The sequence below is a fragment of the Alicyclobacillus suci genome, from assembly GCF_017329615.1.
Classification (GTDB): Bacteria; Bacillota; Bacilli; order Alicyclobacillales; family Alicyclobacillaceae; genus Alicyclobacillus; species Alicyclobacillus suci.
Genome location: NZ_JAFMTW010000014.1, coordinates 1 through 93,520, shown reverse-complemented (window position 1 = coordinate 93,520; position 93,520 = coordinate 1). Strand labels below are relative to the sequence as shown.

Annotated in this window: 86 protein-coding genes, 1 pseudogene and 1 other annotated feature; of the genes and pseudogenes, 57 read left to right on the top strand and 30 right to left on the bottom strand. The window is 52.6% G+C overall.

Annotation, left to right across the window (positions count from 1 at the left end; translation table 11 throughout):
- The first annotated feature begins 670 nt into the window (after nucleotides 1–670).
- The 3 genes from J3482_RS09495 to J3482_RS09485 all read left to right on the top strand — a co-directional run bounded on the left by J3482_RS09495 (nucleotide 671) and on the right by J3482_RS09485 (nucleotide 4,047).
- Nucleotides 671–2,293, top strand: coding sequence for a long-chain-fatty-acid--CoA ligase (locus J3482_RS09495; protein ID WP_146822242.1), 1,623 nt, complete (start codon nucleotides 671–673; stop codon nucleotides 2,291–2,293).
- A gap of 43 nt (nucleotides 2,294–2,336) precedes the next feature.
- Nucleotides 2,337–3,116: an enoyl-CoA hydratase gene (locus J3482_RS09490; protein WP_206922318.1), complete on the top strand. Its 780-nt coding sequence runs from the start codon at nucleotides 2,337–2,339 to the stop codon at nucleotides 3,114–3,116.
- Nucleotides 3,117–3,342: 226 nt separating this feature from the next.
- Nucleotides 3,343–4,047 (top strand): GntR family transcriptional regulator, encoded by a 705-nt coding sequence (locus J3482_RS09485; RefSeq protein WP_146822244.1) that lies wholly within the window; start codon nucleotides 3,343–3,345, stop codon nucleotides 4,045–4,047.
- A gap of 152 nt (nucleotides 4,048–4,199) precedes the next feature.
- Here the strand turns inward: J3482_RS09485 and J3482_RS09480 are convergent, their stop codons facing one another.
- The gene (locus J3482_RS09480; protein ID WP_146822245.1) at nucleotides 4,200–6,017 is read right to left on the bottom strand and encodes a M3 family oligoendopeptidase; all 1,818 of its coding nucleotides are present in this window, start codon (nucleotides 6,015–6,017) and stop codon (nucleotides 4,200–4,202) included.
- 145 nt (nucleotides 6,018–6,162) lie between these two features.
- Here J3482_RS09480 and J3482_RS09475 point away from each other — a divergent pair, with 145 nt between their 5' ends.
- From J3482_RS09475 to J3482_RS09455, 5 genes are all read left to right on the top strand, one after another.
- Entirely contained in the window at nucleotides 6,163–6,738 is a 576-nt protein-coding gene (locus J3482_RS09475; protein WP_146822246.1) for a DNA-3-methyladenine glycosylase I, read from the top strand.
- An 87-nt stretch (nucleotides 6,739–6,825) separates the two neighbouring features.
- Nucleotides 6,826–7,146, top strand: coding sequence for a thioredoxin (gene trxA / locus J3482_RS09470; protein WP_021297513.1), 321 nt, complete (start codon nucleotides 6,826–6,828; stop codon nucleotides 7,144–7,146).
- A 207-nt stretch (nucleotides 7,147–7,353) separates the two neighbouring features.
- On the top strand, nucleotides 7,354–7,896 hold the full coding sequence (gene msrA / locus J3482_RS09465; RefSeq protein WP_223204071.1) for a peptide-methionine (S)-S-oxide reductase MsrA: 543 nt from the start codon (nucleotides 7,354–7,356) through the stop codon (nucleotides 7,894–7,896).
- Nucleotides 7,897–7,965: 69 nt separating this feature from the next.
- Complete coding sequence (locus J3482_RS09460) at nucleotides 7,966–8,808, top strand: SDR family oxidoreductase (protein ID WP_146822247.1); 843 nt, start codon at nucleotides 7,966–7,968, stop codon at nucleotides 8,806–8,808.
- 79 nt (nucleotides 8,809–8,887) lie between these two features.
- Nucleotides 8,888–9,111, top strand: a binding site (T-box leader).
- A gap of 68 nt (nucleotides 9,112–9,179) precedes the next feature.
- The gene (locus tag J3482_RS09455) at nucleotides 9,180–9,494 is read left to right on the top strand and encodes a chorismate mutase (RefSeq protein WP_146822248.1); all 315 of its coding nucleotides are present in this window, start codon (nucleotides 9,180–9,182) and stop codon (nucleotides 9,492–9,494) included.
- 49 nt (nucleotides 9,495–9,543) lie between these two features.
- Here the strand turns inward: J3482_RS09455 and J3482_RS09450 are convergent, their stop codons facing one another.
- Entirely contained in the window at nucleotides 9,544–10,728 is a 1,185-nt protein-coding gene (locus J3482_RS09450; protein ID WP_146822249.1) for a solute carrier family 23 protein, read from the bottom strand.
- Nucleotides 10,729–10,973: 245 nt separating this feature from the next.
- Here J3482_RS09450 and J3482_RS09445 point away from each other — a divergent pair, with 245 nt between their 5' ends.
- From J3482_RS09445 to J3482_RS09430, 4 genes are all read left to right on the top strand, one after another.
- Nucleotides 10,974–12,917, top strand: a complete 1,944-nt coding sequence (locus J3482_RS09445) for an ABC-F family ATP-binding cassette domain-containing protein (protein WP_206922317.1) — start codon at nucleotides 10,974–10,976, stop codon at nucleotides 12,915–12,917.
- Between the two features lie 38 nt (nucleotides 12,918–12,955).
- The gene (locus J3482_RS09440) at nucleotides 12,956–14,539 is read left to right on the top strand and encodes an APC family permease (protein ID WP_206922316.1); all 1,584 of its coding nucleotides are present in this window, start codon (nucleotides 12,956–12,958) and stop codon (nucleotides 14,537–14,539) included.
- 332 nt (nucleotides 14,540–14,871) lie between these two features.
- Entirely contained in the window at nucleotides 14,872–16,320 is a 1,449-nt protein-coding gene (gene cshA / locus J3482_RS09435) for a degradosome RNA helicase CshA (RefSeq protein ID WP_146822252.1), read from the top strand.
- A gap of 245 nt (nucleotides 16,321–16,565) precedes the next feature.
- A complete protein-coding gene (locus tag J3482_RS09430) occupies nucleotides 16,566–17,591 on the top strand; it encodes an NADH:flavin oxidoreductase/NADH oxidase (protein ID WP_206922315.1) in 1,026 nt (341 codons plus the stop codon).
- A gap of 133 nt (nucleotides 17,592–17,724) precedes the next feature.
- On the opposite strand, the gene J3482_RS09425 is transcribed toward J3482_RS09430, so the two are convergent.
- The 3 genes from J3482_RS09425 to J3482_RS09415 all read right to left on the bottom strand — a co-directional run bounded on the left by J3482_RS09425 (nucleotide 17,725) and on the right by J3482_RS09415 (nucleotide 19,700).
- Entirely contained in the window at nucleotides 17,725–18,519 is a 795-nt protein-coding gene (locus J3482_RS09425; protein WP_328702679.1) for an ABC transporter ATP-binding protein, read from the bottom strand.
- A gap of 102 nt (nucleotides 18,520–18,621) precedes the next feature.
- A complete protein-coding gene (locus tag J3482_RS09420; protein ID WP_206922313.1) occupies nucleotides 18,622–19,074 on the bottom strand; it encodes a YaiI/YqxD family protein in 453 nt (150 codons plus the stop codon).
- Between the two features lie 92 nt (nucleotides 19,075–19,166).
- The gene (locus tag J3482_RS09415; protein WP_206922312.1) at nucleotides 19,167–19,700 is read right to left on the bottom strand and encodes a YceI family protein; all 534 of its coding nucleotides are present in this window, start codon (nucleotides 19,698–19,700) and stop codon (nucleotides 19,167–19,169) included.
- A 170-nt stretch (nucleotides 19,701–19,870) separates the two neighbouring features.
- Between J3482_RS09415 and J3482_RS09410 the strand changes: the two genes are divergently transcribed.
- Entirely contained in the window at nucleotides 19,871–20,248 is a 378-nt protein-coding gene (locus J3482_RS09410) for a winged helix-turn-helix transcriptional regulator (RefSeq protein WP_438938557.1), read from the top strand.
- A gap of 141 nt (nucleotides 20,249–20,389) precedes the next feature.
- On the opposite strand, the gene J3482_RS09405 is transcribed toward J3482_RS09410, so the two are convergent.
- Entirely contained in the window at nucleotides 20,390–20,788 is a 399-nt protein-coding gene (locus J3482_RS09405; RefSeq protein WP_146822258.1) for a Fur family transcriptional regulator, read from the bottom strand.
- Nucleotides 20,789–20,933: 145 nt separating this feature from the next.
- Between J3482_RS09405 and J3482_RS09400 the strand changes: the two genes are divergently transcribed.
- From J3482_RS09400 to J3482_RS09375, 6 genes are all read left to right on the top strand, one after another.
- On the top strand, nucleotides 20,934–22,385 hold the full coding sequence (locus J3482_RS09400; protein WP_146822259.1) for a catalase: 1,452 nt from the start codon (nucleotides 20,934–20,936) through the stop codon (nucleotides 22,383–22,385).
- A 240-nt stretch (nucleotides 22,386–22,625) separates the two neighbouring features.
- Nucleotides 22,626–23,168 (top strand): hypothetical protein, encoded by a 543-nt coding sequence (locus tag J3482_RS09395; RefSeq protein ID WP_146822260.1) that lies wholly within the window; start codon nucleotides 22,626–22,628, stop codon nucleotides 23,166–23,168.
- A gap of 107 nt (nucleotides 23,169–23,275) precedes the next feature.
- Nucleotides 23,276–24,172, top strand: coding sequence for a sulfotransferase family protein (locus J3482_RS09390; protein ID WP_206922311.1), 897 nt, complete (start codon nucleotides 23,276–23,278; stop codon nucleotides 24,170–24,172).
- A gap of 71 nt (nucleotides 24,173–24,243) precedes the next feature.
- A complete protein-coding gene (gene cysC, locus J3482_RS09385) occupies nucleotides 24,244–24,831 on the top strand; it encodes an adenylyl-sulfate kinase (protein ID WP_146822371.1) in 588 nt (195 codons plus the stop codon).
- An 82-nt stretch (nucleotides 24,832–24,913) separates the two neighbouring features.
- Nucleotides 24,914–26,068, top strand: coding sequence for a sulfate adenylyltransferase (gene sat, locus J3482_RS09380; RefSeq protein ID WP_223204073.1), 1,155 nt, complete (start codon nucleotides 24,914–24,916; stop codon nucleotides 26,066–26,068).
- Nucleotides 26,069–26,195: 127 nt separating this feature from the next.
- A complete protein-coding gene (locus J3482_RS09375) occupies nucleotides 26,196–26,993 on the top strand; it encodes a 3'(2'),5'-bisphosphate nucleotidase CysQ (RefSeq protein WP_146822262.1) in 798 nt (265 codons plus the stop codon).
- Between the two features lie 134 nt (nucleotides 26,994–27,127).
- Here J3482_RS09375 and proC read toward each other — a convergent pair whose 3' ends face one another.
- A complete protein-coding gene (proC, locus tag J3482_RS09370) occupies nucleotides 27,128–27,943 on the bottom strand; it encodes a pyrroline-5-carboxylate reductase (RefSeq protein WP_146822263.1) in 816 nt (271 codons plus the stop codon).
- 102 nt (nucleotides 27,944–28,045) lie between these two features.
- Between proC and J3482_RS09365 the strand changes: the two genes are divergently transcribed.
- From J3482_RS09365 to J3482_RS22120, 4 genes and pseudogenes are all read left to right on the top strand, one after another.
- Complete coding sequence (locus J3482_RS09365; RefSeq protein WP_236018078.1) at nucleotides 28,046–30,268, top strand: Tex family protein; 2,223 nt, start codon at nucleotides 28,046–28,048, stop codon at nucleotides 30,266–30,268.
- Nucleotides 30,269–30,501: 233 nt separating this feature from the next.
- Nucleotides 30,502–30,798, top strand: a complete 297-nt coding sequence (locus J3482_RS09360; RefSeq protein ID WP_146822265.1) for a hypothetical protein — start codon at nucleotides 30,502–30,504, stop codon at nucleotides 30,796–30,798.
- 395 nt (nucleotides 30,799–31,193) lie between these two features.
- Nucleotides 31,194–31,754: pseudogene (locus tag J3482_RS22125) on the top strand (GNAT family N-acetyltransferase); the annotation flags it as partial.
- A 258-nt stretch (nucleotides 31,755–32,012) separates the two neighbouring features.
- Nucleotides 32,013–32,858 (top strand): carbon-nitrogen hydrolase family protein, encoded by an 846-nt coding sequence (locus tag J3482_RS22120; protein ID WP_438938612.1) that lies wholly within the window; start codon nucleotides 32,013–32,015, stop codon nucleotides 32,856–32,858.
- A gap of 88 nt (nucleotides 32,859–32,946) precedes the next feature.
- On the opposite strand, the gene J3482_RS09350 is transcribed toward J3482_RS22120, so the two are convergent.
- From J3482_RS09350 to J3482_RS09340, 3 genes are all read right to left on the bottom strand, one after another.
- Entirely contained in the window at nucleotides 32,947–34,482 is a 1,536-nt protein-coding gene (locus J3482_RS09350; protein ID WP_206922309.1) for an FAD-dependent oxidoreductase, read from the bottom strand.
- A gap of 46 nt (nucleotides 34,483–34,528) precedes the next feature.
- The gene (locus tag J3482_RS09345) at nucleotides 34,529–35,275 is read right to left on the bottom strand and encodes a YqjF family protein (RefSeq protein WP_206922308.1); all 747 of its coding nucleotides are present in this window, start codon (nucleotides 35,273–35,275) and stop codon (nucleotides 34,529–34,531) included.
- A gap of 307 nt (nucleotides 35,276–35,582) precedes the next feature.
- Nucleotides 35,583–35,888 (bottom strand): hypothetical protein, encoded by a 306-nt coding sequence (locus J3482_RS09340; RefSeq protein ID WP_146822269.1) that lies wholly within the window; start codon nucleotides 35,886–35,888, stop codon nucleotides 35,583–35,585.
- A gap of 655 nt (nucleotides 35,889–36,543) precedes the next feature.
- Between J3482_RS09340 and J3482_RS09335 the strand changes: the two genes are divergently transcribed.
- Nucleotides 36,544–37,773: an MFS transporter gene (locus J3482_RS09335; protein ID WP_146822270.1), complete on the top strand. Its 1,230-nt coding sequence runs from the start codon at nucleotides 36,544–36,546 to the stop codon at nucleotides 37,771–37,773.
- Nucleotides 37,774–37,859: 86 nt separating this feature from the next.
- Here J3482_RS09335 and J3482_RS09330 read toward each other — a convergent pair whose 3' ends face one another.
- From J3482_RS09330 to J3482_RS09315, 4 genes are all read right to left on the bottom strand, one after another.
- Nucleotides 37,860–38,996 (bottom strand): zinc-dependent alcohol dehydrogenase, encoded by a 1,137-nt coding sequence (locus tag J3482_RS09330; RefSeq protein WP_146822271.1) that lies wholly within the window; start codon nucleotides 38,994–38,996, stop codon nucleotides 37,860–37,862.
- Between the two features lie 12 nt (nucleotides 38,997–39,008).
- On the bottom strand, nucleotides 39,009–39,398 hold the full coding sequence (locus tag J3482_RS09325; RefSeq protein ID WP_206922307.1) for a spore coat protein: 390 nt from the start codon (nucleotides 39,396–39,398) through the stop codon (nucleotides 39,009–39,011).
- A 3-nt stretch (nucleotides 39,399–39,401) separates the two neighbouring features.
- The gene (locus tag J3482_RS09320) at nucleotides 39,402–39,674 is read right to left on the bottom strand and encodes a hypothetical protein (protein WP_236018077.1); all 273 of its coding nucleotides are present in this window, start codon (nucleotides 39,672–39,674) and stop codon (nucleotides 39,402–39,404) included.
- 72 nt (nucleotides 39,675–39,746) lie between these two features.
- On the bottom strand, nucleotides 39,747–41,096 hold the full coding sequence (locus tag J3482_RS09315; protein WP_146822273.1) for a beta propeller repeat protein: 1,350 nt from the start codon (nucleotides 41,094–41,096) through the stop codon (nucleotides 39,747–39,749).
- 156 nt (nucleotides 41,097–41,252) lie between these two features.
- Here J3482_RS09315 and J3482_RS09310 point away from each other — a divergent pair, with 156 nt between their 5' ends.
- The gene (locus tag J3482_RS09310; RefSeq protein WP_206922306.1) at nucleotides 41,253–41,816 is read left to right on the top strand and encodes a thioredoxin family protein; all 564 of its coding nucleotides are present in this window, start codon (nucleotides 41,253–41,255) and stop codon (nucleotides 41,814–41,816) included.
- On the opposite strand, the gene J3482_RS09305 is transcribed toward J3482_RS09310, so the two are convergent.
- On the bottom strand, nucleotides 41,737–42,897 hold the full coding sequence (locus J3482_RS09305) for an FTR1 family iron permease (protein WP_236018076.1): 1,161 nt from the start codon (nucleotides 42,895–42,897) through the stop codon (nucleotides 41,737–41,739). The genes J3482_RS09310 and J3482_RS09305 overlap by 80 nt on opposite strands.
- A gap of 288 nt (nucleotides 42,898–43,185) precedes the next feature.
- Entirely contained in the window at nucleotides 43,186–44,163 is a 978-nt protein-coding gene (locus J3482_RS09300; protein WP_146822276.1) for an aldo/keto reductase, read from the bottom strand.
- Nucleotides 44,164–44,319: 156 nt separating this feature from the next.
- Between J3482_RS09300 and gluQRS the strand changes: the two genes are divergently transcribed.
- From gluQRS to J3482_RS09280, 4 genes are all read left to right on the top strand, one after another.
- Nucleotides 44,320–45,339 (top strand): tRNA glutamyl-Q(34) synthetase GluQRS, encoded by a 1,020-nt coding sequence (gluQRS, locus tag J3482_RS09295; RefSeq protein WP_206922305.1) that lies wholly within the window; start codon nucleotides 44,320–44,322, stop codon nucleotides 45,337–45,339.
- 4 nt (nucleotides 45,340–45,343) lie between these two features.
- Nucleotides 45,344–46,141 (top strand): HAD family hydrolase, encoded by a 798-nt coding sequence (locus J3482_RS09290; RefSeq protein ID WP_188332179.1) that lies wholly within the window; start codon nucleotides 45,344–45,346, stop codon nucleotides 46,139–46,141.
- A gap of 32 nt (nucleotides 46,142–46,173) precedes the next feature.
- Entirely contained in the window at nucleotides 46,174–47,280 is a 1,107-nt protein-coding gene (locus J3482_RS09285; RefSeq protein WP_206922304.1) for a Gfo/Idh/MocA family protein, read from the top strand.
- A gap of 114 nt (nucleotides 47,281–47,394) precedes the next feature.
- On the top strand, nucleotides 47,395–48,843 hold the full coding sequence (locus J3482_RS09280) for an aldehyde dehydrogenase family protein (RefSeq protein ID WP_146822280.1): 1,449 nt from the start codon (nucleotides 47,395–47,397) through the stop codon (nucleotides 48,841–48,843).
- A gap of 258 nt (nucleotides 48,844–49,101) precedes the next feature.
- Here J3482_RS09280 and trmB read toward each other — a convergent pair whose 3' ends face one another.
- Nucleotides 49,102–49,806, bottom strand: a complete 705-nt coding sequence (gene trmB, locus J3482_RS09275) for a tRNA (guanosine(46)-N7)-methyltransferase TrmB (protein ID WP_146822281.1) — start codon at nucleotides 49,804–49,806, stop codon at nucleotides 49,102–49,104.
- A gap of 103 nt (nucleotides 49,807–49,909) precedes the next feature.
- Between trmB and J3482_RS09270 the strand changes: the two genes are divergently transcribed.
- A complete protein-coding gene (locus J3482_RS09270; RefSeq protein ID WP_146822282.1) occupies nucleotides 49,910–50,470 on the top strand; it encodes a cysteine hydrolase family protein in 561 nt (186 codons plus the stop codon).
- Between the two features lie 68 nt (nucleotides 50,471–50,538).
- Here the strand turns inward: J3482_RS09270 and J3482_RS09265 are convergent, their stop codons facing one another.
- Together J3482_RS09265 and J3482_RS09260 are read right to left on the bottom strand one after the other, a co-directional pair.
- Nucleotides 50,539–51,822: a WD40/YVTN/BNR-like repeat-containing protein gene (locus J3482_RS09265; protein ID WP_146822283.1), complete on the bottom strand. Its 1,284-nt coding sequence runs from the start codon at nucleotides 51,820–51,822 to the stop codon at nucleotides 50,539–50,541.
- A 74-nt stretch (nucleotides 51,823–51,896) separates the two neighbouring features.
- The gene (locus J3482_RS09260) at nucleotides 51,897–52,682 is read right to left on the bottom strand and encodes a CDP-alcohol phosphatidyltransferase family protein (RefSeq protein ID WP_146822284.1); all 786 of its coding nucleotides are present in this window, start codon (nucleotides 52,680–52,682) and stop codon (nucleotides 51,897–51,899) included.
- 223 nt (nucleotides 52,683–52,905) lie between these two features.
- Between J3482_RS09260 and J3482_RS09255 the strand changes: the two genes are divergently transcribed.
- From J3482_RS09255 to J3482_RS09235, 5 genes are all read left to right on the top strand, one after another.
- Nucleotides 52,906–54,531, top strand: coding sequence for a long-chain fatty acid--CoA ligase (locus J3482_RS09255; RefSeq protein WP_146822285.1), 1,626 nt, complete (start codon nucleotides 52,906–52,908; stop codon nucleotides 54,529–54,531).
- A 255-nt stretch (nucleotides 54,532–54,786) separates the two neighbouring features.
- Nucleotides 54,787–55,764: a magnesium transporter CorA family protein gene (locus tag J3482_RS09250; RefSeq protein WP_021297564.1), complete on the top strand. Its 978-nt coding sequence runs from the start codon at nucleotides 54,787–54,789 to the stop codon at nucleotides 55,762–55,764.
- A 73-nt stretch (nucleotides 55,765–55,837) separates the two neighbouring features.
- The gene (locus J3482_RS09245; RefSeq protein WP_146822286.1) at nucleotides 55,838–58,003 is read left to right on the top strand and encodes a HelD family protein; all 2,166 of its coding nucleotides are present in this window, start codon (nucleotides 55,838–55,840) and stop codon (nucleotides 58,001–58,003) included.
- 207 nt (nucleotides 58,004–58,210) lie between these two features.
- On the top strand, nucleotides 58,211–59,833 hold the full coding sequence (locus tag J3482_RS09240; RefSeq protein WP_206922303.1) for a glycoside hydrolase family 2 protein: 1,623 nt from the start codon (nucleotides 58,211–58,213) through the stop codon (nucleotides 59,831–59,833).
- A 98-nt stretch (nucleotides 59,834–59,931) separates the two neighbouring features.
- A complete protein-coding gene (locus J3482_RS09235; protein WP_328702680.1) occupies nucleotides 59,932–61,002 on the top strand; it encodes a LacI family DNA-binding transcriptional regulator in 1,071 nt (356 codons plus the stop codon).
- Here the strand turns inward: J3482_RS09235 and uvsE are convergent.
- The 3 genes from uvsE to J3482_RS09220 form a co-directional block, all read right to left on the bottom strand.
- Entirely contained in the window at nucleotides 60,997–61,965 is a 969-nt protein-coding gene (gene uvsE / locus J3482_RS09230; protein ID WP_206922301.1) for a UV DNA damage repair endonuclease UvsE, read from the bottom strand. The two genes, J3482_RS09235 and uvsE, sit on opposite strands and share 6 nt — an antisense overlap.
- A 69-nt stretch (nucleotides 61,966–62,034) precedes the next feature.
- Nucleotides 62,035–63,432 (bottom strand): MFS transporter, encoded by a 1,398-nt coding sequence (locus tag J3482_RS09225; protein WP_146822290.1) that lies wholly within the window; start codon nucleotides 63,430–63,432, stop codon nucleotides 62,035–62,037.
- Between the two features lie 18 nt (nucleotides 63,433–63,450).
- The gene (locus J3482_RS09220) at nucleotides 63,451–64,659 is read right to left on the bottom strand and encodes an MFS transporter (protein WP_206915519.1); all 1,209 of its coding nucleotides are present in this window, start codon (nucleotides 64,657–64,659) and stop codon (nucleotides 63,451–63,453) included.
- A 191-nt stretch (nucleotides 64,660–64,850) separates the two neighbouring features.
- On the opposite strand from J3482_RS09220, the gene J3482_RS09215 reads away from it, so the two are divergent.
- Complete coding sequence (locus tag J3482_RS09215) at nucleotides 64,851–65,309, top strand: GNAT family N-acetyltransferase (RefSeq protein ID WP_146822292.1); 459 nt, start codon at nucleotides 64,851–64,853, stop codon at nucleotides 65,307–65,309.
- Here J3482_RS09215 and J3482_RS09210 read toward each other — a convergent pair.
- Nucleotides 65,284–65,787, bottom strand: coding sequence for a cupin domain-containing protein (locus J3482_RS09210; protein ID WP_146822293.1), 504 nt, complete (start codon nucleotides 65,785–65,787; stop codon nucleotides 65,284–65,286). The two genes, J3482_RS09215 and J3482_RS09210, sit on opposite strands and share 26 nt — an antisense overlap.
- 197 nt (nucleotides 65,788–65,984) lie before the next feature.
- On the opposite strand from J3482_RS09210, the gene pruA reads away from it, so the two are divergent.
- The 7 genes from pruA (at nucleotide 65,985) to J3482_RS09175 (ending at nucleotide 72,451) form a co-directional block, all read left to right on the top strand.
- Nucleotides 65,985–67,523 carry an L-glutamate gamma-semialdehyde dehydrogenase gene (gene pruA, locus J3482_RS09205; protein WP_146822373.1) on the top strand — a complete coding sequence of 513 codons (1,539 nt, stop codon included), beginning with the start codon at nucleotides 65,985–65,987 and terminating at the stop codon, nucleotides 67,521–67,523.
- Between the two features lie 162 nt (nucleotides 67,524–67,685).
- On the top strand, nucleotides 67,686–68,060 hold the full coding sequence (locus J3482_RS09200) for a YojF family protein (protein WP_021297574.1): 375 nt from the start codon (nucleotides 67,686–67,688) through the stop codon (nucleotides 68,058–68,060).
- A 3-nt stretch (nucleotides 68,061–68,063) separates the two neighbouring features.
- The gene (gene bshB2, locus J3482_RS09195; protein WP_146822294.1) at nucleotides 68,064–68,744 is read left to right on the top strand and encodes a bacillithiol biosynthesis deacetylase BshB2; all 681 of its coding nucleotides are present in this window, start codon (nucleotides 68,064–68,066) and stop codon (nucleotides 68,742–68,744) included.
- Between the two features lie 61 nt (nucleotides 68,745–68,805).
- The gene (locus J3482_RS09190; protein WP_146822374.1) at nucleotides 68,806–69,288 is read left to right on the top strand and encodes a low molecular weight protein-tyrosine-phosphatase; all 483 of its coding nucleotides are present in this window, start codon (nucleotides 68,806–68,808) and stop codon (nucleotides 69,286–69,288) included.
- Between the two features lie 112 nt (nucleotides 69,289–69,400).
- Complete coding sequence (locus J3482_RS09185) at nucleotides 69,401–69,988, top strand: staygreen family protein (protein ID WP_188332181.1); 588 nt, start codon at nucleotides 69,401–69,403, stop codon at nucleotides 69,986–69,988.
- 284 nt (nucleotides 69,989–70,272) lie between these two features.
- The gene (locus tag J3482_RS09180) at nucleotides 70,273–71,352 is read left to right on the top strand and encodes a M24 family metallopeptidase (protein WP_146822296.1); all 1,080 of its coding nucleotides are present in this window, start codon (nucleotides 70,273–70,275) and stop codon (nucleotides 71,350–71,352) included.
- Nucleotides 71,353–71,458: 106 nt separating this feature from the next.
- Nucleotides 71,459–72,451: a rod shape-determining protein gene (locus J3482_RS09175; protein WP_146822297.1), complete on the top strand. Its 993-nt coding sequence runs from the start codon at nucleotides 71,459–71,461 to the stop codon at nucleotides 72,449–72,451.
- 111 nt (nucleotides 72,452–72,562) lie between these two features.
- Here the strand turns inward: J3482_RS09175 and ptsP are convergent, their stop codons facing one another.
- The gene (ptsP, locus tag J3482_RS09170) at nucleotides 72,563–74,161 is read right to left on the bottom strand and encodes a phosphoenolpyruvate--protein phosphotransferase (protein ID WP_188332182.1); all 1,599 of its coding nucleotides are present in this window, start codon (nucleotides 74,159–74,161) and stop codon (nucleotides 72,563–72,565) included.
- Between the two features lie 25 nt (nucleotides 74,162–74,186).
- Nucleotides 74,187–74,627, bottom strand: coding sequence for a PTS sugar transporter subunit IIA (locus J3482_RS09165; RefSeq protein ID WP_146822299.1), 441 nt, complete (start codon nucleotides 74,625–74,627; stop codon nucleotides 74,187–74,189).
- 214 nt (nucleotides 74,628–74,841) lie between these two features.
- Between J3482_RS09165 and J3482_RS09160 the strand changes: the two genes are divergently transcribed.
- From J3482_RS09160 to J3482_RS09140, 5 genes are all read left to right on the top strand, one after another.
- On the top strand, nucleotides 74,842–75,600 hold the full coding sequence (locus J3482_RS09160) for a DeoR/GlpR family DNA-binding transcription regulator (protein ID WP_146822300.1): 759 nt from the start codon (nucleotides 74,842–74,844) through the stop codon (nucleotides 75,598–75,600).
- A 41-nt stretch (nucleotides 75,601–75,641) separates the two neighbouring features.
- Entirely contained in the window at nucleotides 75,642–76,619 is a 978-nt protein-coding gene (pfkB, locus tag J3482_RS09155; RefSeq protein ID WP_206922300.1) for a 1-phosphofructokinase, read from the top strand.
- Nucleotides 76,620–76,622: 3 nt separating this feature from the next.
- Entirely contained in the window at nucleotides 76,623–78,032 is a 1,410-nt protein-coding gene (locus tag J3482_RS09150) for a PTS fructose transporter subunit IIC (protein WP_206915517.1), read from the top strand.
- A 350-nt stretch (nucleotides 78,033–78,382) separates the two neighbouring features.
- Nucleotides 78,383–78,553 carry a hypothetical protein gene (locus J3482_RS09145; RefSeq protein WP_021297585.1) on the top strand — a complete coding sequence of 57 codons (171 nt, stop codon included), beginning with the start codon at nucleotides 78,383–78,385 and terminating at the stop codon, nucleotides 78,551–78,553.
- Between the two features lie 406 nt (nucleotides 78,554–78,959).
- On the top strand, nucleotides 78,960–81,293 hold the full coding sequence (locus tag J3482_RS09140; RefSeq protein WP_206922299.1) for a PAS domain-containing sensor histidine kinase: 2,334 nt from the start codon (nucleotides 78,960–78,962) through the stop codon (nucleotides 81,291–81,293).
- A 14-nt stretch (nucleotides 81,294–81,307) separates the two neighbouring features.
- Here J3482_RS09140 and J3482_RS09135 read toward each other — a convergent pair whose 3' ends face one another.
- Both J3482_RS09135 and J3482_RS09130 read right to left on the bottom strand, forming a co-directional pair.
- Complete coding sequence (locus J3482_RS09135; protein WP_188332183.1) at nucleotides 81,308–81,469, bottom strand: VOC family protein; 162 nt, start codon at nucleotides 81,467–81,469, stop codon at nucleotides 81,308–81,310.
- A gap of 68 nt (nucleotides 81,470–81,537) precedes the next feature.
- A complete protein-coding gene (locus J3482_RS09130) occupies nucleotides 81,538–81,798 on the bottom strand; it encodes a hypothetical protein (RefSeq protein ID WP_223204076.1) in 261 nt (86 codons plus the stop codon).
- Nucleotides 81,799–81,991: 193 nt separating this feature from the next.
- Here J3482_RS09130 and J3482_RS09125 point away from each other — a divergent pair, with 193 nt between their 5' ends.
- The 5 genes from J3482_RS09125 (at nucleotide 81,992) to J3482_RS09105 (ending at nucleotide 87,463) form a co-directional block, all read left to right on the top strand.
- Nucleotides 81,992–82,315 (top strand): thioredoxin family protein, encoded by a 324-nt coding sequence (locus tag J3482_RS09125; protein WP_146822305.1) that lies wholly within the window; start codon nucleotides 81,992–81,994, stop codon nucleotides 82,313–82,315.
- Nucleotides 82,316–82,396: 81 nt separating this feature from the next.
- The gene (locus J3482_RS09120; protein WP_146822306.1) at nucleotides 82,397–84,835 is read left to right on the top strand and encodes a GNAT family N-acetyltransferase; all 2,439 of its coding nucleotides are present in this window, start codon (nucleotides 82,397–82,399) and stop codon (nucleotides 84,833–84,835) included.
- A gap of 58 nt (nucleotides 84,836–84,893) precedes the next feature.
- Nucleotides 84,894–85,856 (top strand): thioredoxin-disulfide reductase, encoded by a 963-nt coding sequence (gene trxB / locus J3482_RS09115; protein ID WP_146822307.1) that lies wholly within the window; start codon nucleotides 84,894–84,896, stop codon nucleotides 85,854–85,856.
- Between the two features lie 203 nt (nucleotides 85,857–86,059).
- Nucleotides 86,060–86,959, top strand: coding sequence for a hypothetical protein (locus J3482_RS09110; RefSeq protein ID WP_146822308.1), 900 nt, complete (start codon nucleotides 86,060–86,062; stop codon nucleotides 86,957–86,959).
- Nucleotides 86,960–87,103: 144 nt separating this feature from the next.
- A complete protein-coding gene (locus tag J3482_RS09105) occupies nucleotides 87,104–87,463 on the top strand; it encodes a DUF423 domain-containing protein (protein ID WP_146822309.1) in 360 nt (119 codons plus the stop codon).
- On the opposite strand, the gene J3482_RS09100 is transcribed toward J3482_RS09105, so the two are convergent.
- Nucleotides 87,365–88,351 carry a DMT family transporter gene (locus J3482_RS09100; protein ID WP_206922298.1) on the bottom strand — a complete coding sequence of 329 codons (987 nt, stop codon included), beginning with the start codon at nucleotides 88,349–88,351 and terminating at the stop codon, nucleotides 87,365–87,367. The genes J3482_RS09105 and J3482_RS09100 overlap by 99 nt on opposite strands.
- A 181-nt stretch (nucleotides 88,352–88,532) precedes the next feature.
- Between J3482_RS09100 and J3482_RS09095 the strand changes: the two genes are divergently transcribed.
- Complete coding sequence (locus tag J3482_RS09095; RefSeq protein WP_206922297.1) at nucleotides 88,533–89,702, top strand: trans-sulfuration enzyme family protein; 1,170 nt, start codon at nucleotides 88,533–88,535, stop codon at nucleotides 89,700–89,702.
- Nucleotides 89,703–89,826: 124 nt separating this feature from the next.
- On the opposite strand, the gene J3482_RS09090 is transcribed toward J3482_RS09095, so the two are convergent.
- Nucleotides 89,827–90,432, bottom strand: a complete 606-nt coding sequence (locus J3482_RS09090) for a Maf family protein (RefSeq protein WP_188332184.1) — start codon at nucleotides 90,430–90,432, stop codon at nucleotides 89,827–89,829.
- Between the two features lie 111 nt (nucleotides 90,433–90,543).
- On the opposite strand from J3482_RS09090, the gene J3482_RS09085 reads away from it, so the two are divergent.
- From J3482_RS09085 to J3482_RS09075, 3 genes are all read left to right on the top strand, one after another.
- On the top strand, nucleotides 90,544–90,735 hold the full coding sequence (locus J3482_RS09085) for a hypothetical protein (RefSeq protein WP_031219022.1): 192 nt from the start codon (nucleotides 90,544–90,546) through the stop codon (nucleotides 90,733–90,735).
- Nucleotides 90,736–90,842: 107 nt separating this feature from the next.
- Nucleotides 90,843–91,991, top strand: a complete 1,149-nt coding sequence (locus tag J3482_RS09080) for an MFS transporter (protein WP_188332185.1) — start codon at nucleotides 90,843–90,845, stop codon at nucleotides 91,989–91,991.
- A gap of 151 nt (nucleotides 91,992–92,142) precedes the next feature.
- Nucleotides 92,143–93,045 (top strand): SGNH/GDSL hydrolase family protein, encoded by a 903-nt coding sequence (locus J3482_RS09075; RefSeq protein ID WP_188332186.1) that lies wholly within the window; start codon nucleotides 92,143–92,145, stop codon nucleotides 93,043–93,045.
- Here J3482_RS09075 and J3482_RS09070 read toward each other — a convergent pair.
- On the bottom strand, nucleotides 93,037–93,520 hold a 484-nt coding region (locus tag J3482_RS09070; RefSeq protein WP_206922296.1), incomplete at its 5' end, for an NAD(P)/FAD-dependent oxidoreductase. The genes J3482_RS09075 and J3482_RS09070 overlap by 9 nt on opposite strands.

The following is a 93,520-nucleotide window of genomic DNA, read 5'->3' as shown; positions in this document are numbered from 1 at the left end:
GTTTGGTCACTTGAAATCTTCTCGAAGGTTGGGGTGAAGTCCTTTTTCATGTCTTCACACCCCTTGTCCTACAAGGCCTTATAAATCTGCAAAACGCTCGTACAATTTATAACCAAGGATGTCTTAATAAGAAATTTGCCTGTCAACTGGTGGCGATAAGACATCTAATCTGCGCTGGGCAGTTTTCAGTGGATAGGACATTTTTGTACCCGAATGTCACCAGAATGATGGAAAATATATAGATAATGTATGTTTTGTTTTCTGTTTCCCGAATTGAAACCGCAACCTGCGTCCCACGGGATATTGCACAGACAGACTCTTGTTAGCAGTCGTGCACCTTCTTCGTCGTCTTTCGGGATACTGGCTGATTCAATGCTTTTTGGGTATTTACGCCCGCGATTTGCCATACAGTTGCAGAGAAGAACACCTGCGGCGCGCGCTTTACCTACTGTCATTTTTCAGAATATAGGTATATAATTCAAAACAGGGATTCAACCGACCATTAGGTAGGGAAGGGTTATGCTGGGCGTAGCGCAGCGTACACCGATTTGCTACAGCACTTTCGGTATTGGGTGTAACCTAGCATGCATATGTCGTTTTGAAAACGCTTCCTCTAAGTTTGATGATGGTGGACACGGCGGTTTTAACTTTAAGAATTGGGGGGATGAAGATGAATCACCCTGCGTGGGAGCACTATCCATCCCAGATCAAGAAGGACATCGAAATTCCTGACTGGTCACTTCCGGAGATGTTGAACGAAACGGTGCATCGATTCGGTGCGCAAGATGCCATCTCGTTCTATGGCGTGAAAACGACCTATCTTCGCTTGCAGCAGGCTGTTGCCGCTTTCGGTTCGAGTTTGCAGCAACGCGGCGTTGTCAAGGGCGACCGAGTGGCCGTGATGTTACCTAATTGCCCACATTATGTCATTGCGTATTATGGGGTACTTGCGGCTGGGGGAATTGTGACGCAAATTAACCCCATGTCGGTGGAACGCGAGATGGAATATCTTCTTCAGGACTCGGGCGCAACCACCATTGTCGTATTGGATGCACTGTATGCGCGTGTCAAATCGATTCAAGGCCGCACGGCTCTCCGGCATGTAATCGTCGTTTCCTTACAAACAGGTAATCAAAATACAGGCGAAACGAATTTTGCCCCAGACCAAACGTTTGAAAAGTTCCTCACAGAAGGCAACGCAAGGTCGTTTACCCCTGTTCAGGTAGACCCCGCAAACGATGTCGCGATTCTGCAATATACGGGTGGCACGACAGGGCTGCCGAAAGGTGCGATGCTCACGCATCGAAATTTGGTCGCGAACGTGGTGCAAAGTGCCGAGTTCTTTAAACAGGATTTGGTACCTGGGAAGGAACGCTGTCTTGCAGTGTTGCCGCTCTTTCATGTGTTCGGCATGACTTCTTGTATGAACTTGGGGCTGTATTTAGGCTCGACGTTGATTATGCTCCCGCGGTTTCACCCCGCAGAAGTTCTGGAGACGATTGAGCGTGAACACGTGACGACATTTCCGGGTGTTCCGACGATGTATATCGCCTTGAATCAACACATCCTGGAAGCAGGTAACAAGGCTACATCGCTGAAAATGTGTAATTGTGGCGGAGCGCCGATGCCTGTGGAATTGTTGCGCCAATTTGAACAGAAGATGGGTGCGCAAATACTGGAAGGTTATGGCTTGTCTGAGACATCGCCCGTCACGCATTGCAACCCTTCCTTTGCTAAGCGAAAACCTGGGAGTATCGGATTGCCTTTCCCATCCACAGAATTCAAAATTGTCGATATTGAGACTGGAACGCGAGAAGTGGCAGTAGGCGAACCTGGAGAAATGATTGTGCGTGGTCCGCAAGTGATGAAGGGGTATTGGAACATGCCCGAGGAAACCACGCGCGCGTTGCGGGACGGATGGTTTTATACGGGGGACATCGCCACGATGGATGAGGACGGGTACGCGTACATCGTCGACAGGAAAAAAGATCTCATCATTGCAAGCGGTTACAATATTTATCCTCGTGAAATTGAGGAAGTGTTGTATGGACATCCGGATGTATTGGAGGCTGTGGTCGTCGGCGTAGCGGACGATTATCGAGGGGAAACGGTTCATGCGTATATCGTGCCAAAGCCGGAAAGCACATTGACCATTGAAGAACTTGCGCAGTATTGCAAGAAGAATTTAGCTGCATATAAGGTCCCAAAACATTTTGAACTGCGTAACGAGTTGCCGAAGAGTGCAGTCGGGAAGATTGTTCGTCGGATGTTGCGTGAGGAAAAACAGGCGTAAGTTGCTGGGGTTGCAGATTTTCAACACGAGAGGAGACAACAGCATGGCAAACGAAGTTCGCTATACGAAAGAAAATGGTGTAGCGGTTGTGGTGATAGACCACCCACCTCTCAATGTGTTGACTCGCGATATTTTTTTGCAGTTAGATGAAACGTTTCAAGTGCTCGACAATGACGATGATGTAGTCGTCGTTATTCTTACGACGGCCGGGAATCGAGCGTTTATCGCGGGCGTCGACGTCAAGGCGTTTCCGCGCCTCATGGAACAGTCGAATTTGCGTGCCGAGGTGATGCAAATTCACCGGGTCATGATGCACATTGAAGATTTTTCGAAGCCTACGATTGTAGTTCTTGATGGAGCGACTTTAGGCGGAGGGCTTGAGTTGGCGTTGGCATTTGACATCCGTATCGCTGAGGAACATGCACAGATAGGACTGCCAGAAGTGAAATTGGGCCTCTTTCCGGGGGGTGGTGGCACGCAGCGACTATCGAGGCTCGTCGGGGAAGCGAAGGCCAAGGAGATGATGTTTACCGGGGAGCCAGTTGCGGCGGCCGTGGCGGAGCGCATCGGCCTCGTCAATCAAGTGGTTGCAACTGGGGCGGGATTGATGGCTGCACGGGAGATGGCGGCGAACATCGCTCGGCATTCGAGACAGTCATTGACCAGAATCAAGCGTGCAGTCGACCAGGGAATGGAGATGCCGCTTGAACGGGCGATTGAGCACGAGGCAGATTTGTTTGTTGAGGTGCTTCATACGGAAGACGTACGGGAAGGGGTCAACGCGTTTCTTCAACATCGAAAACCCGTATTTCAACATCGCTGATGAATTGCAGCTGATCACCTATCGAGAATTTTGTTCTGGAATTCATTGTAAAGAAAGAGCTGATTGGGATAGGTGAATTTGATGTTTTCGCGATTTTGACTTGACCAAAGCATACAAGTATACACTACAATGAATATATAGATTGCCGTCGTGTGCGAATCGCGTGTGGACGCGTGGCACTATCGGTGAACGGCAATTGAGAACACTTTGCGATGGAGGCCTGTGCATGATTGGTAGTTTTAACCTCAATGAGGGAAAGAAAACCTTAGGCGAACAGGCGTATGAATCCATTCGCGAGGATATTTTGACAGTTCGTCTCAAGCCTGGGCAGACCATTTACGAGTCTGACTTTGCGAAGATGTTGAATATGAGCCGAACGCCGATACGCGAGGCCGTTCATACATTGCTGGTCGAAGGGCTGATTGAGGTTCTGCCGCAGCGAGGCATGAAAATTGCCTTGATATCCGACAAAAAGGTTGAAGAGACGCGTTTTGTCCGTGAAAGTTTGGAGATTAGTGCACTGCAGACGGTAATACGCCATTGGGATGCAGAACAGCGCGATTATCAGCTGTTGCGGCGGGAATTGCGCAACAACTTGGATATGCAGTTAAGCGCTGCGGAGCAGAACGACGCTGTCCAATTTTTGCAGGCGGACGAACAATTTCACCGGTTGTTGTTGGCGGCTAGCGGCAATGAGACACTCATTGCGATTGTCTCTCAGATGCGAGGACATTTGAACCGAGTTCGCGTCTTATCCTTACAGGAACTTGCAAACATTCGCTCCCTCATTGCAGAACACGAAGTGTTATTATCCGCGATTGATGCGGGGGACGAAATGAAAGCAACCACCACGCTGCGCAACCATCTTTCCCGTTTGACGGATGATATTCAGGTGGTCAAGAACAAATACCCGTCTTACTTTACAGAATGATGTATATTCCTTTCGTAAACGAGTGATAGGTGGCTTCGGGACATGTGCTCACGCTCAGTCGTGCTCGTCTTACTTTCGCAATCGTCCCGGAGCACCGAGGTCTCCGGGACTTTCGATTGTGTTGGCATGTCGTTTTCGTAGCCCCAATGTTGCTATGAGCGGTATTCTTGCGTTCCCTCGTGTGTACCCTGGTTCGCTAACTCGATAAATTTGCGAGCGTCGGCTGTAGCGATATCGACTGCACTTTGCCAGAAATCAGGGCGCGTGAGATCTACACCGAGATGTTTTTTCGCCAAATCCTCGACTTGCATGGAGCCAGTGTCGCGCAAAAGTTTTACATACTTATCGGCAAATGTTGGACCTTCCTCTTGTGCGCGCGCATAGATACCTGTGCTGAATAGGTAGCCGAACGTGTACGGAAAGTTGTAGAATGGCGTGCCTGTAATGTAGAAGTGGAGTTTTGACGCCCAGAAGTGTGGATGGTAGCTCGCCAAGGCACCGCCAAACGCTTCGGTTTGCGCTTCTTGCATCAAGCGATTCAAATCTTCTGCGTCAAGCAGGCCTCGTTTACGCGCTTCATAAAATCTCGTCTCGAAGAGAAAACGCGCGTGAATGTTCATGAACATGGCGATGCTCCGACCGACTTTATCCTCCAGTAAGGAGAGTTGCTCGGTTGGATTGGTAGCTTCTCTAACAGACGCGTCGGAGACAATCATTTCGGCGAATGTGGATGCCGTTTCGGCGACATTCATTGCGTAATTCGTGAGTAGTTGTGGCATCCCACGCATGACTTGCTGGTGATATGCGTGTCCGAGTTCGTGGGCTAGCGTGGCAACGTTTGACGGCGTGCCGGAGAACGTCACGAAGATGCGCGTCTGGGCACTTACCGGAAAACTCGTGCAGAAACCACCTGGCCGCTTGCCGGGGCGGTCTTCTGCCTCAATCCAGCGCTTTTCAAAACACATGTTGGCGAATTCGGCTAAGTTGGGGCTGAACTTATGAAAATGGTGAACGATGAAGTCGCGGGCCTCTTCGTAGGTGTATAGCTTATGTGTGGTGCCAATGGGCGCTTCTACGTCTGACCAGGTAGGTCGTTCGACGCCGAGCAGTTTCGCTTTGGCTTTGAGAAAGTCTACAAACGGCGCCTTATTGTCGGAAATCACACCCCACATCGCATCCAGTGTCGCGTGTGACATGCGGTTGATATCTAAGGGCTCTTTGAGAACGGAGTTCCATCCGCGTGCCTCGTACAGGTTCAGGCGAAACCCGGCCAGGTGATTGAGAATGCTGGCGAATAGTTCGGATTGTTCCGCAAATGATTCTTCCCATTGTTGGAACAGGCTTTCGCGCAAAGGTCGATTGGCCATTTTTAAACGATTGCTCGCCTGCCCTACTGACAGGAGGTGTGTTTTTTTTCCATCGTGAAACGAAATCTGCATGCGACCGATGATGGTATCGTAGAGGTCGCTCCACGCGGTGTAGCCATCGACGGACAGCGTCGCCGCCAAAGCCTCTTTATCTGCGGGCATCTTGTCGATGGCGCGGCGTTTGCGTTCTCGGATGACGAATGTCAGCGGTTTTACTTGTGGGGATTCTAGTAACTGATTGAATTGTTCGTCCGGTAAGTTTATCAAGCGTGCGTCTAATTGTGTGAGGGTTTGGTTGAATTTTGCACGCAGTTGATTGAGGTGACCACCCAAGCGTTTCGCTGCGGCATCCTTTACATTTTGTGCGTTGAGGCAGGAAACAAACGCTCCAGCCTCGCGGATTTTTGCGGCAATGTCTTGCATCGTCAATATCGCCTGCGCCAGCGCTGATGGATTCTGTCCGGTGGATTTCGACGTCATCGCAGCAAATGACGTGATATCTTCCGCCAGGGCATCAAGGTGTTGCAAAAACGCCGCGGAGGCACTTCCACCTGGGAAAATGCTGTCTAAATCCCAGGTTTGATGTAGATGTGCATCGGTCATGATATCCCCTCCACAGTCATTATAACAACGTTGCAAAAGTGGCGGGCACCGTATCTTGAGGGCGGATTGGACATTATTCTATGCATTTTTGCTGTAGGTCAAATACACTAGAGAGGATGGCATGGGCGTTTGGAGGAAGAGTCTAATGATGCGTTGCGGTTGGGTCAATGATGATCCGCTTTATATTCACTATCACGACGTGGAGTGGGGGGTACCTGTTTACGATGACACCAAGCTCTTTGAATTTTTCGTTCTCGAGGGGGCGCAGGCGGGTCTCAGTTGGTACACGATTCTCAAGAAACGGGAACACTACCGGGTTGCGTTTGATGGGTTTGACGTCCGACGCGTTGCACAGTACGGCGATGATAAAGTTGCGCAATTGCTCTCTGTGGAGTCGGGTATCGTTCGCAATCGGTTGAAAGTGGCATCTGCGATACGGAACGCGAACGCCTTTTTGCGAGTTCAGGAGGAGTTTGGAACGTTTGCCGACTACCTTTGGGGGTTTGTCGATGGCAAGCCGTTAATCAATCACTGGGAGAGCCTAAGCCAGGTGCCAACGCGAACGGATTTATCTGATCAAGTGAGTCGAGATTTAAAGCGGCGGGGATTCAATTTTGTCGGGACGACGATTCTGTACGCTTATTTACAGGCGGTAGGGATTGTCATGGATCATGTGACAACATGTTTTCGCTATCGTGAACTGGGCGGGAAGGCGGATTGAAAAATTACTTTTGTGGTTATACTATAAAAAAGTAACGAAAAGGTGGCACGCGAGTGTGCGTATCATCATTCTGGGAGTGTGGTATTCATGGCGACACAGAAAGTGACAGACGCGGATTTCTCCACGGCAGTTCAGTCTGATAAGCCTGTTTTGGTGGACTTTTGGGCGACCTGGTGCGGTCCGTGCCGGATGATGGCACCTGTGCTTGAAGAAATTGCAGACGACTATAGTGACAAGTTGACGGTTGCAAAACTGGATGTCGACGAAAACCCGACGACCACGCAGCAGTTCGGAATTATGAGTATCCCGACCCTGTTACTATTTAAGAACGGCGAAGTTGTGAAACAGATTGTTGGTTATCGTCCAAAAGCCGAACTGGAAGCCGAATTGGCAGAAGTGCTTGCATAAAGGGTTCTTGTATAGGCGGCTGCATGAAAGCGTCTATGCCACTGTCCGACTGGACAGTGGCTATTTTGCTATACCTTTGCTGTTCCGTAGTTTGCGAACTGGCAGTGGCGGTTTTGCCAAGACATATTGATGGTGTACCATGGATTCATCGATGTATGGATGGGTGATTGAGCATAGATACATCCAGGAGATAGCGAGGGATGAAAGGTGCCAGATACACAAAATCGGAACTACGAGATTGCGACGTTCGCTGGCGGCTGTTTTTGGTGTATGGTGAAACCGTTTGACCAGTGGCCGGGCATTCTCAAAGTGGTTTCTGGATACACAGGTGGAACGACGGAAAACCCGACCTATGAGGAGGTCTGTTCAGAGACGACAGGCCATTATGAAGCGGTGCAGATTATGTTTGACCCTAGTATTATCACGTATGACGAACTGCTTGATATTTATTGGCGGCAAATTGATCCGACAGATCCGGGCGGCCAGTTTTATGACCGCGGGAGTTCGTATCAGACGGCGATTTTCTATCACAACGAGGCTCAGCGCCTCGCGGCAGAGGAATCAAAGCGCAAGTTAGAGGCATCGGGACGTTTTTCAAAACCGATTGTCACGAAAATTTTAGAAGCTAAGCCGTTTTATGTAGCAGAAGATTATCATCAAGACTATTACAAACGCAATGCCTTGCACTATACCCGCTATCGGCAGGCGTCCGGGCGCGACCGATTTATTGAGTATCATTGGGGAGACTGAGGTGTTGCGAGTGGCAGGAGGGAGCGCCCGCCCATAGATTGTAACATCTTGATTTTGAGGTGATGCAGGGTGGGCTTTCCTCCACAAAGGCAATCACAACCGGGTATCGAATCCCTCATGGTTCCCAGGCCGGTGTTCGACAATCCGGATTACAAAGCGGCGGGTAAATTGCGTCATAAAGTCGCCATCATCACAGGCGGGGACAGTGGGATTGGTCGCGCTGTGGCCGTGGCCTTCGCGAAAGAAGGCGCTGATGTGGTGATATCGTACTTGAATGAGCATGAAGATGCGCAAGAGACCAAACGCGTGGTCATGCACTATGGCGCGCGGTGTCTCTTGATTCCGGGCGATCTTGGGAATCCCGCGCACTGTGCAAACATTGTCAAGATGACGTTAACTTGTTTTGGCCGCATAGATGTACTCGTTAACAACGCAGGGGTACAGTTTGTCGCCAATAGCCTCTTGGATATTTCGGATGAGCAATTGGAATATACGTTTCAAACCAATATTTTCTCCCAATTCAAATTGACCAAGGCCGTCTTGCCTCATCTTCGTTCTGGCAGTGCCATCATCAATACTGCGTCCATTACGGCGTATCGAGGCGAGCCTCAACTCATCGATTACTCGTCGACGAAAGGGGCGATTGTGTCGTTTACACGTGCGTTGTCGCGGTCGCTTGCGACGTCGGGCATTCGGGTGAACGCCATCGCGCCGGGACCGATTTGGACGCCGCTCATACCAGCGTCCTTTCCGCCTGAGAAAATTGTGACGTTTGGCGACGATACACCGATGAAACGGGCCGGACAGCCATATGAACTCGCGCCCGCCTATGTGTTTTTGGCGAGCGAGGATTCATCGTATATGACCGGGCAGACTTTGCATATCAATGGGGGGACCATTGTCAACGGCTAGTGCGCCCTTTGATTTGCTAGGTAACCGAGCAGTTGACAGAACTGGAAAGTTTGCATAAGGTATATAAAAATTCAGAATCGTCATTGCTGTGATGGAGAGAGTAGGCTGTGTCCAACCAAACAGAGAGTCGGTGGTGGGTGCGAACCGGCGGACGGGCATAGTTGAAGTTCACTCTGGAGCTGCCGGGTGAAGGTCGAGATGGCTGTGTAGTCCGTGCCGGAGCGCAAGCTTCGTTATCTGAATGAAGATAAAAGGCTTGAAACCTTTTATTAGGGTGGTACCGCGAGAAATCTCGCCCCTATTGGGGCGGGATTTTTTGTCGTTTCGGTACAGGCGTTTGGCACGTAAAACGAAGTTCTGGGGGAATCTGTATGACAGAAAAGTTGTGGAGAGATGGCATCGCAAGGTATCGGACGGAGATAGATGAAATTGACAAGCGGGTCGTGGAGGTGCTCGCTTCGCGGTTTGAAGTGGCGAAGAAAGTTGCTGCGTTAAAGCAGGTGTGGAGGAAGCCGGTGGTGCAGCGGGATCGGGCAGTGCAAGTTGAGCGGTCGTACATCGCGATGGGAGAGCAGTATCAATTGAGCGAACAATTTATGTCTCGCCTGTATCGTCTCATTCATGAGGAGACTTGCCGCATGGAGAGGGAGATGATTCAAGGCGAGTGTGCGGGACAAGAGAATTGAGCGACAAAGGCGCCACGATTTTTTACACCGGAATCGTGGCGTTTGTCACTTAGTTGTGTTCTGTTTGTTTGTTGATGCGCGCGCTCAAGTCGGGGATTAGCCAGTAGATGAGCAGGCCAGCGATGGTGGCGTAGGCGATGCCATTATTGGCGTACCCGACGCCGATGATGAAGATGACCGCAACGATGATCAGATTTTTCATGTTTCCAAGGTTTACTTTTTCCTCAATCATGTGGCGAATGCCCATTGCAGCAATCATGCCGTATAGGAGAATGCCGATGCCTCCCATGACGGCAGTTGGAATGGATTGAATCAGCCCGCCGAATTTACCAAGTAGCCCAAGGATGATGGCGATGATGGCTGCCCCTTGGATGATGCGGCTAGAAAATTGTCGTGTCATGGCCAGCACACCGAGATTCTCTGCGTACGTGGTTTGTGCTGGGCCGCCGAGAAAGGCGGAAACGAAGGTGGCGACGCCATTGCCCAAGAGAATGGAAGAGAAACCAGGGCTTTTGATGACATCCTTTTGAGTGATTTCCGTAAGCACGAACATGTGGCCCAAATCTTCGACAAATGTGACCAGTGCGATAGGGGCCATCGCTAAAATGACGGACCAGCTGAAGGACGGGGCGGTGAAGTGTGGAAGTTGTACCCAAGGTGTGTGGCGGATGGTGCTGAAATCGACCAGGCCGCGGAGGATGGCGTACACATAGCCAATCACGATGCCGAATAAAATTGGGATAAGTCGAAGTTGTTTCGGCCCTACAAGCGACGCGAGAATTCCTGCTAAGAGACTGACGATGGCCACATCCCAGTGGGTGGAGGCTTCCGACTGGATAGCTGTTTGCGCGAGCGACAATCCGATAATGGCGACGACCGGCCCCACGACCACGGGTGGAATCGCTTTGCGCACGCGCGCCACGCCGATACCTGCGATAATCAGTGACAGGATGCCGTAGACGATGGAAACGCTAATCAGCCCTGTGACAGCTTGTCCCGGCGTATGATGCTTGCCGACGAACAAGGTGAGCGGCGCGATAAAGGCGAATGACGACCCTAAGTAGGTGGGAACTTTGCCACGGGTGATGAGGTGAAAGATAAGGGTGCCGACGCCGCTGGCGACGAGGGTTGAGCCGGGGTCGAGTCCGGTTAAAAGAGGGACAAGCACTGTCGCGCCGAACATGGCGAAAACGTGCTGAAAGGATAGCGGTACTGCGCGTAGAAACGACCTCAAGAGATAGCCTCCTTGTTACATATACTCGAAAATTGACGAACACCGTCCAATAGTATATCCATCGGCGGCCCTTCTGGCGATAAAAAATTCGGCGAGCACTGTCACCGGCGTTGGTTTAGCGGGCATACGGCAGCGGCTGGCGTGGTATGATGGCGTGAGAATGACCGTTTGTCGCCACGAGCGGGACCCGGCGTCGTGCAATAGGGGCGCGCATACGGTTAGATTGAAGTTTGGGACGGGTGACAATGAATATCGTATCTGCAGAGCGAATCGAGAAGCGCTACGGTGAAAAAGTGGTGCTAAGTGGCGTCTCATTTGGGATTGAAGACACAGATAGAATTGGGCTCATCGGCGTCAATGGAACGGGGAAGTCGACACTGTTGAAGATGCTTGCGGGCGTCGACGTGCCAGACTCGGGAACAATTGTGTTCAGTGGTGGGGCGCGTGTTCACTTCCTGCCGCAAGAACCGCAATTCGATGCGGAATCGACGATACTCGAGCAGGTCTACCACGGCGATTTGCCGATCATGCGGCTTTTACGCGACTACGAAGATGCTGTGCGTGATGCATTGCAGAATCCTCAGTCGCAACGGGCGCAGGAAAAACTGATTCGCCTACAGGCCCAGATGGATGCAGCGGACGCGTGGAGTTTGGAACACGAAGCGAAAGCGATTCTGACACAGTTGGGTGTGACTGATGTCTATCGGAAAGTCGGAGAACTCTCCGGCGGATGGCGCAAGCGTGTGGCGATGGCGCGGGCGCTCATTCAACCATCGGATTTGCTCGTGCTCGACGAACCGACAAACCACATTGACAACGAGACGGTAGCCTGGTTGGAAAAGTATCTGCAACGGCGCAAAGGTGCGTTGTTTATGGTTACGCATGACCGCTATTTCTTAGATAGGGTAGTCAATCGCATATTTGAACTTCATCAGGGCCGCATTTACACGTATCCGGGCAACTATGCGTCGTTTTTAGAGGGTAAGTTGGCTCGAGAAGAAGTTCAGCGCGCATCCGAGGAAAAACGACAAAACTTTTTGCGCAATGAAATTGAGTGGATTCGCAAGGGACCGCGTGCTCGGGGCACAAAGCAAAAGGCTCGTACACAGCGTTATTATGAAGTGCTAGAAATGACGACTGAGGCCAGTCAGGAAGCGGTCGAAATTTCGGCTGCTGCCAGTCGATTGGGAAAATTCGTGATTGAGTTAGATCATGTCAGCAAGTCGTACGGAGGAAGACCCATTATTCAGAATTTCAGCTACATCGTTCAGCGCGATGACCGCATTGGCATTGTGGGGCCGAATGGTGTCGGCAAATCGACTTTGCTGAAGCTTTTGGCCGGCATAGAGCAGCCGGATGCAGGGGAGGTGCGTACCGGATTGACCGTGAAAATCGGTTACTTCGCCCAGGAACACAATTTAGTGGACAAGGATGCGCGGGTGATTGACGTGATTCGAGAAGAAGCCGAGTATGTGGAGACAGCGGATGGGGAACGCATTCGCGCGTCACAGATGCTCGAACGATTCTTGTTTCCGGCGAGTCTTCAGTGGACTCCTGTCGCGAAGTTATCCGGTGGTGAGCGCCGGCGGCTTGCCCTTTTAAAGACGCTGATGTCTGCACCGAATGTGTTGCTGCTGGATGAGCCGACAAATGACCTCGACATTCCTACCCTGTCCGTGTTGGAATCGTATTTGGATGAGTTTCCTGGAGCGGTCATCGCTGTATCCCATGATAGGTATTTTCTCGACCGGGTGGCGAACAAGGTGTTTGTTTTTGGCGATATGGGGGGCATTGACGTTCAATTTGGTAATTATACGGATTATATCGAGCGCGTGAACGCGCAGGGGCAACGTGAGGTGGAATCACCAGCGAAAGCTGCCCGGCCAATTGAAGCGACGTCGCACGAGCGCCGGCGCAACGTCGTGAAATTTACGTTCAAAGAGCAGAAGGAATACGAACAGATAGACGGTTGGATTGAAGAGACTGAACAGGCGCTTGCCGAGGTGGAGAAGCAGATGCAAATTCATGCGGCTGATCACGTCAAGTTGGCCGAACTGTTTGAGCAGCAATCCGAACTGCAGGAAAAACTCGATAACTTATTGGAGCGTTGGACGTATCTCAACGAGTTGGCTGAGGAAATCGAACGTAGTAAGCGTCAATCACAGGGTGATGGCGTTTCGCCTGTCTGAGTAACATATTCTTACGATGAGAGGCTGGAGGTGGTTTTGTGGAACAAAACGGAAAACTGAAAAAGCGGTTGTCGTTGTCAGATCTGATTTTTATCGGCTTTGGGGCTATCTTCGGATCAGGTTGGTTATTTGCTTCAAGTACGGTTGCGTCTGATGCAGGCCCAGCAGGTTGGATTTCGTGGCTGATTGGCGGAATTGCCGTGATTCTCCTGGGGCTCGTTTATGCTGAACTGGGCGGGGCGATTCCGCGGGCCGGTGGAATTGTTCGCTATCCGGTCTACTCGCATGGCCCCTTGCTCGGATATTTGATGGGATTTGCGACGCTGATTGCTTATTCTAGTTTGTGCAGCATTGAAGTGGAGGCAGCACGCCAGTACGCAGCATCTTGGTGGCCGGCGCTATCAAGTTCGGGCGGACAATCGCCGAGTTTGCTTGGCTGGATTTTGCAGGTCGCACTCTTATTCGTCTTTTTTCTTTTAAACTACTGGAGTGTCGGCACGTTCGCAAAAGTCAATACGGTCATGACGATTCTCAAGTTTGTCGTACCTTCGCTGACGATTATTGTTCTGCTGATTCACTTAAAAAGTGGCAATTTCACTGTACATGGGTTTGCACCATTTGGTGTTTCTGGCATTGAAACCGCCATTTCAACCGGTGGCGTTATGTTTGCCTATCTTGGATTACAGCCTATCGTCTCGGTCGCGAGTGAGGCCAAGCGGCCCCAGCGAACCGTTCCTTTGGCACTCATTTTGTCTGTAATTTTATCGGCCGTGGTCTATATTTTGCTGCAAGTATCCTTTATCGGCGCGATTCCAACTGCAAGACTCGCCGGTGGGTGGACGGGTATCAGTCAGGCATTCAGCTTGCCTTTTCGCGATCTCGCCGTCATGCTTGGTATTGGCTGGTTAGCCATTCTGATTGTCTTGGACGCGATTGTGTCTCCGAGCGGATCTGCCAACATTTTTATGAATTCTACGTCACGTATTGTGTTTGGCTGGGCGAAAAACGGGACATTGTTCAAGTTGTTTGGTAGAATTGACAAAAGGACTGGCATTCCACGGCCCGCTTTGTGGCTGTCTTTCGTCTTTTCAATCTTTTGGACGCTACCGTTCCCATCTTGGGGGACGCTCATTGGGGTGGTCTCGGACGCTCTCGTGCTGACGTACGCACTTGCACCGATTTCCGCGTATGCGTTTCGCCGAAATGCACCGCAGTTGGCGCGTCCATTTTACTTGAAGGGCATGCACGTTATTGGACCCATTGCGTTCATCATCGCCAGTTTGATTGTCTACTGGACGGGGTGGACAGTGGATTCGTGGTTACTCGGTTCACAGTTGGTGATGTTTGTCATCTATGTGATAGCGTATAAGTGGGTTCCGAAGCGCCAAGTCTCGTTTATGCAGCAGTTGAAAGCTTCATGGTGGTTGGTATTTTATTATGCGGCGATTATAATTGTATCGAAACTCGGGGATTTTGGGGGTATTGCCTGGATACCGCGAGTTTGGGACCAAGTGGTTATCGCTGTGATTGCAGTGATCACATATTATTGGGGCGGCCGCACGGGGCTACCCAAAGCGATGCTCGACGAAGATGAGATGGATGAAGAAGGATCGGATACATGACACAAGTGACTTGTGCGTGCATAGAACGACGCTCGAAATGATGAATTTTCGGGCATGGGGTGCAGTAATGCACCCCTCCGGTCATCGTTGCTCCATGCAGCATTCAGTAAGTGACCACGTCGTATTGTGGGCAGGCAGAGAGTCCTGTCGTCAATACCTCCTCCTCTAACTGATGACTTCCGTCGGAAATCTCCACTGTGTATCCACTTTACATAGCCGTCATGTGCACCAACAGCCCAACTGGGCAGGAAATTGCATTTTGAGGTATGTCGTGAAGCGAATTGTACAAGTCTAAACTTAGGCGACAACCGAAACGTTAAAGGGGTAAATGTATGGCATTATTTTCAGAACTGAATTTAAGTGAACCAGTCCTTAAAGCACTTGGAAACATGGGGTTTGAGTCGGCAACAGACATTCAATCTCAGGCGATTCCCGTGGCGATGACTGGTCAAGACGTAATTGGTCAGGCGCAGACCGGCACTGGTAAAACAGTGGCGTTCTCCATTCCGGTAGTCGAGTTCGTCGATACGAAAAGTGAATCATTACAGGCGCTTATTCTCACACCGACGCGGGAATTGTGCATTCAGGTGGCTGAGGAAATCATTAAAGTCGGAAGCGTCAAGGGTGTACGTGTGCTGGCAGTCTATGGCGGTCAGGACATCGGGCGACAAATTCGCGCGTTGCGCAATCGTCCGCACGTGGTCGTTGCGACGCCAGGGCGGTTGATGGATCATATGAACCGACGTACGGTGCGTCTCGATGGCGTTCGCGTCGCGGTACTCGACGAGGCAGACGAAATGCTCGATATGGGATTTGTCGAGGATATTGAAACGATTCTCGCTGAGTGTCCAGCAGAACGGCAAACCCTTTTGTTCTCGGCCACGATGAAACCAGGGGTTCGCGAGCTGGCGAAAAAGTTCATGCGCGATTTTGTCGTTGTTTCAGCAAAGGCCAGCGAGGTAACGGTCCCAAGTATCGAGCAAGTGTATTATGAAGTGTCCGAAGCACAGAAATTAAATGTGTTGACGCGTCTGCTCGACATTCAAAGTCCGGAACTTGCGATTGTCTTTGGCCGGACGAAACGTCGGGTCGATGAATTGACGAGCGCGTTGCAGACCCGTGGGTATATTGCCGACGGGTTGCACGGGGACCTCAGTCAGAAACAGCGCGATAACGTCATGAGCAAGTTTCGTGATGGCGGACTGGATGTGTTGGTGGCGACGGACGTTGCGGCACGTGGACTCGACGTGTCTGGTGTCACGCACGTCTACAACTTCGATATCCCACAGGACATCGACAGTTATGTGCACCGAATTGGCCGTACGGGGCGCGCTGGCAAGAGCGGGATTGCCGCCACGTTTGTCACACCGCGCGAGATTGACCACTTGCATCACATTGAACGCGTGACGAAGCGGAAAATCACACGCAAACCATTGCCTACCTACATTGAGGCGAGGGAGAGCAAGCAGCGGGTGGCTATGGAACAATTGCTCGAATCCTGCCAGAATGAAGATCTCGGCGCGTTCCGCCATTTGGCTGAGGAACTGCTGGAGAATCAGGATTCCATTACGGTCGTTTCTGCAGCGATTAAGCTGTTGACCAAGGGCACGCAAGAAGTGCCAATCACGTTGACAGCAGAGCGGCCTGTTCGCATCCGCGGTCAACATAAGAGTGAACGCGGGCGTGATCATCGGGGCCGCGATGCAGGTCGTCATGGTTCTTCCCGCTATGGCAAGGGCAGTGGTAGTGGACACTACCGCGGCAACCGCGCACGCGGTTAACGCAATTTTACGATGTGCCAATTGAAACGAGCCGGCCTAAGAAGGACTTGGGGCGGCTCGTTTTTTGACCAAATTTCCGGGAAGTGGCGGTCATCTAGGATTTGGGAACTTGAACATCTGGCAAATTTCCCTCAGGTGATTTGCGAATTGAAGTCCCTAAATTTATGATAGTAGAGTGTTGGGTGCGTCTTGCGTGTAGCATAGAGACAATACGCATACACCAGGAGAGAGGAGATAGGGCCCTTATGGCAAGGTTGTTCACACCATTTTCTTTGAAGGATTTGACCTTGAAAAATCGCATCGTCATGGCGCCGATGTGTCAATACTCCGTCACGGCAAAAGATGGCGTTCCAAATGAGTGGCACTACGTTCACTATACAAGCCGGGCTATCGGCGGAGTGGGCCTCATTATCATGGAGATGACCGACGTTGAGCCAGACGGTCGCATTACGGATTACGACCTTGGTCTGTGGTCGGATGATCATATCCCAGCTTTTCAACGCATTATCGATTCTGTTCATCAGTACGACGCCAAGATTGGCATTCAGATTGCCCATGCAGGTCGCAAGGCTGAAGACGCGCCCGAACCAGTGGCGCCGTCCGCCATCCGTTTCGAAGGAGACAATTACAAGACGCCTCGCGAATTGACGACCGACGAAGTCAAACGGATGGTCGAGAAATTTGCTGCCGCTGCGCGACGGGCAGTGAGGGCTGGCGTCGACACGATTGAAATTCACGGTGCGCACGGCTATCTGGTGCATCAGTTCCAATCACCGTTGACCAACCACCGCAAGGACGCGTACGGGGCTGATTTGACTCGGTTTGGCGTCGAAGTTATCGAGGCCATGAAGGCGGAGATGCCGAGCTCGATGCCGCTCTTGTTCCGGCTGTCGGCTGTGGAATATGTGGATGGCGGTTATGACATAGACCACGCTATCGAGCTTTGTCGGGCATATCACCGTGCCGGCGTCGATATGTTCCATGTTAGTTCCGGTGGCGAGGGACCGGCTGGCAAGCGCCGCCCGGGGAATTACCCAGGGTATCAAGTGCCATTCGCGCGAGCCATCAAAGAGCAGTTGGGCGTACCGGTTATCGCTGTCGGAATGCTCGATAACGCAGCGCTTGCCGAGTCGGTGATTGCCAATGAAGATGCAGATCTCGTCGCTATCGCCCGGGGCTTGCTCAACGACCCGTATTTTGCGCTACATGCAGCGCAGCAGCTCCGCGTCAAACCGCTTGCGCCAAAACAGTACGAAATGGCTATCCGCTAAACCGTCGCGTTGTGGTGGCATGTGCCTATTGCGGCAATAGCGGAGGATAGAGATGTCAAAGGAAAAAGACCCGCTCACGCGTACAGTTGGCGTGAGTGGGTCTTTTATTTATAGAGGGCAACAAGTGTTTTCCTTACATCCCAGTAGCGCCAATGGGCGCCTTCGACAGGGATGTTTCGACTTGCAGCCAGGCCCTGTCTTGTTTCCACTCGACTGTGACACCCAGGCCAAAGGCTTGCGATAAGTTCTGGTCGGTCAGAACGGTTTGTTTGGGCCCTGCGGCCACGATTTCGCCCTGCGACAAGAGAAGTACATGTGTGATGCCGGGGACAATTTCTTCGGTGTGGTGCGTGACATATAAAATGGTCGGTCCATCTGGTTGTGTGGTCGATGCCTGAATCGACTCCAGGAGTACCTCTCTTGCGAGGATGTCCAGGCCGGTGCATGGCTCGTCGAGAATAAAGAGGCCCAGTTGCGACATCCGCGCCCGAGCCAAGAGGACGCGCTGTTTTTCCCCTTGCGATAGTACGCGAAACAGGGAATTTGCCAGGTGTTCGGCGTGTACATCCTCGAGACAGCGCAGTGCCGCTCGCTCGTCGGCTACTTTGTCGGTTGGTGACCAGAGTCCAATGGATGCGTATTTGCCGCTTATTACCACTTCCAGTGCGCTGTCCGTCGGTCTGTCGGCCGCAAAGCGGTCGGCCATCGAGGCGCTGACCCAGCCAATTTGTTTGCGCAAGGAGGGGAGGTCAGTCTTGCCAAAAGTTTGACCAAGCACACACACCGTCCCGCGGGTCGGCCATTGGTAGCCGTTGATGATGTTTAATAGAGAGGTTTTCCCCGACCCATTGAGTCCAAGAATGGCCCAGTGCTCGCCTTTTTGCACAGACCATTGAACATTCTGAAGAATGGTTTTCTGATTTCTCACCCAGGTGACATCCCTGCACTCGATCACGCTCACAGCACATACCTCTTTTATCTGAAGATTTCAACGATACTTCTATCATACACGAAGTCGCAAGCGAGCAGGTTAGGGGTGTAGGAGGGATTCGATTAAATGGTGCAGTCCTTGCGCAAATTTTTCGTCGTCTTCGTGGGTTCGTGGTCGTGGTCCGCGCATACGAAATTTGCCGCCTCTTCGCAGTTTCGCGCTGGCTGCACGCTCATCAAGAAGCTGATTAATATTTTCATTGGTATATAGCAACCCACTTGGCGAAATGGCAAACGCCTTGCGGGCGAGTACCAGCGCCGCTAGGCCGTAGTCCTGTGTGATGACAATCGTTGGAACATCGGATTCGATTCTGCGGACGATTTCCATATCCGTTGCCTGGGAAGCGGCATCGACTTGGATATGGTGGGCCCCTCCAATTTCGTGGTTAATGGAACTGACCGTAATGACGGGAATGTCATACTTTGCGGCGAGTTCTCTGGTGACTCGGAGGACCTGTTTAGGTGTGGCGTCTGCATCTACGTAAATGACCACCTGTATACCTCCCATCAGGAACGGAAAAAGGGGACAAGGTAAACGCCTTGCCCCTGTTACGGTATCAGTTTATCATAAAAATGGAAGCTGGGTTATGCCTGTTTGCTTGCTTGAATTTCGACGTTGAGTTTGACTTGGTCAGAAATCAGTACGCCACCGGTCTCCAGTGTTGCGTTGTAGGTGAGGCCGAAGTCTTTTCGGCTGATGGTTGCCGTTGCTTCAAAGCCAGCGACTTCTGCACCCCATGGGTTTTTACCGGTGCCGTTGTACACCACGTGGAATGTGACAGGCTTGGTCACACCGCGGATGGTGACCAAGCCTGTCATGTCATATTCTTGGTCTGCGGTTTTTTTGATGTCGGTCGCTTTAAAGGTGATGGTTGGATGGTTCTCGACGTCGAAGAAGTCGGCCCCTCTTAAATGATTGTCGCGGTCTTCGTTACGCGTATCGACGCTCGCGGCGTCAATCGTGAATTCGATATCGGCGGTGCTGAGATCATCGGGGTCTGCGGCAACTGTGGCGTCAAATTTTTTAAAGGAACCGCGAACCGTCGTAAACATCATATGTTTGGTGCTGAAACCGATTTCAGAATGAGCAGGGTCTACGGCCCAAGTACTTTTTGCCATGTGCTGTACCTCCCGAAATGATGGTCTTCATGTTTTCCGGCGTATTGCAAACGACAACTGTCCGGAAATTTATAATCTAATTATTTATCGGCAATTATTTTTTGTTAAGTACGTACACTCAGGTGCCTTAGTATCCTCTGGAATACTAAAGCGATGCGGGAGCGATTGATGTGGATGAAACCGCGCGACACTGCTTCGTGAATTCTACTTTGGATATCATCAGTGGTAAGTGGAAGATGATAATACTTTTCCAACTGACGGACAAAACTCTGCGTTTTAATGAACTAAAGAAACAGATTCCTGGTATCACGCAGCGCGTGTTGACGAAACAGTTACGGGAATTGGAACAAGAGGATATCATCGAGCGGCGTGTGTATCCAGAAATTCCGCCGCGTGTGGAGTATTCCATCAGTGCGTACGGAAGGACGTTGCAACCCATTCTCACGTTGATGCACGAGTGGGGCGCTCTGCACCTCAAGCGCCAGCACAGTGTGGAACGGAATCAACATACAGAGGGCACAGGATTCGGGCACGATGGCACGATGTGAAAAAAGTCCGTCTGGGTTGTGTGTGATGTCTCGGCCGCTGGCAGCGCTATGGGTGCGAGCAGGCAGGTTCGCTTGCAATCTAGTCGCTGCCGTTAGTCGATAGGAAGATATCGATAGGTAGTTGGAGAACATCTAGGTGAGTCAATGCGTTTCTCCCTTGCGACAGTCCTGACAGATGCCATGCAACAGAATTTCTGGGCTGTCCAGTTGGAACGCTGTCTTGCTTGCGATTTCATCCAGCCAATGGGTAGGTAAGTCCATTTCCGCTTCGGCCACTTTTCCACAAATATCGCAAATGACGTGAAGATGCTCTTCGGTTCGCGCGTCGTAACGACTGACGGCGTTGCCGAGTTTCAGTTCACGAATTAAGCCCATATCTACGAGATAGCGCAGAGAATTGTACACTGTGCCGTACGCGAAATGATAGCCTTCAGACCGCAGCCGCTCCATTACATCACTCGCTGTTGGGTGGTCCGTGGTGTCGCGAACCAATTCGTATATGACTTTTCGCTGCGTCGTCCAGTTGATTTTTTGGTTCACGGAATTCACCCCCTCCAAAAGCTTCTTCAAGTATCTAACCGTATCTCACGGATTCGGTCAATGTTTCTATCTTGCCAGTGTGTTCATTTCGTGATAAATTATATATCAGAATTTGAACTAAGTCTAATACTAAGGAGTGGCGACGATGTCTGATAAGCCTTTGACGACACAATCTGGTGCCCCCGTCCTCGATAATCAAAATTCAAAGACGGCCGGAGCCCGTGGCCCTGTTCTGCTGGAAGATGTTCATTTGCTGGAAAAACTCGCGCACTTTAATCGTGAGCGCGTACCGGAACGCGTTGTGCATGCGAAAGGTACAGGGGCTTATGGCTACTTTGAAGTGACACACCCGGTCGCCCAATACACCAAGGCGAAATTTTTGTCTGAGGTTGGGAAGCGCACGGAAGTGTTCGTCCGTTTCTCGACCGTTGCGGGAGAACGGGGAGCCGCGGATACCGACCGCGACCCGCGAGGATTTGCGGTCAAGTTTTACACGGAAGATGGCAATTATGACATCGTCGGCAATAATACACCGGTATTTTTCATTCGGGATCCATTGAAGTTCCCGGATTTTATCCACACGCAGAAGCGCAATCCTGCGACGAACCTCAAGGACCCGAACGCGGTCTGGGATTTCTGGTCCTTGTCGCCGGAGAGTTTGCATCAAGTGACGATTTTGTTTTCTGACCGGGGGACGCCAAAAACGCTGCGCAACATGCACGGGTTCGGCAGCCACACGTTCCAGTGGGTAAACGACAAAGGCGAGGCGGTTTGGGTCAAATATCACTTCCGCACAGAACAAGGGATTGAGAACTTTACCCGTGAAGAGGCCGTTCGTATTGCCGGTGAAGACCCTGATTACCATACGCGCGACCTTTTCCGTGCGATTGAGCGGGGAGACTATCCGGCGTGGACGCTTTACGTTCAAATCATGCCACTGGAGGATGCACAAACCTATCAATTTGATCCATTCGATGTGACAAAGGTCTGGCACTACGAGGACTACCCGCTGATCCCTGTGGGGCGCATGGTATTGAATCGCAACCCGGAGAACTATTTTGCAGAAGTTGAGCAAGTGGCGATGTCCCCTGCGAACATTGTCCCTGGCATCGGATTTTCGCCGGACAAAATGCTACAAGGGCGACTTTTTGCTTACGCCGATGCGCATCGCTACCGCATTGGCACGAACTATAACCTGCTGCCCGTGAATCGCCCTCATGCAACGACGGCACAAAATTATCAACGCGATGGTGCGATGCGTTTTGATAACAATGGTGGCGGCAGCGTCAATTATGAGCCGAATAGTTTTCATGGTCCCACGCAATCTGATACGGCGAAGGGATATCTCTTACCTGTCTCGGGTGTCGCGGCGGAACACGCGTATCCGCGTGATGACCATTATACGCAGGCGGGCGACTTGTATCGCTTGTTGTCATCGGAGGACAAGGCGCACTTGATTGACAACATCGTGCATGCGATGCAAGGAGTCGATGAGTCGATTCAACGTCGCCAGATTGAGCATTTCAGCAAGGCAGATCCGGATTATGGCGCACGTGTCGCAGCCGGTCTTGGCCTATCGACGAACATCAATTCCTAATTCACATGGCTTGCCGACGACGGTTTATGTCGCGATGAGCTATAGGGATAGCGGCTTTTTCCAGTGCATCTCGTGCGCTTGGAAAAGGCCGCTTTTTGCTGTTGAACGCGAGGTGAGATGAGTTAGTGTGGTCAGATTGAGTGTCCGGGGAAGTGCGCTTCGTGATAGAATACATAGCTGTGTGACCGTTTCTCGATGCAGAGACATATCACGGAAACGAACATGAGGTGAATCGGACTAGTGTCGACAACGGAAAAGGACATCGCTGGACAAACGCAAGTGGGCGCCTCTGGTAGGGTGGACGAGGCAACGAACGAACCGGTAGCGCAATCAAAAGCGGTAACGGATGAACAAGAGCAAACGGCTCGCTTGCGGCTTGAGGACAAAGTTTTGCGGTACTTTCAAAACAAAGAGATAGCCAAAGAGCGCAACGAAGAAAATAAGTTATTATTGGAAGAAATTGAAGAACTATTCGCTGGAAACGAAGAAGAGGAGATTACCATTTCTTTGCCGAGCGGCGAAATCGCCGTGTTGTCTCCGCAGTTTCGGGAGCGCGAAGTGTTAGATAAGGATGCATTGGCCGAGGAGTTGCAGGTGGCAAAAGACGACCTGAAAACACCGTTCGATTTTTGTATGTTCACATCCCAGGGAAAATTGACGCCAGCTATGGTGACGAAGTATACGTCGGTGGAGCGCGAAGTGAAATTGCGCATTTCGAAGCGCAAGCGAAATACCAAGCGCAGGAAACGAAAGGGACAGTCCGCCGCTGACCTACAAGATTAACCCGCTTCGGCGGGTATTTTTATGCAAATTTATAATATACCACAGCTAGTTCAATGAAATTTCAAGTGATATCGTCTACAATACTCATCGTGAAAGGTGGACTAGAGATGGGTCGAACTCCGAATTTTTTTATTGCTGGAGCGGCGAAGTCGGGGACAACTTCCTTATTTCACTATGTGAGGCAACATCCGGATGTCTTTATGAGCCGGGTGAAGGAGCCGCACTATTTTTGTGTACCCGATTTTCCGGAACGGTTTGAAAGGCCTGGTGACCAGGGGTTTAACGACAACACCATGCGCACACTGGAGGACTATATGGCGCTGTTTGACGGCGTCCAGAACGAACGCGTCGTCGGTGAGGCGTCGGTCTACTATCTGACGTTTCCACAGGTGGCGACGCGCATTCATAAATTCAATCCGGATGCTAAAATTGTTTTTATTTTGCGCAATCCGGTAGAGCGTGCGTATTCCGCGTACATGCACACTGTGCGAGACGGGCGGGAGACGTTGTCGTTTGAAGAGGCACTTGAGCAAGAAGCCGCTCGTAAGGAACAAAACTATCAGCCACTTTGGTGGTATAAAGAAGCCGGTTTGTATGCGAAGTCAATTGAGACGTATATGAGCGTATTCAGCCGTGACCAGTTGAAAATTTTCTTGTATGAGGATTTAGCCGATTCGGAACGAGTCGTCCGCGAGTTGTTGTCGTTTCTACACCTTCGCGACGATGTACACATTGATACGTCGATTCGGCACAACCAGTCGGGGAAGCCAAAATCTCGGGCAATGTACGAGTTTTTTGCGAAGCCGAACGCTGTCAAAGAAGTGATTAAGCCGTTTTTGCCGAAGGACTTCCGGCAAAAGTTGGGGCAACGCGCGAAGAGCATGACGCTCGTGAAAGACAAACCATCGCCGAAGACGGAGAAGATGCTTGCCCGTTATTTCCGAGAGGACGTGCTCCATCTTCAGGACCTACTTCATCGCGATTTGAGTGGGTGGTTGTCATGACGATAGGGCCAGAGGATGCGTATATTGGTGGCAATGAGCGCAAAGGGCTGGCGTCAGGAAAGGAGCAGGACATGTCGGCGATTGTTTGGCACGAACAGAAAATCACGCGAAAACAGCATGAAGGTTTGAATGGTCATCGTGGGTTGTGTATCTGGTTTACCGGCCTCTCGGGTGCGGGGAAGTCGACACTTGCAAACGCATTGGAACAGCGCTTGTATGAGTCTGGGGTACATACCTATTTACTTGATGGGGACAATTTACGCCACGGGTTGAACGCTGGTCTCGGCTTTGATAAGGATTCACGTCGCGAAAACGTGCGGCGTGTAGCACATGTGGCTAAACTGTTCGCGGATGCGGGTGTTGTCGCCATCACGGCGCTGATTTCGCCATTTCGCGAGGATAGAGACAGTGCCCGGGAAATTGTTTCGTCCGATTCCTTTATTGAGGTATACGTCGAGTGCCCAGTGGAAGTTTGCATGACGAGAGATCCGAAGGGCTTGTACGAGAAGGCAAAAAACGGCGTGATTAAAGAGTTTACTGGCGTTTCTTCACCTTATGAGCCACCGTTACAGCCCGATATCACGGTAAACACCTCGGAAATGTCGATTCAGGACTGTATCGATCATATTCTAGAAGGTGTAAAATCAAAGTTGTACTAGTTGTAGCAGGATTCCGCCGTGGCGCTTCGGATGGCGTAGCCAGCCGGTCGTGTGCGGGATTCATGTTGAAGGAGGCAGTTTTGTGTCAGTTGATTCAAACGCACAGCCACTTGTCAATACAATGATTCCAACAGAAACCCAGGAGGCCCGCCGTCAGGCGCTCGCATCGAAGCGGAAGGTCGTTCTCGACGATGTCGCGGTATCCGATGTTTATCAAATTGGCATCGGCGCGTTCACTCCGCTCACTGGGTTTATGTCGGAAGTAGACTATAAGTCTGTGGTCGATACTATGCATCTCGCGAATGGGGCTATTTGGTCGATTCCCGTTACGCTGCCTGTGACGGAAGAGCTCGCAAAGGAAATTTCCATCGGTGAGGAAATTGCCCTCGTCCGGCCGGATGGTGTCATTTGTGCGGCGATGCAGGTCGAACATATGTATCGCCCGGATTTGACGTACGAAGCCAAGCAGGTGTATCGGACGACCGAGGATGCGCACCCAGGTGTCAAACGCTTATATGAGCGCGGCAGTGTGTATCTTGGTGGGCCGGTCGAAGTGTTTGAAGATGAGCGCGTGGACGAATTTACAGATTACTTTTTTACACCGGAACAGACACGCAAGATTTTTGCGGAAAAGGGATGGAAAACCATCGTCGGGTTCCAAACTCGCAACCCTGTGCACCGTGCGCATGAGTACATCCAGAAGATTGCGCTGGAAGGTGTCGACGGCCTATTTTTGAATCCGCTCGTCGGGCCGACGAAGTCGGACGATGTACCTGCTGATGTGCGCCTGCGCGCGTATCAAACGATTCTTCAGCATTATTATCCACAAGATAGGACGTTCTTTGGCGTCTATAAGGCGGCGATGCGTTATGCGGGTCCGCGAGAGGCTGTTATGCATGCGCTGGTACGCCGGAATTTCGGCTGCACGCACTTTATTGTCGGTCGTGACCACGCCGGTGTCGGCGACTATTACGGCACCTACGACGCGCAACATATCTTTAGCAACTTTGACACACGCGACTTGGGCATCACACCACTGTTCTTCGACAACGCTTTTTATTGCAAAAGGTGCCAGGGGATGGCGACGGCGAAAACTTGTCCACACGGTGATGACGACCACGTGACACTGTCTGGCACAAAAGTGCGCGCGATGCTTCGCGAGGGTATTGCACCACCGCCGGAGTTTAGCCGCCCTGAAGTCGTCGAAGTGTTGATGGAATACTATACGAAAAGTTAATCGGCTGGGTCCGGAAGGTGTGCGGCGAGGTGCCTGATGCCGTGCACCTTCTGCTTTTTAGTTGATGTCTGCTGTTGGGAACAATGGCGAACTGATGCACAATCTATCGTATTAGGAGGTGATCTGTTTGTTAGAACGTGAAATTCGCGTATTGGAGTCCGCCGTGCGGGAAGCGGGACAGGAGATTGTTCGAATTGCCCGCGAAGGGTTTGAAACGACGTTCAAGGACAACCAGGATCCGCTGACGACGGCCGATTTGGCCGCAAACACCATTTTGCGCAGCAAAATCTCTAAAGCATTTCCGGAGGACGCGTGGCTGTCGGAGGAATCGGCCGATGATCTCACGCGCTGCTCGCATCGACGCGTTTGGATTGTTGATCCGATTGATGGCACGCGCGAATTTGTCAAATCGCTGCCGGAGTTCGCCGTCTCTGTCGCGTTGGTGGAGGATGGCGTGCCGATTCTCGGCGCGATATACAACCCTATGACCGATGAGTACTTTCAGGCGGTGAAGGGGGCGGGATCGACCCTGAACGGCGAGCGGACGCATGTGCGGCAGGCGGCGCTTGGCGACCGTATTACGGTCTTTGGCAGCCGTTCCGAAATCCGCCGCGGGGAGTTTGAACCGTTTGCCGATTTGCTCGACGTCTCGCCGCTCGGGTCGGTCGCTTATAAGCTGGCGCGCGTATCGGCGGGTGGAGCAGATGCGACCTTCAGTTTGACGCCGAAAAACGAGTGGGATATCGCGGCGGGTGTTCTCCTGGTCGAGGAAGCAGGCGGATTTGTCGTCGACAAAGACAGGAAGCCGTTTCGGTTCAACCGCGAGCAAACGCTGGTACCGGGTATTATCGCTACGTCGATGCATTGTAAGGACGAGCTCATCCGTCAAATTGAATTGTATCTCAGCAACTCGGCGACCCCCTGATATCACATCGGGCGCTTTACATCGGGCTTTTTTAAGGTTTACTGGTTTTCAGTTTGTAGCAGTGCTGGGGATAGCAATGCCATTTCAATGGGACGGTTGAATTGTGTGAGACGCATCATCACGATGCGTCTTTGTCATGTTTCTGGCGCCAGTGCGCGTGCTCGCTGATTGGTCGCTTCGATGGCGTCTATCACTCGAGTTTTGAATTGGGCCTGTGTGAGCACAGAGAGTCCTGCTGCCGTAGCGCCCCCGGGTGTGGCGACTTCATCTGTGAGCTGTTCGGGGGGACGTCCACTGAGCAGCAGTTTGGCTGAGCCGAGCAACATTTGGCCGACGAGCAGGCGTGCGGTCGCCTCGTCCGTCGCAAGCGCGGTGGCCGCTTGCTCCAGTGCTTCGGCGAATTGGAAGGCGAAGGCCGGTGCGCTGCCAGTGATGGCTGTGAGGTGATGGACCTGCATTTCTGTGCAGACGTGATATTGACCTAAACCGCGAAGGATTTCGCCGAGTTTTTCCCGATTGTCTGCGGTCACTGTATCGCCAAATGTGCATAGTGTCATCGATTCGCCGACAGCTGCGGCAATGTTCGGCATGAGCCACGCGCATTGCGTGCCTTCGGGTAGCTTGGATGCTAAACCGGAGACGCCAATGCCAGCTGCGACACTCGCGACTAACTGATGCGGTAACACGTGATGGGACAGCGTTGCAAGCACCGTTTGGTGGGCTGCTGGCGGCATGGCGAGGAGGATGATGTCTGCCTGTTCTGCCGCTGCTGTCCAGTCTTTTTGTGCACGCACGTGAAAAGTCGTCGTCAGTTCCGTTAATCGCGCGCTGTCTTGATGATTGGCGACCGTAATGTCCCAGTGAATGGGACTTTGACGCCGCCGGATCCCGGCAATCATAGCGCGTGCCATGCGGCCCGCGCCGATAAAGAGCACGTGAACTGTTGTCAAATTGTTCACCTCTGTCGTCCGAATTGGCTTGCATTTTGCTTTGCTCGCAGGGAAACTGAATACAGTCATGGTCCATTTTACAGCATCAAAGGAGTCATTCACTTGTTCGAGCTATCCACGCCGGATTATATCAAAGAGATTTCAAGTAGCCTTTCCATTGCAGCGGTGCAAGTGCGGGCGGCTATCCGCCTGATGGATGAAGGCAACACGATTCCATTCATCGCGCGCTATCGCAAAGAGATGACAGGGGAACTCGACGAAAATCAGCTGCGGGATATCGCGAACCGATACGAATCAGAAAAGAATCTGTTTGAACGCAAACAGGACGTCGTTCGCCTGCTGGACGAGCATGGCGCATTGGCCGATGAGCAGAAGGCGAAGGAGCTTGTCAATGCGGTGGTCAATGCCTCGTCACTGACAGAGGTTGAGGATATTTACCGTCCGTATCGCCCCAAGCGAAAGACGCGCGCGTCTATTGCCAAAGAACGCGGGCTGTTGCCATTGGCCGAGTGGTTGCAGGCGGAAGAGCGGTGGCAGGAGGACGAAGGAGGCGTGCGTACATTCGCCGCACAATTCGTGTCTGAAGATGGTAATGTCGCGACGGTTGATGATGCGATTCAGGGCGCGTGCGATATTTTCGCGGAGGCTGTGGCGGACCATCCAACTTCGCGCAAATGGGTGCGGGATACGACATTCGCCCGCGGAGCTCTGCAAAGCGTCGCGATTGACCCGGACGTCGAGAGCGTGTATGAGGCGTATTACGAGTTTCGCGAGCCAATTCAACATGCAATGCCGCACCGCGTGTTGGCGATGAACCGCGGCGAGCGCGAGCAAGTGTTGCGTGTGTCCGTTCAAGCGCCGCACGAGCAGATTATCGAGTACTTGTGCCGCGTACATATTCCTCGCCGCCTGGCGACGGCGTACGTAGGGACGCTGTTACAAGCAGCTGTAACGGACGCATATAAGCGGCTTATCGCACCGGCCATTGAGCGCGACATTCGGAGCGAGTTGACGGCCAAAGCTGAAGATCATGCCATTTCGATATTTGGTGAGAACCTGCGCAATCTCCTGTTGCAGCCGCCTATCCGAAACCGGGTGGTGCTCGGGGTTGATCCGGCCTATCGCACGGGCTGCAAATTGGCCGTGATAAGCGACACAGGCAAGCTGTTGGAGGTGGCGGTGATTTATCCGACACCGCCGCAAAACCGGGTAGAGGAGGCGCGTGAGTGCGTGTTGGCGCTCATCCGCAAGCATGAGGTGAGGCTTATCGCCATTGGCAATGGAACGGCGTCGCGCGAGACGGAGGCATTTATTGCAGATTGCGTTCGGCGCCTGAAGGAACTCAGCGGCGTCGAGGTGCCCTATCTCATCGTATCGGAGGCGGGCGCTAGCGTGTATTCCGCCTCAAAGCTCGCTGGTGAAGAGTTTCCAGATCTCGACGTTTCGGAGCGGAGTGCCATCTCTATCGCTCGCCGCGTACAAGACCCGTTGGCGGAACTGGTGAAGATTGATCCGAAGTCGGTTGGCGTCGGCCAATATCAGCACGACGTGAGTCAAAAGAAGCTGGACGAAGAGTTATCGGCCGTCGTCGAGACTGCCGTCAACCACGTCGGCGTCGACGTCAATACCGCATCGCCAAGCCTGCTATCCTATGTGGCTGGCTTGAATAAGACGGTCGCGCGCAATATTGTCGAGTATCGTGAGCAAAACGGGCGCTTTGCCACGCGCGCTCAACTCGCCAAAGTACCTCGCCTTGGCCCGAAGACGCTAGAGCAATGCGTCGGTTTTCTACGGATTGCCGATGGCGACGAACTACTCGATGCGACACCCATTCACCCAGAGTCTTATTCGGTGGTCACCACATTGCTTGGCAAATGGCAGCTTGATAAGGGGGTGCTGCGCGACGCCAAAGCGCGTGCCGCGTGGCTGGCCGAGGTGCGCGCGGTGCCTCTGGCAGCACTCAGTCGCGAGACAGGTTTCGGGGAACCCACGTTGCGCGACATTTTGGACGCGTTGGAGCGGCCAGGGCGGGATCCACGCGAGGACATTCCACCCCCGATTTTGCGCACAGATGTCCTCAAGCTCGAGGACTTACAAGTGGGCATGCTGCTGACCGGAACCGTTCGCAACGTGGTCGATTTTGGTGCCTTCGTCGACGTGGGTGTCAAAAACGACGGATTGGTGCACATTTCACAATTGGCCGATCACTACGTCAAACATCCGATGGACGTCGTCTCGGTCGGTGATGTCGTGCAAGTTCGCGTCATTCAAATCGATGTCCAAAAAGGCCGCCTTGGCCTCTCGATGCGAAGTACGCACGACTGACGCGCATGCGGCGCACGTTCGTGATAGATTTGGCGTGTGCGCGATGTTTTGTTCGTAGCGCCTGTGGCGATGCTGATAGAAGTGATACAGATAGAAGTGATACAGATAGAAGTGATACAGATAGAAGTGATACAGATAGAAGTGATACAGATAGAAGTGATACAGATAGAAGGGGTACAAAGCCAAGTTTCTACCTGAGCGCCTGGCGAAAGAAAAAGAGGAGATGACGTAACATGCTGTTAAAGGGTCTGTATTGGGTGATTTCGATTCTCATCATTCTGGCACTCTGCTGGTTTGGTTACAAGATGATGATGCGCGTCGACAACGCGAGCAGGGAATATCTATCGTTACTGAGGCGCATCGAGCAGGAGCCAAACAACGATACGTTGCGCGAGAAGGTCTACGAAGCTGGCCGACGGTACTACCGCAGCAAAATCACGGGCATCGACGCCAGCATTGAGCGCGATATCAACAACGCGTTGCAGGGTAAGCACAAGGAAAACTACGATGTTCGCGCATTCGACAATTGAGTGTATTTGAGGTTGCACTAGGTCAACTAGGGTGACAAGGGGCTGTGCATGTAGTCGTTGCGCGGTAACGGCGGGATCGAAGGGTGCGAAGTGGTCGGCGGGTCGTCGCGGGGGGCGGTTGGGATTGTTGCGAACCGTCGCGACTCGCTAGGGTATTTTTCGTGCCTTAACGCCACTGAAATCGTCACAAATCTGGAAATAGCGCAGAAATGTTACCTTGCGTGCCTGCTCCCCGCGCCAGTCCCCGTGCCAGGTTCGCCTTCGCGCCACACGGGTCACCTACGCCCTGTGCGGAATACATTTCCACGCGTGAGTGCTCGGAATTTCGGTTGGATACCCGTAAAATAGGTGTAAGGTTCTGGTTTACATCCTGGTAAAACAGGACAAATTGACCCATGAAGCTAGTGTGGATGAGGGGACTGCGCCGCACGCGAATTGTGGTGGTCCTCTGTCAATACAATGGATTCGGAGGGAACCGGACCGCACATCGAGACCGGCAGGAGGATGACTTCATGTCTGAGTTGGACACGTCCAAACATGAGCGGAAGATTGTGCTGCGCAACACGCGTTTGGAGGATATCGATGAAATCATCGCCCTCGGAAAACGGTGCTTTCCCAACATGGAGCCGTGGAAGCGGGCGCAGTTGGAAAGCCATATCCGGATCTTCCCGGAAGGTCAGTTCTGCGTGGAGTTTGAAGGCAAAATTGTCGGTTCTTGCTCCAGTCTTATCGTCAATTTTGACGAGTACGACGATGAGCACACGTGGAACGTGATTACCGACAATGGCTATATTCGCAATCACGATCCCGACGGCTTCAATCTGTATGGCGTAGAGGTCATGGTTGACCCGCAATACCGTCGGATGAAAATTGGCCATCGGTTGTATGAGGCGCGCAAGGAATTGGCTCGCGAGCTCAATTTGCGAAGCATCATCATTGGTGGCAGAATTCCGAATTACCACCTCTACAAGTCACAGATGACACCGCGGGAGTATGTGCAGGAAGTCGAGAAACACAACATTTACGACCCCGTCCTCTCCTTTCAAATTTTAGAGGGCTTTTCGGTCAAACGCATTAACACCCAGTACCTCCCGGACGACAAGGCGTCAGGTGCGTTTGCGACGTTGATGGAGTGGAACAACATTGACTACCGTCCGAAATCGCGGCGGGTTTATCGCGCGGCGTTTCCGGTTCGCATTTGTGCCGTGCAATATATGATGAAGAAGATTGATTCGTTTGACGAGTTTTACACGCAGGTGGAGTACTACGTCAACGTGGCGGCCGATTTCGGATCAGATTTCGTCTGTTTCCCAGAGATCTTCACCACGCAATTGATGTCGTTTCTCGAAGAGAAACGGCCTGACCAAGCGGTGCGCCGACTTGCGACGTACACAGAGCAATATATTGACTTGTTCACAGAACTGGCCGTGCGGTATAACGTGAACATTATCGGCGGTTCGCACTTCGTCGAGGAGGATGGGGACATCTATAACGTCGCCTATTTATTCCGACGCGACGGCACCATCGAGAAGCAGTACAAAATTCACGCGACGCCGAATGAACGCAAATGGTGGGGCATCGCGGAAGGCAATGAGATTCATGTCTTCGATACGGATTGTGGAAAAATCGCGATTCAAATCTGCTATGATATCGAATTTCCCGAGTTGGCGAGGATTGCGGTCGACAAAGGTGCCAATATCATCTTCATTCCGTTTTGTACCGATGACCGACAAGGGTATCTGCGCGTGCGTTACTGCGCACAGGCAAGAGCGGTAGAGAACCAGGTGTACACGGTGATTGCGGGGACGGTGGGCAATCTGACACACGTGGAGAATATGGACATTCAGTACGCGCAGTCAGGCATCTTTGCGCCATCAGACTTCGCATTTGCGCGTGACGGCATTGTCGGTGAGTGTGATGCGAACATTGACACAGTCGTGGTGGGCGACGTCGATTTGGAGATTTTGCGGCGCTCGCGCAACTCTGGTTCCGTGCGACAATTGCGCGACCGCCGGCGCGACTTGTACCGGGTGGAGCTGAAAGGTTTAAAGTTTGAGTGACGCGGATGGCACATTGTCTTTTTGCCTGATTCCGGCGGCGTGGCACGAAGGTGTCCACCGCCGAATCAGGCATTTTATGTGTAGACGATTACTCGTCGAGTCGTTCGAGCGGTTTCTTTGCCGGGCCCTGGACGACGTCTCCAGTGTAGGTAAAGCGGGATCCATGGCAGGGGCAATCCCAAGTGCGCTCGGCGTGGTTCCAGTTGACTTCACAGCCCATGTGGGTACAGGTGGTATCGACGAGATAAATGGTTCCTTGCTCGTCTTTGTACGCACCAGCGCGGTGTCCGTTGTACGTAACGACCGACCCTTCACCGACCACGAGGTCATCTGGATGGTGCGCGGGAATTTGTAGTTTCCCTTTGATTAAATGGGCTGTCACGGTGCCATTGTGCATAAGAAACTTGCGCAGACTCGGGTCCGCGTAAAACCTGCCAGGATGATACAAATCTGCGTATGGGTTGTCACGGCCGAGCGCTAAATCGCGCAGAATATGCGCTGCGACAATACCGGACGACATGCCCCACTTCTTGTACCCAGTGGCCACGAGCACGTTCGGATGGACGTTTGCAATTTCACCGATGTATGGGATTTTGTCGAGTGTGTAGAGATCTTGATTTGACCAGCGGTAGAGGATATCCATCGCGCCGAAGACCTGTTCACCAAATGCCTGTAGGTTTTTATAGTGTGTGAACGTATCCGGTCCTTGTCCTGTCCGGTGTCCATCGCCGGTAATGAGTACCACCGGTTCACCATGTACACGGGCACTTCGCAGCGATCTCGCCGGGCTTTCCGCACAAATATACATGCCCGCGGGGTAGTCTGTTTTTGTCTTGGCTGCGAGAACATATGCGCGTTCAGCGTACATCCGTGCGAAATAGTAACCTTGGCCGCTATAGAACGGATAGTGGGAGCAGGCTAGAATTTTTCGCGCAGTAACTCGATGTCCAGTTCTCGTGATGATGGCTGGAGCGTTGTCGTATGTCACGTCGACTGCGACCGTTTGTTCGAAAATACGCGCACCTTTTTCCTGAATTTCATGAACGAGTGCCGCGAGAAATTTTAACGGGTGAAATTGGGCTTGATGGGACATTCGGATAGCGTTGTGGATAGGGATATGAAGCGGGATGGTGTCGGTGATGTCACCAGGGATTTGAAGTTTCTGGTAGGCTTGATATTCCTTTTCGATTCTTTGCGCAGACTTTGCTGTCGTCGCGAAAACGTACGCGTCTTCAAATTGAAATTCGCAATCCACATTAAGCTCTGTTGCAGTGGATTGGACAAAGTCAATGGCTCGTTGGTTTGACTCGTAGTAACGTTGGGCCTTGTCAAGTCCCCCATGCGAGATGAGTTCGTCGTAAAATAAGTTGTGCTGCGCGGTGAGTTTCGCGGTGGTGTGGCCGGTGGATCCACAAAGGAGCCTGTCCGCTTCCAATAGTGCGACGCTGACCCCCTCTCTTATGAGCAGGTACGCGGCTGTGACGCCTGTGATGCCACCGCCTACAATCGCAACATCGACGTGGATATCTTCGTCAAGTGGACTGAACGTTGGCATCTCGACGCCTTCTCGCCAAAATGGTTTGGACTCTTCTGGTAGTGCGTTTGTGCTGTGATGCGCCTTCATCGATTTGCCTCCTTGGGTTGTTGGATGTTGTGTGTGATGACGCGATTTACTCGTCTATCACCAAAGGCCAAATATGGACGTGCTGTTGCTGGGTATAGTGTAGGCGTGGCGGGGTTAGAGGAGACTCGCACAAAGAAGTTATAAGGGTATTGGTGCGAAAAGTGGCTTCTGCCTCCTGTAACGCAAAAGGGCGGTGGTGAATATCGCCTCGATAGAGACGGCCGTGAGCGGTTGTGAACAGGCAGTACCTATCGGTCAGCCACGATGTCAGGGAACCTTTCTGTGATTCAAATACGTCGGAGGTGGCTCTGTAGTTTACGTCCAGTTGATAGGGGGGGTGTTTAGGGTGACAGCGCGTCAGCGATACGTGGGCTCCCGTACTACCGCGCTCGAAGTGAACTTTAGCGCGGTAGTACGGGAGCCGGAAAAAACGTCGTGCCAACGCGACGGCGAGGGCGTTGCCTGCGTCGAGACTAAAAAACCATACGCCTGGTCGGTCAAAACGCGTGACATAGGTTCGCAGGTTCACCTCCGGAAATGCGCGGATGCCCGGAAACGGCACCATCGCGCGGGGATGCGCGCGGGGATGCAGATTGTCCACGAAGAACGACAATAGGCTAATCCAAGCGGAGTCATGATAGGTGTCCAATTGCAGGTTGCGGGGGATGAAAGGTTCCAGAACGTCCTTTTTGACCGGCCAGTGTGCAAATAGGACGTTCTCCCACGTCTGGTGCAGGAACCATGGCCTGTCTGGTAAGTCGTATTGGCGGTGTGTTTCGGACGAATGTTGCATGTCTTGACCCTCCTAGCGCACTATCTCTAAGGTGCCCAGACATTCGTTAAACTTGAGTAAATACTTGGCGTGAACGAATTCGCAAACATGGCATCGGCAAAGTTTCGATTTGCACCGCTTTCGTCGCAGGGGGCACTGACATTGGTCGGTGGTTGGCAAACAAGCCACCTGCATGGTACCGACTCCGGAATTACAAAGCCGATTCCTGGTTGATTCATTGCAACCCATCGCAAGGCGGGAATGACTGCTGATGTGCAACCAGGAGCGGCCTTGCATGGAATATCATGCATGGAGCAGTGATGACGCATTAAATCAAATAAATCTCCAACTCGTCTTCCGAGTAGCGGGCGCGGATTTGCTCGATTAACGCATCTGCACCGTCGATGGAGTCTTCATACGTACCCCGGACGATACGCACCATTTGCGCGACTTCGTCTGTTGGCGCCAATTCGTCGAAGGTCTGGCCCGTGGCGCCATTGACAGGCGGCTGTAACGCAAATCCCTTGTTTGTTTCGATGATGGCGCGAATGTTTGGCAGATTGGCATAGGCCATGCGCAACTCGATTTTATTTTCTTCCTGTACCAAATGCACTTCGAGCAAGCGGGTATCCATCCAGTAAATCATCCTTATCGACACGTGTTTGACTGGGAATTTGACATGAACCGTCAGATTCCTTTTTATCGTGCCGCACTTTCCCTACGTTGATAACGTAATCTTCGTTGAAACTTCGGGTATTTTGGACACGCCGTGAAAGCCGGGCACGTGCACAGATTCCATGAATTTGTGGTGTTCGCCCATCCGCATATGACCTTTCTGCGTAAGATACACCATCTTCACTTGAGGAGGTCATATCATGTACGGTGTTTTTGGCGGTTACACACAGTGGGCAGTTGTGTTTCTGATTATCTTCGTCTTGTTCTTCTTGCTTGTACCAGCATTTGGCGGTGCAGGCACAGCAGCTTACTAATGACGATGGAGCACCGGTCAGGTGCTCCTTTGGCGGACAAGCCCTGGCGCACGACAGACATGGCAGTCACGCAACTTTTCGTTGGCATCATTGGAATACTACGTATAATGAGTGTATTGAATTTATGGAGTGAGCCATGGTGCCAAACATTGTAGCAAACGTGTTGCCAGGTTAATGCCTCGTGGGTCGTCCTCACGGTTAAAAAATAAGCAGGAATCGCTCTTCGTTATGGTCGAAAGGCGTTGGCGATTCTCGCGGATTGCGTCCCAGTGGGGGCGCCACACGAGGTGAAAAGTGAAGATGGTTCGACTATCGCGATGGTTCTGGCAACTCGTCCTTGCCGACGGTGTGTCGGAACTGGGGAATCAAGCCGGGTGGATGGCTTGTACTTGGGCCGTGTTGTCGCGCCCAAATGGTATTGAATGGGCTTCTGTTCTGTCGTTCGGGTATGGTGTTTGTGTCGCGGGTGCAAATTGCATCGCCGGTGCACTATTTGATAGATTTCCGGTGAAGCGTTTGGCTGTCTTCGCCAGTTTGACGTTAGCTATCATCTGGACCGCTCTCGCGGTTTGTGTGATGTTTGTGTCGCCGGTCTGGATATGGCTTTGTTTACTCCTGATGGCCGGCCTCATCGCGCCATTCACTGAACTCGCATGGATGGTGTTTGTCCCTGTGCTTGTCGCCGACGACCAATTGGAACGTGCGAACGGGATGGGGGAACTTGTATTTCAGGCGGGGGTATTCGCCGGCCCGCTGGTGGGGAGTTGGCTGATTACCGTTGTCGGTTCACCAGCGGCATTACTCGTGGACGCCTGGACGTTTGTTGCCGCTGCTTTGGCCATTCACTGCTTAAAGGTTCCTACGCTCCTGACCGAGACTCGGGCGAAGGCGCCATATGGCGCTTGGTGGCAGTCGTTGCAGATGGGGGCAAAGTATCTCTTCGCCCATCGAGTTGTCCTTGTGGTCACTGCGTTGGCGTTTGTACTCAACTTTGCCTACGGTGTCATCGATATAGCCCTTCCGACGATGGTTCAACGGCAGTTTTTCCAACCGGTTACGCGTCTCGGGATGCTCATTGGTCTGCAGGCATTGGGGATGGGGATTGCCGCTTGCTTTTATAGTTGGCAAGGTCGAAGACTGCGCCATCCATCTTGGCCACTATGGCTTATCGGGATGTTTGGCCTGTGTATGAGTTCGTACTTTTTTGCGCGTGGTCAGTTGTTTGACATCGCTATCCCGACCTTCTTAGGTGGCACAGTCTTCGGCATGGTGCCACCGATGTTCCGCGCTATCATTCAACGAACAGTTCCCACGCGAGTTCGAGGTGCCGTCTTCGGCATCCGCGCTGCGGTGATCTCGGTTTCGGTACCGCTCGGTGGATTTGTCGCCGGTAATGCGTCAATCTTGCTTGGGGGGAGGCCGTCGATAGTGATTGGTGGGATGGCCGTGGTCGTCACGTTGGTAAGTTTAAGCTGTTGGTTATGGATGAGGCGAGATAGTGCGCTGGAAACGCTGGCGGATAATCCGTAAACGCCCTCTGGCATATGCACAAAGGTTTTCTAATAATAGAGTCCGGCATGGCACTGTCCATCGTGCGTCAGTGCCATGCCGGAAGGTTATGGCTTGAGAATTACTTTAATGCATCCGTCGCTTTTCGAATCGAAGATCTCGTAACCGTGGTGCGCCTGCTCCAGTGGTAATTTGTGTGTGATGATGTCACCGGGATCAACCTTCCCAGAGCTTATCAGCTCGTACATGTACGGCATGTAGTGGACAACCGGGGCTTGACCGGTGCGTAAGTTTACGTTGCGGTTCATGATATGCCCGAGCGGAAATCCGTTGTAGCGCATGCCATACACGCCCGTCACCTGAATCGTACCGCCGCGCCGTACAGCTTCTGTCGCGATTTCGATGGCTGAAAGGGTTCCTCCTTGCAGTTTCAACGCGGTCTCTATCATCTCGACTGGCGTCATTTTTCCGTCCATTCCCACGCAGTCAATCACGACATCGGCACCGCCCTTCGTCAGTTCATTGAGGTAGGCACCGGTACTTTTTTGTTGCTCAAAGTTGACGATTTCCACGTTGTTCGTGCGTTTTGCGTGTTCTAGTCGGTAGTTGAGGTAGTCGACGGCAATTACGCGCTTGGCGCCCTTTAGCCAGGCGAACTTTTGGGTAAGCAGGCCGACGGGTCCGCATCCGAGCACGATGACAGTGTCCCCGTCCTGAATTCCTGCGTTATCAGCGCTCCAGTAGGCAGTCGTCATGGCGTCCGCGATGAGTGCGAGTCGTTCGTCCTCGAGTTCGCAGTCGTCGGGGAGGCGAAACGATGTGAAATTGGCAAAGGGGACGCGCAGATATTCCGCTTGCCCGCCGGCATAGCCACCCGTGGTATGGGAATAGCCGAAGAAGCCGCCGGTGTCCTCATATGGGTTTGCGCGTTCGCATTGGCTTTCCAGGTGGTGCGTGCAGTAAAAGCATTCGCCGCAAGCGACGTTAAACGGGATGATGACTCTGTCGCCTTTCTTTAATTTTGTGACCTCTGGGCCAACCTCTTCGACAATCCCCATCGGTTCGTGGCCAATGACGTAGTTTTTCGGTAGCCCAGGAATCATGCCATGGATGAGGTGTAAATCTGATCCACAGATAGCAGAACTGGTGACGCGAATAATCATGTCGTCTGGTTTTTCAATTTTGGGATCAGGGACTTCTTTCACTTGTACATGTTTCATGCCTTGATACGTTACTGCCTTCATCATGGTCTCTCCTCAGTGTTGTGGAGTATCGAATGTTTCGAGAATCGGCGTCCGGTCGCGGAAGAGTGGCAATTTACAAATAGATTGCGTTATCTGTGCTGTTTGAATGTCCATTTGAAACTGTTGTGCGGGGTTGTGCGGTTGTAGCCAACCCTTGCGAATCATCAGTTCACTGAGCTTTTCGTGCATATCGAGCAGGGCGTTCAATTGGTTGCGAACGGTGGTTCGAACTTCAGGCGTGGCACATTCGGTCAGTGCGATGGCGTAGTTGCGAACCCCACTTTTGATGGTGAGTAGACATTCAAGCGCTGCAGATTGATTGGCGAGCGGTATCAAATTGCTAAAACGTTCGATGTCTAAGTCGACTTTCTTGGTATCCATGTTGGTATCCATGTTTGCCATGCTTCATTTCACCTCCGCATTTTGCGTTGGGGGCATCGGCGTCTGTTGGAGCATGGAAGGAGGGTGGTTACCTGATAGTGGTAACCCCGCTAAGAGTGGTTGCAATTCCGCAATTGCCTGAACGGACTGTTGTAAGAATTGTTCCATCACTGCTTTGAGCGCTCTATCTGTGACGAGACCCTCCATGCCCTTTGCTTTCATCGCGCAAATCGTCTCGAAGTTTAGCAACTCGTGTACTTCCATGGCTTCATGGATGGTGAGTGGTGGTTGTGGCATGAAGCGTTCCTCCTTCAAAGTTGATTTCAGGGTTGACTTCTCGCCTTTTGATGCAAATCGTCAGCGCCGTCGTTAGTGACTGACGACCTGTGCATTTGCCCACGAACTCGTCCCGTTCAACGTCACTTTGACAAATGCCGTGCGCTGATAATTTGCGGTTTGAAGCAGCAAGTAACCTAACGTGTCTGATTCGAAGTCCGTCGCTAGCACACGTGGGTATGCGTTTAGCGTGGTCTCCAGGGACGACGAGTGAATGGTGCGCCATGTCATGCCACCGTCCCACGAAGCGACGAGTCGTTGGTCATTGATGGCGAACGCATAGTCCTGGTTCAGGAACGAGACGGGATTGCCCATGTAGTCGGAGACGGCGTCAAATAGCGGGTCTTCGACACGCGTTGTAAATTTGTTGCCGCCGTTGACGGAGCGGAACATAACAAGATGATATTGTGTACCTTTGTTCGTTGGCCTAGCATACCGGACGAGAAAGTTCCCCTCTTGTTCCAACCGCGATGGTTCGTACACGCGAACAGCCTTGAAGCCCGTGAGTCCAGGGGGGGTGTGGAACGTCGATGCAGTCCAGGTGTTGCCTCCGTTGTGCGAATCGTACAAGTGCACGTTCCCGTCCGTCGTGACAGCGACCAACCAACCGTCTTGTGGATTGGTAAAGTGAACGACGGCTTGTGCGCTTGCAGGAAGGCCGGCATCTTTCCCATTGCCGGAAACATGTAGTGCGACTGCGGTCGTCGCGTTGTTTTGCAGACGATAGAGTTGGTGAATGGCGGACGCCTTGCCTTGTCCCCTCAACAAAATGAACCCGTCTTGGTCGCCTAACAAGTTCACGCTTTCCAGTTGCAGACCGCTCGTGGGCAAAGGCAGGGAGGTTTGTGTCCAATGATGCCCCGCATCGTTTGTATGCAAGTTGAGGAGCGTCGATCCGGTGACTGCGAATACGTAAATTGAATTTTCACCTGTCACTTGCACGGTCGGATTCTCCACCGCACCGGTACCTTTATTTAACTGCGCAAGTGGTAAGGTTCTTGGCAACGCGATGGAGTACCAGTTTACCCCGGCGTTCTCTGTTCGTTCAAGGGCAAAATTGCCGTGCAGATATCCCCAGCGATAGCCGACATTTCCATCAAACATCTCCATGTTGTAGAATGTGTTACTTTTTTGGAGCGCTGCCAGGGATACGGTAGCAGGAAGGCTGGCATCGGTTGGCTTTTGGTGAACGAGGCCGGCTGTATCGGCCGGTGTAGCTTTTAATGACGTTCGAGGATCACCGGTGAACGTCCCCAGTGAATCCGCTTTGCCCCGGCCGGTTCCTGGTTGACCAGTGTCGTTGTTACTTGTTACGGAACACCCTGTCAGTCCGATAATCATAGTGAACGTGAGCAAAGACGCCAAGGTGCGAGGCAGTCTCATGTTATGGCCTCCTATCTCAACCAGTTGTTGGTTTGTCGCATAACTGCTCATTAGGTTTTCCTCGTTTTGACGGCTCATGCATCGTGCAGCAGGCGGATGAAACGTTTGTTGAATGCGGTGTGCACACTGGTACAATAAAGTAAGAGGTGAGGAAAAATGGCGATAAATCTCGCTGAGAAGACAGGGCAGGGCATCTCTCCGAAGGCGTTTGTGGCGGGGATGACCAAGAACCAGGAGCAATTCCGGGATTGGTACCGAAAATTTGCTTGGCCGGATGAAACGTTGCGTTCATTTTTTGAAAACTACAATAACAATGGCTTGCGGTGCGTGGTGATTGCTGCAGACTGGTGCGGCGATGTCGTCCGCAATGTGCCTGTCGTATTTCGCTTGATGGAAACAGCCCATATCCCAACGGAAGTGCTGATTATGGAAGAGCATTTGGAAACAATAGATCAGTTTCTGACCATGGGTGGACGTTCAATACCCGTTGTCTTGTTTGTCGATGCACGCGGTGATGTCGTCGGGCGCTGGGGACCACGCCCAACCTATGTACAGGAGCCGATGGTTGCGTTCAAGGCGGAAAATCCGAACCGGGATGCACCAGATTACCAAGAGAAGTTGCAGGTGACGCGCCAAGAAATTATGCGGCGCTATGGCACGGATACGGCGTATCAGAAGTTAATTGTCGAGGAAATCGCGGACATTCTGAAAGCTTTGTAGTACATGGGGACACAAAAAGCGGAGGGGCTATTGGCCTCCTCCGCTTTTTCCGAATACGCGACTTACGCCGCGGCGTTTTTGGCATGTTGTCGACGAGGTTTCCAAACGCGAGCGTACTGTGCGCCAAAGTAGGAACCGATGACAAACAGTGCGGCGATAATCTGCGCGATAATGCCCTGGACATTATTGAATACGCAGAACCAGAGCCCCACCCAATCGGGAATGTGTACTGGAATGGTGGTGGTGCCCATCCAACCAGCCAGTTGCATCTCTTGGATTTGTTCGCCCACCATGACGAGCAGAACGACGCCCAGCATGACACCCGTGAGAACCAACATTTTTTGTATGGCAACTTGCGGTGCGCGAGGAATGTGAGCACAGCGACGATGAGCGACAAGAACAGGCCAATCGCTGCGCCGATGACGACTACGCCAGACCCGAGTTGCATCCGTGTGCTCTGAAGGAATAAATCCACTTCAAAGCCTTCACGATAGACGGAAGTAAAGCCAAGGACGAGCAGTCCTTTATAGGCGACCGACTTCGCGGTTTCCAGCGCGGACGCGTCGGACCCAGCTTCCGAGGAAGACTCCAGCGTCGTGATAATCTCTTTCTTTTTGCGGTTGTGCATCGAGATCCAACCGGTCCAATAAATTCTATGGAAAAACCAGTTCATGACAATCAGCAGCACAATAATCGCGAGCAGTCCAGTGCCAGCCTGAATGTCCAACTCTGGGGTGGTTTGGCCGACTAATGAGATAATGCCGACGACGACAAACCAAGTGACGATAGTCGCGGCAAATGCGAGACCGGCACCGCTTGAAATGGGCCGCCAGTAGACCTGTCGCGTGCGGATGAGACTCGCCGTGATGGCGGACAGGACGAGAATCGTTTCCAGGCCCTCTCGGAATACGAGGATGCCTGTGTCGACAATGGCCGCGCCATGACTGAGGTGCTTGTTCGTTGGGTCTGGATTGCCATTCGCTGTGACACCTTGCCAGACCAGGACACCGACGACAATCACCGCTGCAGCCAAGACCAGCAGCCTGCGTATGCCGAGGGTTTTTTGGACGGTATGTACCATGGTGGTTCCCCCTAGGTTGGATAATAGAATGATTCCGTTTGTATGAATCCTGACTAATCAGGTCATGTTTGCATCGCCTATTCTAACGTTAGGGCTTTCGAAGTGCAATAGTTAGTGCGCGCTAATTTATCACGTATGGGTTTGGGAATTTCGTTTGTTGCGCTGGGTCTATTGCGCTGGATTGGTTTGCTTTTCGACCCTTTGCAATGGGGAGATAACCATTACGCCCCGACGGCAAGATAGCGTCGGGGCGTAATCGACATGTGCTTCGGTTGATGTTCTGGTGCGTTAAGCTAAGGGGCGGAATACAGCGAATGGGCGCGTGTATTTGAATGGTTCGCTCAACTCGTCCAGGCGCTGCAGTGTCTCGGCAGATAGTTCAATTTGTGTGCTCACTGCGTTGTCAGCGACTTGCTCCGGACGCGAAGCGCCGACGATGACGGTCGAGACAGACGGGCGATGCATCAGCCAAGCGATAGATAAGGCCCCGGCGGTCGTCCCCAGTTCTTGCGCCAGGGACTGAACCGCGTCGCCGAGTGCAATTCGCTGTTCGTCGAGGCGCTGTTTGAAGTGAGGTTCTTTTTCTATTCTCGATCCGCTAGGTGTCTGGCCACCAGCGTATTTGCCAGTCAGAATGCCACCAGCGAGCGGGAAATACGGGATAATGCCGATACCTTCCGAAAGGCAGAGTGGTTCTAACTCCACTTCTACGGTTCTATCTGCTAGCGAATAGCACGGCTGAATCGCCACGTAGCGGCTGAGGTGTTCGCGTTCGCTGATGCTGAGCGCCTTCATCAACTCCCAAGCTTGGTAGTTGGAAGCGCCAATGTAGCGAACTTTGCCAGCGCGAACGAGATCATCTAAGGCGCGCAGCGTCTCGTCGAGCGGCGTTTTCGCATCGAGGGTATGTATCTGGTAGAGATCTATATAATCAGTTTGCAGGCGTCGAAGGCTCTCGTCGATTTGTTCCATAATCTCTCTCCGTGACGACCCGCCCGCGTTCGGCGCTTCCCCACGGGGCATGCCGACTTTCGTGGCGAGGACGACATCTTTGCGCTTGCCGCCAGCGAGCGCCTTGCCGATGATGGTCTCGGAAGCCGTGTTGGTATAGATGTTGGCGGTGTCGATGAAGTTGATACCGTGTTCAATCGCTTCGTTGAGAATGCGGATGGACGTCGCTTCGTCCGCACGGCCGCCGAACGAGTTGGTGCCAAGGCCAAGTGCCGAGACTTTGAGACCACTGCGACCTAAGTAGTTATATTTCACAGCCAGATGTCCCCTTTCTACGATTCATCTCGAGATTAGTGTACCGTAATCCTCCGGCAACACCAAACGTTCCGGCACGTCCGCCATCTCGCATTCTCACGCGCTTTGCGTTACCCTGAAAAAAGGAGAACGTGAAGGTGTAAGGGGGCTTCAGACGTGCGACGGGGCCGGTTTGCACCTAGCCCGACGGGCGAGTTGCACATAGGAAACGCGTTTACAGCGGTATTGTCTTGGTTACAGATGAGATCTGCCTATGGCGCGTTCGTGTTGCGGGTTGAGGACATCGATGGGGCGAGATCGAAACGGGAATATGTGCAACAAGCCTTAGCAGATTTGCGCTGGCTTGGTTTGGATTGGGATGAGGGGCCCGACGTCGATGGGCCCTATGGGCCGTATTGTCAGCAAGAACGGCTTTCGCTGTATGAAAAAGCACTGTTGCATTTAGAGGCGCTTGGGCGGCTGTATCCGTGTTTTTGTAGCCGCGCGCAATTGGCGCAGGTCGCGTCTGCACCACACGGATTGTTTGCGGATGAGCCGCGATATCCGGGGACTTGCCGCGATTTGACGCCAGCACAACAGGCCGAATTGGCGGTACACAAGCATCCGGCGCTACGATTTCGCGTGCCGGACGGGGAAACCTCCTTTGTTGATGCGGTTGCTGGCATTCAGCGAGTGGATATGGCGACGGGCGGAGATTTTATCGTTCGCCGCGCTGACGGTGTGTTTGCTTACCAGCTCGCGGTGGTGGTTGACGACGCTGAGATGGGTGTGACGGACGTGTTGCGCGGGATGGATTTATTGTCTTCCACACCACGTCAGATTGCGTTGTACAATGCCCTCGGCAAGCCGATACCCACGTTCGCACATGTGCCGATTGTCTTGGATGTCATGGGTCAGCGGTTGGCGAAGCGAAATCGCTCCATTACGCTGCGGGCGATGCGCGAGGCTGGTGTAGCGGCTGAGGAGATTTTAGGCGTGATTGGTTATTTGGCTGGTTTTTGCGATACATGTCAGCCGATTTCTCTAGATAATTTGACGGACCGGTTTGAGATAGCGAAAGTACCTAAACACCCTGTTCGATTAGATCCGACATCTGCACGGGTTCTTCACTTGCGAGATGTGGGCGTAAATGATGTGGGCGTAAATGATGTGGGCGTAAATGAGGAGGCAGGATGACAACATGGCAACGAGATGGCTGATTAGCACGGACCTGGATGGGACGTTGTTGCATGCAAATGGGTATCCGAGCGCGCGAGCGCGTGCGGCGTTTGCACGGATTCACGAGGCGGGACACGTGATTGTCTTGGCCAGTGGCCGGCACTGGGACCATATGGAGCACGTGGCCCAGTTTCTTGGTGTGCCGTGCTATGTGGTGGCATCCAATGGCGCGTGGATTGGGCGGCAGGATGGGCAAATACTTAGGCATCAACGGATTGACGCGTCGATTGCCAAAAGGCTTGAGCAGGCACTTGTCGGGTTGCCCACGGTGGTGACGGTGACGACAGATGACGAGCGTTTGTTGTTGCGGTCGGGGGACGAAACCATCCGCACGCGTTTTGCGTGGCCGGCGCGCGTGGTGGACGAGATTGGGGACGAAGCAGTCTATAAACTGACGGTGCTCATGCAGGACGGTGTGATGGAACAGGTACTTGCGAGATTGACCGCTGCGTTTTCAGACGAAGAAGTCGAGTTTACGCGTACAGACGACCGGACTGTCGATATCAACGCGAAAGGGATCTCAAAAGGACAGGCGATTGCACTGTTGGCGGATGGGATTGGGATTGACCGCGGGCATATCATCGCCTTTGGCAACGAGATGAACGACGCGTCGATGTTAACTCAGGCAGGGATTGGCGTGGCCGTCGCCGACGCGAATCCGGATTTGTTTGCCTATGCGGACACGCGCACGCATGCGTCCTACGAGGACGGCGTCGCGCGGTGGCTTGAAGCGTTTTTCGTCGATGAGCAGGTGTCCTAAGAGGTGGGCACTGGAAACGGGGGGCAGGCATGATGCGAAATGAGAATGCGGTTCGCTTTGCGTTACACGGTTATGGATACATCGGGCGCGTTCACGTGTTGGCGAGCCAGTTAAACGTCGCCGCGGCAGTTCCAGCACCAGCGGCCGTGTGGGATACGGCCGTTGTGCGCCGCATTGACAGCGTGAGTGCGCACCTGGCGAAAAAGACGTTTGCGTGCGTTACAGATGATTTGTCGGCGCTTGCGGACAGGGATATCGACGCTATCGATATCGCCTCCCCGAATATTGCCCATACCGCAGCGATTGAACAAGCTGTCAAGGCTCAGTGGGGCATTTATTGTGAGAAGCCAGTGAGCCATACGCTTGCGGAGACAAAACGGCTCGCGGCGCTCGTCAACAGCGCGGGTCTTACCAATCAGGTTGCACTCATTTATCGCTTTCATCCAGCCGTCATCGAGGCGCGAGATTGGATTTCGTCCGGCGCTCTCGGCCGCCCCCTGACCTTTCGAGCGGAGCTCATGCACGGCGGTTATTTAAACCCCGAGCGCGCTATGTCTTGGCGTCTCGAGAACAGCGCTTCGGGTGGCGGTGCCACCATCGATTTAGGAATCCACCTGTTTGACACGATACATATGCTGCTCGGGCAGGTTGCGCGCGTTTCGGCGACTACCGAGACGTTCGTCAAACGCCGTCAGGGGGTGTCCGGCGAGCAGGTCGTCGACGTCGACGACTGGGCATCGGCGACATTGTGGATGCAGGGTGGTGCGGTTGGCACTGTTGAGGTTTCGCGGGTACACTATGGACGGGAACGGGATTTTATTGAAATTGTCTGCGAAAAAGGTGTCGTATACATTCCACTTGACGCGTATTGTGGCGTCGAAGTACATACCTATCGCGACGATGTGACGTTCGTCCCACCCAAGCACTCGCTCGTTGTTCAACCATTGGGTGCAAAATTTGCAGCCAATGCGCATCTCAATCTACACGCGACGAGTCTCGCCACCTTTACCCAGCGGATGGCAGGAATCGAATTGGACATTCCCGTTCCAACCTTCGACGAGGCGGTGGCGGCACAGGCTGTCGTCGAAGCGGTTCTTGCTTCGGGGCAGCGTGCAGGTGAACACGTGGTTATTGCGTGACTGTGTTAAGGTGAAATGTCGTTGTGGACGACGGTCTTGTGTCACGCATCTCGATTTCCTTGTGAATGAATCTCGATTTCCATGAAGGAAAAGCTAAATCTGGAGGGATGAGATATGGTTGGAATATCGCAGTTGTGGATAGACGGAGAGTGGGTCGATGCGAAGCGTCACGTGCCGCTGGAGAATCCACACACGGGCGAAGTGATTGCACAAATCGGCTATGCATCAGTCGATGACGCCCGCGTCGCAATTGAGTCGGCGCGGCGAGCATTTGAATCGTTTCGCAAGGTGCCAGCTTGGCAGCGCGCACACATTCTGCGATCTGCGGCGCAACTGATTTCTGATAGAATTGGGGAGTTGGCAGAAACCATCGCACGCGAGTCGGGGAAGCCGTTGAAAGCCGCCCGCGGCGAGGTCGAACGGACGGTACAGACCTACTTGTTTGCAGCTGAGGCCGCGCGGGATATTCGTGGTGAGTCGGTTCCACTCGACGCAGCGCCGCACGGCGAAAATCACACGGCGTACACGATTTATGAACCAATGGGCGTCGTGGCGGCGATTACGCCATTTAATTTCCCGATGAACCTCGTGGCTCACAAAGTTGGTCCTGCAATTGCGGCGGGGAACACGATTGTCTTAAAGCCCGCAGAGCACACACCGTTATCCGCACTCGTGTTGGCCAAGATCTTCAAGGATGCTGGCCTTCCCGATGGTGTGCTCAACATTATTCCAGGCGACGGTAAGGAACTTAGCGAGATTCTCACGACGCACCCCAATGTCGCATTCGTCACCTTTACGGGCAGCCCGCGCGTCGGCAAATTGATTCGTGCGCAGGCCGGGTTGCGCAAGGTCACGCTGGAATTGGGATCGAATTCGCCACTCATCATCGACGAAGGATTTAGTGATACGGAACTGAGCAAAATTGCCGCCGAAACGACCGCGGGGGCATTTAGTTACAACGGGCAAGTCTGCATCTCGATTCAGCGTATCCTGGTTCACCGCAGTATCTACGACAAGTTTACGCAGATGGTGGCCGAACGCGCTAAAGCGTTAAAAATCGGCAATCCTCTCGACGAAGACACGGATATTTCTGCGCTCATTAATCAGGATGCCGTCGATAGACTGGCGACGTGGTTGAAGCACGCCGTGGACAAAGGCGCGAAAGTTGTCACGGGTGGCAAGATTGATGGTCGCGTGATGGAGCCTACCGTTTTGACGGACGTTCCTGCAGATGCAGAGTTCAGCCAGGAGGAAGCTTTTGGGCCTGTCGCATTGTTCGCTCCGTTCGACGACTGGGACGAGGCGATTCGCGTCGCGAACAGCACGCCGTACGGCTTGAATGCCGGTGTCTTTACAAAGAATATCGATCACGCCCTCCACGCCACCCGCGAACTCCAAATGGGCGCGGTGCTGATTAATCAAATTCCGACATTCCGTGTCGATCAGATGCCTTACGGCGGTGTCAAACAGAGTGGTACTGGCCGCGAAGGCGTCCGCTACGCGATGCAGGATATGATGGAGATTAAAATGGTCGCCTTCCGCACGGGTGTATTTTCTGAGTGAGACGACCCCCAATCCAATCGGGGTCTGTGCACTGTCCGCCGCCTGTCCGCGCTGACTGACGGGTAGTCTGTGGTACAGATGTGTTATCTCAAAGTGTGACAGTTAACACAAATAGGGCCGATTTCGGCCCTATTTGTGTTGGTTGGGGTGGCGTGCGGCACTCTGGACACCCGCGAGGCGCTTGGGGTCTCAGGCATCCGTAAGGCGCTTGATGTGCCCCACGTGCCCGTCATCCGCCGACGCTGTAGACGCATGCAATCACGCTTTTGGCGGTCGCGCGCACAAGTAGTGAATCGGTATGCCTTGGGCGCGGAATTTTTGCTCGTACTCGGTTTGGACAAACTGGCTGGAAATCATGCCCACGGTTCCTGTACCGTTGGCTTCCATCCGTCCGGCTCCCGCATCGTCAGCCTCTATGTCCATTGCCGAAAACCCTCGCTCGACGCGCACCAGCGACCAACCTGCATCGGCAATGGACTCGACAGACCATTCAAAGAACACCTGGTTGTCCGTCTTTTGCTCGAGCACGCCGTCCTCGGACAGCAGGTGGGCATAGATGTCTAGCTTTTTGTGAGCGGTTAGCCGGCGGTTTGCATGGCGGGCTTTTGGCCACGGATCGGAAAAGTTCAGGAAAATTTGTTGGACGCGATGCTTATCCAATTTTGGTGCAATATCTTCGATGTCGCCGATGATGAACAGGACGTTCGTCAAGCCCTGTTCCACAGAAGTGGCGGCGGCTTTGGCGATGACTGCGGGGACTTTGTCGATGCCAATGAACATCATATCTGGCCACAGTTTTGCCATTTGGCGTATAAAACCGCCTCGGCCGCAGCCAACTTCAATGCAAATGGGTTTATTTATTGTCTGAAAGGTGTCGGTCAGGTCGTCTTTGCGGTTGTCGCGCAACACTGCCGCCCCTTGTTCTAGCCACTCAGGCAAGTGGCGAGCTCCACGGTAGCGCATACGGAGCCTCCTTACGCATTTCATCTTTTGCATGGTACATTACAATCAGGATAAAGGCAAAGTGGAATTTGGCAGATGACAGGCGAATAGAGGGGAGTTTTCCATGAGCAAGGAAGCACACGTCGGTAGGGAAGCGCTGTTCATCATCGATATGTCGAATGACTTCGTCGCAGATGACGGTAGTTTGACCGCTGGCACAAGGGCGCAGGCCATTGTGCCCTACATTCTGGAGGTCGCAAAGCAGATGCGGGACAATGGAAATGTGGTGGTTATCTGTATGGACACACATCAACCAAATGATTCGCACTTTCAGGAGTGGGCGCCGCATAACGTTGTCGGATCGTGGGGGCATCGGCTCTATGGCGAGCTCGAGGCGTGGTATGCGTCCGCCAAGGACGATTCAGACGTCCTCTTTATTCCAAAGCAAAGTTACAACGCGTTTCATCGGACGGGGCTCGCGGATAAACTTCGGGAACGCGGTGTAGACACGGTTCATATCACAGGGGTGTGCACCGACATTTGCGATTTTTTGACTGCGGCGGGCGCTTACGACGAGGGGTTTCAAACGGTTGTTCACCGGCGCGGTTGCGCGACATTCACGGCGAATCACGATACGTTTATAGAGCAAATGGCACTTTGTTTCCACACCAAGATAGTCGATTGACCCCACTTTTTAGCGCCTTACCAACAGTAAGTACGTGGGGCGTACATAGGTGTTTCACAACAGCAGGGCTACACTGTCGTCCAGTGTGCCCCTCCGTCGGTGGTCTTCAGTAGGGTTGGTGTAAGTGTATCATTCTGAAGCAACAGCCAACCTACTTGGCCAAACATTTGGAAGTTTTGTACCGTTGTCGTGTTATCCGCCAAGGAGTTCGGAATATTTCCGACAGTCGTCCAATCCTGTCCGTCGTCATCACTGTGCATGACGATATCTCGGGCGTCCTTTCGCAACACGACTGTCGCTGCTGATTCGCTCCAAGTCAGGGCTTGGACATTGCTCACGGACAACGTGTGTGTGATTAAGCCACCTTTCATTTCCTTGGCAATCATCAGAAGTTTGTTGCCATCAGGTGACTCAACAAAAAATTCCGCGTGCTCCATTCCGTTTTCCAGCGTGGGGGTAAATGGTGTTACATCTGTGATGGAGTCTGTTAGATGCATTCCGGTCAGGGAACCGAGGACAGTCTGCCAATGCCGCCCCCCATCGGAGGTCTCTTCCATAACAGGGGAAAGGGTCAACGGATTCACCGTGGTGAGGATGCCATGTACGCCGTCTTGAGAAAACGTCATATCGACGTCCACGCCATTATGGGGAAGGGCAGCAGTAGACGAATTTACCTCTTGCCACGTCATGCCGCCATTCGTGGTGCGATACAGATATTTGGGTGCTGCACCGCTGGCTCCATCGCCGAGTAACAACATCCATCCGTATTTGGGTGTCGTAAAACAAATTTGACCGATATGCGTCGCGTCTCCAGGCGAAGGAATCACTACTGTGTGCCACACGTGGTTGCTGTGGCTGCCGTCGGTTTCGGTGGTTGTCAGTACGTGAACACCATCCGCCCGCATGAACGCGAGCGCCCCTAGGTAGCCATTCGCTGTGCCAATAAAGTCGGCATTTGTATAGCCCGTATTGCCAGGTCCTTGTAACGAGACGTCGTAAGGCGGTATCGCAGGGGAGGCAATCGTTTGCCATGTCAAACAGCCGTCGGTGGTTTTGTACAGTTTGAACGTATGTCCAACGTACCCCCACGCGAAACCCGTCGAAGTGTCTAACATCTGCAGATGTGCGTCGCGCAGGTGCAGTTTGTCCTCGAAGGTGGCGTCGCTAGTGCTAGCGTTCGTTAGCGGGTCGCCTTTTGCCGCACTTGTATCCGTCGATTGCTCCGCGGCACTGTGGTCAGGTTTGGATGTGACACTCGTAGAAGTAGAACGCGCGAAAGGCGTCGTGCAGCCAACTAAGCAAAAAATTAATAGACAGCTGCAGACCACGCGTTGCAAGGGAGCAAATTGCACATGTGTCACATCCTTTCCATTCCTGATGGGGACTCGTTGGTGCTTGTTTGAGCCCTGAGTATTTCAAATGCGTGTCAACGGACGCCGAGATCTCGCTCGCTCTTGGCATGCGCTTGTGCGCGAAGTTGGCGTCGCCAGTACAATACGCCATCGACGACGAGAACCCACAGGATGGATAAGGACCCTGCCACCAAGAAGCCGAGCATCGGCAACTGGCAGATTGGGCCGACGACAAAGGCGATAGCTTGTGCTTCAATTGACGTAAATAAAATGACAATGCCAAAGTGGCGGAACAGCCACTGCTGACGAGGGGTTAACAATATATTTGATCCGGCCGCGCGCGTCAGCTTCCGCTCCGGCTCCGAGTCTGCTTCGGATGGCGCCTTTTTGACGGTACTGTCTGTTTTTACGAGAACGCGGCTAAATAGGTAGAGAAAACCACCAATCCAGGCCCATAGCGGCAGCGAACCGAGGTGTTCGTACTGACCCGCATAAATGCCAATCATGAGAATGGGTTTTTTGATTTCGTCAAACGTATGGTCTATCCAATGGCCCACTTTCGACGCCATGTTCATTTTGCGCGCCTTATATCCGTCTGCACAGTCAAGAATGTACGAGATGTGGAACAAGATGGCACCTATGACGAGTGCGAGCGGCGTGGCAAAGTAGAACACCACGGCTGACGCGATGGCGAACAACATCGAAATGACCGAAATCGCGTTTGGTGTCAAACGCGTTTTGCATAACCACTCCGAAATTGGAACGGACAGTGGCAGCGTTGTGTACGTATCCCACGGCTTTGGATGGCGCACGTATGGATTGTCAGCACAACGAAAGAAATAAGTATCTGTAAACTTCACTTCAAGACCTTCCCTCTAAATTCATCGTACACCTTGTGTACAGCCGCAGCGTTGACTGCGACACTATCTCTGAATGGACTAATCATTAAACGGCGACAGTAGCTTGTCAAGTGTTGTCATATCCCATGATTTTCATCAAGGTGACCTGTCTTCTATAATAAGGAGGAGACGATGCTTCGGCGGCGTGTCAGAATGATAACGCAAGTGCAAGGAGTTGTCTGTTGTGACTGATTTTCCACTATTGTTGAAGTCCATTTTATATCGCGCCAATCTCGTCTATCCCGAGCAGGAGATTGTCACGCGCACGGCAAACGGACGGCGGCGTTACACGTACCGTGACATGATTGGGCGCGCGGCACAATTGGCACATGCACTCGATTACGCCGGAATCACAGCAGGAGATAGAGTGGCTTCGTTTGCGTGGAACCACGACAGACATCTGGAATTGTATTACGGAGTACCATGCTCTGGACGCATTTTACATACAGTGAATATCCGCCTTTCCGCGGATCAATTGGTCTATACGATAAATCACGCGAACGACAAAATGCTGTTCGTGGACGAGGACCTCGTGCCGCTAATTGCACCTATTGCCAGCCAATTGCAGACGGTAGAGCGATACGTCGTGTTGACCGACAAGCTCGATGTCTCCGACCTATTGCCAGGTGCAATCTCGTATGAGGCGTTTATCGCCGAGATGCCAGTGGTCTATGACTACCCTGACTTTGCCGAATCGACACCGGCGATACTCGCTTACACTTCGGCGACGACGGGGGATCCTAAAGGTGTGTTGTATTCGCATCGCGGCCTTTACCTGCACACTTTGATGTTTATGACAGGGTATTTCGCGTTGGACGACTCGGATGCAAGTCTGCCGATTGTCCCAATGTTTCACGTGAATGCCTGGGGGCGTCCGTTTTGTGACCTCTGGTCTGGCGCGAAAATTGTTTTGCCTGGTGCGCGGCCGAGCCCGGCGGATATCGCTGACTTGATGGTGAGTGAAGGGGTAACATTTAGCGCCGGTGTACCCACTGTGTGGATGGGGATGCTGGAACATGTGCGAAAGTATCCTGGAAAGTATGACTTTCGTCGCGTGCGGATGCTCATCAGCGGTGGACAGGCATTGCCAGAGAGTTTGGTGCGCGCGTACCAGGAGGAGCTCGGCGTCGCGATGTATCAAGGATATGGGCAGACGGAAACGAGTCCTGTGACGTTTTTGGGCGCTCCGAAACACACGATTTTGCAATTGCCTGCCGACGAACAAATTCGCTATCGCACCAAGACCGGGCTACTTGTTCCCGGATTGGAGATGAAACTGGTCGACGCCGCCGGACAAGCCGTCCCACACGACGGCGTGTCGCGGGGCGAACTCTGGTTGCGCGGACCTTGGATAGCGAACGAGTATTATCGCAACCCGGAGGAGACAGCACAAGCGTTTGTCGATGGGTGGTTTCGAACAGGCGATATTGCGACGATGGATGAAGAGGGCTATCTGCAAATTGTAGACCGGAGCAAAGATTTGATTAAGAGCGGGGGCGAGTGGATTTCCTCCGTTGATTTGGAAAATCTTTTGATGGCGCATGAGGATGTCGTCGAGGCGGCGGTCATCGGGATTCCAGATGAGTTGTGGCAGGAGCGGCCGCTGGCGTGTGTCGTGTTGCGAACAGGCGCAGATTTGGAACAGCCAAGTGATGCGCTGCGCCAATTTTTGCGGGGGCGCGTCCCAAACTTCTGGATTCCGGAGGCATTTGTCTTTTTGGATGAAATCCCGAAGACGAGTGTTGGCAAGTTTGCGAAGAGAACGCTTCGCGAACAATACCGCCGTGGCGAGCTCGCGGTGCAAATTTAGTATCCCGGTGGACCACAAGGTGTCCATCGCGAATAGCATCCGCTTGGAATCGGCTGTCTTTTATTTGTGAATGGTTTGCGAAATGTTGTGCTGGACGTTTGCTGCGGGTTTGCGGTACGCTCAAGCTGAATGGCACAGGGACGGTCATTTTTGTTTGCTGCGTGTAACGAGAGTACTGTTTAGGCGGTGCGGGTATGGTAATGTGTGACACACCGCGTAGCAAGCGCATCCCAGGGGTAAAAAGAGGAATTTGTCATGATTAAAACATACTTCTACAAACATGCAGACGGGACCATGCATCACGACGTAGACTTGAACCAAATCAGTACCCTCCTAGCGGATGAGCGAAACCTTCTGTGGGTTGATCTGTTTGACTGGCAACCGCGCGATTTGCAGTGGTTAGGGCGGATTTTTTCGTTTCACGCACTGGCGATTGAGGACTGTATTTATGATTCGCCGAGATCAAAGGTCGACCGTTATGACGGTTACGACTTTTTCGAACTTCATGCGCTTCGGTACAATGAAGACCGTGACCCGGAAATCGACAGTGAGGAACTGAACGTCTTTTTGGGGAAAAATTATGTGGTGACGGTACACAAGAATCCGATTGAATCCATCGGCAGGATTGCCGATGTCTCGCGCAAGACGCCGCATTATATGACGAAGGGGCCAGATTACCTGTTGTACGCGATTGTCGATGGTATCACCGACACGTATTTTCCGATTATCGAGCGGATTTCCGCCCGTATTGACGAGCTCGAGGTCGAAATCTACGAACATCCGGCCTTGGCGATTACGGAAGAGTTCTTGTCGTTGAAGCGGACCATTGTGCTTATGCGTCGCGTGATTGATCCACAGCGTCGAATATTCTCGACGGTGGGAACGGGTACCCGCTACACGTTCGAAGTTCATAAGGACAACGTGCCATATTATATGGACTTGACGGACCACCTGGAACGCATTTCTGATTCGATTGAAATTTTTCGTGATCTCGTCAGTAGTGCGTTGGAAACCTATTCGTCTTATGGAACGGCCAAGACGAACGAAGCCATTCGTATGTTGACTATCATCACGACGTTGACGGCTACGTTGACGTTGATTACAGGTATTTTTGGAATGAATGTCCCGTTACCTTTTCAGCGGTCATGGTGGAGTACGGTACTCGTCGTCGCAATCATGGTGGGCTTGTGTATATGGATGATTCGGGTGTTTCGAAAGCGCAATTGGATATAAGTAATCCAATTTACCTCCTTCGTTGGATGTGATACCATGATGATTCACGAATTCAAACGCTGGAGGTATCTTCATGATGGAATCGGGTTCATTCGATTCTGCCCCCAAAGATCCACTTCAGGAAGAACGCGACCATTTGGACTACGTACTCGCACAAATTCGCAAACAACTTAGCCGAGACGGCACAAGACTTCTCGAAATCGACGAAGATGAAGATGCTGATGAGGCACTTACCGCGGATGAAATCGCGGATGCGACAGTTGAAGACTTAACGCGTGAGCGGTTCCGCAAACTACGCATGGCACAGCGCGAACCGTACTTTGGCCGTATTGATTTTTGCGCCAATGGCACGGACCAGGTTGAGATGATGTACATCGGTAAGCGCGGTGTGGACGACCCAGATACGGCTGAGCGAATGATTCTCGACTGGCGGGCACCAGCGGCTAGCGTGTTTTATTCGTTTACGGGACAAGGGGACGTGGCCGCCTATGAGTCTCCGGAAGGCACCATCGAAGGAAACGTTTATCTCAAACGCAATATCGTCGTTCGCGACGGTGAGTTACTGCGCGTCGTCGACAGTTACGTACATGGCCAGGAGACGACTGCCACAACGGACGAGTTCTTATTGTATCGCCTGGCGGAAAATAAGGACAGCCGACTGCGAGACATTGTCTCGACCATCCAAGCAGAGCAAAATGACATCATTCGGGCGGACAAAAACCTGGCTGTGGTGATTCAAGGGGTAGCGGGCAGTGGCAAGACAACAGTTGCCCTTCATCGCTTAGCCTATTTGTTGTATCAACATCAGGAGAAGATGGCGGCAGAGCGAATGGCGATTTTCGCGCCGAATGCGATGTTTGTGGATTATATTTCCGAAGTGTTGCCTGAGCTTGGTGTGGGCGGCATTCAGCAGACTACGTTTGCCAACTGGGCGTTGCGCATTCTCGATTATGAGGTGGGTTTAGGCGATGTGAGTCACCGCTTGCGCGACTGGTTCGGGCTGAAGGAAGCGGGCGCTCGGCGCGCGCAATATCGGGATGTGGAGCAGAAGGGAAGTCTTGCGTTCCGGGATGCATTGGCCAATTATCTAACAGAATTTGAAAAAACGTGTGTTCCTGAGCTCGATTTTACCCCGTTTCCTGGCCACACGCTGCCGTATACGAAGATTGCTGCGTGGTTTCACGAGGAATACGGCAACTATCCGCTACATCAGCGACGCACCCGCGTCATGGGCCGCGTGAAACGCTGGATGGAAATGCAACTGAAAGACTTCCCAGACCTTGACAAGAAGGCGCAAAAACGAACGGCCACGGCAAATTACCGAGCGTATGAGCGCCAGTGGCCAGATTTTACACCGTTAGCGATTTATCGTTCATTTCTTGCAGAGCAGCCGGGTATTAGTTCGGAAAGCATTCAACCGCCGAAAAAACGCGGTGCGCGATACGAAGTGCAAATCGAAGACCTAGCGCCGATGCTCTACATTCACTGGCGGTTGTACGGCGTCGATGCCAGAGACAGGTTCCATCACGTCGTGATTGATGAGGCCCAGGACTTTTCTCCGTTCCAAATTGCCATCTTGCGCAATTATTGTCCCAGTGGATCATTTACCATCCTAGGTGACCTGTCGCAAAGCATTCATACGTATCAAGGCATTACAGATTGGACTGCGTTCCTGTCACAGTTTCCGGAAGGCAGCTCCGCATATTACCAGCTGGATGTCAGCTACCGTTCGACCTTTGAAATTATTGAATTCGCCAATGCCATCATTCGCCCGTTTCGTCAGTTTCGCGAGGCGAAGCCAGTGTTTCGCAGTGGGGAGCCTGTGATCGTTGAGGAAGTTGATTGGCGAACTAGACTCGATGACGCCGTTGACAAACTCAATTCGTTGCGGCAGACCGCGACCACAGTGGCGTTGCTGACGCGCACCGAAGAAGATGCACATGTCTACCATAATGCTTGTCTTGAAGCAGGATTGGATGCGCACCTGATTGACGCCAAGCAGAGCGAATATCACGGCGGCATCTCCATTGTTCCGATTTATTTAGCCAAGGGACTTGAATTTGATGCCGTGTTGCTCGTCGATGTCGATGATCATCACTATGACACGTCCTCTTTGTCCGCCAAGCTACTGTATGTCGGTTGTACGCGGGCACTTCATAAACTGCACGTCCACTATACAGACCATCTCTGTGCATTGATTCCACCATCGGACGTGAGCGAACGGCACAGCGCCACCTGATGAAGGTTGGCGCTAGTCGCCGTCGCTGACGCACGTCGGTCCACCCGAATTGACACCGCTATTTAGCTAATTACACTAACTAACCTGTTAGTAATAACAAATAAAATTATTGAAAACTTTTTGATGAAGTTGTGGTATCGTTAGCCTATCGGTATGTATTCGGAAGCAAAACAGGCGCGGGATCACTTTGGCGAATGAGGTGTGGCCATGAAACAATTTGGGAATCATCGCACGCGATTTTGCGACGCATGGGGTTCTGAGGCAGTCTGTCAACAGGATGTAGGTCTAGACGACGTGCGCATTTCGCAACATCACTGCGATGGAGTGGTGCGGTTGACGGTCGACGTCGTGGTCAAGTGTCAATCAAACATGTACCCATTCTCTGTCGATGTCGTCTTGACGCATCCTGACGGCACAATGGAAGCGCTATCTCAGGCGGTTGTCGGAGGAACTGCGCAAGTGGTTATCGAGGTTACCCAGCCAGCGTTGTGGTGGCCAGCCGGCTACGGCAACCAGCCTCTTTACCAATTGGAGACAAGTATTGTGCGCGGTCGAGAACGCCTCGCGCGCCGCAACTTCACGATTGGTCTGCGGACAATCGAAATTCGACGCACAGCTGAGGCGTTTGGCGAGTCGATTGCCTGTGTTGTCAACGGGATTGACCTATTTCTCAAAGGTGCTACCTATTATCCTGAACGCACTCCGGATGGACGGAGTGATTCGGCGCGAATGCGGCATTTACTCCAAGCTTGTGTGGAAGCAAATTTTAATATGATTCGTGTGTCAAGTGGCGAAGAATTCCCAGAAGACGAGTTTTATGACTGTTGTGATAAACTAGGTCTCATCATATGGCAGACGTTCACGGTTCCGAAACGAGCGACGGTATGGGGAGATAACATCAAACGTCGGTGGTTAACGACTGTCCAGAATAAAGTCTTACGGATTCGTCATCATCCCTCGATTGGCATATGGTCGCTTGATAGCGCGTGGCCAAAGCCCGTGTATTCTAACCAGGGAATCGGCCCGGAAGGCGGATTCAGGTTTGCCAAAGACCTTGCCGCTTGCATGTATCTACTAGAGTTGCAGCGGGCCCAGGCGATTCGCAGCGAGGTAGAAGCCGCACGTCGCCAGCGAATTGGCTCGATAGGCGTATTCGATTGGCCGTTAAATCAACGTTGGTCGGGGATTACAGGGTCTAGCCTGGATCATAGCGGACAATGGCAGGCACTGCATTACTTCGCTCAGCGGTTTTATGCACCGGTGCTTGTCAGTGTCTGTTCTAATGATACACGGGTAACATTATACGTCACGAATGACCGTGTGACGCCGGTGGAAGGATTTTTAGACTGGCAGTTGTTGAGTCATGTTGGTGAAGTCGTCCTAGCTGGGCGCGTTCCCGTTTACGTTGCCGGATTGTCCACTTGGCCGTTACCAGAACTCGATTTTTCCGAAGAACTCAGCAGTGCTGGCAGTCGCCGTACATTGTCGTTTGCCTATCAATTTGAGTGCGATGGTTCGCCAGTGGCGGCAGATACTGTCCAGTTTTGTCCTGTGCATCGCTACAATTGGTGTGACCCGGCTTTGCGGCTTCAGGTGCGAGACGTGGGTGAGGCGTTTGAAATTGTGGTGTCGGCCAAGCACCTTGCAAAATACGTAGAACTTTGTTTACCGGGAGGCTATCGATTTTCGGACAATTGGTTTGACGTTGTACCCGGCCAACCGAAAATAATTTATGTACACAAGTCCTGGCTGTTTGAGCCGTTGAACGCGTTCCAGTTTGCGGTTCAGTTACACGTCAGGAGCTACTATGACAGCTATTCTGGCGCGTAAGGGCTGGGTATGGCGGGTGCTCCGGGGCGTCGATGTTCTGATGAGCACCGGATACATTTGTTAGAATGATTCGGCAGATTGCGTCGGATTTTGGAGTGATGTTTTTGTCGAAAAAAGTGACCATGCAGCAAATCGCAGATCTCGCTGGCGTTTCTAAATATGCTGTCTCGAAAGCGTTGTCTGGACAAAGTGGCGTCAGTCAGGAAACGCGTGATCGGATTGTTAAGATTGCCACACAACTGGGTTATTTTATTCAGCCTAGGGCGACAGTTGCCGCGCGCAGATCTGTTCAGTCGGCGACTCGCAAAGCCAATACCGTCGTCATCTTACTTCCAAATATCCGTATGCAGAATCGGGCGTCGAGTTATTGGGGACGCATTGTCGACGGCATGATTGAAGCGCTAAAAGAAAATGATTTAAATATGATGCTTGTGACGGAACACGCGCCGGAGAATTTTTTAGCCGTGCTCAATCCAAGTGGATTGCTTGGCGTGATTGGTGTCGGGCTTGTCGATAACGCCATTTTGTTGGAAATCCGAAAGCTTTCCATCCCGTTTGTACTGGTTGACCACGAGGACGATACCGTCCCGTCAGATTGTGTATTCGTCAATAATTTTGACGCATCCACTCGGTTGACCAATCACTTAATTGGGCTTGGGCACACCAAACTTCAGTTTATTGGCGATATCTCTTATGCGGAAAGTTTTTTCGAACGCTGGTTGGCTTTTCGCACGACACTGGAACGCAACCACATTCCGCTCGTACAAAATGAAGCATTTTTACAGGAGCAAGGAAGTAGCCGCGAGGAACATCAGGCGAAAATCACAAAGGAAGTCGAACAAATGCGGCGTGATGGCCAGTTGCCGACGGCTTTTGTCTGCGCGAACGACTCGATTGCCATTAGCACCATTCGGGCGCTTGAGTCGTTGGGCATCGACGTGCCCGGCGAGGTGTCGGTGACGGGGTTTGACGATATTGATGACGTATTCGAGGTCACTCCAGCCTTGACGACCGTTCACGTGGACAAGGAGGCGCTCGGAAAACGCGCTGTCGAAATGCTGTTGCGCAGAGTGGAGATGCCGGGCGCCAAGCGGGAGAAACTGCTCATGCCTGGCGACGTGATTTTTCGCGATTCCGTCGCGCCCATGAAAGCCGGCGTCGTGTCATGAGCGGTAGCGAATGGAACCACCGTCGAGTACCGTGACACCTTCGACGTGTGCCAGGTCCTGTAGCAGCTTTCGAACGGCGAGATCTTTTTGTTTAGCTTCAATCATTATGTCGATATCTGTGTCGAGGGGGCGGGCGAGATCGAGAAAATGGCGCAGTTCGTCCACATTGACAAAATCGGCGTGGGCCCGAAAGTCCCGTACACTTTTCGGCGAGGACATGTGGATTTTTGGGGTTAGTTGTGTGTCTTTCCAAGTGGCAAAGATGTCTTCGAGCATCAGGGAAAGGTCGGTTTGTCCGTCGTTGTTACAGGAATGATGATGCACGTCGAGGGTCATGGGGACACCTAAGTGTTGGCAGATTTTGAGTGTGTCTCGCGCGGTGTAGGTTTTGTCGTCATTTTCGAAGAGAAGGTGCTGTTTCACCTGGTTCGGCACGCGGTTCCAGCGATGATACAGGCGTTCGATGGCCGATGTCTTATCTCCATATGCACCGCCCACGTGAATATTGAGTTTGGCAGTGGTGGACAGGCCCATCGTTTCAAGCAAATGGACATGGCGCGCTAAGACGTCAACGGCGTTCGTGAAGACATCCTCCTTTGGACTGTTGAGAACGGTAAAGTGGTCAGGATGAAAACTGACGCGAAATCCTTTGTCCGTGACATATTTTCCGATTTCCTGTAGCTGAGGTCTCAGTTTAGCCATAAAGTCTATGGATTTGGTGACCTCGTGTCCGTATAGGGGAATGAGCTTGGATGAAAAACGGTATATACGAATGCCTTCGTAAAATGCATACTTGAGAATTCGGAGCGTGTTTGCCAAATTTCCTTCAGCAATGCGCAAAATGCGGTTTAACGCAGCCTGTTCATCTGCGGTTTTTTGAAAAGTCGCGAATGTCATCGTTTTGGAGGGCGATGCATTTTGAAGACCCATCGCCATGGCCACAAAACCGAACCGAACCAGCACGTCCATTGCCCCTTGTTCACCGGATGTGTGACGGGGCATTGTGTCGGCGTGATGCCATGGCGCGAATCATTACGCGGTTTTTGGAAGCCGTACACTCATGATGATGACGCATGCGCCAATCGCGGCTAGAATGACGCCTAGAATATGAATTTGCCCCGTCGATAAATGTTGCCCAAATAAGAGCCCCAATAACACAGTCGACAAAATTGTACCCATATACCGCGCCATCTGAAACAGGCCAGAGGCCGTACTAATGATTTCTTTTGGGCTGACCTTAAAAAGCGCTGTCTGCAGGCCTACGTTGTTAAAGCCGTTACTGAGGCCAAGCACCGAGAACACCACAACGAGCCACCAGACAGGGCTGTGATTCTGCAGGGTGATGTACAGGCCGCTCCCCACAGTCATGAAGACCCCGGCTAGGATGAGCGGAGGTCGCGAGCCTGACTTCGCGACCCAACGGCCTGTGATGGGCGACGTGATGACACTGAATCCGGCGATACAGAGCATGAGCAATCCTGCTTGTTGAGTGTCATAGTGACGTGCTTCTTGCAGGTATGTGGGCATTCCAAAAAATACGGAATAGAATACGACATTGACGACTGTAAATTGAACCAATACCCATGTGAGCGGCAAGTTGTTCCGAAATAGTGAAAAGCTCAGGAACGGTGTATGCGCCCGCGATTCACGCCAGCCAAATAAGCCAAACGCGACGATGGCGACAGGCAGCGCCCACCATGTGATTTGTTCCGTGAGTGACAATAGAAACACCAAGGCCGTGATAATGCCAATGGCGAAGAGAGCGATTCCTGGGATATCCATTTGGCGCACAACCTGCTGAACGGGTGTTGTTGAGCCTTCTTTGCGACTGAATTTGTCAGACGGCAAGATGAAGATGGCAAGCAAGAAGCTGGCGATGATGAACGGGAAATTTATCCAAAAAATACCTGGCCAATCGGTGTAGTGCATCACGATGCCGCCTAGCGAAGGGCCAAACGCGGCGGCACCTGATGAGAAGACCGCGAGAAAAGCAAGTGCTTGGGACTGGCGCTCTGTGACATAGTTTCGCACAATACCCATACCTGCTGGATAGATGGCGCCGCTGCCCAACGACTGAATCAGTCGGAACACAATTAGCCAGGCAAATGATGGAGAGAATGGAGCCAATGCGCAGGAACCCGCTACGAGAATCAGGCCCAACAGAAATAGGCGCTTTCGCCCTAGCATATCGGCTAGTTTGCCCATGATAGGCTGCGCGATGGCACTGGCTAAGTAATAGGATGAAATCAGCCATGAAACGGTGTCAAAGTTGTCGTGAAAGACATTTTCAAAGCGCGCCATCGCTACTGAAATCATGGATGAGTTCAATGGATTGAGCAAGACGCCAAGGGCGATGGTGATGAGAAACAGATTTTTATTTCGAACTTTAAACGGTATTGCAGAATTGGTGGATACTGGGTTACTACCCATCGAGGAACGCCCCCTTTTTTAGCTTTCGTTTTGTTGTACTTTTTGTTGTACGTTTGGAATTCGCGACAGCAATAGCGTGCCGATAAATCCCAATAGAATAAATATCCCCACGAAGCAGATGACGCCAAGCCACCCACTCGAGGTGAAGAACAGTCCACCGATGGTTCCCCCAACGCTGGAGCCCATATAGTAGAAAAACAGGTACAAGGATGACGCCTGTGCCCTATCTCGTTGTGCGCGGCGCCCGACCCAACTGCTGGCGAGCGCGTGTGCGCCGAAGAATCCGAACGTCAACAGTCCTATGCCGAGAATCTGTCCGACAAGCGGTGTCCACAACGTGACAAACGTTCCTGCAGCGTAAATGCACACCGCCAACCACAAGATCCGTCGCCGCCCGTATTTATCTGCTAACTTACCCATCCAGGAGGAACTGTACGTCCCTACAATGTACAGCAAAAACAGCCAAGCGATAAGCGAGGGGGAGAGTCGATAGGGGGCCCCCTCGAGTCGGAATGGCATGTAATTATAGAACGTAACAAATCCCCCCATCAGCAAGAACCCCATTGCGAAGAGCACAATCAGCGCAGGGTCGCGAAAGTGGCTGACGAGCGTACGGGTTAAAAGTCCGACGCGCAGCGGTTGGGGCCTGAAGTGGCGGGATTCTGGAATGTTCCACCAAGACCATAAGGTAATGAGCACACCGATGAGACCGATGGTGAGAATGGAGTAGCGCCACGAGATACCGGCCATCAACCCAGCAATAATGCGTCCAGCCATACCGCCGACAGAGTTGCCGCTGATGTATAAGCCCATCGCGCGCCCGAGATGTTTGGGGTGAATTTCTTCGCCTAAATAGGCCATGGCGGCGGCAGGAAGGCCCGCTAGGACGAATCCTTGAATTGCCCGGAACACTAAAAACCAGGTAAAGTCAGTTGTCAGTGCACTTGCCAAACTCGAAGCAGAGACAAGAATGAGTGAGGCAAGCATAATTGGACGGCGCCCCCAGGCCTCCGACAACGAACCGGCGATGAGTTGACCAACAGCCATTGTGATGGTCGCCAATGACAGGGTCAGCGACGCGGTGGCTGGCCCGATGTGAAACGTTGTTACAAATCGAGGCAAGAGCGGCTGCACCGCATATAGGTTCGCAAAGGTGACAAACGCTCCAAAAAACAGCGCCAGGTTGACGCGTCTGTACTCTTTTGTACCGTGTTCGATATAATCCACAGCGTTTCACTCATTTCCCCCTAGCAGTCACAACCATGATTATACTCTTCGTACTCCGAAATTTCCTGTGTTCCGTATTTTCTGTGTATCTTGGCAGTTGATGACGCGAGATGGTATCTTCAGGTGTACGAAGTAACGTGTCCGAACATTCGACCATGTTGCACATTGGTTTACTGCAGGAGGGGCAGCGAATGAAGACAGTACATGTAACGAACGATAGAGAACTCGCAGCATGCCTGGAGATTCGAAGAATGGTTTTTATGGAGGAACAAGGGGTGTCTGAGGACGAGGAGATAGATGACCAGGATGTCATCGGCGTAGGGCATCACGTGTTGGTCTTGGACGATGCGGGCCGCGCCGTCGCCACGGCCCGTTACATGCCTTATGACGACGATACGGCAAAAATTCAGCGTGTAGCGGTATTGGAACCTTACCGCAAGGGCGGATATGGCCGCGCAGTGATGAATGCGATTGAACAACTAGCCAAGCGCGATGGTTTTCAGTTTGCCGTGCTCGACGCACAATGCCACGCAGAAAATTTTTACGTCAAGCTCGGTTATCAAAAGGTCAGCGATACGCCGTTTCTCGACGCAGGTATCTTACATGTGCGCATGAAAAAACAGCTTATGGATTTGTCAACCGCACAATGATTTCTTCGTGAGCCGGATACTGTGCCAAAAGGGTTTGGCGCTCGAACAGTTCAAAATCAGCAAAGTTGAAACCGGGTGTAACCATACAGCTGACGACAGAGAAGGCGTCACCCGTATCGTCTACCGTGGCGCCAAAGATGTGGTTTCTTGGGATGAGGACTTGTGGGGATTGACCGCTGGTGATATCAAGGCCCACTTGGTGGGTCGTGTAGTGGCCCTCCGGTGAGATGACGTGAACTGTCAATGGCGACCCCGCGTGAAAATACCAGATTTCATCCGATTTTAGGCGGTGCATTCGGGACACATCACCTGCCTCGAGCAGGAAGTAGATAGACGTGGCGGTCTCGCGGAGACCGCCGTATTGCGTTTGAATGGCTGGGTCTTCAAGAAAGATGCCGGAGTGGTACAACTCCTTATAGTAGCCGCCTTCTGGGTGCGGCTGTAAGTCCAACTGTTGAATCCATGCTTGTGCGTTCATACCTCACACTCCTTGAAAGTATCCCCCTTATTGTACACATTTGCCCACTGACAGACGATTCAGATTTGCATTTTCGTATGTAGATTTGGCAGGATAGAGATTGAAACCACCAGAACCTTCTGCACAATGTGTATACTGCGCAATTTTGCAGGCTGTGAGTCACCATTTATTTTTAGGAGGTATGTCAGTTGACGCTGATGCCTTATCGAAACGAGCCACCGACCGATTGGACAACCGCTCCATACAAACAGCAGTTGGAGCAAGCGCTCGCTGAAGTGAAAAAACAGTTTGGAAAGACTTATCCGCTGTATATTGATGGCCAAGAGATTATGACGGACGACTTGCTCAAGTCGGTGAATCCGGCAAATCACCAAGAAGTCGTCGGTTACATAAGCCAAGCGACGCGGGCGCATGTCGACCAAGCGATTGCCGCTGCTGCTCGGGCATTTAAAACCTGGCGTCACACGACATTTGAAGAGCGGGCAATGTACTTGATGAAGGCCGCACAAATCATGCGCCAACGCAAAGCGGAATTGATGGCATGGCAAATTTACGAGTCTGGGAAGAACTGGGCTGAAGCGGACGGCGATGTCTGTGAGGCTATCGATTTTCTCGAATTTTATGCCCGTCAGGCAATTCAGCTTGGCAAAGGTGTGGAGCTCACACCATATCCAGGTGAAGACAACCGGATGTTCTACTTGCCACTTGGCGTCGGGGTCGTTATTCCACCTTGGAACTTCCCACTTGCCATCTTGACCGGTACAGCTGTTTCGGCGATTGTCACCGGGAATCCAATCGTTTTGAAGCCTTCTCCGCTTTCATCGGTGATGGCCGTCAAGTTTGTCGAGATTATGCGCGAACTCGAATTGCCTGCTGGGGTGCTCAACTTCGTCCAAGGCCCGCCGGAAGAAATCGGCGACTACATGGTTGCGCACAAAGACGTGCGGTTTGTGTCCTTTACCGGATCGAAAAATACAGGTCTGCACATTGACGAGACGGCACACAAGGTTTCTGAAGGGCAGCGCTGGATTAAGCGCGTTGTCGCAGAAATGGGCGGCAAGGACAGTATCGTCGTGGACGAGACAGCTGATGTCGAGGCGGCGGCCGCAGCTATCGTCGCATCGGCATTCGGATTCCAGGGGCAAAAATGTTCTGCTGGTTCCCGAGCGATTATCCATGAGGCGGTTTATGACGAAATTGTCAACCGCGTCGCGGAATTGACCAAGAAACTCGAAATGGGTGCGCCGGCCGACAATGCAGTGGTTGGACCTGTCATTGACGAGAAAGCGTTCGCGAAAGTGACCAGTTACATCGAGATTGGAAAGCGTGAGGCGAAACTGCTCGTTGGTGGTACGGCGGATGACTCAACAGGTTACTTTATCCACCCGACCGTCTTCGTCGACGCGGCACCTGACGCACGCATTATGCAGGAAGAGATTTTTGGACCCGTTTTGGCGATATGTAAGGTGCGTTCTTTCGAGGAAGGCATCGATGTGTTTAACAATACGGAGTATGGACTCACTGGGGCGCTGTTTTCACGCCGGCGCGACCGCCTTGAGTACGCTCGTTACCACATGGAATGCGGTAACTTGTACTTTAATCGCAAATGCACAGGCTCTCTGGTAGGCGTGCAGCCTTTCGGCGGATTTAACATGTCGGGGACAGACGCCAAAGCAGGCGGACCGGATTATCTATTGAACTTCGTTCAACCAAAGACTGTTACCGAACAGTTTTAATGCGCGCGAAAGCAATTGCAATATCGCTTATCGGATAGTGTTGGGCTGTCGACTGAGTCGGCAGCCCTTTTCTGTCAAAGTGCTGCTTTTTGCAATGCGTGCGTGTTGACCATAGAATAGAGTTAGCAGTAGTCATTTTGTATACGAAAGTAGGCGAATCCTGTGCAACCAATTAGCGTGGACGTCGTACAGACCAAGCTTTCTGAGTTCTTGAATCAAGAGGTATATCTGCACCTAGAGACGACGAACGGGGCTTATGCAGCGCATCGCTTTGGTCAACCCATGGCGGTTTGTGCTTATATACGGAACGGTAAGGTACAGTTTGAACGAGCGACCATCGCTGGGGACAAGCCATACCGTGTTGGATTGAAGATGGCAGATGGCTGGATTTACGCACAAGGGTTGACTGATTTTGAGGTTGATGCCAAAGGGCGGCTACTCCTCGCAGGCCACGACGAGGAAGGGCGTTTGGCCGTGTCACTGCAGTTGTCGAGAACGCCGTTTCCGATGAGTGTGCTGGATGAAGAGGGGGTATAGAGGATGAACAAAGAACGCCACGTGTTGCTGGTTTATCCGCATCCGGACGACGAGTCGTTCGGTAAGGCCGGCTCTGTTGCCTTATATACGCAAGCTGGGACGCCTGTTACCCTTATTTGTGGGACGTTGGGGGAACTCGGGCGGAATATGGGCAAGCCAACATTCGCCAATCGCGAAACGCTGCCTTATATTCGTAAGAAGGAGCTCGAAGAAGCTTGTCGCGTTCTTGGCATCGATGACTTGCGTTTACTCGGGTTGCGTGATAAGACGGTCGAGTTTGAAGATCCAGAGTGGGTAGCGGACAAAATTGAGGCGGTGATTCGTGATGTAAAGCCTTCGCTGCTGATGACCTATTACCCGAAGCATGGCGTACATCCTGATCACGATGCGTTATCTCATGCGGCCGTGATTGCGGTCAAGCGCCTCCCGAAGGAAGAGCGGCCCGTCATTTACGGATCGGCAGTCACCCACGATGCGCGGGCCGTTCTTGGGCCGCCGGATGTGACGTATGACGTGTCTAGTGTATTGGATACGAAGTTGGCTGCGATGCGGGCGCACAAATCCCAGTTTGAAGCGATGTTTGCTCAGATGGAAGAGCAGATGGCGAAGAGTCCAGAGGCTCGCCAGCAAGTAGAAGCGAATATGAGCAAAGAGTATTTTTGGATTTATCGCATTGATGATTGAAGGTGGTGCGCGCTTGGACGTAGATGTCCAAGCGCGTTTGTGTGGAAAGGGACGGCACGCTATGATACGCGTCTTGTTTATTTGTTTGGGCAACATCTGTCGGTCGCCGATGGCGGAGGCAGTATTTCGCGATATGTTGGAGAAGCAAGGTCTCTCTGGACAGGTTGAAGTGGATTCTGCGGGAATTGGAAATTGGCATGCAGGAGAACCACCGCATCAGGGTACAAGGGCGGTTTTGGATAAATACGGAATATCATATGCAGGAATTTATAGTCGTCAGGTCAAGCGGGAAGAACTTCCGAATTTTGACTATGTGGTGGCGATGGACTCGGATAATTTACAGGGTTTAAAGCGATTGGGGTTAGCGCCGTCGGAACACGTGTTTCGACTCCTCGAATTGGTTCCTGACGAATTGGAAAAAGACGTGCCTGATCCGTGGTACGACGGCCGATTTGACAAAGTTTACGAACTGGTCACTGCGGGGTGTGAAGCGTTGCTTCGACGCATTCAGGAAGATTTTGGACAAACGGTATCTAACGAATAATGTAGCGATTTGGCGTTAGAACGTTGTTCTGGTCTTTTTGATGAAGCGAGGCACCTTTGCTGTGAATTGCGCGTATATATGGGCGAATGACATCAATAGAGGAGCATACGCGATGACACAGCGGAAATCTCCGAAGTTTCGCCCGAACAAAGTGCATACCGTGTTTCTTGAAGGGGTTAATCCGTCATTTCCAATCGCGGGTCGCCACTATACTTTGACCCATTCAGACCGAACGGGTGACCTGTACTTGAGTGTTGGGCTGACATATAACCCAGTGCAGCTTGAGCGCCCGTATATTCGGTTTATGCGTGATGAGGTGAGAGGGGTATGGTTGGCCGAAAACGCGAACCCAGGTTCGGCGGTTGACGGTGGCACCGACGAGTTTGTTACAACCTTTGGTCCAACCGTGCAGGGTCAACGTGAAGATGGTGAACCTTTGTTTGTGACGCACATTTATGTGCACGTCAGTGGCGGGCGGGTGTATGGCCGCGCAAAACAGCGCGATTACGCGTTTCAGAAGGAGTTACCTCGTGCACTACGGGCCATTCGACATGCCGATGCTTATCTCTTTACGGCCCATCCAGAGTTAGATGATGCCTCGATTGTCGTCCATTTTGAATCGGACAGTGAAAAGTATCATCGGACGGAGGCGTGGGGGCGATGGAAAGACTATACCATTCCTTTGCTTCGCAAGCGGTGACGCCCCCTTGCTGCGGAAGATGAATAACTGGAATAACCTGGTCATTGCGCGGGAAATGTCGAAATAGAAACTTGACCACCTTCGCCCTTTCTCGCGCAGCCTCCAATATTTTTCATCTTGTGGTTGTTTTGCGATAAAATAGCAATGGGTACCTTTAGCGTTTGCGGTCGTAGCAAGCGCACTGGCCGATCAGGTGAATGGGAATATTGGACGAGCAGTAGCGTATGGCATACCTGTTCCGAATGATCCAGGTAAATACATAGCGTTTGAAGGAGGAAAGTTTCATGGAAGGTCAAGTGGCACAATGCCGCGAGTTGATGAAAGCGTGTGACTTGGATGCGTTGTTATTGCGAACAAGAGCCAACTTCGCGTGGTTCACCGGTGGTCGTGATAATCATATTGAAATCGAACGCGAGACGGGCGTGGCCGATATTGTCGTGTTGCACGACAAGGTATTAGTCGTGACGGCCGAGATTGAGGCCCGGCGGATTGCGGAGGAAGAGTTGGGCGACTTGCCCGTGGAACTCGTATCGACCCGTTGGACTGAAGGGGTTGAACCGACGCTGGCCAAGCTATTAGGCGACCTGCGCGTAGGAACAGATGCAGCTTTCCCGGGTGCTTTATTCGTTGGCGATAAGCTTATCCAGTTGCGCAGATGCTTAACAGGGGAGCAAATCGGGCAGTATCGTGCACTGTGTCTGGATACTGCACAGGTCATTGAGGACGTCGCGAAACAGGTGCAACCTGGGCAATCAGAGTTTTCGATAGCGGCGCAATTGATGTCTGGTGTGGCAAAGCGCGGTTGTACACCGCACGTTGTGCTGGTGGCGACCGATGAACGGGTATTTCATTATCGGCATCCGATTCCTACGGAGAAAGCGCTTGAGAAGTACGCAATGTTGGTATTGTGTGCACGCCGCAATGGCTTGGTTGCGAATGTTACGCGTTTTGTGCATTTTGGGAAGCTCCCGGATGAACTAAAAGTCAATCGTGAAAAATGCGCTTACATTGATGTCCAAATGTTTGCAGCGACGCGTCCAGGAACGAAGGTGTCTGACGTATTTAATACGGCTATCCGCGCTTATGGTGAAGTCGGTTATCCGGATGACTGGCGCTGGTTACACCAAGGTGGCCCGACTGGATTTGCATCACGTGAGTATTTGGCGACGCCAGACACACATGATGAGATTCATTTACACGAGGCGTATGCCTGGAATCCGGCAATTCGCGGCATCAAGTCGGAAGATACATTGTTGGTCGAGGAGCACGGCAACACCTTTTTGACTCATACAGGAGACTGGCCGTACATTGCCGTGAACCACGGGGGGAATCAGGTGCTTCGCCCGGATATTCTCGTTCGCTAAGAGGCCCAGTTGATAGGGGGGCAAAATACCGATTCGCCAAGCGACCCCCATAGGATGTCGACGCCATCCGAAAACTGTCGAAAAGACGTGTGAGGATGTGCGTGTAATGAGCATGGTCATCGATTTCGGGACAAGCAGACTAAGAATCTCGACAGCACCTGGCGCAGACATTGTCTCGGAGGCGAGTGTCTTGGCGCGCAGGGAGGACGATACCCTTGTCGTCGGCGACGAGGCGTTGAAAATGGTCGGGCGTACGCCGCCGTCGGTGGAAATTGTATGGCCAGTCGTCGGTGGCGCCATCAAGGACTCGCAGGCGGCGGTGCTACTGTTACAGAAGCTCGTGGCCAAGCGGTTTACCCGGGGGTTAGGTCTTCGTATGCCCATCACCATGGCGTTGCCAGCTGGACTCACTTCAGTTGAGCGGCGTGGTTTAGAAGAGGTCGCGAGAGCTGCGGGTGCCAAACAGGTTCAATTTGTCGACGCTTTGGTCGCTGCAGCACTGGGCGCCGGATTAGCTGTCGATGCACCGCAGGGGGCACTCGTTGTCGATCTCGGCGCGGGTTCAACCCAAGTTGGCTTGCTCTCGATGCGTGGCGTCGTCTCCTCGCAACGTCTTCCACAAGGGATGATGGCGATTGACTACGAGGTCGTGGAGGCGATTCGACGTGACCAGGGGTTTGCGGTCGGCCTCCAATCGGTACAGCAGGTGAAGCACCAGTTGGGTGAAGACGGACTGGAGACGTTCCGATTGATTGGCCGGAATCTGGCCACTGGGCTGCCTGGTGAAGTCGAGGTTAAACGTGAGATGTTTGAAGCGCCGCTGATTAGCTATTGTGACCAAATCGTGGAGTTCATTCGGTCTACGATTGAAACCTGTCCCCCTGAGTTGGTTGGCGACATTATGGACCATGGCGCGGTACTTGTCGGTGGTGGGGCCAATAGTGCATTGATTCGGCGAGAAATTGAATCGCGTGTTGAGGTGCCTGTTGCCGTTGCGGAAAACCCGGATGACGCGGTTGTGCTCGGATTGGAAAAAATGACGGAATACAGTAGCCATAATTGGCGTAACAAGGCTAAGTCATTTTTGCGGACAAGCTGATGGATGTCCGGAAAATGAGCGGAGCGACCGACAGCAGCACGGTCGCTCCGCTCATTTTTTACTTTGGCCGCACGGCGTGCACCCATGTCATTCGATATCTATCCGTTTGCCTCACAAGTTGCGAATAGCGGTTTTGATAAGCCCAATGCGCTTGGGAGACATGCTTAGTTCGTCAAAGCCCAATTCGACGAGGCGCGGGACAAATTCGAGTGTGCCTGCCAGTTCACCACACATGCCTACCCAAGCACCCTGTTGGTGTGCACCTCGGCTGACTTGTTCGAGCAGGCGCCAGAGTCCAGGGTGGCCTGGTTCATACCACGCTGTCACGGCTGGATTCATTCTGTCCGAGGCCGTGGTGTACTGGATGAGGTCATTGGTTCCGACACTGACGAAATCTAGTTTTTCGGCTAATAGGTCGGTAATGAGGGCCGCTGCAGGAACCTCAATCATCGCGCCTAACTCGACCGAACCGTACGCTTGCCCTTCATCGGTGAGCGTGCGGCGCGCTTCATCGACGGCTTCAATGGCCGCTTCCACATCCGCGACATTGGTGACCATGGGAAACATCAGTGAAATCTTTCCATGTTGTGCGGCACGCAGGACGGCTTTTAATTGTGTCTGGAAAAGCTCTGGATATTTCAACGTGTATCGCAAGCCGCGCACGCCGAGAAATGGGTTTTCTTCGTCGTCGAAATGCAAGTATGACACTTTTTTGTCAGCGCCTGCGTCGAGCGTGCGGATGACCACGCGTTTACCGGCCATAGCTTCTGCGACACGTCTGTATACTTCGTATTGTTCATTTTCAGTCGGGGCTGCCGATCTATCCATGAACAGAAACTCTGTCCGGAACAGGCCGATGCCGTCTGCACCATTCGCAAGCACTTCTTCCAGGTCGTCTGGGCCACCGATGTTGGCTGCGACTTCAATGGTCTGTCCATTTCGGGTTGTGGCTGCGAACATACGGTTTTCGTGAGCTTGTCGCATCATCGTTTCGTATGTCTCACGGGCTTGGTTAAATTGTGTTTTCGTGTCGTCGTCGGGATTGATAATGATGCGGCCGTCTTGTCCGTTGATTGCGACGGACTCGGCGCCGTCAAAAGCGCTTGTCTGAACGCCGGTGACCATCGGAATGCCAAAATTGCGCGCGAGAATCGACACGTGGCTAGTCGTTCCCCCCTGCTCTGTGACAATTCCGCCGATTCCGTGTGACTTCACCTGCAAAAATTGGCTGGGTAGCAGCTCGGTCGCGATGACGATGGCACCGGACGGGACATCGACCAATTCACTTTTTCCGAAGAGCGCCGCAAGCCACTGCAAGCGCAAATCGCGCAAGTCCTGCGCCCGTTCGCGCAAGTATTCGTCTGGCAATGCCTCTAGCATTTCCGCGTAGGACAACAGGTTGTGGCTTACCGCGTACTCCGCACTTTCGCGATTCGTTTGAATAGATGTCTCAATCCCTGTCGCTAATTGAGGGTCGTTGAGCATGCTGAGGTGCGCCCGTAGAATTTCTCCCTGTGGTTCGTTGTCAGAAGCGTCGAGTTGTTGCTGGAGGCGATGTGCAACCTGTTCTCGTGCAGTCTGTACGCGTTTGAGTTCTTTAGCGACGTCGTCGGCAGTGGTTTGTTCAATGACAAACTCCTCGGTGTCCACGATAAAGCACGGGCCGAGGGCGATACCTTCTGAAACGGGCACACCCTGAAATTCCAACATGTCTCTCTCCCCCATTCAATGTCGCTTACGCCAGTTGCTCCTGGATATACGAAGTAATTGATTCGGCGCTGTTGGCGTCGCGCAGGTGATCTACGAAATCTTGATGCATGAGGCGGCGGGCCAACTTGGCGAGAATTTGCAAATGTTCCGACTGTGCGGTGTCTGGTACGAGAATCATGAATAACATATCGACCGGTTGGTCATCGAGCGATTTCCACTCGACAGCGGACGCCAACTTCGCGAACATCAGGACGGGCTCTTTTACGCCGTCGGTCTTGCCGTGCGGAATTGCGACGCCCTTACCAAATCCGGTCGTGCTCTCTTGTTCGCGGTCGAGTACGGCTTGAATGGTCTTTTCGATATCGTTGATTTTGCCGATCTCGCTCGCACGCTCAACGATGGCCCGAATCACACGCTCCTGGCTGTCAGCGTGAAGGTCGAGTAAGATGTTCTGGACTTCCAACATGCAAATTCCTCCCGAAGATGTCGTGCAGACGTATGGCCTGTTTCATAGCTCAACATACCTATTCAGCAAAGCGTTTTCAAACTCCTGTTGACATGCCATCATTCTAAACCATATAATGAGCGCATTCAATCGAAAATGCGCATATGTACTCATATTTTGTTGCTGAATGAGCGTAAGTAATCATATGTTGTCCATCTGGAAAAGAGGTGTTCGCGTGTTTGCGGATGAGCGCAAGGCGCAGATTGTTACTTATCTTAATCAGCATAAACGAGTCACTGTTGCCGAGCTCGCACAAATTTTCTCCAGTTCTGAATCAACGATTCGTCGTGATTTACAGGAGCTAGAGGAATTGGGGCTGTTGAAACGCACGCACGGTGGTGCCATTGCCGCTGAGGTTGCAGGGTTTGAACCTACATTCCAGGAGCGCAATGTCCAAAATTCGGAGGCGAAAGAACGCATCGGTCGGCTCGCTGCGAGTTTTGTTCAAGACGGGGAAATCATTCTCTTGGACGCAGGCACCACGACCATTCAAATTGCGAAGCATCTGTCGGCGCGAAATGTAACCGTTGTCACGAACAGTATCGCCATTGCTGCAGAAGTACAAAACAATCCAGGCACGCACCTGGTGATGCTCGGTGGTGAACTTCGGCAGACGACTGGCGCGTTTGTTGGTCCTTTCGCTGAACAGATGCTATCACAGCTGCATGTTGACTTGTTGTTTCTAGGAGCGAACGGTTTGTACAGTGGGGGCGTGACGACACCAAATTCGGTGGAAGCTGCGACGAAGAAGGCGATGGTTCACTGTGCAGAGAGAACGATGGTTGTCGCCGATGCGAGTAAAATTGGGCAAGTTAGTTTCGTGCAAGTTTGTTCGTGGACGTGTATTGATGCGCTGATTACCGATAAACCCATTGTCAACAGCACATTGGCTCAAGCGTTGGAAAGCGCAGGTGTGCGTGTGGAATTGCCATAGGCAGCACGGTTTGACAACAGAGATGACTAGGAGAGAAGACCATGGAGAGAGAGGGAGCACAGTCAGCAGCGCGCGCGTTAGGGCGCGTGGTGACGGTGACATTGAACCCAGCCGTCGACTTGTTTGTGTCTGTGAAGCGCTTGCAACCAGGCACGTTACACCGCGTTCCCACTCCTTTGCAGCATGCGGGTGGAAAGGGAATCAATGTGGCGAAAATGCTGGCAGGCCTCGGCGTACCGGCGGTTGCGACTGGATTTCTAGGTGGAAATCGCGGGAATTGGTTGCATGAGGAGATTGTCCGGCAGGGCGTCGATTCCCGTTTTGTGCGGATTGCTGACGAGTCGCGCGTCAATGTCAAAGTGATTGATGAGGACGGTACGCTCACGGAATTGAACAGTCCTGCACCGCAGTTTACGGAAGCTGACTGGCGCATGTTCGGCGATACGCTCAAGCAACTATGTACAGGCGCCGATTCCTGGTTGGCGCTGTGCGGGAACTTGCCGGCAGGCTGTCAACTGGATTGGTACAAGAATGTCATTGAATGGGCGAAAGCGCATCACATCAAGACGTTGTTGGACGCCAGTGGCGAGGCGTTTGCGCTTGGCATCGAGGCGAAACCAGACGTCATCAAGCCGAATCAGCACGAGTTGGAGCAATTGTTGGGGCAGACCTTGACAAGCGAGGAGGACGTCGTGCGTGCGGCTACCCAAATCGCGCGCGCAGGTGTCGGATTGGTGGTCGTTTCAATGGGTGAGCAAGGCATTGTCGCTGTGACGTCATCGGTCGCTGTGCACGTTCGCGTTCCACGCGTCCCGGTGGTGTCTTCAGTCGGGGCCGGCGACACAGTGGTCGCTGGGTTGTTATATGGATTCATTCATCGATTATCACTTCCGGAAGCCGTACGGTTTGCGGCAGCGGCCGGTACGGCCAAGGTTCAAAAACCAGGGAATTTGCATCCGTCGAAAGCGGATATAGAAGACTGCTTGAAAACGACGGTCATTGTGGAAACGGGGGAATAGGTCATGAGTAAGATTGTCGCCATTACAGCGTGCCCTACAGGAATTGCTCATACATTCATGGCGCAAGAGGCTTTGCTTCAAGCGGCGAAGGAAATGGGCGTCGATATTCGCGTGGAGACGCAGGGCGCCGGTGGGTCAGAAGATACGTTGACAGCGGACGAGATTAGCGCAGCAGATGCGGTGATTATCGCTGCGGACAAAAAGGTTGAGTTAGATCGCTTTGTCGGGAAGAAAGTACTGCAAACTTCGGTCACAGCGGCGATTAAAGATGCCAGGGGCTTAATTGAGGAGTCGACGACCGCGCCGGTTTATGGACAAACTTCGGCGGCCGGGGATGCGACGGGCGAGTATCTATCGAGTATCCAAGAACAAAAAGACGCTCACAAGTCTGGGCAACCCGCGTTTTATCGCCATTTGATGAACGGCGTGTCGAACATGTTGCCACTGGTGATTTCCGGCGGTATTTTCATCGCCTTGTCTGTTGCAATTGATCTCAATCAAAAAGAATCTCTATCTCAAGCGTTTAACAATATTGGGAGTGGTTCGGCATTCGCATTGTTTGTACCGATTTTGGCTGCCTTTATTGCACAGTCTATCGGTGATAGGCCAGCGTTTGCCGCAGGTCTGGTCGGTGGCTGGATTGGTACACAAGGTGCTATGTACGGTGAGCCAAACGCAAGCGCTGGCTACATCGGTGGTATTATCGCTGGATTCCTCGCAGGCTACTTGACGTTGGGGCTGAGGAAATTGATTCGCGTCCCACGCACCTTGGAAGGCGTCAAAACGGTACTTATTATGCCTGTGCTCACGGTCGGAATTACAGGGCTCTTGATGATTTACGTACTGGGGCACCCGATTGCTGCACTGATGCACGCCATTTCGAATGGGCTAACGCACATGGGGGCGAGCGGATCGATAGGACTCGGCTTACTGCTCGGACTGATGATGGCCTTTGATATGGGCGGGCCGTTTAATAAGGTTGCATATTTCTTCGCTGTTGGGCTCCTTCCTACAGGCACGCCAGAAGCGCAGACGATTATGGCAGCCGTCATGGGGGCAGGTATGGTTCCGCCGTTGGCCATGGCACTATCGACCTTTATCAGCAAGCACAAGTACACCCCTGATGAACGCGACGCAGGTAAAGCGGCCATTATCCTGGGTGCATGCTTCATTACGGAAGGCGCTATTCCGTTTGCAACCCGGGATCCCCTGCGTGTTATTCCCTCCATTATGGTGGGTGCTGCCATTACGGGTGCACTGACGATGGTGTTTAAGGTCACCTCGCCAGCGCCCCACGGCGGGATCTTCGTATTCTGGCTTATCGGTCACTGGTATTTGTATGTGATTGCAATTTTGATTGGCGCTATCATCGCAGGCGTGATGGCGTCGGTGCTGAAAAAGCGCGTAGTCTAACGGCGCTTCAGGCGAGTGATGTGTGAAATGAAGAAAGCAGGCTGTACGGGATAAGAGATGGTGGCGAGATAGGTGGGCGGACTGCAATGAGTTGGGGTCGACGGGCTCATGCGGTTCGCTTTTTTATAGAAGTGACGCAGGGCGCAGAGCGTGTACGTACTTTCGATTTGTGAGTTTTCTTTACGTGATTGATGGATTTTTTCGATTTGTGTTATGAAACCTGACATTTCCGGTTGACGTTCAACAGAATCCTTTTTATTATTCAGTTACAGACAGTTGATTGTATCGGGTGACCCGTCGGTTCAGTGTTTCAATACGATAGCGGTTTGCGTGATTGGGGGCGAGTTCACGTGCTTGAACAGCCATTTGAAACAGTGATTTTCACGCAGGCCGATGAGGCAAAGAATCAAGCACTGATTAGCGAATTAAAATCTGCCGTCGAGCGGCGAGAAGTGAAAATCATCGATATACGGAGAATTAGGAATCAATTGGTCGTGACATTTCGTCGGCTCTCGACCTGAGACGGTTGGGAGCCGAAGTGGGGTATCCCACATCATGTTTGCTGGCTGTCCACGCCACTCCTCATCCATGGGCGAATTCATTCGCCCTATTTTTTTCTCACAATATTATCTTAATACTCGAACATATGGTACAATATTTGTGAAGATGTGTCATCCCAATCGTCTTCATCGCCTAGTGCACACGTGCCAGTGCGCTAGGCACAACTCTTCTGTACATAGTGAAGTGGTAAGTTGGCGATTCCCGTCGGGGTCGCCATACTATTTATTCACCCCACGCGCCTCCACCTGTCTCGGCGCTTTGGTCAGGAAACGTGTATTTTGGAAAGAATCTGAATACAGCGTTGAAAATAACATCATCGCCTAGCTTTGATAGCACAAATCCTGCTATCATATGTAAGGGAATATCATGGAATTTCAGAGTGATGACAAGGGTGTGAGCGTTGTGACTGTGAGCAACGCAGGAAACGTGAACCTGTTTGTAGAGGAACAAACTGTATTTGACATGTTTTCGGAGCTTGTATCGTCTGTCCGTCAATTTCACTATGACGGATGCGTCACTTTGATCTACGAATCGATTCGCGATGCACTGAGGCCTGGCCCCGGATTTGATGAGATGCCTGCGGCTATGCGGGATCAATTAAATCGGTTATTAGCGTCGCCTAGTTTTGTGGCTGATGTGACGACTGCGTCAGGCGTGTTTGATTTGAATAGATGGAATGAGCAAGCGGCCGTGAATCGGCTGACACCGCATAATACGTTTGGGTTGTCTAGCCCATGGCTTGTGCCTGTTCGCTCGACAAGGCATTTTTATGGTTGTTTTATCGTATATCACCGCTGGGAGCGCATGCTGACGAGCAGTGACGTGCGCATTTTGACATTGATTGCGGAGCGTGTCGCGACGACGCTCGACTTTCAACGCGCCAATTCGTCTTATCAAATGTACGAGTCGTTGTTTCGAGATCATCCGCTGGCTGTATTGCGGCTCGACGCGACGGATGTCGTTCGTGACGTCAATCGCGCGTTCCAGCAACTTTATGGCAGGTCTAAACACCAGCTCGTGGGTCTGCCGTTCGACAGTGTCCTGATGGCTGTGGGACTGGATTCTGCGGACGTTTCCCATGCGGTATCATCATTGAAAGTGATAAGCACTCAAGGGAGCGAGTCGGAGGATTACGTCGATTTTTTGCGACATAACCTATGGATTTCGATTCCTATTCTCATTGATGGCGCCACGCACGGGCGATACGTCGTTTTTAACGATGTATCGCGCATTTTAAAGATGCACGAAAAGCTACGGACTACCCAAGATTTGCTGACTTCCTTTGTGTATCACTCGACGGATCCCATTGTGATTTTAGAACCAAGTGGTGTCGTCACGACGGTGAACCCCGCGTTTGAGGAAGTATTTGGCTGGGAGGCCGAAGAAGTGTCCAATCTCTTCGTTGGCGACCTCGCAGGCATTGACCTCGGCCGGTTGCGGCTGAGTGACGCCCATGGCGTGAAGGAAACAGTAACAAGCTATGAGGCTGTGGCCACAACCAGGGATGGACGCCCGATTGATGTCGATGTGACACTGAGCAGTATTCAAGGTGATGGGCAGATGCGCTCAGGATTGGTGGCTGTGGTTCGCGATGTGTCGGACAGAAAACGTGCGGAGCGCAAGCTGAGGATGAGCCAGGAGCGCTATCATTCGTTGGTGCATCATCATCCGAATGCGATTTTGGCAGTTGACTTGGCTGGGCGCATCGTCGAGGCCAATCAGGCGAGCGAACGGATTCTCGGCTACGCTTTAGATAAGTTGCTCGAGCTCAATCACGTGAAGACGTTGTTTTCGGATGATACGCATCACTTGATTGAGGACTGGTTGCGTCAATATGCAGCCGGGGAGTCGCTTCAGAACGAGCCGCAAGCAGAGTTTGAAACCACGATGCGTCACGCGCGCGGACATACCATATCTGTGGCTGTCACTTGGGTTCCTATCATTATCACAGATCATGGGGTCGAAGGCGCGTTTTTAATTCTCGAAGATATGACCGAGCGCAAGCGCGCGGAAGAAATTTTTCGCTACTCGGACAAACTGTCGGGCGTCGGCCAGTTGGCTGCCGGTATCGCCCACGAAATTCGCAATCCCCTGACAGCCATTCAGGGGTTTTGTCGGTTACTAGAGGAAGGTGCCACCCCGACCCAGGCTCGGTATCTGAAGATTATGAAGGACGAATTGGCGCGGGTTGATTTGATTGTGGGTGAAATGATGGCATTGGCCAAGCCTGCCGACGCATTTTTTAGAATTTATGCGGTTCAGGATATTGTGCGGGATGTTGTTGCACTGATGAATGCAGAAGCTTTGTTGCATGGTGTTGAACTCCATGTTCAATGTGACCGCGTGCCAGCGCGTTTGCATTGTGACCCAAATCAATTGAAACAGGTGTTGGTCAACATTATTAAAAACGCCTTGGAAGCTACCAACGAAGGCGGTCAAGTGAGTTTGGTGGTCGCCGAGCGCGAAGACGTTGTTGAGATATCAGTGGAGGACACAGGTGAAGGGATACCGGAAGAGCACTTGGAACAGCTCGGGACGCCGTTTTTTACGACAAAGGAGCGGGGGACTGGTCTCGGACTGCTCGTGAGTCGGCGCATTGTGCAGGCGCACGGCGGTTCGCTACAGATTGACAGCGTACTTGGACAAGGAACCACCGTGCTTGTGCGCTTGCCAAAAGCAGATGAGAAAACAAGTTCGTAATCCACGAGAACCGCTCATTTTCTACCTTGCATGCCCCACGGTGGAGAAGTGGGCGGCTGTAGCAGACCACGCCGTTTGGCGCCCTTGTGAGCCATCTTTAGCAGTTCCTGAACTTTCTCGTCGCGCGCAACGCCAAATGCGAGCGACCCCAACTTGATGAATGTGTCGATTTTCATCAAGTGCACCCCCAAGTAGCGAGTTGGAACAACCATTGCTCTACCATATGGGGGCGCAAATGAAATGTTCATTGTGTGCGCCTAGTTTCCGACAGCGTTTGCTCGGCCGACTCTAGGCGCTTGTTCAGGCGTTCCACGGCGATTTGATTTTGCGCCTCTTGAATCTCCTGGACTGCTCGCGTTGCATGTTCCAACGAATTTTCCGCTTGCCGAAGAGATGTATCACTGGTGTGAGATTGCGCCTGAGCCACAGCGTTTTCCGCTTTGTCGAGAGCGCTGGATGCTTCTGTGAACTGATTTGGTTCGTGTATACTCTGTGGGCGTTCCAAGATAGCGGCATCCTCCTTATCACATTTCTGTGTGACTTAAGATGGCCTGCACTGACTGGCGGTATGCATGTGCGAGTGGGAAGGCGGCTTGTTCTGGAAGCTATATCCTATAGAATTTTTCGCGAGTTTTTCCATGTGGGCTAGAACACGTTATAATGAAATCATGCAAGTGCAGGAAGGGAGGCCCTATGTCGTGAAGCAGATTACGTCAAATGAAGAATATGCGCAATCGACCCAATCGGGGCGCGTAATGGTTGAGTTTTATGCGAATTGGTGCCCAGATTGTAAGCGAATTGAGCCATATTTTGAGGAATGGGAATCGAAATATGCGGGTGATTTTTCGATAGTCCGCGCGAACCGCGATGAGTTGCCAGAGCTTGGTGAAAAGCTGGAGATCTTAGGTATCCCGACGTTTATTGCTTATGAAAATGGACAAGAGGTGGCCCGTCTGTTCAGCCGCGATGCGAAGTCGAAGGAACAGGTAGAAGCGTTCCTTGACGAGGCATATAAGAAGTAAGTGGTGAACTTCGATAAGGAGCTACTCGGGGCAGGTCTCGAGTAGCTTTTCCTATATTTTGCTCGAAAGGGGGCCGAACCCATGGCGCGCGTCATCCTTCGCGACGGTCATGTGGCGGAGTTGCGAAAAGCGAAAAATACGAGCCAAGACCGCACATGGATACGCAATTTGCTCGAAAACGTGTCTGAACAGAGTCGCTACTTTCGGTTTGCTCGGTCACACGAGGACGTCGATGATAGCGTGATTGAAGAGATGATTGGTGACGGCGGGCAAAACGCCTTGACGTTGATGTGCACGGATGGACATCAAGCGCTGGCTATCGGAAATTATCGGCGGCTCGATGAAGACAGAGCGGAAGTCGCGTTTTTGGTTTCCGACGACATGCAGGAACGTGGTCTCGGGTCGCTTTTGTTAGAACACCTGGCAGAGGCGGCGTACCTCAATGGCATCAAACAGTTTGAGGCGACGGTGCTCAGCGATAACGAGCGAATGATGAATGTCTTTCGAGCCAGTGGGTTCGCGATGACTATCAATCAAGAATCGGGCGTCATGCATGTGACGTGGCCGCTACGGCAGAATGAACGCAGTCGGGGACTTCAGGAAACGCGCGAGCGACTGGCGACAGCAGCCTCGCTGCACGGGTTTTTTCATCCGAAAACTGTCGCTGTAATTGGCGCGTCGAGGGCGCCTGACCGACTCGGTCACGTATTGTTTCGGCATATTTTGAATAGTGACTTTCGCGGGACGGTTTATCCAGTCAACCCAACCGCTCCATCGGTTGCCGCGGTCAAGGCCTATCCAACGCTCAAGGATGTGCCAGAAAAGGTTGATCTCGCCGTGATAGTTGTTCCAGCGAACCAGATTTTGTCGGTGATAGACGATTGTATTGAAGTTGGCGTCAAAAGTGTGATGATTCTATCTTCCGGATTTTCGGATACAGACAAGCCCGGCACGGAACTCGAATACGAGATTCTCAATCGACTGCGCTCTGCAGGGGCCAGGCTCATTGGCCCGAATAGTCTCGGGTTGATTCAAATGGATCCAGACGTTCGCCTCAATGCGAGCTTTGCACCGCTGGTGCCGGAGCACGGCCGCGTCGCTATCGCCTCGCATTCTGGAGCGCTTGGTATTACGATTCTCGACTACGCCACGCGCATTGGCGTGGGGGTATCGAGCTTCGTGAGTCTTGGCAACCGCTCCGATGTCTCTGGAAACGACTTGTTGCAGTACTGGGAGTCCGACCCGTCGACGGATATGATTCTCTTGTATCTTGAGTCGTTCGGGAATCCGCGTAAGTTTTCGAGAATCTCGCGGCGAATCACCCGCCATAAACCGATTTTGGCAGTGAAGAGCGCGCGTACGCCGGTCAGCGTCAATGTGGCAAAGAGCCGTACGGTAGCGGTTGCAGCGGAGGACGCCACCGTGGAGGCGATGTTTCGCCAAACCGGCATCATTCGCGTGGAGACACTTCAGGAACTGTTTGATGTGGCTGTGTTATTGCGGTCCGGCGACGGTCACGCGGGGCGCCGCGTAGCCATTGTTACCAACACGGCTGGCGGTGCGGTGATGGCGGTGGATAGATTGTTACGTGAAGGACTGGAGTTTGTGGCGCCGGTCCTAAATATCGGCTTTGAGTCTTTGGCGGAAAGCTATCGTACCGTGTTGCCACAGGTGTTGCGCGACGAATCGGTCGACGCTGTCGTCGTCTTGTTTACACCTGTCGGACCGTCGGATGAAGAGGCAGTGCGGGTGGCGATTTCAGCGGCGCTCTGTGAAGTGGCTAACGATGCGCCGCCGCAAAATGGCGCCCGCCATCCGTATGAAAAGGCGGTCGTGGCCAACTTTTTGACGACGGGTGATTATCGCGTGCGCTATTTAGAAGTTGACGCGGAGCGCAGCATTCCAATTTATCCGTTTCCCGAGCAAGCCGTTCGGGCACTCGCGAAGGTGACCGCCTATCACGAGTACCGCGATAGAGACCCGGGATATATCCCGGATTTGCCGGATTTTGATATCGATCTCGCCCGCTCCGTCATCCGCAAACGATTGCCTGAGAATGGCTGTGCGGAAATTTCCGACGACACGACACTGAAGCGGATTATTCGGGCGCTGGGGGGCAAACTTTGCCTCGATAACGTGTCGGATGAACGCGTTTTTCTGCGGGTTGAGATGCGCATTGAGTCAGATCCGCAGTTTGGCCCACTGTTACGGTTGGACATGGTTGAGGCGGATTTGTCGCGCACTTCGGTGCCAGGACAGGGGGTGGCGTTGCCTGCGATTCGCCTGATTCCGCTGACTGATGCCGATGCTCGAGGAATTTGGCGAGAGGCGATTTCAAAAATTGAAGTCACCGTACCTGGCGCTGCCCGCGATGGAATTCAGGACTTTATTTTGCGATTGTCTCAGTGGATTGATAATGCGCCGGAGGTTACGCGGGCGACGTTTACGCTGGGTGTAACGGAGGATACGTCGGTTTATTTACTTTCCTCGTTTGTCGAAGCGACGCGTGTGGAAGTTTGAGTAGATAACTTTTTTAATGTGGCCTGACATGGCACAATAGAGGTTGGAGGGATGTTGAATGGAACATCGTAGAGTGATGATTCTTGGAACCGGACCGGCTGGATATACAGCCGCTGTATACAGTGCGCGTGCGAATCTGGAACCTTTGGTCATTGAGGGCGACGAACCAGGTGGACAGTTGACCTTGACCACCGAAGTAGAGAACTTTCCGGGGTTCGTCGACGGTATCATGGGTCCTGAGTTGATGGAGAACATGAAGAAACAGGCAGAGCGGTTTGGTGCGACGTTTCAGCGGGGACGCGCGACATCAGTCGACCTTAGCGTGAAACCGTTCCGCGTGATTGTCGATAAAGACCAGGAATATACCACGGATGCTTTGATTATTGCTACGGGCGCGTCTGCGAAAATGCTGGGCATCGAAGGCGAGCACGAATTGATTGGCCGTGGGGTGTCCACATGTGCGACGTGTGACGGATTCTTTTTCCGCAATAAGCGCGTGATTGTGGTCGGCGGTGGCGACTCGGCCATGGAAGAAGCGACATTTTTGACGAAATTTGCGTCAGAAGTCGTCATTGTGCATCGACGGAATGAACTGCGTGCGTCGAAGGTCATGCAGGAGCGGGCAAAGTCGAACCCGAAAATTCGTTTTGTGATGAACGCGTCATCGGAAAAGGTCGTCAGTGATGGCAACAAGGTGACCGGTTTGGTCGTGGTCGATAACGCTACGGGCGAGCGGCAGACGATTGAGGCGGATGGCGTATTTGTCGCTATCGGCCACCAACCGAATACCGCATTCCTCAATGGCCAGCTCGAAACGGACGAAGTTGGCTATTTGGTGACCAAGGGTGCTACCTCATTGACATCGGTGGAGGGTGTCTTTGCGTGTGGCGACGTGATGGACCCACGCTATCGCCAAGCGATTACGGCGGCTGGTTCTGGCTGTAAAGCGGCGATGGACGCAGAGAAGTACCTTGAGGGTAGCATGACCCACGAGTGGACGGCAGCATCCGCCAACGCGTAAGTGACAGCAACTGCCGGCATATGAAAGTTTGTACTATCGTGTAATGGATGAGCGTGTATTGGATGAGTCGCGTGTGAACCAAATCTTTGGTTTGCATGCGGCTCATTTTTTGTATCGTTTCCAAAATCGTGCGCATGTGGGGGATATAAGCTGCGCATACTTTGATTGCATGATTACATCACTTAGGAAGGACGCTGATACGATTGCAACAGTACTCAGGTAATCCGTTCGGGTCGAGCAATCAGGCGCAGGGCGGTTTCAATACGCTCCGTCAGTTTGGCACGGACCCACAACAAGTCCGTCAACACATTTCTGAAACAATCAACCAAGGTCAACAGCAGTTCAGCGGTTACGCACAGCAAATGGCGGGTCAGGGCTATCCGCAGCAGTTTGCTGGTCAAGGTTTCCACAGCGGCATGCGCGCAGGTGCGACGAATCCACAGGAGGTTCGTCAGCACATTGCACAAGATCTAGGCTATTCGAACATGAACCAAATGTCGGCTAGTGGGTTCCAGTCGGCACCTGCACACTATTCGGTCATGCAAGCAGGAGCAACCAACCCGCAGGAAGTTCGCCAGCATATTGCCCAAGACCTCGGTTATGGCGGCCAGCAGTTCGCTTCAAGCCCGATGCATGCGGGTGCGACGGATCCACAGGTCGCCCAACAGCATATCGCACAAGATCTTGGTTATCGTAACGCTTCGTATGGCCCGCAAGAACAGTATGGCGGCCATTATAACCAAGGTGCTTTCCAACAGGTGATGCAGTCAGCACCGGCGCAGGTTCAAGGCAATCAGGGGCAACAAGTCGGCCAGTTTCAGGGTGGATATGGTCAGGCGATGTATGGACAGAGCGCAAACAACAGCGCGTTTGGCCAATTCGGAACCAACGTTCAAGAGGTCCGTCAGGACATTCAGCAAGACCTTTCGAACCAAGTGGGGGCGATGACCTCGCAGCAAGCTGGCGCGTTGCGCGGTCAGTATGGCGGCAGTTCCCAAGGTTTCTCACAAGGGCAAGCGATGAATAGCGCGTTTGGTCAATTTGGCACGAACCCTCAAACCGTCCGCGGCCATATCAGTCAAGATTTGAACAACTTCCAATAAGGCTGCGACACGCGTCGCAAAATCGGGCCATCTCTTGTGCAGTTACACTGCGCGAGGGATGGCCTCTTTTTGTGCAAATCATTTTTTGGTAAAGTAGGATTTGATGGGAATCGATTGTCCGCTTGAACTTTAGGGAGGTTTATCATGGGCTATGCAGTGATAGGAGCCATTTTTGCATTTTTGTCGGTGGCGTTAGGCGCTTTTGGTGCGCACGCGCTGAAAGATAGAATGTCTGCGGATATGCTCAGTGTGTTTCAAACGGGAGATCAGTATCAAATGTATCATGCGCTCGCCTTGCTGGCGGTCGGAATCCTTGTCCGTATGGGCATTGGCGGGCGCATGATGCATATCTCTGGCTGGTTGTTCAGCATTGGTATCGTGCTGTTCTCCGGCAGCCTTTACCTCTTAAGCACCACTGGCATCAAAGCCTTCGGGCCTGTCACGCCCATCGGCGGCGTTTGCTTCCTGGCTGGGTGGATTTTCTTCATTATTGGGTTGGTGTGACGGATGTGTTCGCAGGAACCAAAAGACCCCAATGAGGCAGAGGATGCCGCCAATGCCTTGGAGCAGGACGACTGGTTGGCCCAGTAGGAGATAGGCGAGGACAATGGCGCCAACCGGCTCGCCCAAGATGGTCATGCTGATGGTCGTCGCGGACACGGTGTCGAGTAGCCAGTTAAACAGGCCGTGACCCAGTACCGTGGAGATGACGGCCAACAGTGCGAACATCAACCAGTTGCGGCCACTATAATGCCAGAGTGGCGTTTTGGTCGCGATGTTGAACAGAAACAGAACAAGGCCTGCGACAAAGAAGACGAGGGCGTTGTATGTCGTGCCAGAGACCGTTCCTCTCACTTTTTGTCCCGTCAGCATATATAGAGAGACGGCGAGTGTGCCGATGAGCGACAGCATATCTCCCCACAAGTGTTCGCCGCCTTTGCCAAAATCGGCCGACGCGACCACAACGCAGCCGATGATGGCGCACAGCATGCAGAGTATCCCCGTTTTTGTCACCTTTTGATGAAAGATGGCGACGGATCCAATCAGGACAAAAATCGGTTCCAGCGAGATGATAATCATCGATGAGGTGACAGATGTCTCTTTCAGAGATTGGATCCAGAAGAGAAAGTGCAGTCCCAAAAAAATACCTGATAGGCAGACGAGAAACACGTCGCGCAGGGTTAGTTTCAGAAATTCGTGCCATCGTTTTAGTGCAAACGGCAGGAACAAAAAAACCGACATCCACAGCCGATACATGCCGATGACGGCGGATGGTGCACTGGACCATTCAATAAAGATGGCGGAAAACGACACGGCGAGTAACCCGATGAACAAGGATATCAGGATGACAGGCTGTGCGGTCTGCCGTTTTGTCGTCACGTTCGATTTCAATGGACAACGCTCCTACTACACAATATATAAGTCCGGCTTTTAACACATCAATCAAAGGATTCCCAAAACACACTCTACGCTTCAATTGATCCCGCGTAAAGCCTTGACGAAACCCTCCGAGATTTGTACAGTTTCTATAACTTTTGCACAATCATAGCGTTGCGAGGGAGACATTAGCAAAATGAAAATTGAGACGCGTCTAGCGCAAATTGGCAACGGGTCTGACCCGGCAACGGGCGCCATTTCGGCTCCCATTTATCACTCGACGACATTTGCTCATCCGGCACTCGGCGAGAGTACCGGGTATGACTATACGCGTACGCTCAATCCGACGCGCCGATTGTTGGAGGACGCTATCGCGGATTTGGAAGGCGGTGCGAGAGGGTTTGCATTTGCCTCCGGCATGGCTGCTGTCCACGCTGTATTGATGCTGTTTCAACCTGGAGATCACATCATTGTCTCGAACGATTTGTACGGTGGCACGTACCGCGTACTTGAGCAGATTTTGCGGCCACTCGGCATCACCGCGACCTATGTACATACGGGTCACCTCGAAGAGATTGAAGCCGCGGCAACGGATGCGACGAAAGGCTTGTTTATTGAGACGCCGACGAATCCGACGATGCAGATTTCCGATATTGAAGCTTGTTCCAAACTCGCGCGGTCGCGAGGGTGGCTGACGATGGTCGACAATACGTTCATGACGCCGTTTTTCCAGCGGCCTATCGACTTGGGGGCAGACATTGTCATGCATTCCGCCACGAAGTATCTAGGCGGCCACAACGACGTGCTAGCAGGGTTAGTCGTCACAGCTACGCCGGAATTGGGTGAGCGCATCTACTTTGTGCAAAACTCGATTGGGGCTGTTCTCGGCCCACAAGACGCGTGGCTGCTCGTGCGTGGCTTGAAGACGCTGGCGCTGCGGATGGAGCGACACATGCAAAATGCCTATGCCATCGCGGGTTGGCTCGACGCGCGCGATGACGTGCCCAAGGTTTACTACCCTGGTCTCGACACCCATCCTGGCCGCGACGTGTGTGCGCGCCAGGCGTCTGGATTTGGCGGTATGGTGTCGTTTGACGTCATTGATGCCCGGATGGTGCCTTTTATCTTGGAACATTTGAAGTTGATTACATTTGCGGAGAGCCTCGGCGGTGTGGAGTCGCTGATGACGTATCCCGCGCGGCAAACGCACTTCGATATCCCAGAAGACATCCGCAACGCCATTGGCGTGACGGATAAGCTCTTGCGATTATCTGTGGGCATAGAACACATTGGCGATTTGATTGATGACTTGGCTGAGGCGCTCGATTATGCTCGCGACCGCGTGCTTTCTGGTGCAAGGCTGTAACTTAGCGCTCGTTGGGGCGTCCTATCGAGCCTCCTGGATGGTGGCTGTGGCTCACGACCAGAATGGATTTCTGGCGTGAGCCTTTTTTGCAAAGGTGTACAGATTGGCGCCTCCGGCCGATTGTTTAGGCTCGTTTTTGAAGGGAGGGTATGGGGGCGCCTAGTTCTTCCAGAATGACGGCGAGTTGTCCAATCGGCAAGCCGACCACGTTGTAGAAGTCTCCCTCAATCCGCTCGACGAGCAGGGCCCCAAGCCCTTGGATGGCATAGCTGCCGGCCTTGTCCATTGGCTCGCCAGTGCGGATATACCAACGCAACCACTCCTCACCTTGCGGTCGCATCCATACGCGCGTCATTTCGTGAAACGTGCGCGAGGTGCCGTTTTTCATGTTGTAGATAGCGACGCCAGTATAGACTTCGTGCGCGCGTCCCTGCAGACGTGTGAGCATTTCGTAGGCTTCCTGTTCATTTGCAGGTTTACCGAGGATGGTTCCGTCGACGACGACCACGGTATCGGCAGCAATGGCGATGGTGTCCGGAACGTCGATTCGGGACAGGGCCACGGCCAATTTTCGCTCTGCGAGTTCCTCGACAGCTCGTGCGGGTGTCCACTCTGGCCGAATTTCCTCGTCGGCGCTCGTCACGACGACAGAAAACGGCAGTGACAGCATGTCGAGCAATTGTCGACGTCTGGGTGATCCGGACGCTAACACGATATGTATCTGACTCATCCTGATGTCCGTCCTTTCGCGCGTAGTGCTCACTTTGACGCGAGCATGATTTTGTACCGGGTTGGTTACATTATGCCTGATTTGACACAAATCATCGAAGGGGGACTGTACATGACATCTCGACGGAAATCCATTGGTCGCGGCGATGAAGCTTCAGGACCTGTGATGAGTGCCAGTGCGAGCATGAGCATGCGAAGTGGCCGGCCGAAGGATGCGCCCCGGCGCTACGGGACGCCGAAAGAAGGAATGTACAGTCGCAAGCTTGACGGAAGCTATGGTGCATCTGTCTCAGACTTTCAGTGAACGCTGTGTCAAATCGGAGCGGGCCATGTGCTCGCTCTTTTTTCTTTGTCCAAGTCTTGGTATGATGTGCTTCGATGCACCGTCACACGTATTCCTGGAGGTTCATCATGCGCCGCGGACTTTTTCTTTATTTTTTTAGTGAATTTTTTCTGAGTTTTGGCATTGGCATGGTGCAATACGCGCAGCCATTTTTTTATGCCTCCGCACACATCTCAGACGGAACGATTGGCTATCTATTCGCGATAAATGCCTTTTTTGGCGGCTGCTCGGCGCTTTTGATGGGCCCCGTGGCTGACAGAGTGGGTGCGTCAATTGTCTTTAAATGGGCCACGTTGACCATTGGCCTTGGCGCGCTGTGTACATCCTTAGTCACCTCGGTTCCAATTTGGATGGCGACGGCGGCGTTGTCTGGCATCGGTGGATCAATGTTGACCAGCACGGAGAACGTCGTTTTGAGTTCCCTCGTGCAAAGTCGCGACAAGTCCCATCTTATCAGCCGTTTTACTGCACTGTACATGGTGTTCATCGGTTTGGGCGCCATCTTTGCGGGTTGGTTTGTTCACGCGGAAGGCTTGCGCGCGACGATGCTGGCTGGTGCATGTTGTTCTCTGGTCGCGCCGGTGTTTCGCTTTTTTCTCAAAGCGCCGGACACGCGCCGCGCTCGCGTCTTCCAAATACCATCGAGACCGCTTATCTTCATGGCGGGTTACGCCATTCTCTTTGGCATCGCTGGTGGGTTGTTCAACCCATTTGCGACGCTGATTCTCGAACAGCGCTACCATCAACAAAGCGCTGTCACGTCGCTCGTTTACGCCGTGAGCTTGTTTATGATTTCGCTGGGGTCCTATCTTGTGCGCCCGCTCATTCAACGTTTGCGCCAGCAGGCGACGCTGTTTGTCTCGTTTGTCCTCAGCGCCATCTCGACGCTCTTGTTTCTCGTCGCCATGACCACCGCCGTGTTTGTCGCGGTGTATTTCCTGGTCACTATCACAACGGCCATTCCGCCGCCGGTGATTGATGCGATGTTTCTCGATTTGGTACACGCTAGCGAATTCTCGCAGATGTTTGGTATGCGCGTGTTCGGTACGCGGGTGGGTAACGCTATCGGATCATCTATTGGCGGTAGCCTTTTGCACGCCAATCACTACAATGGGTTGATGATTCTGTCCGCACTCTTTTTCATCGTCGCGTATGCTTATCTCATGGTCGTTCGTCGGATCACGATGCGTCAAACGCCGCCCGACAAGGTTCCCTAGTTCTTATTGGCGCCATCGCGAGGGCAATCTAGTCGGTATGTTACACTGATAGAGATTAGCAAGTTTGTCGTTCTGCACCCTTGGGACGGCTTACTGATTCTTACAGAAGATTACAGACTGGATTAGCCCTTGTATGGAGGCAGGAGAAGCGATGAGGAGAAGGAAAATCTGGTGGTTGTGCGGCGTATTCATGGTGTTGCTACTCGCGGTCGCTGTGTCGTCGGTCAATCTCGCACACGCCAATCGGCAACGGAGGGTTGTGAGCGCACAGTCGGCCGCAATCACGGTTCCAAGTGAATCTCAACAGCCGATGAATCCGCTGGTCAGCCAGTTTACATTTTACCCCAAAATTTCGCTAAACAATCCGCTTACAACGTGGCCGGTCATGCCAGAGAAGGGCCAAACGTATACGGTGGTCGCCATTGGTGGATCAGCCGCCGAGGGCGACGGAGACACGAAGGCCGAAGGTGGCTATTTGACGAGGGCGTTCCGCATGGTGAATGCCACACAAGATGTACACTACAACTTTATCAACGAGTCGAAAGTGGGCTATGGCCCCATTCAGTATGACCAGCCGCCAAACGCGAGCGCACCGAGTTACCAAACCCGTTTGGCGATGCTGTTGGCTGCTGATAAACCGAACATGCTTGTGATTTCCTTTGGCATGCTCGACGATATTTTCAAGAAGACGCCGACGAGCCAAACCAACCAGGCACTGCACGATGAAATCGCGGATGCGCTAAATCAGCACGCGGTGGTCGTCATTGTGACACCGCCTTCCACATATGCCTCCATGACCTATTACCGATCGGCATTAAACAAGGACATTGCCGCTGAAATGGACGTCGTGTCGGCGTTTCACAATCCGAACATCTATGTTATTCCCTTGGCGCAGCAAATGGATCAGTACATCACATCACACCACCAAAGTATCAAAATGTATGAGGAAGACAGTTGGCACCCAAATGCGGCCGGGCACAATGTAGCGGCCCAACTGTTGGCGCAGGACTTCATCCGCACGTTCCTACTCGCCGACCAGCCACGACTAGCGTGACGGTGGGACGTGGTGGCGGGGAGCGGGCGTGGTGGTTGCGGAGAGTACTTGCTCGGCGGCACTTTGTCCAGCGAGGTGGCCGGTTGAGAAGGCGACGGTGATGTTGTAGCCGCCGGTGTGTGCGTGGACGTCCATGACTTCACCGGCAAAGTAGAGGCCGCGCACGAGTTTCGATTGCATGGTCTTTGGGTCAATCTCTTTGACGCTCACGCCGCCGCCTGTGACGGTTGCCTGCTCCAGCGGAAGGGTCCCGGTAATGTGGATGGGACAAGCCTTGATGGACGCGGTGATGGCGTCCAAGTGGACTTTGCTCAGGTTGGCTAATTGCGTACTCGCCGGGACGTTTGCCTTGTGTAGGATAAAGTCGACGAGCCGTTCCGGAAACATCTCGGCCAAATGCGTCGTGATGCTGCGCCGCGGGTGATGCTTTCGGCCGGCCGCGAGCGTTTGCTCGAGGGCGGGGCGGGCGCAGGTG

What these genes read in the sequence shown, in the direction of transcription:
- J3482_RS09330 (WP_146822271.1), bottom strand. Translation starts at nt 38,996, where the DNA reads ATGAAGGCAGTAACGTATCAAGGCATGAAACATGTACAAGTGAAAGAA.
- trmB (WP_146822281.1), bottom strand. Translation starts at nt 49,806, where the DNA reads ATGCGCTACCGTGGAGCTCGCCACTTGCCTGAGTGGCTAGAACAAGGG.
- J3482_RS09475 (WP_146822246.1), top strand. Translation starts at nt 6,163, where the DNA reads ATGATGCGTTGCGGTTGGGTCAATGATGATCCGCTTTATATTCACTAT.
- J3482_RS09190 (WP_146822374.1), top strand. Translation starts at nt 68,806, where the DNA reads ATGATACGCGTCTTGTTTATTTGTTTGGGCAACATCTGTCGGTCGCCG.
- J3482_RS09185 (WP_188332181.1), top strand. Translation starts at nt 69,401, where the DNA reads ATGACACAGCGGAAATCTCCGAAGTTTCGCCCGAACAAAGTGCATACC.
- J3482_RS09215 (WP_146822292.1), top strand. Translation starts at nt 64,851, where the DNA reads ATGAAGACAGTACATGTAACGAACGATAGAGAACTCGCAGCATGCCTG.
- ptsP (WP_188332182.1), bottom strand. Translation starts at nt 74,161, where the DNA reads ATGTTGGAATTTCAGGGTGTGCCCGTTTCAGAAGGTATCGCCCTCGGC.
- J3482_RS09360 (WP_146822265.1), top strand. Translation starts at nt 30,502, where the DNA reads ATGCTGTTAAAGGGTCTGTATTGGGTGATTTCGATTCTCATCATTCTG.
- J3482_RS22120 (WP_438938612.1), top strand. Translation starts at nt 32,013, where the DNA reads ATGATGAAGAAGATTGATTCGTTTGACGAGTTTTACACGCAGGTGGAG.
- J3482_RS09495 (WP_146822242.1), top strand. Translation starts at nt 671, where the DNA reads ATGAATCACCCTGCGTGGGAGCACTATCCATCCCAGATCAAGAAGGAC.
- J3482_RS09310 (WP_206922306.1), top strand. Translation starts at nt 41,253, where the DNA reads ATGGCGATAAATCTCGCTGAGAAGACAGGGCAGGGCATCTCTCCGAAG.
- J3482_RS09225 (WP_146822290.1), bottom strand. Translation starts at nt 63,432, where the DNA reads ATGGGTAGTAACCCAGTATCCACCAATTCTGCAATACCGTTTAAAGTT.
- J3482_RS09305 (WP_236018076.1), bottom strand. Translation starts at nt 42,897, where the DNA reads ATGGTACATACCGTCCAAAAAACCCTCGGCATACGCAGGCTGCTGGTC.
- cysC (WP_146822371.1), top strand. Translation starts at nt 24,244, where the DNA reads ATGTCGGCGATTGTTTGGCACGAACAGAAAATCACGCGAAAACAGCAT.
- J3482_RS09320 (WP_236018077.1), bottom strand. Translation starts at nt 39,674, where the DNA reads ATGCCACAACCACCACTCACCATCCATGAAGCCATGGAAGTACACGAG.
- J3482_RS09430 (WP_206922315.1), top strand. Translation starts at nt 16,566, where the DNA reads ATGGCAAGGTTGTTCACACCATTTTCTTTGAAGGATTTGACCTTGAAA.
- J3482_RS09325 (WP_206922307.1), bottom strand. Translation starts at nt 39,398, where the DNA reads ATGGCAAACATGGATACCAACATGGATACCAAGAAAGTCGACTTAGAC.
- cshA (WP_146822252.1), top strand. Translation starts at nt 14,872, where the DNA reads ATGGCATTATTTTCAGAACTGAATTTAAGTGAACCAGTCCTTAAAGCA.
- J3482_RS09445 (WP_206922317.1), top strand. Translation starts at nt 10,974, where the DNA reads ATGAATATCGTATCTGCAGAGCGAATCGAGAAGCGCTACGGTGAAAAA.
- J3482_RS09140 (WP_206922299.1), top strand. Translation starts at nt 78,960, where the DNA reads ATGGAATTTCAGAGTGATGACAAGGGTGTGAGCGTTGTGACTGTGAGC.
- J3482_RS09485 (WP_146822244.1), top strand. Translation starts at nt 3,343, where the DNA reads ATGATTGGTAGTTTTAACCTCAATGAGGGAAAGAAAACCTTAGGCGAA.
- pfkB (WP_206922300.1), top strand. Translation starts at nt 75,642, where the DNA reads ATGGAGAGAGAGGGAGCACAGTCAGCAGCGCGCGCGTTAGGGCGCGTG.
- bshB2 (WP_146822294.1), top strand. Translation starts at nt 68,064, where the DNA reads ATGAACAAAGAACGCCACGTGTTGCTGGTTTATCCGCATCCGGACGAC.
- J3482_RS09390 (WP_206922311.1), top strand. Translation starts at nt 23,276, where the DNA reads ATGGGTCGAACTCCGAATTTTTTTATTGCTGGAGCGGCGAAGTCGGGG.
- J3482_RS09315 (WP_146822273.1), bottom strand. Translation starts at nt 41,096, where the DNA reads ATGAGACTGCCTCGCACCTTGGCGTCTTTGCTCACGTTCACTATGATT.
- J3482_RS09290 (WP_188332179.1), top strand. Translation starts at nt 45,344, where the DNA reads ATGGCAACGAGATGGCTGATTAGCACGGACCTGGATGGGACGTTGTTG.
- J3482_RS09480 (WP_146822245.1), bottom strand. Translation starts at nt 6,017, where the DNA reads ATGACCGATGCACATCTACATCAAACCTGGGATTTAGACAGCATTTTC.
- J3482_RS09245 (WP_146822286.1), top strand. Translation starts at nt 55,838, where the DNA reads ATGATGGAATCGGGTTCATTCGATTCTGCCCCCAAAGATCCACTTCAG.
- J3482_RS09135 (WP_188332183.1), bottom strand. Translation starts at nt 81,469, where the DNA reads ATGAAAATCGACACATTCATCAAGTTGGGGTCGCTCGCATTTGGCGTT.
- J3482_RS09270 (WP_146822282.1), top strand. Translation starts at nt 49,910, where the DNA reads ATGAGCAAGGAAGCACACGTCGGTAGGGAAGCGCTGTTCATCATCGAT.
- J3482_RS09280 (WP_146822280.1), top strand. Translation starts at nt 47,395, where the DNA reads ATGGTTGGAATATCGCAGTTGTGGATAGACGGAGAGTGGGTCGATGCG.
- J3482_RS09340 (WP_146822269.1), bottom strand. Translation starts at nt 35,888, where the DNA reads ATGGATACCCGCTTGCTCGAAGTGCATTTGGTACAGGAAGAAAATAAA.
- J3482_RS09175 (WP_146822297.1), top strand. Translation starts at nt 71,459, where the DNA reads ATGAGCATGGTCATCGATTTCGGGACAAGCAGACTAAGAATCTCGACA.
- J3482_RS09150 (WP_206915517.1), top strand. Translation starts at nt 76,623, where the DNA reads ATGAGTAAGATTGTCGCCATTACAGCGTGCCCTACAGGAATTGCTCAT.
- J3482_RS09090 (WP_188332184.1), bottom strand. Translation starts at nt 90,432, where the DNA reads ATGAGTCAGATACATATCGTGTTAGCGTCCGGATCACCCAGACGTCGA.
- J3482_RS09415 (WP_206922312.1), bottom strand. Translation starts at nt 19,700, where the DNA reads ATGGCAAAAAGTACTTGGGCCGTAGACCCTGCTCATTCTGAAATCGGT.
- J3482_RS09235 (WP_328702680.1), top strand. Translation starts at nt 59,932, where the DNA reads ATGTTTTTGTCGAAAAAAGTGACCATGCAGCAAATCGCAGATCTCGCT.
- J3482_RS09120 (WP_146822306.1), top strand. Translation starts at nt 82,397, where the DNA reads ATGGCGCGCGTCATCCTTCGCGACGGTCATGTGGCGGAGTTGCGAAAA.
- J3482_RS09455 (WP_146822248.1), top strand. Translation starts at nt 9,180, where the DNA reads ATGACAGAAAAGTTGTGGAGAGATGGCATCGCAAGGTATCGGACGGAG.
- J3482_RS09105 (WP_146822309.1), top strand. Translation starts at nt 87,104, where the DNA reads ATGGGCTATGCAGTGATAGGAGCCATTTTTGCATTTTTGTCGGTGGCG.
- J3482_RS09345 (WP_206922308.1), bottom strand. Translation starts at nt 35,275, where the DNA reads ATGCAACATTCGTCCGAAACACACCGCCAATACGACTTACCAGACAGG.
- trxA (WP_021297513.1), top strand. Translation starts at nt 6,826, where the DNA reads ATGGCGACACAGAAAGTGACAGACGCGGATTTCTCCACGGCAGTTCAG.
- J3482_RS09350 (WP_206922309.1), bottom strand. Translation starts at nt 34,482, where the DNA reads ATGAAGGCGCATCACAGCACAAACGCACTACCAGAAGAGTCCAAACCA.
- J3482_RS09240 (WP_206922303.1), top strand. Translation starts at nt 58,211, where the DNA reads ATGAAACAATTTGGGAATCATCGCACGCGATTTTGCGACGCATGGGGT.
- J3482_RS09250 (WP_021297564.1), top strand. Translation starts at nt 54,787, where the DNA reads ATGATTAAAACATACTTCTACAAACATGCAGACGGGACCATGCATCAC.
- J3482_RS09335 (WP_146822270.1), top strand. Translation starts at nt 36,544, where the DNA reads ATGGTTCGACTATCGCGATGGTTCTGGCAACTCGTCCTTGCCGACGGT.
- J3482_RS09095 (WP_206922297.1), top strand. Translation starts at nt 88,533, where the DNA reads ATGAAAATTGAGACGCGTCTAGCGCAAATTGGCAACGGGTCTGACCCG.
- J3482_RS09075 (WP_188332186.1), top strand. Translation starts at nt 92,143, where the DNA reads ATGAGGAGAAGGAAAATCTGGTGGTTGTGCGGCGTATTCATGGTGTTG.
- J3482_RS09165 (WP_146822299.1), bottom strand. Translation starts at nt 74,627, where the DNA reads ATGTTGGAAGTCCAGAACATCTTACTCGACCTTCACGCTGACAGCCAG.
- J3482_RS09285 (WP_206922304.1), top strand. Translation starts at nt 46,174, where the DNA reads ATGCGAAATGAGAATGCGGTTCGCTTTGCGTTACACGGTTATGGATAC.
- J3482_RS09490 (WP_206922318.1), top strand. Translation starts at nt 2,337, where the DNA reads ATGGCAAACGAAGTTCGCTATACGAAAGAAAATGGTGTAGCGGTTGTG.
- J3482_RS09400 (WP_146822259.1), top strand. Translation starts at nt 20,934, where the DNA reads ATGTCTGATAAGCCTTTGACGACACAATCTGGTGCCCCCGTCCTCGAT.
- J3482_RS09080 (WP_188332185.1), top strand. Translation starts at nt 90,843, where the DNA reads ATGCGCCGCGGACTTTTTCTTTATTTTTTTAGTGAATTTTTTCTGAGT.
- J3482_RS09210 (WP_146822293.1), bottom strand. Translation starts at nt 65,787, where the DNA reads ATGAACGCACAAGCATGGATTCAACAGTTGGACTTACAGCCGCACCCA.
- J3482_RS09085 (WP_031219022.1), top strand. Translation starts at nt 90,544, where the DNA reads ATGACATCTCGACGGAAATCCATTGGTCGCGGCGATGAAGCTTCAGGA.
- trxB (WP_146822307.1), top strand. Translation starts at nt 84,894, where the DNA reads ATGGAACATCGTAGAGTGATGATTCTTGGAACCGGACCGGCTGGATAT.
- pruA (WP_146822373.1), top strand. Translation starts at nt 65,985, where the DNA reads ATGCCTTATCGAAACGAGCCACCGACCGATTGGACAACCGCTCCATAC.
- J3482_RS09180 (WP_146822296.1), top strand. Translation starts at nt 70,273, where the DNA reads ATGGAAGGTCAAGTGGCACAATGCCGCGAGTTGATGAAAGCGTGTGAC.